Consider the following 115,343-nt stretch of genomic DNA (forward strand, 5'->3'; position numbering starts at 1 on the left):
GGGCCGTCCTGGTCGATCACCTCGGCCAGGGTCGGACCGTTCACATATTCGACGACCAGGTACGGCGGGTCGTGGTCCGGGTCGGCGTCCAGCACCTCGGCGGTGCAGAACGGCGGCACCTGCCGAGCGCCGTCGATCTCGCGGCGGAACCGCTGGATGAACTCTGTGTCCCAGCCGAGATGACTGCGCACCACCTTGACGGCCACGCGGCGCTCGTGCGGGTCGGTGGCCAGGTAGACGGTGCCCATGCCGCCTTCGCCGAGACGACCGACGAGCCGGTACGAGCCGATGCTCTCCGGATCGTGCGGCAGCAGGGCCGCGACCTCGTGCCCCGGACGACTCGTCACCGTAACCCCACCACACCCGTCGATACGCCGACCAACAAGGTACAGGCCGGCGCCGACGGCCACGGCTACTGCCCGGGCGCCCGGGCCGGGCTGTTGTGGTAGGCCGCGATCAGCCACCGGCCGTCCCGCTTCTCGAAGACCCAGGTCGCGTAGACCTTGCCGGTGTCCGGGACCTCGGTCTGGCCGGCGAACAGGATGCCGGACTCGCTCACGACGATCGCCGCGCCGGGGCCGAGGAACCGGATGCTGAGTTGCTGGTTGGCGGTCGAGCTGCCCTTGAGCGGTCCCGCGAAGGACCGGGCCATGTTGTCGCGGATCACGTCCCGGCCGGCGCGCAGCGAGCCGGGCATGATCGCGGTCGCGTCCGCGGTGTAGTCGGCGACCATGCCGTCGGCGTCGCCGGCCGCCCACGCCTTGTACGAGCTGTCCAGGACGGCCTGGATGGCGGTCTCGTCGTCCGTACGGTCTGACATCGGCCTCTCCCTTGTGCGCGGCCCGGCCGGGTTGTTCCGGCGAGCTCGCGACTACATACCGGGGAGGGGGCCGGAACTCATCGCGTCAGATGGGAAGGAAGGTGGAAGGAGGCGAACACGTCGGCGTCCCGGAACACCGTGTTCCGGCTGATGCCCTTTGTCGTGACGGTGAAGACCTGCAGCGTGTGCAACTCGAACGCGCCGTCCGGCCCGCGGTTGTAGGCGGCGAACCCCGGTTGTGCGTTGGCGCCGAGCGGCCGGAAACGCCAGTCGTGGCCGTTCTTGGCGAAGACCCAGTCCATGAAGACGCCGTAGTTCTCGCGCCCGGTGAACCAGTTGACCATCGGGGGCATCTCCATGCGGACGTCGTCGGTGAGCAGTCGTTTGAGACCCTCGACGTCGGCGTTCTCGAATGCCCGCATGTATTTGTCGACCCAGGCGCGTTGCTCGGCCTCGGACGGTTCGTCGACCTGGTCCGGCCGAACCTCCGTCTCCCGGAGCCGCGCCCGGGCCCGTTGCAGGGAACTGTTGACCGAGGCGGTCGTGGTGCTCAGAATGCCGGCCGCCTCGGCCGCGGAGAAGTCGAGCACCTCACGCAGGATCAACACCGCGCGCTGCCGGGCGGAGAGGTGCTGAAGGGCGGCCACGAAGGCGAGCCGGAGACTTGCGCGGTCGACGGTGACCGTCTGCGGATCGACCGGGCCGAGCAGGGCGTCGGGAAGCGGTTGGAGCCAGGTGACCTCGCCGCCGTGGACGAACGGCCGGCGCGGGTCGCTCTCGGCGACCAGGCCGGAGGGCAATGGCCGGCGGCTGCGGCTCTCGAGCGCGGTGAGGCAGGCGTTGGTGGCGATGCGGTACAGCCATGTTCGCAGGGAACTGCGGCTCTCGTCGTAGGTGTCCCTCGCCCGCCAGGCTCGCAGGCAGGTCTCTTGGACCAGGTCTTCCGCGTCGTGGACCGAGCCGAGCATCCGGTAGCAGTGCGCCAGCAGTTCCGGCCGGTACGGATCGATCCGCCGTTCGAAGTCCGCCACCGTCACACCCTAAATGAGAACAACACCGATGTAGTTAGGTGATCTTTCCGTGTTCCGGTTGTCAGGACCCGGGAGATCGTGATCACTGGGGAGGTGATCACGGCGCCGATGCTTGCCGCGGCCGGGGCGATTCCGGCCGGTCCGGGCTGGGCGTTCGAGTTCAAGTACGACGGCGTGCGCGCGCTCACGACCGTACGGGGAAACGGGGTTGAGGCTTTTTCCCGCAACCTCAACGCGATCACCGGCAGTTATCCCGAGCTGAGGGAATTGCCCCGTTTGCTGAACCGGCGCGACGCCGTTCTCGACGGGGAGATCGTGGCCCTGGAAGCGGAGCGCCCGTCGTTCGCGCTGCTGCAGCAGCGCATGCACGTGTCGGCGCCGAGTGCGACCCTGGTCAAAGCGGTTCCGGTGCTCTATTACGTGTTCGATCTGCTCGCGCTCGACGGCGAGGATCTGACTTCCCGCCCGTACGCGACCAGGCGTGCGATGTTATCCGAGCTGGGTCTCGTGGGGGAGCATGTGCGGGTGCCGGCCCAGTTCCCGCACGCCGACGGGCACACCGTGCTGCGTGCGGCCGAGCTCGCCGGTCTCGAGGGCGTGGTGGCCAAGCGGCTCGACTCGCCGTACCGCCCGGGCAAACGCTCGGCCGACTGGACCAAGATCCCGCTCGTCAAGACGCAGGAGGTGCTGGTCATCGGCTGGAAGCCGGGGTCGGGACGCCGCGCCGGCACGATCGGCTCGCTGCTGGTGGCCGTGCACGACCACGACGACCGGCTGGTGTTCGCGGGGCACGTGGGCAGCGGCTTCTCCGACGCGGCGTTGAGCCATCTGCAGGGTGAGATCCAGAAGATCACCCGGGCCGCCCCGCCGGTCGAGGGGGTGCCGCGTGAGCAGGCCCGGCACGCGTACTGGGTCGAGCCGTGCCTGATCGGGGAGGTCGCGTTCCGCAACTGGACCCCGGACGGGCGGCTGCGGCACCCGTCGTGGCGGGGGCTGCGCAACGACCGTACGGCGTCCTCGGTCCGGCGCGGCCCCGCCCCGATACCCTTGCCGTCGCAGGGCACGGTCGTCGGTGCGATGCAGACCCGGGACGGACAGTGGCGGGTCGAGGCCGTCCGGCGCGGCAAACAGGACTTCTATCGCCTGATCCACGGCGACAACATCATCGACGGCCTGGCCATCGCCACCGTGGAACGGCTGCTGGACGAGGCCGGCGTGCACCTGGCCGACCTCGTCGACGGCGCTGCCTAGGATTGCAGAAGCAGCCGCAGTCGTTGCAGCGCCTTGGCCAGCAGCCGCGACACGTGCATCTGCGAGATGCCGAGCTGCTGCGCGATCTCGTTCTGGGTGCGGTTGCCGTAGAACCGCATCGACAGGATCTTCTGCTCCCGCTCGCTGAGGCTGGCGATCGCCGGGCCCAGCGCGATCCGCAGCTCGGTCAGTTCGAAACCGTGGTCGTCGGCGCCGAGGGTGTCGCCCAGTTCCTGGTGGCCCTCGTCGTGGACCGGGCTGGACAGGCTGGTCGTGCTGTAGGCGCGGGCGCCTTCCAGGCCCTCGAGGACGTCTTCCTCGCTGATGCCGAGCCGGGCGGCGATGTCGGCCACGGTGGGGGAGCGGCCGAGTGTCTGGGTCAGCGTGTGGTTGGCCGCGGTGATGGCCATCCGCAGTTCCTGCAGGCGGCGCGGCACCCGGATCGCCCACGCCCGGTCACGGAAGTGGCGCTTGAGCTCGCCCAGGATCGTCGGGATGGCGAACGCGGTGAAATCGTCGGCCCGCTCCGGATCGAAGCGGTCGACCGCCTTGATCAGCCCGACCATCGCCACCTGTTCGAGGTCGTCGGCCGGTTCGCCGCGGCCGAGGTAGCGGCGCGACAAATGGCGGGCGAGGGGCAGCCACGCTTCGATAGCCTGGCCGCGCCGGAGGGCCCGGGCGGGATCATCCGGCGCCGTGGTGGAAAAGACCGTGATCAGGTCGTGCATCAAGGAACTCCTTGACGTCAAGAGGTCCCCGCCTCCACCTGCCAACGTAGCCGTTCGTCCGGGCGGCCGCTAGCCGAAAGTATGAGTGTGCGCATCGTTAGTGTGAACGCGTGGGGCGGCGCCCTGTTCGACGACCTGGCCGCGTGGCTGCCCACGGCCGGTGCCGACGTGCTGTGCCTGCAGGAAGTCACCCGTACGCCTGGTCTGCGCGGCTGGACCCGTTTCGCCGACACCGAACGGGACCTGCAGCAGCGGGCCGACCTCTATGACGACGTGCGCACCGCGCTGCCCCGTCATCAGCCGATCTTTCTGGCCAGTGATTCCGGCCCCGTTCACGACGATTCCGGCGCGCGTCATCGCCAGGATTTCGGCGTCGCCACATTTGTCGCCGAGCATCAGTCCGTCGTCGGCCTCGATTCCGCGTTCATCCACGGTTCCTTCGCCGACCACGACGAGTGGACGCCGTCGCCTCGACCCCGGAACGCGCTTGCCGTGCGTACGGGAAAAGTCTGCGTTGTTCAGGCTCACGGTCTGCGCGATGCGAAAGGCAAAACCGATTCCCCCGTACGCCGTGAGCAGGCGCTCAAATTAGCCGGACTGGTCCGCCGTATTCGCCGGCCCGGTGACCTCGTCATCGTGTGCGGTGACCTGAACCTGTTGCCGGACAGCGAGACGTTCACCATTCTGGCCGAGGAGGGGCTGACCGATCTGGTGGGTGCGGCCGATACCCGGACGTCGCGCTATCCCAAGCCCGTACGGCATGCCAATTATCTGCTGGTCTCCGATGTGGCCGCCGTCAAGCATTTCGAGATCCTGGCCGCGCCCGAGGTGTCCGACCATCGCCCGCTGGTTCTCGACATCTATGCGAGATAGAACGCACTCAGAACGGGACCGAGAACGGCCGGGTCGGCGACATGGCCCTCGGCCGGGAGGGTTTCGCGCCGGGCGTCGGGCAGGGCGGCGGCGGTCGCTTCGGCCGCAGCATCGAAGAACTCCGCGACCGCGATGCCGGTGGTCAGCAGCGCCGGCTGCGACACCTTGGCCAGCCGGCCCGCGGGCGGCGGGCCGTCGTCGAGGCACGCCGCGTCGTAGCGCAGCGTCGGGGCGAGCGCCCGCAGCGCCGGCCACACCTCTGAGGCCTCGGCGTCCTCAGCGGAGGATCCGGCCAGCCGGATGAACAGCCGGAGCGCCTGATCCCAGTCGCCGGCGTCGAGCGCGACGTCGAGCTCGCGGCGGTACGCCTGCCAGGCGGCGATCACCGCGTCGCCCACCTGGTAGGGCACCTCGTGGACGGCGATCCGGTCGACCGGAAGCCCGGCCGCGGCCGCCTCGAACGCGAGCGCACCACCGGACGACGCCCCGAACAGGTGGGCCCGCCCGCCGACGGCGTCGATCACCGCGGCGAGATCCTCGATCTCCCGCTCGACGGCGTAGGGCTGGTTGTCGCCGCTGTCGCCACGGCCGCGCCGCCGGTAGTTCACCACGCCGAAGCGGCCGGCCAGGTGCTCGCCGAGCGGGATGTTCTCGGTGCCGTCGTCCAGGCCGCCCCCGACGAGCACCAGCGTCGGCCCGTCATCGCTGAGCCGGTCGTAGCCGATCGACGTGCCGTCGGCCGATGTCACATGTGGCATCGATACGCTCTCTTGGTCTCTGACCGGCTTGATCTACTCGCTGACCGACCACGGCCGCGAACTCGAGCCGGTGCTGCTGGCGCTGGGACGCTGGGGCAGCCCGCTGTCGCCGCGCCCCGACTCGGCCGAGGAGCTCAGTCCCGACGCGCTGATCGTGGCCCTGCGAAACACCTTTGACGGCACCGCTTCTCTGCGCGGCACTGTCCAACTGCGGCTGCCGGGCGACGCGTTCCTGCTCGAGGTCGGCCCGGAGGGGTTGGCGGCGACGCGGGGTGAGTCGGCGGCCGATGCCACGCTGACCTGCGCCGTGCGGACGGTCCAAGACCTCGTGTTCGATCGGCGGGCGCTGGACGACGCCGTCCGCAGCGGGGTCGCGAGTGTTGCGGGCGATCTGCGACTGCTGCGCCGGTTGCTGGCCGCATTCAACGACCACCGCGACCTCAGTAGCGTCTAAGCAGGACGTCAGATCGGCGGCCAGTTGCGTAGGGCTGCATCAGCCACCAACTGCAGGACGTCGCGCTCGGTGCCGGCTGCGGCCTGCACCGCGATCCCGTTACCGATCGTCATCACGTACTTCGTCAGCAACGCCGGATCGGTCACCGCGGGCAGGTCGCCCTCGTCGATCGCCCGCTGGAACCGCGCGGTCAGGCCGGCGACGGTCTCGTCGCGCCAGGACGCCAGCAACTCGCGGATCACCTGCCCGTCCTCGCCGCCCAGCAGCGAGGCCCGCAGGCTCAGGCACCCGGCCGGATAGTCGGGCAGCGTCGCGCTGAGCACCGCCCCGCGCAAAAACGTCCCCGCCACCTGCTGCGCAGCCGGCTCGGCCAGGGCGGCCACCCCGTACGAGGCCGGTCCTTCGCTGTACCGCGCCAGCGCCTTGCGGAACAGCTCTTCCTTGTTGCCGAACGCCGCGTACATGCTCGTGCGGTTGATCCCCATGGCCCCGGTCAGATCGGCCAGGCTCGCGCCCTCGTAGCCGTGCGCCCAGAAGACCCGCATCGCCTTCTCGAGCGCCTCGTCGGCGTCGAAGCCCCGGGGCCGGCCTTGGGTTGTCATGTGAGCGAGCTTACCAGTTCTGTACCGATCGATTCTGAAGTGCTACCTTACTTCTGTACCAACTGATCGGTACAGAAATAGGAAGGGTAGAGCCATGAGCGAACTGAGCGGCCAGACGGCCCTGATCACGGGTTCCACCAGCGGCATCGGCCGGGCCACGGCACTGGCCCTGGCCGCGCGCGGGGCGACCGTCGTGGTCACCGGCCGGCACGCCGAGCGCGGGGCCGAGGTGGTCGAGAAGATCCAGGCCGACGGCGGCACCGCCCGCTTCGTCGCCGCCGATCTGCTCGACCCCGGCGACGTGGCCCGGCTGGCCCGCGACGCCGGCGCGGTGGACATCCTGGTGAACAACGCCGGCCTGGGCAGCTTCGGCCCGAGCGCCGACATCACCAGCGACCAGTACGACGCGATGCTGCACGGCAACCTGCGCGCGGTCTACCTGCTGACCGCCGCCCTGGCCCCGAAGATGGCCGAACGTGGCCACGGTGTCGTGATCAACGTGAGCAGCGGCGCCGGCACGATCGGCGACGTCAACAACGCGGTCTACGGCGCCACCAAGGCGGCTGTGAACTCGCTGACACGGGCGTGGTCGGCGGAGTACGGGCCGTCCGGCGTACGGGTAAATTCGGTGGCGCCGGGACCGGTGCTGACCAGTCTCCCGTACGAATGGATCAAAGGCTATGTCCCCCTGATTCCGTTGCGCCGCGTCGCCCAGCCGGAAGACGTGAGCGAGGTGATCGCGTTCCTGGCCGGTCCCGGCGCCGCCTACGTCAGCGGGGCCGTGATTCCCGTCGACGGTGGACTGACCGCGGCCGAACCGCCGAAACTGGTCGGGTGAACATCGGCGTAGTGGGCGCGGGCATCCTCGGTCTGGCCATCGCCCGGCGCCTGCAACAGGCCCGGCCCACTGCGCGTGTCACCGTGCTCGAGAAGGAAACGGCCGTCGCCCAGCACCAGACCGGCCACAACAGCGGCGTCGTGCACGCGGGCATCTACTATCCGCCCGGCTCGCTCAAGGCCGAGCTGTGCCGCCGCGGATCCGAGCTGCTGCGCGTCTTCTGCACCGAGCGCGGCCTGCCCTACGACGAGTGCGGCAAGCTGGTCGTCGCGACGACCGCCGACCAGCTGCCCGCGCTCCACGAGATCGAGCGAAGGGCAAAGGCCAACCGCGTTCCCTCCGTACGGTGGTTGGACGGTCCCGAGATCACGTCGGTGGAGCCGTACGCGCGTGGGGTCGCCGCCCTGCACTCGCCGGTCACCGCGATCACCGACTTCGCCGCGGTCAGCCGATCGCTGGCCGCCGAGTTGGAAGACGTCCGGTTCTCCACCGCGGTAAGGGAGGTCCGGCCCGTACCCGGCGGGGTCGAGCTGATCGCCGACCGGGCCCTCAAGTTCGACCATGTCATTCTCTGCGCCGGCCTGCAGTCCGACCGTCTCGCCGCAACCGCGGGCGACCGCCCCGACCCGGCGATCCTGCCGTTCCGCGGCGAATACCTGAAGCTGATCCCCGAGCGGACCACCCTCGTACGGGGACTGATCTATCCCGTGCCCGATCCCCGGTATCCGTTCCTGGGCGTCCATTTCACCCGGCGGGTCGACGGCAGCGTCGACGTCGGCCCGAACGCGGTGCTGGCCACGGCCCGCGAGGGCTACCGCCGGCGCGACATCTCGGCGGCCGACGTGCGCGGCATCCTCGGCTATCCCGGCTTCTGGTCGATCGCCCGTTACCACTGGCGGATGGGCCTCGTCGAGGTCGCCGGTTCGGCCAGCATGCGCGTCTTCGTCAACCGGGCCCGCGCGTACGTGCCCAGCCTGCGCGTCGAAGACGTCGTGCGCGGCGGCGCCGGCGTGCGAGCCCAGGCCGTCGACCGCAACGGCACCCTGGTCGACGACTTCCGCATCCACCGCCTGGGCCGCGTCACCGCGCTCCGCAACGCACCGTCCCCCGCCGCCACCTCATCCCTGGCCATCGCCGAACACGTCGTCGACCAGATCGATTTCGCCGGCTGAGGTCGGACGATCTGCGGCTACGCCGCCCCACCGCGGGTCCGTCACAGGGCGATCGGGCGGTAGGCCAGCACGGCGTCGACGATGGCGTCCGCGGACGCGTCGGCGAGCTCGGGCGGCGGGTGGAAGATCAGGCCGCTCGCGCCCGGCATCACGGTGTTCAGGTCGAACGCCGTGATGGACCAGTCGTCGCTCGGGTCGGCGAGGATGCGACGTACGACCTCGACCAGCTCGTCCCGGGTCACGTCGGGCAGCCGCACGGGTGGCGGCGCACACGCCCACGCGACCAGTTCGTCACGATCGGGCGATCCGCAGTCGAAGCGGAAGTCGTCGGCCTCGAAGCTGTGCCCGGTTGTCGCGTTGAGGGACTCGAGGGCGGCCGTGGCGTCCGCACCGCGGTCGACGAGCTGTTCGATCCGCAGCATCGCCGCGCTGATCGCGGCCTGTTCCCCGGGCGTCACCGGCCGGCGCCGCAGCTCGTCGCGTAACTCCACGCCGGGCAGGCTACCGCGCCGCCGGGGTCTCGGCCGTGGCGACGATGGTGGCGCGGCCCAGGATGTGGCCGGTCATGGTGAAGCCCAGCAGCGCGGGCGTGCTGTCGGCGGGCACCCCGATGTCCGCGACGTCCAGGGCGTGCACGGTGATGAAGTACCGGTGCGGGCCGTGGCCGGCGGGCGGGGCGGCGCCGATGTACTGCGGCAGGCGGGCGTCGTTGGGCAGGGTGATCGCTCCGGCCGGCAGCGCGGAGCCGGCGCCCGCGGGCAGCTCGGTGACGGTGGCCGGGATGTTGACGACGGCCCAGTGCCAGAAGCCCGACATCGTCGGCGCGTCCGGGTCATAGACGGTCACCGCGTAGCTCCGGGTGCCCTCGGGCGCGCCGGACCAGGCCAGGTCGGGGGAGAGGTCCAGGCCTCCGGGGATCCCGAAGGCGCCGGACATCTGGGCCGGCGGCAGCGGCTCGCCCTCGGTGGCGGCGGTGCTCTTCAGCTCGAAGCTCGGCACCTGCGGAAGGCGGGCGAACGGGTTGTTCTCAGTGTTCATGGGTGAAGCCTGCGCCCTGGTGGGGACGGTGGGGAGATCGCCCGGATGCTGGTGTCCGCAGTACCACCCACAACGGTCGACGTCCGGCCCGGCGGCGGAGCACACTGGGCGACGATGTCAGCCAACCGGCCCGAGTTGTCGGCCTTCCTGCGGGCGATGCGGTCGCGCGTGCAGCCGCACGACGTCGACCTGCCCGCGGCCGGCCGGCGCCGCACGCCGGGCCTGCGGCGGCAGGAGGTCGCGCAGCTCGCCGCGGTCAGCATCGACTGGTACATCCGGCTGGAGCAGGGCCGGGTCGGCGTACCGGGAACGGCGGTGCTCGACGCGGTCGCCGGAGCGCTGTGCCTGTCCGAGGCCGAGCGTCACCATCTGCACCTGATCGCCCGGGGCGAGGCGCCACCCGCGCGTCACGTGCCGGCACCGGCGAGCGACTCGCTGCGCAGGGTGCTCGCCGGCCTGCCCGCAACCCCGGCCTGGATCCTCGACTTCCGGTTCGACGTCCTCGCCCACAACGAGGCCGCGACCGCCCTGTTCGGCCCGGGCTTCACCGTCGGGACGAACACCGCGGAACCGCTCTTCCTCGACCCCGGCACCCGTGCGTTCCAGCTGGACTGGGACCGGATCGCCCGCGAACACGTCGGCAACCTGCGGGCCAACCTGACCCGGCACCCGGACGACCCCCGGCTGCGCGCCCTGATCGATCACCTGCGCCGGGCCAGCCCCGACTTCGCCGCCTGGTGGGACGACCACACCGTGCAGGAACGCATCAACGGCACCAAACGCGTCATGCACCCCACGGCCGGGATCATGACCTTGCGGTACGACGTACTGGCCGTGCAGGACGGATCCGACCAGCGCCTCCAGGTCATCACCGCGGCCGACGCGCCCTCCGAAGAGGCGCTGCGGTCGTTGATCTACCCACCGAGCCGGCTGCGGGTGGCCAACTGACCCGAAGCGGCCCTACGCCGAGAGCGCCTGAGGGTTTTGTTCCGGCGCTCCCGGGTCAAAGCTGAGGAATGCCCTCCGCCCATTCGCACGCCCGCGGCGCGGCCGCGCGCGCCGCCGACAATCCCTGGCTCGAACGGCTGACCCGCGGAGGTTTCCTCGGGTACGGCGTACTCCACCTTCTGTTCGCCTACGTGATCGTGCAGATCGCCTTCGGTGGTCCGGCCGCTGACGGCGACCAGTCCGGCGCGATGCACAAGGTTGCCGAGAAGCCGTTCGGTACGGTGCTGATCGTGGTCATGGTGATCGGTCTGGTCGCGATGGCGGTCTGGCAGGTCCTCGAAATCCTCACCGTGCACCGCCACCTCGAACGGGCCGCGTCCGCCGTCCGCGCTGCGTTCTACCTCTATCTGGCCTGGAACGGCGTGAAGGTGCTGCGCGGGAAGAGCACGTCGAGCGCGGACACCCAGCAGAACGCGGCCGAAGGCCTTCTCGGCTCCGGCCCGGGCCGGCTCACCGTCGTCGGTGCCGGGCTGGCGGTCTCCGCGATCGGCATCGGCCTGGCGGTCGTCGGCCTCACCCGCAGGTTCGAGAAACACCTGAAGGTCGGACAGATGTCCGCCACGATGCGCCGGCTCATCGGCCGGCTGGGCATGCTGGGCTACATCGCGAAAGGCATCGCCTACGGCATCGCCGGGGTGCTGTTCGTGGTGGCTGCGGTGCAGTACGACCCGGACAAGGCGCGGGGCCTGGACGCCGCGTTGCGGGCGCTCTCCGAGCGCAGTTACGGCACGTGGCTGCTGCTGTCAGCCGCGCTCGGCTTCGCCGCCTACGGGGTGTTCGCCGTGGCGGAGGCCCGCTATCGCAAGATCTGACCGTGACGTCGGCTTACTCCACCCACCACCAGCCGTCGCCGACCTCCCGTTGCGCATAACCGAAGTCACCCGAGGCGGTGGTGATGGGCGTCGGCTCGGCGGGCGGCGGCTCAGCCAAGTACGCCAGGCCCGTTCCCGACTCGGCTCGCCAGTTCTGCCACAACTGCACGAACAGGACGGTCGAACTGGCGTACGCGAATCCGGACGGGCACAGCGAGCGCAGATCGGCCGGCACCGACACGTCGCCGTCCACGCGGCCCGCCCGGTAGTCCTGGACCAGGTCGGCCAGCGCGGCCCGATGCAGCCGGTACCGATAGTCGACCGGGTAGATCTGCGAGTCGTGCTGCGAGACGACGATCGCCGCACCGGCGAGCAGGCACACGCTCACCACGGCGGCTCCCCACGAGCGGCGCACGCCGGCGATCAGAACCGCGGCAACTGAGACGAGCACGGCGAACAGCACCGCCGCCCACGAGATCGCCCAGCCGACGAGCGACCCCACGATCAGCGGTGTCTCGGCGAGCCACCAGGCCGGAATCAGCAACAGCCAGCCGGCGCAACCGAGCACGACCGGAAGCAGACCGCGCCCGCCCGCAAGCTTCCCTCGAAAGTCCATGGCGAGATCGTGCATTCGTCGCCGTGATTCGCGGAAGGCCGGTCACGAAACCTCCACACGATCTCCCCGCGGGCCCGGTCAACTCGATGACGGGGCCGGGGACACGCTGTACGGCACGTACCTGACCGTGACCTTGCGCGCGGCCTGCAGCGTCGGCCCGGCGGTGCCCAGCCGCAGCGCGCCACTCCGTAGTCGGCGACCGCGCCGAAGCGGTTGCTCACCGGGGCCTTGTCCGAGGCCAGCAGGATCGCCGTCGTGGTCTCACCGACCGCAAGGTCGCGGATCACGACGCTGTTGTCGAGGGTGCGCAGCCCCAACGCGTTCCGGACGAACCCGTGACGCCACGGCGGCACCGCCACCACCGTCACGAGACCTGCGACCAGCAGAGCCATGCCACTCGCGGCCACCCACCGTCCCCGGGGGTAGCGGGGCCGCCCGAGCCTGCGCATCCGCCAGACCCGATAGGTGGCCCAGCCCGCCGCCAGAAGGCCGGCCGAGCCCAGGGCGATCACGGCGGCCGCGCGGGTCTGCGTCAGGGCGACGGCCAGTGCCACCACGCCGCCCACGATCCCGAGTACCACGCCGAGCCGGTCGAGCCGGACGTTCCCCATCGTCCCAGTAGACCGCCGACGCCACCCGGAATCGATCGCCCGAAGCGGCGACGTCCAGCGCGCCCGCCCGGAGTTCCGGGCGGGCGCGGTTCAACGAGCGAGCGTCAGGCGATCTTGCGCTTGTAGACCAGCATGGCGAACCCGTACGCGACCACCAGCACCCCGGCGCACCAGGCCAGCGCCACCCAGATGTCGTTGCCGACCGGCTGCTGCTCGAGCAGCGCCCGGATCGTGTTGACGATCGAGGTGACCGGCTGGTTCTCGGCGAACGCCCGCACCGGTCCCGGCATCGTCTCGGTCGGGACGAAGGCCGAGCTGACGAACGGCAGGAACACCAGCGGGTAGGAGAAGGCCGCTGCGCCGTCCGGGGTGGAGGCGTTGAGTCCCGCGATCACTGCCACCCAGGTCAGGGCGAGGGTGAACACGGCCAGGATGCCGATCACGGCGAGCCAGGCGAGGGGGCCGGCCGACGAGCGGAACCCGATGCCGAGTCCGACCAGGACGATGACCGCGGCCGAGATGGCGTTGGACACCAGCGAGGTCAGCACGTGCCCCCACAGCACCGAGGATCGGGTGATGGGCATGGAGTGGAAGCGTTCGAAGATGCCGCTCTGCATGTCGCTGAAGAGCCGGAACCCGGTGTACGAGACCCCGCTGGCGATCGCGATGAGCAGGACGCCGGGCATGAGGTAGTTGGTGTAGTTGTCGGTGCCGGCCTGGATCGCCCCGCCGAACACGTAGCGGAACAGCAGCAGCATGGCGATCGGCGTGATGGTGACGGTGATGATGGTGTCGACGCTGCGGGTCACGTGTTTGATCGAGCGCCCGAGCATCACAGTGGTGTCGGTCATCGCTGTGCCCCGTTTCCGATGATGGCGAGGAAGATCTCTTCGAGGGTGGGTTGCCGTTCGACGTACTCGACCTGGGCCGGCGGCAGCATCGCGCGCAGCTCGGCCAGGGTGCCGGAGACGATGATGGTGCCCTGGTGCAGGATGGCGATCCGGTCGGCCAGTTTCTCCGCCTCTTCCAGGTACTGCGTGGTCAGCAGCACGGTGGTGCCACCGCCGGCGAGTTCCTGGATCTCCTTCCACACTTCGAGGCGGGCTTCGGGGTCGAGGCCGGTGGTGGGTTCGTCGAGGAAGATGACCGGCGGATTCCCGATCAGGCTCATCGCGATGTCGAGGCGCCGGCGCATACCGCCCGAGTACGTCCCGACGCGCCGGCCACCGGCGTCGGTGAGCCCGAACCGGGTCAGGAGGTCGTCGGCGACCTGTCCGGGGTGTCCGACCCGGCGCAGTTTGCCGACCAGGATCAGGTTCTCGCGGCCGGTGAGGACTTCGTCGACCGCGGCGAACTGGCCGGTCAGGCTGATCGACCCGCGCACTTTCGCCGGTTCGGCCTGCACCTCGAAACCGTTCACGGTGGCTGTTCCGCCGTCCGGCTTGAGCAGCGTGCTCAGTATTCGCACGACGGTCGTCTTACCGGCGCCGTTCGAGCCCAGCAGCGCGAAAATGCTGCCCCGCCCGACGCTGAAGTCAACACCTTTCAAGACCTCCAGTTTCCCGTACGACTTCAGCAGTCCCTTGACTTCGATCGCGTTTTCCATGGCAGTTACTCCATTGTCTAAAGTGGACATTTGTGGTGCGGTGCCCCCGGCGCCGCGGTCGATCAGAGGGTCAGGAGTGGTGGATGACGATGTCCCCGTACGAGGTACGTCCGCGCACCTCGACGGTCCGCTCGGTCTCGTCGGGGCCCACCGCGTCGTCCATCTGATTGCGTACGTGCCCGAACGCCGTGTTGACCTCGAGCCAGGCGGCCGTGCCGCGCGCGACACCGACGTCGAGGTTGCCCATCGCCGTCCCCAGCGTGACCGAGCCGCGCACCACCTCACCGAGGCGGATGTTGCCGTTGGCCGTCTTGGCGTCCACGCCGGCCGCCGCGTGCTCGATGGAGATGTCGCCGTTGGCCGCGCGCACCCGCACGTCCCCGGTCACCGCGTCGATGATCGTGTCGCCGTTGGAGTTCTTGATCTGGGCGTGCCCGTCGATCTGGCCGATCTGGATCCGTCCCGACCCGGTCGACACGTCGGCGTTGCCGTTGATCCCGTCGGCGGTCACGTGGCCCGCCGCCGTGCCCAGCCGTAGCGGCCCGCACAGCTCGAGCGCGATGTCACCGGCCGACGTCTTGAGCCGGCCCTCACCGATACGCCCGGTGCAGCGCATCCCGCCGGCCTGCAGGGTTGCGCTCACCCGGGAACCGGCCGGCAGCTCGACGACCACCTCGACCGACCGGGTCTTCCGCGAGAAGTCGAAGTAGCGCTTCGGCCCGGTGATCCGCAGCTCGCCGTTGCTGAAGTCGACCTTCGTCTGGGCGACGGCCTCCACATCGGAGTCGTCGAACTCGTTGCTGGGCTTGACTTCCACGACCGTGTCGGCGCGCTCGCTCGCGGCGAACCGCACGTCGGCGACGGCGAGGTCGAGGGTGACGGCGATGGGCTCGGGGGAATCGAAAACAGGCATGGTGGTACCCACTTTTCTGGTCGGAGGGTCGTCCCCGCAGGTCGGGGACGTTTCGCGTGCGGTGTGGAGCCGGTGGCCCAGCCGCGGAAACGCTGGGCGGTCGGCTAGCGGACCCAGCCGCTGAAGCGCTGGGTGGAGCGTGGGGGCATGCTGGGCGGTTCGTTGCGCTTGCCGGTGCCGGGCTGCTGCACCCCGGCCGCGGCGGCCCGCACGAGCCACGCGTTGACCGAGCGGCCCTCCTTGGCCGCGGCCTCTTCGATCAGGGTCTTGAGCTGCTCGGGCATGCGCACGTTGATGCGGGCGGCCGGCCCGTCCTCGGCGTACGGAAGCTCGGTGTCGGAAACGGTCATGTTGTGGTCGGAGGCCGCCGCGGCGGGTGCCTCGACCGGCGCCGACGCCACCACGAACTCCGGATCGCGGCCGCGCAGCCGCAGCTCGACCGAGCCGGGAGCCAGATCCCGGGTGATCTCGTCGGCGGCCGCCGTGAGCGCCTCCAGCAGGGTCATCCGGATCGCCGACTCGAGCGGTCCGGTCAGGCGCTCGACCAGCGCACGCGATTCCTCACCACCGGCCTCGGCCAGCGTGGCGAACTCACGCCCGAGGTTGCTCACATACGACGTCAGGTCCATGGCACTACTATGGCACCACTGATGGCACCACGCAAGCCTCAATGGCATCACTTTGGCACCGACAGTGTGCCATCCGGCAAAGTGCCAGGTCAGCGGGATGGAAGCCCGGTAAACAAGAGTTCGCCACGACCGTCCGTGCCCTCGCGGAGGCGCCAACCGGGCGGCCAGACATCTCTGCGGTCGTCCTGCGACAGCGGCCGGACCTCCGCGAGCATGGTCGCCAAAGCGGCGTCGGAGCGGAAGTACGTCTCGCTGAACCGGACCCCGCCGGCAAAAGCCGACCCGCGAAAGGTGACCCACTCCGCGAAGTTGGCCCTGGTGAACTCGGCGTTGCCGTCGAAGCGCACCTCGGTGAAGTGCGCGTCATCTTGGAACGTAGTCGTGTGCCAGTCAGCGTCGGCAGCGAAGGAGGCGCCGGAGAAATCCACGGCGCCGTGGAAAAGCGCGCCGCTGAACGCGGCCTCGCCGTGGACGGCGACTCGTTCGAAGGTCGTCTTGGCGGTGAAGATCGCCCGAATGAAATGGACCTTGGCGTCGAACGTGGCCGAGGCGAACGTGACGGCATCGGTGAACACGGTGTCGCTGAACAGCGCGGGACTCGAGAAGGTGGCACCGGTGAAGATCGCCTTATGGACCTCGGCGTCGGAGAGCCGCCACTCGGCCAGCGTTGCCCCGGTGAGATCGAGATCGATGCCGGGCCAGAACAGCGAACCGGCCGCACTGGGTCTGAGGTGACCGGTCAGGATGGATTGGGCGGTCAATCGCACCTGCAGCTCCTGCTGCCCCTGCGCGTCGGCGGAACTCGGGTCCGGCGACGGGGGAGTGAACGGCGTGCGCAGATAGGCGCAGATAACGTTGACGATCGTCTGCCGCTGGTCGACGTTGCTCTGTGCGATCCGCTCCAGCGCATACATCCCGCCCATCCGGACCGCCGGCGATTCCGCCCCGAGCTGCTCGACCGCCTTGGTGTAGAGGTCGGTGATCCGCCGCTCGGCCGCATCGAGCTCGGTGTGCTGTTGACGGCGAAATCCCAGCAACAGCGCCGCGGCGGCCCCGCCGGCCGCGAACAGCCCGAGCCCGTACTTGATGGCCTCGATCTGCAGCCCCGGCCGGTCGGCTACCGGCGCGTGCGCGGCGACCCGCACCATGACCACGAACGCGACGACACCGGCCGCCGCCACCGTGACCGCCACGACCGCGACCCCGCCATAGCTGAGCAGCCACGGGCCCGGCGCACGACTCCGGCGCCCTCGAGCGACCACCACCAGGACCACGCCGAGCATCGCCGCCAGCGCGGTCACGAGATGCGGGCGGACCTCCCGCCACGGCCAGGACCACGGACGCGCCTCGACCAGACCCGCAATGGCGAGCAGCGTGACGCCCGCCCCGACCAACCAGCGCCGCATGACGGCCATCGTTCTCCGTCGGCCGGGCCGGCGCCGTCACCTCGGCGACAGCAGGACAGCCGAGATCGCGGCCGGCCTGGATCGCTGCGTCTGGTGCGGTCGTCACGGCGTACGGGGAAAGCTCTTTATCGAGAGATGGTGGTGGCGAGCAGCGCGGTGTAGCGGGCCAGCGTCTGGATCGGGTCGAGGATCGGGATGGGGACCGCCTTGCGGATCGGGTCGAGTTCGGTCGACCAGAAGGTGCACGCCACGAAGATCGCCTCGGCCTCGCCGTCACGCCACAGACGCTCGGCGATGGCGGGACCCGCGTTCCGGATCGAGGCTGTCATGTTGGCCAGTACCTTCTCGCCGGTGACCCGGGCCTGTTCCGGACCGCCCGCGGTCACTTCCTCGTCGGGCCGCTCGACCGGCACCGGCGCGCACGGCCCGAGCAGATCGAACACCCCGTACTCGCGGGCCAGCCGCCGGATCCAGTTGGCATCCTGGGGCAGGTTCTCGCCCGGCCCCGACGCGACGCCCGGATACATCACCGAGAACCGCCCGAACGACGGTGCCACGCGAGCCGCGGCTTCGAAGGGTCCGGTCACCGGCGTACGGGAAAGGGCCTTGGCCTCTCGCACCGCCGGATCGGACGCGCAGGCGATCCCGATCGCGTCGAAGCCGTCCTCGGCGCCCTCGCGAACCGCCCGCAGCAGCGGCGAGAACAACACGTCCTCGGCCGGCAGGTAGGCGCTGACCGGCAGTGCGGCCAGATGCCGGACGACCACCTCAGTACCCGCGCCGACCGCATCCTGCGCGATCCGCCGATCACGCTCGACATGCATGTCGGTGCCGAGCGGGTCGATGAGCAGAATCCGTGGCATGGGTCCGCCTCTCAAGATCGAACGTTGCGCCACCCTAGGCAGGGGAGACGGCCGCCGTCCATGTGATCCCAGAGGTCCTCGGCCCAGTATCCAGTGTGGAAAAGACTGACATCTACGACTTTCCTGTCTTGCCCGCCTGGTGAGTAACCGCGGCTTACGCTTGCGCCGACATCACCACGAAATGGGGGATAACCATGAAAAAGGTAAGTCTGCTTGTGGCGGGTGCGGTGATCGCGCTCGGTCTGCCGGTGACCGCCGTGACGACCGGTCTCGCCGCCGTGGGCACGGTGCAGATCGTGGACCAGCACACCCACATGCTGGCGGCCCCGGCCCCGGCGCCCGGTGAGGTCGACGAGAACGAGACAGCTGTCGAACCGACAGAAGTCTCCGGGGCTTTCTGATCCGCGGTGCAGCGACGCAATCTGTTGATGGCGAGTGCCGCCGGCCTCCTGGCCCCCGGCGCTCGTCCGGCGTCGGCGGCGTCCGCCACGGGCGGCCCGGTGGCGGTGCGGACCGGGATGGACCGGCTGGCCGCGGCCGGCTGGGAGACCCTTCGCGGTGAGCGTGTCGGGGTGGTGGCCAATGCGACCGCCGTCGATCGTGAATGCCGCCACCTGGTCGACCGGATGCACGCCGCCGGTGTGACGATCGGCGGGATCTTCGGCCCGGAGCACGGCTTCCGCGGGTCGGCCCGGGTCGGTGGCAGCGAAGGGTTCACCACGGACGCGCGCACCGGGCTTCCCGTGTACGACGGGTATCTGGCCACGGCCGACCGCTGGGCCGCGATGTTCACCGAGGCCGGCATCCGCACGGTGGTCTTCGACATCCAGGACATCGGCGCACGTTTCTACACGTACATCTGGACGATGCTCGACTCGATGACCGCCGCGGGCCGGCTCGGGTTGCGTTACCTCGTGCTGGATCGGCCCAACCCGATCGGCGGCCGGGCCTACGGTCCGATGCTCACCCCCGCGTTGGTGTCCGGGATCGGGCGGCACGAGATCGTCCAGCAGCACGGCATGACCGTGGGGGAACTCGCCCGTCTCTTCAACAGCGACCAGAAGGCGCGGCTCGAGGTCGTCGAATGCGAAGGCTGGCACGGCGACCTGTTCGCCGCCGACACCGATGTGCCGTGGGTGATGCCCAGCCCGAACATGCCCACCGCGGACACCGCACTGGTCTATCCGGGGACCGGCATGGTCGAGGGCGTCGCGTCGTTGTCCGAGGGCCGCGGCACCAGCCGGCCGTTCGAGCTGATCGGCGGCCCTGGTTACGACTACCACTGGGGTGACCGGGTGGCCGGGTACGGCCTGCCGGGCGTCGTGTTCCGGGAGGCGTACTTCGTTCCCAGCGTCAACAAGTTCGCCGACCAGCTCTGCGCGGGCGTCGAGGTGCAGGTTACCGACCGCCGGACGTACGACCCCATCCGTACGGCCGTGGCCATGCTCGTCGAAGCGCGCAAGTACCCGGCGTTCGCCTGGCGGAACGACGGCGGCGACCGGCCGTTCTTCATCGACAAACTCAGCGGCTCGGCCCGGCTGCGCACCATGATCGATGCCGGTGCGCCGGTCGCCGAAGTGACCGGAGCCTGGCAGGACGAGCTGGCGGCGTTCCAGGCACGGCGGAACACGTTCCTGATCTACCCGCGAACCTGACTCTTTCCGAATCGACCACTCTCGAAGGAAACGCATCATGCAGAAGACTGTCTGGGGAATCGCCATCGGCATGGGAATCGCCGTCGGATCCACTCTGGGCGCCGCACCGGTGCTCGCCGCTCCCGCGCAATGCTGCTCGGGCTGGTCGGACGACCTCGCCTCCGGGCTGAACGACGGCTGGGAGAACATGAACGGTGGCTCCGCGAACGACTCGTCGTCGTTGATCGTCGGCGGCCTGAAGGTCGTGGGTGGCCTCATCAACGCATCCCAGAAATCCAAGCCGGCCCGCGGCAGCGGCTCGCACGGGGTGAACGACCCCGACCTCGCGCCGGCCACGGTGGGCACGGTCGGCCTCGACACCGAAGGCAACGCCCCGATCAAGACGGTCGGCGGCGACACCGGCCTCAGCACCGACGGCCAAGGCACTGCCCCGACAAGTGCCGCCGGCACAGTCAACATCGAGACCCCCACCGCACCCGACTGTGACGGCTTCTGGCTGGTCACCCCCGAAGGCTGCTGACCGTTCACCTTGTCGAGGGAGAAAGTCATGAAGAGATCCGCTTGTGCGGTCGTCGCCGTGATCGCCGCCTTGTCAGTCTCAGCGCCGGCGGCCGCGGCGCCCGCTGACGACCCACCGTCCGACACGAGCACCTCTACCGGCACCGGCACCGACACCGGCTCGGACGAGGTCCCGAGCATCACCGACCTGGACGCAATACTCTTCCCGCCGTACCGGGAGGACGGGCTCCGCGCCTGACAACGCGGACCGGCCCGGCCGGCACGCCTGGTTCGGGCCTGAGTGAGCGGCTCAACGCCTGGAGACCCGGCCGGTCGCGCGGGCGGAATCCGTCGCAGGCGATCATCCGAAGAGGTGCAGTACCCCGAGCACACCGACGGAGCTGAGCGCCGCCTCCCGGCCACCGGTGAGCGGCACCTCACGTACGGCTGCCCGCCACGGCCGCGGTCGCACCGGCGGCCGCGCCGAAGCCGCCTGTCGCGATGCCGGCCATGATGAGCGGAATGCCGACGATGGCACCGATGATCGTCACGGCACCGCCGCTGTTCGCCTCGGCCACAGATGAATTTGCGGATTGGCGGGCCGCTGCCTTAAACCAGACTTGGCCAGCGCCCCTTCGCGCCCCGTACCGGGATCGAACCGGCGACTCCCGCTCGACAGGGGCCTGGAAGCTGGTCTTCTCGTCGCTGGAGATCACGTACTCGTCCGGCCCGAGACCATTGCCGTCGAAGAGGCGAGCGTAGAGGTCGAGCACGCGGGCGGCTTTCACGGCGAACTGCGGGTCCCGAACGAAGATCCAGGACTGGCGTTGCCACGTTTTGATCGTCTCTTGGGCCAGGATCCGGCGGATGGTCGACGCCGAGATCGCCGCGACGATGGTGCGGTCGACGGCTTGCGCGGCCAGGTCCGGTCACGTCCACTTCGACAAGGGTGTGCCTGTCTCGGCCGGCAACTGACAGGCCGGGCTTTGACCTCGGCGACCGGGACCGGCGTGAACCGGGTCGGTCGTCCTGGGCAGGGCCGGTCGGCGAGCCCGGCCAGGCCTTCGTCGGCGAACTAGCCTCGCCAGCGTCCGCACAGTGTCGACCCGCTGCGTTGGTATGCCCGCGGTCCGCGTCGCAGATGATCCGGGCGCGGTTGACCTGTTGATAGCCGGCGGTGTGGGAGTAGGCGACCGTCGAGTTGACCAGCGGTGAGCAGTTGCCGGTGATGCGAGTGCGTTACAGCGGCTCCGCCCATCGCTGGAGCCTGGCCACCTAGCGGGCCTGGTTCAGCGGCACCACTGAAGAAGTCCTCGACTTCGTCTGTGACGTCCTCATCAGCCCCGTCACCGACAGGCCGCATCAAAGCCCCGAACCGTCATTCAGCGAAAAGCCTGGTCGGGCGCGAATGTGCCAAGGTGTGCGGGCGGTCGGAACGCGGTGAACCCGGCGGTGAGCGGCGCCGTGGTGGGGGTGATTGTTCGCAACGATTGACACCCCCCGGAGTCTCCGCATGGAAATCTTCTCGCACCCGCGATGTGCCGCCGGTTGTCTCGTGATCCATTCCGCGACGAATTATGGGCGGAGGGATTCCGTTGACGACCACGATCAGGCCGAGTGACGAAGTCACGCTCGACGACGTTCGGCATTTGCGATACGCGCAGATCACCGGCGAACCGGCGCCCAGGCCGGTGCCCGGTCCGTTGAATGTCGGCCGGTTGCTGCGCCGGTGTTCGGGTGTCAACGAGGGGCTGCTCGCCTGGGTCCCGACCGAGCGGCCGCGCTTCACCCACCTCGGCGGCTTCGTGCTGTTCACGGCGCTGATGGCGGTCGGGTCGTCGACCGTGGCGCTGATGATCGCCTTTGACCAGCCGTGGACGCATGTGCTTCCGGCGGCGGTCTTCTGGGGCATCCTCATCTTCAATCTCGACCGGTGGATCACCGCCACTCCGTTGCCCGATCGGGGATTCCGCCGGATCGCCGTCTTCCTGCCCCGGCTGTTGATGGCGGTCGTGTTCGCCGTCGTCATTGCCGAGCCGGTGCTGCTGGTCGTGTTCAAGACCGCCGTTTCCGAGCAGCTCGGGAAGATCCGGGATGCCGAGGTGGACGCTTACAAGAGCCGGCTCGTGGCGTGCAATGTGGTGTCGGCGACCGTGCCTCGCCGCGACGACTGCCGGGACGTGATTCTCTCCCCGTCGAATACCGTTCAGGTGGCGCAGGAGCGTAAAGCGGAGGCAGAAAAGGCCGCTCGGGCGTCCAAATTGCTGCTCGATGAGGCGACCAGAACGATGCTCCCGGCACGCGCCAATATGATCGGCGAGTGCCGGGGACTGAACGGGAGCCCGCACGGCGCGGGCAAGGTCTGCGCGGAGATGAAAGGGATTTATCAGCCGGCCCAGCAAAGAGTGGATCAGGCCGCCGAGGACTACCAAGCAAAACGCACGCAATTGGCGGCAGCGGCGGACAGTCTCGAGAACGCCGGCAAGCAGGCGTCCAGCCTGCGAGCGGCCGAGATCGATCGGAAGACCGAGGAGTTCAAGGCCCACATCGACGCCAAGGGCGGCCTCCTGGAACGGATCGACGCGCTCAACCGGGTCGCCGACGAGCACCTCTCTCTCCTGGTGGCTGTCTGGGCGGTGCGCCTGCTGCTGATCGCCGTCGACAGCATCCCGGCCATCGGCAAGCTGAGCTCGGGCAAGACGACCTACGACGAGCTGGCCCGCGCCGAGGCCGCTCTCGGCCAGGCCCAGCACACGGCGATCACCCACGTCGGCCGCTACCGGGCCCTGCACTGGGTGGACCAGTCGGCCGAGCCGGCGAGGTTCGAGACCGCGGCGTTGCGCCACGAGCAGTACGAGAACGCCGGAGCCCGCATCGACGCGGCCGGCCGCCGCCGCGAACTGCCCCCGGCCCGGATCGTGGAGAGCGTTCGGCCGCCGCGCGTGGAGGCTCGCATGGGGCAGGGCCCGCTCGACCCGGACGGCGGAGCGACGCCTTCTTCCCGTACGGGGAAAGGGTTGTCCTCGATCAGCGTCGTCGCGCTCGGCGGACCCGGTTCCGGAAAAACGACGTTCCTGGCCCAGATGTACGCCGTGCTCCGGCGAGGCCGGCCGTTCATGCTGACCGTGTCCGACAATGCCCAGCGCTCGCAACTGGAGTCGTGGGCCCGGACGATCAGCGCGCCCGGAAGCGACTGGCCCGACTCGACCCAGACCACGCACCTGCAGAGGTACGCGTTCGTCGGCCACGTCGAGCACGACGGACGGACCCGGCCGGTGCTGGGCATCGACTACTGGGACTACTCCGGCGAGGCCTTGCTCGACGACATCGCACTGCCCGGCATCGACAGTCTGCGTCGCGAACTGTCCGAGAAGATCATGGCGGCCGACGCGCTGCTCGTGATCGTCGACGGCGAGAACCTGTACCGGGCCTGGGGCGGCGAACACGGCGAGATGCGGAGGCTGCTGCGACCCCTGAGCAAGATCGAGGCGTACGCGGAACGCACTGACTGCCCGATTCAGATCGTCGTCACCAAGTGGGACGAGCTCGCCAACCGGCCGCACCCGCAGGGCGGGCGATGGAACCGGGCCAAGGTCATCGCGGCCCTGCACTCGCTCGAGCCGGTGCGGGCCATGGCGCGCGGACGTCAGTTCCGGGGCGGGATGGCCTACGGCGAGGAGGGTGTGCGGATCATTCCGGTGTCCGCGGTCGGTGGGGCCGGCTCGACCACCCGCGGCAGCGATCGGGTGACCCGCACGCACAGTGCCCTCCCGGTGAACGTCGACGTGCCCCTGGCCGGACTGCTGCCCGACCGGCTCGACCAGCTTTTCGCCCACCAGAGCGACGCCGAGATCGAACGGGAGCTGCGCCGGGCCACGAAATCGCGCTGGTCCACTGCTTTCAAGGTCTTGGGGTTCCTGCTGGGCCTGCTGCCACTGGGCGGCACCTGGGGTCCCATGCTGGCCAAGATCGGCGAGACCGCCTTCACGACCTGGCTGCCCGCCCTCATCGCCGACAAGTCGCGGCTGCCGTCGGCCGACCAGGGGAAGTACCAGCAGATGCTCGACGACGCGCCGGACCACACGTCCGCGGCCGAGCAGGCCCGGGACGCGGCCATGGAGGCGTTCAGCAGCCGGCTGATCCAGTTCGACGGCGAATACCCACCGACCGACGGAGGTCGTCATGCATCCTGAGCTGACCGGCTGGCCACTGCTCGTCGCTGCGGCCGGCAAGCACGGCCACCGCCAGGTGATGCTCCCGGAAGACCTGGAACCGGACCTGGTCGGGCCCGTTCTCGGCGCTCTGACCACAGCGACCCGGGTGACCCTGGGCAACGGTCTCACGGTCGTCGGCCGTCACGCCGAGGCCACGTCGGACGGTCGTGCCCAGGCCTGGCCCGGCGGTTCCCGGCAACCGCTCGGCCTCACCGGCCACGGCGGCATGATCAGCGCCGTGGCGGTCAGCCGGGACGGTCTCGTCGGCGCCACGAGCGGGTGGGATTCCACCTTGAGAACCTGGGATCTGCGTACGGGCGAAGAAGTCACCGCCCTCGACGAGGAGCGCCGTTTCAGTGGCTGCTGCCTCGACCCCACCGGGGAAAGACTGGCGGCGACCCGATTCGACGGCACGGTCAGCGTCTACCAGGCGCGGACCGGCGCGGTGGTCGCCCATCATGACCTGGGAGTGCCCCTGCCCGGGCCGGTCGTCTTCGACGGCGAGTCCGTGCTCGCCGGCGGCCAGGACGGCACCATCCGGCGAGCCGGGAACTCGTTCGAGGGGCACGACGGCCCGGTGACGGCGTTGCGCTCGCACGGCCGGCTTCTGGCCTCGGCCGGACGCGACGGGGCGGTCATCGTCCGGAACACCGATTCGATGCGGCAGGAGCTCCGCCTCGACGCGCACCCCACCGGGGTGACCGACTGCGTCTTCCTCGACGACACCCACCTGCTGACCGCGGGCTGGGACGGCATCGTCCGGCAGTGGGACCTCGCCGAACAGACGGCGACCGTCATCTGGCAGGACGCCACGGCCGTACGGGCGCTGGCCGTTGTCGGTTCTGACGTCATCGTCGGCGCGCAGAACGGCGTCATCACGGCGATCGACCCGACCGGCGGCGCCGACCCGGTCATCGTGAGCGCGGGGGAGGGGCACGTCGACACCATGGCGGCATCGGCCGGAAGCCTTCTCGTCGGAAGTCGCAACGACGTCCCCGGCGGTCAGCCCCTGCGCGACGGCTTCGGCCGGCCGGCCGCACTCACCGAGGGCCTGCTCATGCCGGGCGACGTCTTCGCCGGCGCCGTGACACCGTCGGTATGGCACCGGGTCCACGCCGAGTCGATCGCCGCCCTGGGCATCGCCGCGGACGGGCTCGTGGTTCCTTCTCCCCGCCTGGTTCTGACTTGAGCGGCCAGCCGTGGAGAGCAGCCCCGCGGAGGTGGTCGCTCGCCTGGACACCTTGGCCGGCTGACCCGCTGCCGTTCAGTCGCCGTCAAGTCGGCTCCGGAACACTGCGACGATGCACGCCCGCGCGTCAGCCGATCGCCGTCAGCAGCTCCTGCGCCCGGACGGCGAACAGATGCGCGCCCCGCTCGGCCGACAACGCCCGCGCGTGCTCGGCGGCGGCCCGGACGACGGCGACCGGTTCGCCCCGAGCGAGCATCAGCCGTGCCCTCAGCACGAGCAGCAGGCCCTCGGGATAGCGCTGCCCGTGCGAGTCGAGCAGCCGGCCGGCCTGGTCGAGGGTGGCGGCGGCCGCTTCCAGTTGCCCGTCGGCGAGCTGCATCTCGCCGAGCAGGCCGAGATAGAACGAGATCCCGGTCTGGGGCGGGTCGAGCATCGTCGCGATGATCTCCCGGGCCTGCCCGATGCCGGTCCGGCCGTCCCCCGTCACCGACCGGGCCCAGCACGCGGCGAGACCGGTGTACCGGTCGACGTGTTCGAACCGGTGCCCGCCCTGTCGGGTCGTTCCCCAGTCGACGGCCCGCAGCGCATAGCCGGGATCGCCCGCCGCGGCCGCGACCATCGACGCGAACGACGTCCAGAGCGCCACGGCGTACGGCTCCTCGCCTGTGGTGCCCTTCAGTGTCTCGATCAGTGCCCGAGCCTCGTCGTAGCGGCCGTGCACGGTGTTCACGAGCGCGAGCGTGGTCGGCCACAGGAGCCGGCGGTCGTACGAGAGCGGGTCGTCCGCACGCCGGGCCAGGTCGACGAGCATGGTCTCGTCGCACCGGTTCAGGTATTCGGCGGCCCCCGTGACGTCACCGGTGTTCCACAGCTGCATCCCCCACGCCTGCAGGCCGTAGGTGCGCACGATCGGATCGTCGGACACCTCACCGAGCTCGAGCAGCCGGCGGGCCAGACCGGCGCTGCGATCAAGCTCGAGGAAATGCGAGCTGCCCACCAGCTGCGAGAAGAGCAGGTCGGCCACGTCCCGCTCCCGGCCCAGGTCACGGGCCAGGGTCTCGGCCCGTTTCAGTAGCTCGAAGGCGGATCCGGCGAACCCGGTCCGCATCCCGGCGATCGCGGTCAGCTGCGACAGCGCGGCGAACTCCCGCTCGGCCAGGCCCGCGGCCCGGGCCACCTGCAGGGCGGCCCGGAACTGGTCCTCGGCGGCCTCGAAGGCCGACTTGGCCGCGGCCAGCCGGCCGGCGCGGACGAGTGCGTCCACGGCGCGGGCCGGATCGGCCAGCGGGCCGGCCGACCACAGGTGATGGGCCAGCCGCTCGTCGCCGCCGGCCGGCTCGATCGCGTCCGCGATATCCAGGTGAAGCCGGCTCGAGCGCCGGTGCGTGATGGTTCCGGCGACCGACTCACGGACGAGATCGTGGGCGAACCGCACCGAGCGGGGGTTGCCGGGCGTGAGTTCGACCAGGCCCAGAGTCAGCAGGGGTTCGAGACGATCGAGGCAGGTGGCGGCGTCGACACCAGCGGCGCGGGCCAGCAGTCCGAGGTCGATGTCATGGGCGATGAGGGCGGCGAGCTGGGCCAGCCCGGTCGAGGTGACGTCGAGACCGGACATCCGATCCCGGACGACGTCGCGGACCGTGGACGGCACGCCGGCCCGGGCCACGGCGGTCTCGCTCAGCACGGTTCCATCGGCCAGCAGCCGGGCCAGCTCGCGGACGAAGAACGGATTGCCGGCCGTACGGGCGTGGATGCCGCGGGCCGCACCGGCCTCCGGACGCTGCCCGGTCTCCCGGCGTACGAGCTCGGCCACCTGGTCCGGATCGAGCGGGCCGAGCCGGACGCGACGGTGCCGGGGCATCCGGCTCGCCACGGCCAGCATCCGGCTCAGCTCGGGGCCGGGCTCCGGTGCCCGGTCCCGGAACGCGCCGGCGACCGCGGTCCGGTCCGGCAGCCGGGCCACCAGATGCGTGAACATCTCGAGCGAGGCGATGTCGGCCCCCTGCAGGTCGTCGATCAGCAGCAGCAGCGGGCGCTGCCCGGCCACCGTCGCGACCAGATCGACGACAAGCTCGAACAGACGGAACCGGCCGCCGCTGTCGGCCGGCCCGAGCGTGTCAGCGGCACCCGGCTCGATCAGGCGACCGAGCTCGTCGGCCCGCCACTTCTCGCGCTCCGGCCCGGGCAGATGCTCTAGCAGCGCGTTGACCACCTGCACCCACACCCACATCGACGGCGCGCCGTGGCCACTCAGGCACCGGCCCCAGACGACGTGGGTGCCGCGCCGCTCCGCGCCGGCCGCGACCTGTTCGAGCAGATGGGTCTTGCCGATCCCCGGCTCGCCCTGAACCAGGACCAGCCCGGTCTCTCCGTCGAGCGCGGACCGCGCCGCATCCCGCAGCACCGCGATTTCCTGATCGCAACCGATCACCGCCGCCTCCCCGACGACGCGGGTGGGTTCGTGGGTGGCTTCCTTGGCGCGCAGAACGCTCTGATGTGCGGCCTGCAACGCCGGCCCGGGATCGACGCCCAGCTCGTCGGCCAGCCGCGCCCGGACGCGCTGATACACCGTCAGCGCTTCGGCCTGCCGTCCGGCCGCCCCGAGCGCGGTGATCAGCGCGGCCTGCACCCGCTCGTCCAGCGGCGCCATCCAGGTGGCCAGCTGCAACGGCGGCAGCATCTGGTCCGGCCGGCCCAGCGACAGCGCCAGGCCGGCGGCCCGCACACAGGCGGTGGTGAACTCCTCGTTGACCGCGGTGAAGATCGAGTCCGCGGCCGGCCCGGCGGTCAGCCCGTAACCGGCCGGCCCGTGCCAGAGCGTCACCGCCGCCAGATATCGGTCGAGCGCCGCGGCCGGCCGATCCTGCGCCAGCTCGCTCCGGGCCGCCCGGACCTCCTCACGAAAGGCGACGACGTCGAGCACCGGCGGCGGCGCGCGGAAGATGTACCCGGCGCCGCGGCGCTGCACGAAGGAACCGGGCTCCCGCGGCGACAGCTCCGGCTCCAGCAGACGACGGAGCGCACCCACATACTTCTGCAAGATGTTGACCGCCGAGACCGGGGGATCGTCACCCCAGATCAGGCTGATGAGCTCGGTGGTACTCAGCGGCGAGCCCGCGCTGACCAGGAGCAGCGCCAGCAGATAGGCCTGCTGGCGGGGACCGGGGTCCTGCTCGATCTCGTCACGCCAGACCCGCAACGGGCCGAGGACCTGCAGGCGAAGCCGACCGCCCGGCGACGGTCGGTCCCGGTCAGCTTCATCGGTTTGCGGCAACGACATGTTCCCGCCTGCTCCACCGTCCAGAGTGGTCGGCACGCCCCATGCGCCGACCTCGTCGGCGGTAGCTTAGAGCAGAAACCGCCTTCCGAGCCTCCGTGTCCCGGACGGTTCTTCCCGCTCGACGGCTCGGCCGGCCCGGGAAGAAGAGCGGAGAGCGGGAGATTCGAACTCCCGGCAAAGGATGTCCCCCTGCTGCGGATTAGCGGTCCGCCGCCTTAAACCAGACTCGGCCAGCTCTCCTTCGCGCCCCGTACCGGGATCGAACCGGCGACTTCCCGCTCGACAGGCGGGCGCTCTCCCACTGAGCTAACAGGGCCTTGCTGCGGGCGGAGGATTCGAACCTCCAACCTCCTGATTCAGAGTCAGGCGTGCTGCCAAGTTGCACCAGCCCGCATTGCCTTTCCGTACCGCGAGCGGGATTCGAACCCGCACAAAGCCGGTCTTGAACCGGCCGCCTCTTCCGTTGGGCCACCGCGGCGCCGTGCCTCCCGCCGGGATCGAACCGGCGACCTCACCCGTTTCAGGGGTGCGCTCGACCTGCCGAGCTCGAGAGGCGTGCTGCGCGTCCTCGGAGAGATTCGAACTCCCGACTCTCGGATCCGTAATCCGAAGCTCTATCCGCTGAGCTACGAGGACAAAAGAAAAAACCGCCGTTTCCCGTACGGGGGAAAGGCGGCGACAAAGCTCAACCAGTGCTGCTACTGGCTTCGCCGCCGAGTCCGGCTGCTGCGCTCGTCGAACGAGCGCAGCGAAAATCGCTGTCGATCGGACGAGGTTTGCCGTGACATCGGTGCGCTCCTGACGTGGTCGTCTTCGGTGATTCCTAAGGTAGGCGCCTCGCCGCGGCCGGGCAACGCATTTTCATCCTTGGCCGGCGGCGGAAGAAATCTCCAGGACGGCCGGAGGGGCCGTCGGCCCAGAGGTCGACCCGCTCGGCCGGGCCCCACCTGGTGCTGAGCGCCTCGGCAAGACGGGCGCGTTCCTGGTCGATGGCGTCCCGGGCTGGCTCGACCACGTCCTCGCTGCGGTCATCCCAGAAGTCCTGTGTGAAAGACAGGCGAGCGACATGGTGATCGACGTCGCCGAACGCTTCCCGGCGTCCGTAGGCGAGCTCGGGAAACGGCTGCCGGAGCAGAGCCTCAACGGCGGTCTCGTACGTCGAACGCATCGGGTCGCTCTTTCCGAAGGGCCTGGTCCGGCGGTCGAGCATAGCGGCTCTGTGATCGTGTTCACGAGATAACTAGCCGGTCGGCAAGCTAGTTTGAAAGGCATGCGTGCACTTCGTTTTCACACCTACGGCGAACCGGCCGACGTGCTTCAGCTGGACGAGATGGTGGCGCCGGAGCCGGGGCCGGGCCAGATCCGGATCAGTGTTGAAGCCTGTGGGCTTACCCCGGCCGACTGGGCCATCTGTGGCGGCATCCACCACGGCGACCTCCCGCGCGGGATCGGGCTGGAGGTCGCCGGCACGGTCGACGCGGTCGGGCCGGGCGTCACCGATGTGCGGGTGGGTGACGCCGTGTTCGGGCCGGCGCCCTACCTGGGACCGTCGGCGGGTGCGGCGGACCAGGCCGTGATGGACATCTGGTTTCCGCGTCCGGCGGGGCTGAGCGCGGTCGAGGCGGCGGCGCTGCCCATGGCGGTGGAGACCGCTTTTCGGGGGCTCGTGGCGCTGGGTGACGTGTCCGGGCGGACGGTGCTGGTGAGCGGGGCCGGCACCACGATCGGGCTCGCCGCGGCCCAGATCGCGGTGCGGCTGGGTGCCCGCGTCATCGCGAGTGCTGGCGACACGTTCGCCGGCTTGCTGCGTGAGGCGGGGGCGGCTGTGGTTGCGTACGGGAAAGGTCTTGGTCAAAGGGTGACGGCTATGGCGGGTGGCCCGGTCGATCTGGTTTTCGACAGTGCGCCGGCCGGGACCATGCCGGAGCTGCTGACCACCGTCACCGACCCGGCTCATATCGTCACCGTGACCGATTTCGCCGCGCTGCGCGATCTGAGGGTGCGTAGCGCGGGCATGAACCAGCGTTACGACGTGCTCGGCGAATATGCGGGGGTGGTCACCGTTCCGGTCGCGGGCACCTACCGGCTCGAGGATTGGCGTGCGCCGCTGGCGATCAGCCGGTCGGGGCGGGCGCGGGGCAAGCACCTGCTGATCCCGCATGGCTGACCAGCGGCGCACCGACACCCGGGAGCGGGTGCTGTCCGTCGCCCTCGAACTGTTCGCCCGGCAGGGATATCAGGCGACGTCGTTGCGGGAGATCTCCGAGCGGCTCGGTGTCACCAAGGCCGCGGTCTACTTCCACTTCCGGACCAAGCCGGAGATTCTCACCGCGCTGCTGCGCGACTACGCGGACAGCATCGCCGCCCTGGCCGCCGACGCCGAGGCCGGGCACGACCAGGAGGATGTGCTGCGCCGGTACGCCGCTCTGCAGCAGAAGTGGGGGCTCGGCCTGGTCCTGCTCCTGCAGCAGAACTACCGGGAGATCCGCGACCTGCCGATCCGGGACGAGGTCCGCTCGGTGACCGATTCGCTGGTGCGGGCGCTCGCGCCGGCCGGGGACCATCTGCGGGCACGTCTGGCGCTGACAACTTTCCAGGTCGCAGCCACAAACGAGGAGGCCGACGACGACGCCGCCCTCGCTCTCGCGCTGGAGGTCCTGCGGGGCGTCCGGCCGGGATGATCGTCGGCCGAGGTTCGAAACACCTGGTGGCGGGGCATGTCTCGAGGCGTGCTGCTGCCTACGCCCGACTCCGCCCGCGACTGGGTCCGAGCCCACCTGAGTGATCTCTGCGGCGACGATCCGGTCGCGTCCCCGGCCTTTCGCGGCGGGCAGCAGGCGGCCGACAACGTGCTCGCGAAGCTCGACCTCACCGGCTACGCGAGCCGCCGCAACGACGTGCTCCCGCGTTCCCGGCGGGGTGCGACCATGATTTCCCCGTACGTACGGCATGGGCTGATCGATCTCCCGACCGCCTGGGAGTTCGCCGCCTCGGCGCCGCCCCGCGACCGGAACAAGTTCCGCGACGAGCTGGCCTGGCAGGAGTACGCCCGCCACCTGTACGCGCGGGTCGGCCGCCGTAACGCGAGTGCGCTGCGAGCCGCCCCGGCGCGTGCGGGCCGCCGTTGGGACGAGCCGTGGCCGACGGACATGAACTGTGTGTCGACGTGCGTCGAGGAGCTCGAGTCCGACGGCTGGCTGGTCAATCAGACCCGGATGTGGTTGTCGTCGCAGTGGACCGTACGGGCCGGGGCCGAGTGGACCGCGGGCGAGGACAGGTTCTTCACGCACCTGCTCGACGGGTCCCGGGCCGCGAACCGGCTCGGCTGGCAGTGGACGATCGGCGCGGGTACCGGCAAGCCGTACGGCTTCTCGCGCTGGCAGGTGCGCAAGCGGGCGCCGCAGCTGTGCCAGGACTGCGCCCTGAACACGGCCTGCCCGATCGAGCACTGGCCGCCGGACGCGCCCCCGTCCGAGCGACCCGAGCCCGAGCCGTTGCTGCGACACGATCCCGACCCGGAGTCGACCGGCGGCCCCCGCGCGCCGGAGCACCGGGCCGACCCGTCGGCGGTGTGGCTCACTGCCGAGTCGCTCGGCGACGCCGACCCGGCGCTGACCGCCCACCCGGATCTACCGGCGATCTTCGTGTTCGACGAGCCGCTGCTCGCACGGTTGCGGTTGTCGGGCAAGCGGTTGGTGTTCCTGGCCGAGACCCTGGCCGACCTGGCGTCCCGGCGGCCGGTCGAGATCCGGCGGGGGAGGGTGGCCGACGAACTGGCCGGCCGGGCGGTGGCCGTGACGTGGGCGCCGGTGCCCGGCTTCCGATCGCGGGCGAAAGCCGTCGAGCCGGCCGTCGTGCATCCGTGGCGGTGGTTGTACCGGCCGCATGCCGGCTCGATCATCTCCTATTCGGCCTGGCGGAAGGGACTCCGTGGACGCGAAGACGTGCGCTAGCTGTGGCCGGCGGATCGAGTGGCGCAAGGCCTGGGCCGACGACTGGGAGCAGGTGCGCTGGTGCAGCCAGGCGTGCCGCCGCCGCGGATTCCGCGAGGCGGACCGCCGGCTGGAGGAGAGAATCCTCGCGGCGGCCGAGCGGACCCGCCGCCTCCCGCTGGCCACGGTCGACGGTGACCGTGAGGACGTCCGACGCGCCGCACGCCGGCTGGCCGCCGCCGGTCAGGTGCGCTGGACTCAGAAAGGCCACCCCGTCGACCCCAGTACCGCCCGCGGCGACGTCGAGATCGCCACAATCTAGTCATGGTCCTCGGTCTCTTCGGCGCCTTCGGCTCGGCGCTCTGCTACGGCATCGCCTCGACGATGCAGGCGCTCGCCGTCCGGCGGACCGCCCCGGCCGAGGGCCTGGACCTGGGGCTGGTCGTGCGGCTGGCGCGTTCCTGGCGCTACCTGCTCGGGCTCGCGTTCGACGGCCTGGCCTTCTTGCTGTCCCTGGCCGCCCTGCGTAGCCTTCCGCTGTTCGTGGTGCAGTCGATCGTGGCGAGTTTCCTGGCCGTGACCGCCGTCCTGGGCGCTCTCGTGCTGAAGCTGCCGTTGCGCCGCAGCGACAAGATCGGGGTGGCCGTCGTCGTGGCCGGTCTGGTCCTGGTCGGCCTGGCCGCGGCCGAGGAGACACCGAAACCCGTCTCGATGACCGTCAGCTGGACGATCCTGGGGTCGTCGATCGCGCTGCTCGCCGTCGCCGTCGCGGTGGGACGGCGCCCGGGTTCGGCTGCTCTGGGCGCCGTGGCCGGTCTGGGTTTCGGCATCGTCGCGGTCGCGACCCGGACCCTGCCGGCTCCGCTGACGATCAGCGGCCTGCTCGCCGACCCGGCCGCCTACGGGCTGGTCATCAGCGGCGGCACCGCCCTGCTGTCGTACTCGATCGCCCTGCAACGAGGTTCGGTCACCCTCGCGACCGCGCCGCTGGTCGTGCTGGAAACCGTCGTCCCGGCCGCGGTCGGCCTGCTGCTGCTCGGCGACAAGACCCGGCCGGGCTGGGGCGTGGCCGCGGCCGCCGGGTTCGTCATCGCCGTTCTGGGCGCGCTGAGCCTGGCCCGCCACGGCGAGATCCAGGCCGAGCCCGGCTAGGTGTCCGTCTTCGGCTTCGGACCGGTGGACCGCAGGCTGCCGAGCCGCGACAACGCGTCGAACCAGAACCGCGCCCCCGGCAGCAGCGTCAGCGTCATCAGCGCCCAGCCGACCAGAACCACGAGGACGGACAGGAACCCGGACCAGCCGCTGGAGTGCGGGGACACCAGACCGCGCTGCTCCCACCAGCCGCATTTCTCGGGCGCGGCGCACTCGGGCACCGGCGCCCACCCGATCGGCAGGCCGGCCCCGCGAACCTGGTCGATCTGCCCGCGTACCTCCCGCAGACAGGTCGCCGGGTCCTTGTCCCCGCATTGCGCCGCCCGCGTGGCCTCGGTGACGACCGAGGCACGCAACGCCTGGTCGGTGTAGAGCGACCGGGTGATCTGGACGGCGTCGAGGTTGAACAGCAGAACCAGCAGGACGCCGAGCGCGAGGGAGATCCACCGTACGTGCCGCTTGTACCAGCCGGACACCCGGGCCATGTGGTCGTCGTACCACTCCTCGATGTTCCGGCGGAATCGGGCGACGTCCTGGTCCGCCGCGTTCGCGAGTGCGAGCAACGAGGCGCGCAGGTGATTTGCGGGCAGCCCTTCGAGGACGGTACGGATCTCGTCCATCTTGGTCTTGCCCGTGGCATCGGGAATGACGGTGTCGAACAAGGCGCGGGCGAACGATCGGCCCGACAGGTAGGCCGGCAGCCGGCGTCGTGCGCGCCCGCTCAGTTTCGCATTCCCTGCGTTCGCCGGTATCCGCGCCTTGTCGGCCGACGAGCAGATCAGGGGGTGCTTCATCAGTTCGGGCGTCATCGGCGCAGGCGGGTCGCCCTCGACCGGTGCCGGCGGCTTCGAGGTGCGGGCGAACAGATCGCCGAAGGAGAGCTTGAAATGCCCCGAACCGTCGACCAGCGTGCGGATACCGCGCAGCAGATACTCACCCCGGAGACCCATGAAACGCGTGATCATCTCGGTCAGCAGCGACACGATGATCGCGAACGTCCCGAAGATGAAGACCAGCCCGATGACCGTTTCCAGAACGAGATTGTCCATGGTCCCGTGACGCTACTCGGGCCCTCACAGCGGCACATGAGCCGATCATCCGATATGGCGGGTCAGCGCCAGCGCAGCGGCCCTGGCCGGATGCTCCACCACAGTCGACGCCACCAGTTGCGTCGGCCGCGCAGCGCATCGGCGTACGCAATAACCTGTTCTCCGGCCTTGACCGCCTGACCCTCATCAGCCGACCCGGGCGCGAAGCCCACGACGTTGATCCCGTCGACCAGGTCGTCGAGCGGCGGCAGATCCGGGACCGCCTTCCGCACGAGGGCCGCCTCGGTGGCCGCCAGATGCGTCGGAACCGGTTGCCCGGCCAGGCGTTGCGCATCCCGGAACTCCGACCACGCCCCCGCGATCCGATCGTCCGGACTGCCCGCCGTCAGCCGGCGCCGCCGCAGCGAGCGCCGCATCAGCACGAGCGCACCCACCGCCGCCACCAGCAGAAGTAGCACCGAACCCGAGGCGCCCGAAGCGATAACGAGAGGCGACGGCCCACCCCGGGTCGCCGCGAGCACTACCGGTGCCGACGACGTCGGCGATTCAGCCGGGGTCGGTGACGAAGAGGGGGGAGTAGGCGGCTTGGTCGGCTTGGGTGTGAAGTCCTCCTCGACCGGCCGCGGATTCTTGCTCTTGGGCATCGGGTCGAACGCCACCCACCCCAGCCCGTCGAACAGCACCTCCGGCCAGGCCAGCGCACTGGCCGCCGTGACAATGCCGCCCGCGGCCGGCGCGTCGAACCCGACCACGACTCGCGACGGCAACCCGGTCAGCCGGGCCAGCAGCGCGAACGACGCCGCGAACTGCTCCGACGTCCCCACCTGCCCGCCCTGCTCGCGTGGCCCGAACAGGAAGAAGCTCAGGTTCGGATACGCATGCCCGCTCGGCGCGTCGGCCACCTTCCTGTAGTGCTCGCCCAGGAACTCCTCGATCGTCGTGGCCCGGTCGAACGCCGCCCCGTTGCCGTCCGCGAGCTGATCGGCCAGCCGCTGAATCCCGTCCGGAACCCCGGTTCCCACCGCCAGATACCGCGCCACCGCATCCCCCGACGGCGCATCGGCCGTGGGCAGCAGGTTCAGATCCGGCGTCTGCAGCTCGGAGGTCACCGAATACTTGAGCCCCGCCGTCAGCCCCTCGGGCCGGATCATCGTGCCGGTCGTGGCGTCGAACGCGACCCGCGCCCCCTCCACTCCGGTTGGCGTCGGCACCACCGGCAGCAGCCGCCCGGTCAGCCCATCGATGATCACGTTCTGTCTGACCTCGGTCAGTTGCGCATCGGGCAGCCGCGGTTGCGCCGGCAACACCCGCCCCGCATTGCGATAGGTCGCCCCAACTTTCCAGGTCACGCCGTCATAGTCGGGCAGCACAGCCAGCCGCAACCGCAGCCGTTTACCCGGCGAGGCCGACGCCCGCGACACCTTGAGCAACGGCTCCTTCGGCGTCAGCGCCCACCCCGAGATGCGGTTGAGCGGGCTCTCGTCCAGCGAATCCACCTGCGGCGGCTCCACATATTGCCGTGGATCGACCGGCGTGGTCCCGACCCGGCCGCCGACCCAGGGCGCGACGGCCGCGATGATTCCGAGAACAAGGACAAGACCGATTCCCCGTACGGCCGGAGCCCGCCCTCGCTCCACCGCCGGTTCCGCCGAACGCGTGCTGACGGCGAGCGCCACCACCCCAGCCCCGGCAAAGATCAGCGTCGGAATTCCCGTAGTGTCGGCGTTGGGCCCGACCACGTAGAGCGCCCCGACGTAGAGCGCGGCCGCCGGCGCCAGACCCAGCAGCACCCGCCCCGCTCGCACCGCGATCTCGGCCCCCGCCAGCCCCGCCAGCCAGGCCGCGATCACCGGCACGACGACGGTGTCCGGTGTGGGCTCCACCGGGATCATCGCCGTCAGCAGCCGCGGAATCCCGTTGCGCACGCTGTCCCGCACGATGCTCACCAGCGGATCCGTGATGCCGGCCTGGTTGGCCGCGATCCGCAGCGCCAGCACCGCATACCCCGCCATGAGCAGGGCCGACAGCGGCGCCACGACCCAGTTCGGCAGCCGCCGGCAGGCCAGACTGAGCCCGACGGAACCCACCGCCGCCCCCGCCATGAGCTCGAACAGCAGCCCCCCGGCGAAGATCCGCCCGAGCACGGCCCCCGACACCGCGATCATCCCGGCCAGCGCCACCGCCACGACCGACGCGCGCACCCACCTGCTCATGCGCCTACCACCCGCGCACCCCGTCCCAGGCGGCCGCGAACTCGGCCCCGTCGTCGGCCTCGATGACGATCAGCCCGTCACCACCCGACACCGGCGCACCGTCCCGATCCCCGAGCAGCCCCGCCATCACCACCGGATACGGCCCGCGCAACGCACTGACCGCACCGAGATCCTCCCGACCACCCGGCCCGGTCAGGAACACGAGGGTGTCGCCCAGCCGCTGAGCCCGTACGCGACGAAGGGTTGCCGCCAGATCCCCCGGCTGCAGCCCCGCCCGGGTCAGCACGTCGAGATAGGGCCCGGTCGCCACCTCGGTCACCAGGTGCAGACTGACCGGAATGTCCTCCTGCACGGCCGCCGCCACAATCGACGCCGCCGCCTCACACGCCGCCTCGAACGACTCGGCCATCCCGTCCCGCACCCGCGGATGCGCCGAGGCCCGATCATCGAGCAGCACCACAATCGTCGGCTCCGAGGTGTCCAGCTGCTCCCGCACCATCAGCTCGCCCACTTTGGCGCTCGACCGCCAATGCACCCGGCGCAGCTCGTCCCCGACCACATACTCCCGCAGCGAATCGAACGTGATCGTCCCGTGCGGCACCTTGTCGATGCGCCCGTCCAGGCTACGGGCCATCCCCGCCGGCACCGCCCGCAGCAGATGAATCCGCGGATGGACCCACACTTCACAGATTTCCCCGTACGCCCGTGACAGCGAGACAAGCCCCAACGGGTCCCCGCGAGTAACGCGCAACGGCCCAACCGGCACCACGCCCCGCCGGCTGGTAGGCACCGGATAGTGGGCGGTCGTGTCCTTCCCCGGCCGCAAACGCAACAAGGGCACCGGCACCACGGTGTTCCCGCACTGATCCAGGGCCACCAGATCGGCCCCCCGCACCCGGCTGGTGTTGGACACAGTGAGTGTCATGCGGGCCGCTTCCCCTCGAGCCACCCGATCCGGCTCCGCCACCCGGGCCACCCCGAGCCGGGGCCGCCAGAACGCAAACACCGCGCCACACCCGAGCGCCACCGCGGCCGCCGCTCCCAGCAGCGCCAGATCCGGATAGCCGAACCGGAAACCCACCACGAGCAGCCCGACCGCAGCCACCACAACCCCGTACCCGCGAGCCGTCACGCCACTGCTACGCCGCCACCCGTTCAGTGCCCGAGCGGCCCGCCCCCGAACCGCACCGAGCCCCAACGCCGTCCCGCCGCCGCGCTTGGCCTTACGTTGATCACCGGCCGGGCTCCCGCCGGCATCCGCCCGGCCCGCGGCTCTTGCATCGGCGCGCTCCGACGTGCCTCGCCCGCGCATGTCATCGCCCAGAGCCCCGCCGGCGCCACGCCCGCCCTTGCGCCCCGCGTCCCCCATCCCGGTCGGCGCGCGTCCGGCGTCTCCGATCCCGGATGGCGTGCGTCCGGTGTCCTCCACCGCGCCATCGGTTTGCGTGGTGCCGCCGCCGTTCGTGCTGCGGGTTTGCGTTGTGCCCACGTCGGGTCGCGCTGTACCTCCGCCGTTCGCGTCGCCGGATTGCGGTGCACCGCCGTGGGTGTCGCCGCCACGACCGTTGGTGGATGGTCCGAGCCCCGCGCCTTCGAGCCCGGTCGCTTCGCCTCCAGCGCGCCCGGCCGCGCTCATGCCACCACCCCAGCACCGCGAGGACCAGCCAACTCGCAGCCTGCGTCCTCGTCCCCTTCGCAGCCTCCGGGCGCGCCGCTCCCACCGGTCCGGATGCCCCCGAAGCTCTCAGCAGGCGGATCGGAGGCGCCGTCACCCCGTGTTCCGGGCTTCGCCAGATTGTCGGCGGCTACCTGCGCTCGACCCCTTCCACCGGAGGACGATTGACCCGATCCGCGCGCTGTACCACCACAGAACGCTCGCGCCGTTGGACCGCCCGCCGCTCTCGGTGCGTCATGGCCGCACGCTGGTCCCGCATTGCCACCGGTTGTTCGCGCCGTGTCGTCATGGAACGGCCACGCCGTATCGCGGTCGCCGGCTCTCGCGCGGTCGTCGCCTGATGTTCGTCCGGCACCGCCGCCGGATGCCCGCGTCGTGTCGTCATTGGTCTTCCGTGCTGTGCCGCCGCCAGCACCCCTGACCGTGGACTCGCAGGACGATCGCGCGCCGTCCCGTCCGAAGGTCCGTCCCATGCCGCCGGATACCCGCGTCGCGCCGTCTCCGGATGCTTCCCCGCGCGGGGGAGGGCCGCCGCCGGTCGGCGGAGCGCTGCCGACCGGCAGCGGCGGCTCTCCGGCGGTTCCGGGGCTGGTCACGCCCCGGCCGCGACGCGGTTGGACTCGGGCAGCGGCACCGCCACCGACCGCACCGCGTCGTCGAGCACCTCGGCCGCCGTCACCCCGCGCAGCTGCGCGTCGGCCGACAACAGCACGCGATGCGCGAACACCGGCTCGACCAGCGTCTTGAGGTCTTCCGGCAGCACGTACCCGCGCCCGTGGATCAGCGCCCACGCGCACGCCGCCCGGGTCAGCGCGATCACCCCGCGCGGCGACACCCCGACCCGCACCTGGGGATGGTTGCGGGTCGCGGCGCCCAGACGGACCGCGTACGTGTAAAGCGGGTCAGCAATGTGCACCCGCGTAGCCATGCGGACCATCTCGCCGACGGTGGCCGTGTCGGTGATCGGCTCGAGCGCGTCGGGGGAGCGCAGCGCCGCCCCGCGCAGGACTTCGACCTCGACGTCTTCGCTCGGGTAGCCGACCGACAGCTTGACCAGGAACCGGTCGAGCTGGGCCTCGGGCAGCCGGTAGGTGCCGTCCATCTCGACCGGGTTCTGGGTGGCGACCACCAGGAACGGCTGCGGCACCGGGTGCGGCACCCCGTCGACGGTGACGCGGCGTTCCTCCATCACCTCGAGCAGCGCCGACTGGGTCTTGGGGGAGGCCCGGTTGATCTCGTCGGCGATGACGATGTTGGCGAACACCGGCCCGGGGTGGAACTCGAACCCGCGGCTGGCCTGGTTGAAGATCGTCACACCGGACACGTCGGACGGCAGCAGGTCGGGCGTGAACTGGATGCGCCGCCACTGCCCCTGCACCGACGCGGCCAGGGCCCGGGCCAGGGTGGTCTTGCCGACGCCGGGCACGTCTTCGAGCAGCACGTGGCCTTGGGCGAACAGCGCGGTCAGCGCCAGCCGCACCACGTCGGGCTTGCCCAGCACGACAGAGCCGATGCGGTCGGCGAGCGCAGCCGCCACCTCGGCGAATCCGTGAATGTGCTGCGGCGGCAGTGGTTCCGTCACTTGTGTTTCCTAACAGGGCTCAGCAGGTCGGCAGGTCGTTCAGGTCATCCCCGCCTTCGAGGTTGAGCCACGCCCAGGGGATGTAGTTCTTGCCGCTGTAGTTGACCTGGATCCACCAGGTGCTGCGCTTCTCGTTGTTGTAGATGTAGGCGTAGACCTCTTCGCCGGCCTTCTTGCAGTACGCCTGCAGCCGCGTGCCGGGTTTGGCCCAGCCGACCTGCTGTGCGTTGTTCTGCCGGGTGCCGCTGAAGATCTCGTTGCCGTTGCGGCCGTCGACGTCTTTGTCGCAGTAGGTCGCGGTGTCCCCGTTCTCGCCGTTCTTGCAGGTCGCGACGCCGAACAGCGCGTCCGTGGTCGCCGTCGTGGTGCCGGTGACCGTGCCCGCGGCGTTCTTGGCGGTCACCGTGAACGTGTATTTGGTGCTCGGCTTCAGGTTGGCCACCTTGAGGCTGGTGCAGCTGCCCGACGCCGACCCGCCGCCACCCGACGACGCGATCGAGCAACTGGCCGTGCCGCCGCCCGCGTCCACGCTGAACGACACCGTGGCCGTGTTGAACGTCGGGTTCACCCCGGTCATCGTCACCCGCGGCACCGCCACCGTCTTGGCCGTGGCCGTGCCCGGTTCACTCTCACCGGCCTCGTTGACCGCGCGCACCTCGACCGCGACCGTGGCCCCCGAGTCGAACCCGCTCAGCGTCGCCGCCGTACCGTCGGAGACGTCGAGCGACTTCCCGCCCGCGCTCACCACGTATTTCGTGATCGGGCGCCCGTTGTCGGCCGACGGCTGCCACGCCACCTGGATCGAGCCGGCCTGGTCGCCCGCGGTCGCCGCGTCGGTGCCCTCGGGCTTACCCGGCTTGGTGAACGGCACCACGCTGCCGCTGACCGGCGACGCCTTGGACCCGGCGCCGCGCTCGTTGACCGACACGACCGTGAACGCGTACTGCTTGCCGTACTCGAGCTGCCCGTCCTTGATGGTCAGCGACGCCTCGGCCGAGTCGCCGACCGGGGCGCTGCCGCCCTCCGAGATCGCCGTCACCGTGTATCGCCGGATCTCCAGGCCCTGCCCGTTGGCCGGGGGCCAGCTGACCACCACGGTGCCGTCCGGTTTGGCCTCGGCGGTCACAGCCGTGGGGGCGTCCGGCACTTCGGACGTCGGCTTCACGGCGTTACTCGTACGGGACGGACCCTGGCCCTTCTTGTTCACCGCACTCACCGCGAACTGGTAGGTCTCGCCGTTGACCAGCCCGGTCACCGTCAGCGCGCGCTGGTCGGCGCCGACCTGGAACGTCTTGCCCGCCCCGGCCACCACGTAACGCCCGATGCTGGCACCGTTGTCGTTCGCGGCCTGCCAGGTGACCCGCGCCTCGGCGTTACCGGCGGCGGCCCGCACGTTGCGCGGCGCGCTCGGCTTGCTGATCACCGGCTTCTTCGGCTTCGGCGGCGGCGGGGGAGCGGGCGGCGCCGGCGGGCGATCCCCGCCGAGCACGTCGTCGGCGTACTTGTTCACCGCGCGCACCGTGTGCGAGTCGTCGACGACCTGGGCTATCGACGAGCCCGGCGCGTTGATGAACAGGTAGCCCTCGCGCACCTCAAGCTCGAGCTTGCCCCCCGGGTTGGGGAAGCTGATGTCCTGCTGCGGCTTGCCCGCCGCGTCGAACACGTGCACCCGGCCGCTGTCGTCGGCCACGTAGAAGTAGCCCTTCCACGACACGGCCGGCTGCAGGCCCTCGCCGTCGCCCGGGACCACGAAGTCGCCGCGCAGCTTCTTGTCCTCGGCCACGTAGACGTGCCGCGAATCCGGCACGGTCACCGGCACCTGCTTGCCGTCGGTATGTGGCGCGAGGGTGCCCGGCCCGTTGAGCGGCAGCGCGACCCGGTCGACGCCGGCCACCCCGTCGCGCACGGTGGACAGCGCGTTGGTGGTGCGGTTGAGCACGGCGACGCCGTCGTCCAGCGTGGAAAGCGTCAGGTCGTGCGACGGCGGGGCCACCGACTCCGTCCGTACGCGCTCCGGGGTTGACGCTCTTGCCTGATCAGCCCCGGCCGACGGGATCGTCGCGGGCGTGATCGCGGTGACCGTGCCCTCACCCGGCGCGGCGATCCACAGCTTGCCCTGCCCGTCGAACATGCCCCCCGTGATGCCCGGCGGGAACCGCACCGGGTTGCCCACCGGACCCAGCGTGCGTGGGTCGAGCTGCTGCACCTGGCCCTGCACGGCGTCGATCACGAAGACCGCGTCCTCGTGCAGCGCCACCCGCACGCCAATGCCCGAGGTGGACGTCGCATTCCAGTATTCCTGCAGCGTGGACAGATCCATCGACCCGATCGCACCGGTGTTCACGTCCCGCAAGATCACGAACCGGTCGTTCTGCACCACCTGCACCTGGTGGCCACGCGCCTTGGGCACGTCGACCCGGGTGTCCACCTTGGCGGTCACCCCGTTGATGCGGGCCACCTCGCCCTTGGCCTGCGACCACACCCACGAGGCGGCGTCGAAACTGGCCACCGCCTGATCGGCCGACCCCAGCCCGAACACAGTGAGCCCCAGCCCACCGGCAAGACTCAGCACGGTGCCCATCGTGACCAGATAGCCGCGGCGCCAACGGCGCCTCGGACGGTCCAATGTAGCCTCATCTGCGCTGGTCACTGCCGCTTCCTCCCCGTAGGCCGGCCGTCGTGGTCCAAGACGGAGGCCATCATAGGGGGATGCCGATGGGCGCAGCTACCCGTTGTGGATAACCTCCGTCGCGCTCCGTGATCAAGCTGCCGGAGAGCGACGGAAATCTATCGCGGAGTAGCCGAAGCGCGACTAGTGCACGCCTGCGAAGAAGTCGAGAACTTGTTACCGCTGTAGACCGCGACAACCGCGAAACAGTAGTTCAGATCCTCGTTCAGCCCACTCATCTCGAACGATGTTTTCCCAGGCCCGAGCGTCCCCGCGGGCTTCAGCTCGAGCCCCGGCCGCCCCATGATGACCATGAAGGACACTTTCGCGTCGGTCGGATCCGTCCAACTGATCTTGACAGCCGACCCGTTGTCCACAAGCTGCACGTCGGTCGGCGCCGGCCCCGCCAGAGTTGGCACATCCTGACTGTCGCCCGGGTCACTCGTCCGATTGGCGAGAACAAAGACCAACGCCGCCACTGCGATCACCGCCGCCATCACCGCAGCGATAGCCGCAAAGATCCCCAGCCCGCGACGACCTTGCGGTTGGTGCGGCGCCGGCTCACTTCTTTCCCCGTACGGACCCGAGCCGCCACCGTCCCCGAACAGGCCCCCCAGCCCACCTCGGGCGTCGTAGGCGCCCGGCCCGCCGGCCTGCCCACTGATCGGCGCCTCGGGGTAGAACGGTGCCGACCGCTGCTGGGGGATCGGCGGACCGCTCTGATAATGCGGAGCCGGGCGCTGGCCGATCATCGGCTGCACGATCGTCGGCTCGTCCACCGGGCTCGACCGCGGCGCCGGCACCGGATTGGGTGCCGGCGGCTTGGGCGGCCCCGTCCACACATGCTGGTTGGCCGGCGAGGGCGGCTGCACCGTCCCCGGCCGCTGTTGGGCCTGTGGTTGAAACGTCGGCGCGGCTGGCTGCTGGTACTGCGGGGCCGGCTGCTCGTGGGGATGCGGCCTCGGCGGTTGCTGCGGAGCAGGCGGCACGGCGTCGAACACGGTCGTCGGCGTGTCATTGTCGGTGCGCTGGGTTCGTTCGCCCGGTGCCGTCGGCTGCTGCGGCGCGCTCTCCACCCGTACGGGGGAAGGGGTTTGATCCGGCCCGAGATAGGCCCGAGCCCGCGCCACCGCCGGATGACCGTCGCCGAGCGCCGCCGGCCCCAGCTCAGCCACGCGCGCGAAAGCCTTACGCGCCTCGTGCCGGTTGCCCAGCTCCTCGGCCACGACACCGATGTCATGCGAGATCTGGACCATCAACGGATCGGAGTCCCCGAGCCGCCACTGCCCCGCCGCGTAGGCCTCCTCGAGCACCCGCCGAGCCGCCATCGGATCATCAACCTGCTGGAGAATCGCCCCAAGCTCGTACGCAGTGCGCAGAACATCCGGATCATCCTCGGCCAGATTAACTTTCCCCAGCTCAACGGCTTGCTCAAGCAGCGCCCGCGCCCCCGCAAGATCACCGGAGGACGCCAGAGCATGAGCTCGCTGCCGAGCGGGAGTAAGAGGAGAGGCCTGCGACACGCCCGCCATGCTGCCCCGAACCGAACCCCCCGCGCCATACCGTTCCCACCGGGCTTGCGTGTTTGCCCGGTTTGTCGCACCCCCACCCTCCCTGCAACCGCCCGTTAGGGCCGTGTACAGTTCTCTCCTGTGCGGCCCGCTGGGACGCCGATTCCGGGTGTAAAGCCTGGCACCGGCTCTAGTAGGCTGGGCAGGCAAGTCCGGGTGGCGGAATGGCAGACGCGCTAGCTTGAGGTGCTAGTGCCCTTTATCGGGCGTGGGGGTTCAAGTCCCCCTCCGGACACATCACAGGTACACGATCGATGTCAGTCGATCGAATTTCGGCCAGGACCGTTCGGGTTCCTGGCCGATACTGCATCTGGAGCCCTATCCGCGCGTAGACCTCGGCGCGGTCGTGCTGGTCCGCCTGCCTCAGCAGGCCGAGCAGCCCGCCCAGGGCCTCGACGATCGCGGCGATCCGCTCCTCGCTCATCCGTTCAGGTGGCGCCTCAGTGAAGCCGAGCCGGGCCTGCGCTGCCTTCCTGATCGCGGTCGTCTCGCTGATCCAGCCGGCCACGAGCGTCGGGTCCCCGCCGGCATCGAGGGTGGCCCTGTATCGGGCGATCTTGGCGTCGCAGTCGTTGATCGTCTCGCGCAGCTTGGGCGCCTCGTCGTGCTGTTGATGCTGGGCGAGCGCTGCGCGGTGGCTTGCGTCGGCGATGCGGTGAAGCGTCTCGGTCAGGTTGTCGCCGCCCAGCTCTTCGCTGAGGAACCGGTCAACCGGGTCCGTGATCGACTCTTGGCGAAGGTAGAGGACGGGCGGGTGCGCGATGCCGTGCTGGCTGACGTAGTCGCGTGAAGCCTTGCACCGGTAGTAGATGCGCCCATGGTTGACGCTGCCTTCCATCACGCGATCGCACAGGCCGCACCGCAGTAGGCCGCGGAAGAGATAGGCGTGGCGGCTCCGTCGTGGGGCCTTGCCGCCCTCGCCGATGGCGCCACGCGTCTTCACGGTTCGCTGGGCGCGTTCGTAGAGATCCGTGCTGATCAGCGGTGTGTGGGACTCGCTTCGAGACCACGCCCACTGACTCGGGTCGTTCCAGCGGTGGCGGTTCTCATGGCCGAGCGCGACGTCATCGACATCGATCAAAACCTCATCGGTACGAGCCCGGTTCCAGACCTGGCGGCCGGTGTAGCGCGGGTTCTGCAAGATCGCGCGGATGGCGGTTGTCTCCCACACCTGCGTATGCCGGTGCGGATTACGCGCGCGGTCGTAGGCCGACGGGCAGGCGATGCCGTCCTGCGTAAGGCCGCGCGCGATCGAGGTCATGCCTCGGCCCGAGACATACTCGTTGAAGATTCTCCCCACTACCGGCGCTGTGACCGGGTCGGGTTCGAGGCGGTGAAGTCGCCGTCCCTCAGCCGCCTTGCCGGGGTTCGGGTGCGGGCCGGCGTCGGCCAATCGGTAGCCGTACGGCGGGCGCCCGCCGAGGAAGCGCCCTTCCAGCTCGGTTTGCGCCTTCATGGCGGATCGAACGCGGACCTTGATGCGGTTGCGCTCGCCCTTGCTCATCCCGCCGTAGAGCGCCATCACGAGGTCGTGGGCGTCTGAGCCGGGGTCGATCGCTCCGCCGATCTCGGGCACCCACAGGCCGACGCCGTAGTGCACGAAGACCGGGAACGTCATGCCGAACTGGCTGCCGTAGAAGGCGCGCTGCGGCTCGCCGATGACCACGGCGTCGAAGTCTCGACCGGGACTCTTGATGGTGTCGAGCAGGCGCAGTGCCTCCGGGCGTCGCTTCCACGGCAGCGAGCGGGACTGCCCGATGTCAAAGAACTCGGCGACGATCTCTCCGCCGGCCGGTTCGATTAGGCTGCGAGCGCGGGAGAGCTGCCAGGCTTTCGACGCCTGCGGGTCTTGCTGGTCCTCGGTCGACACGCGTCCATAGAAGGCGAACCTCATGTCTGCCGAGTCTTCCGGGCTCGGTCGATGATGCGCCACAGCACATCTGCGGCAGCCTCCGAGAGTGGGACTTCTTGGGACGTCTTGAGCTGCCCATTCTCGATTTCCAGCGTCTCGCACGTTCGTATACTGCGATTTCTCCCCTCTGCGGTCGTGTCATCCATGGTGATCTCCAGGCCTCCTTTCTCCTTCCATGACGGGTCCGTGCGGTCGTCCGTCCGTCGTCCGTCCGCGCGCTGATATGCGCAGACGCGCGCGAGCGGACGGACGTCCACGCGGACGATCAGTTCACGCCTTCCACCGCCCCCGCGCGACTTGCCGGGCGCGGCCGGCGGCGGCATGCGCTTGAAGTCGGTCATAGATCCACGTGCGGCGCATGCCGGTCGCCTTGATGAGTTCCGGGATGGCCAGTCCGCCGTCGGGCGCCTCATCTAGTGCGCTCAGGAGGGCTGATTCCGGGTCGGCTGTCGGAGCCTTCGGCGGTTCGAGGGCACGAGAGGGACGGTCGATCGCTGCCTGTGACAGCGGATCGAGTTCCGGTCGTCGGTCGGCGTAACGGGCTGCCGTGTCGCGCACGTGGTCGTCGGTGACGAGGTAGGCGCGGGCGCGTCGTGGTTGGTTGTGCCCGTCGGCCAGGACGTAGAACTTGCCTGGGGCGTCGAGGGTATGGGCGTGCCAGCCGGCGGTGAGCATGCCCTTGTCCAGGATGAGGTCGACGTCGCGGCGTTCGCGGACTCGGAGGCAGACGCGGACGCTCATCTGCGAGCGCAACGCCCCACCGCCCATCGCCTTCTGCGTCGGGCGTTGTGTAGCGGCAAGCAAGTCGACGGCGAGCGCTCGGCCGCGCCGCGCTACCGATTCGGCGTGGCCGACGGCATCCGGCGCCGTGTCGACCAACTCCGCGTACTCGTCGATGACGATTACCAGTGCCGGTGCGTCTGGCGTGGTTTCCCAGACGCGGGAGTTGCCGCGGCTGGACGCGTCGGCGCGGGCTTCCAGTACGGCCACGGCGTCGGCAAGCAGCCGAGCGGCCTCGTCGGGTGTGGTCGCCAGCCGAGCGAGGCACGGCGCCCATGGCTGGAGCTCCATGCCGCCCTTGAGGTCGATGCCCCAGAGCACGACGTCGGTGCACGCGACGAGATTGCCGAGGACGACGTTCAGGACACCGCTCTTACCTGAGTCGGTGGTGCCACCGATCAGTGCATGCCGTCGCAGGAGCGGCACGCGGACGCTTGTCGCGTCCTCGAAGACGCCCAGTTCGATCGGGTCGGCGAGCGTCCTTGCTGTAGGGCCGGGCCACGGGATGGCGCCGGCGTGCGGGTCGACGGCGATGACGCGCATCGTGCAGCGGCCGGCATGGGCCGGGTCTTGCTCGACACGCACGGCGCCGGGCCGGGTGCCCAAGGCCGACTCGATGGCCGGCACGCGGGCGACGACGTCGGCGACGCTTTGTCCGGGCCGCAGCTTCATCCTGGCTCTCCAGCCCCAGGTGTCCACGACTGCCGACATGACGCGGGAGCCGTTGAGCCCGATCGTGTCCGCGAGGTCGGGCCAGGCGTGGATGACGCGGTCTACGCGGACGCGGGCACGGCGCCGCCGATGCGCCCACCACGGAACACCGAGCGCGATGATTGCCAGCACGAGGACTGTGGGCAGTGGGGAGTGGCCTGAACCGAGCGCTGTGGCTGCGGTAAGCCAGCCGCCACCGACGGCGATAGACGTCGCCGCGTACGCACGCTCCGTCCAGCGTTCGATTCCCCAGGGAATCCTGCGGAGCCCGGTCGCAATCGTTGCCCCGGCCGTAATCAGCGCCACCAACGGCCAAGAGGTGCGATGGGAGTGGTGCAGCAGCAACCCGGTAGCCATGAGCGCGAGACCGGCACAGATCGGGGCGGCTTCTGACCGGAACCGGAAAAGGGCTCGGCCGATCGCGGTCATGGCGAGGCGAAGGAGCGATTCGTGGGGCACGAAGAGCAGTGGTTGGGGATTGCGTCGGCTCCACCGGCGGTGCCGGCGTCCGTAGGCTCTCATGCGTCCGGCTGCCCATCATCCGGCATAGGCCATGGGCGGTGCTCGGTGATGGCATCGCGAAGGTAGGACAGCGGTTCAGCTTCGCCGTCGTAGTCGGCGGCGATGGTGGCTTGGGCGGCAGCGAGCAGGTCGGCGAAGTCCCATCGGGTGCGGCTCAGCAGATCGGCGAGGCGTTCAATTTCGGCGAGCAGCGCCGGAACGTCGGCGATGGCGGTCCAAACGGCGGCTGGCGTGGGCCGGCTTCGTGCGGCGTGTAGGTGGGTGAGTACGGCCTCCGGGTCGATGGTCGGGCGCGGGATGCGCGGCTGGTTCGTCATGGGCGGGCTGATGCCTCCTTCCGGTCGTTGTTGACTGGGGCTGTGGCCTCGTCGGCGAGGCGTCGCCGAAGCTCGGTCGCCTTCGGCCCAGCGATGTGCAGGGCCGAGCGCAGTCCGTCGCGGCTGATTGGGCGTCCATGGTGTTCGGCTCTGTGTCGCGCGTCGGCTCTCCGAGCCGCTTGCAGCAACTCGGTCTCGGTCCGTCGCTTCGGTCGCTCGGTCCGGACTTGAGTACGGGACTGCGGATCGTCGGCCGGTGCAGTTGTTTCGTCGTCGGAGGGCTCGGCGACTGATGTGAGCGCATGCAGGTGGGCAGTGAGTCCGAGTACGGCGGCCGGGACGGCCCCGACGAGGACGACGACCGGCCAGGAAACGGTGACGATGCCGGCCGCGATGAGGTGATAGCCGGCGTTGCCTAGGATGCTCGTCGCGATGGCGCCGATCGCGTTCGCACGAGCGAAGCCGCGTGCGCGCTGGGACCCGAGCGTTCCGGCCAGCCACACCCGCGCGGAGGTCATGGCGTACGCGTCGATGGTGACGGGCAGAAGCCACGCCAGACGGTCGGGCCAGCCCGCAACCTCCGCCAGCCCTCGGAGGCCGGCAAAGCTGGCCACCGCCGCGGAGATCGCAGCGACAGCCATCCCGACGATGACCCACCAATCGCGTTGACGGGTCGTCGATTCGCTTGCCACGTCAGAGGTCCAGGCCTGCGACAAACCGTGCCAACGCCCGGAGTCCGTCGCTGATCTCGGGCCCGATAGACGACGAGGCCAGAAAATAGCCGAAGGCAGCGCAAACGGCGGCCTGCCAAAGCGGCAGCCGGGCGTACCGCCAGAGCAGGAACACGAACACGCCGAGCAGAAGGACGGCCGAGACGGCAATCGTCATGCGTCACCGCCGTCCTCGGTACGGTTGCGGTGCCGACGCGATGGGATCGCCTTGTCGACGCCTCCGTGACCTCCACGCGCCAGATGCCGCCGGGTCCAGCGCGATCGGGCAACGCACTTGCGGCACATCGTCGGGTATCCCACCCCAAGCCGAGCGCCGCACAGACAGGTCGGGGTCTCACTGGTGAAGTGCTGGGTTTCCATCACTGGCTCCTCTCGATCGGCGATGCGCGGTTCGCATCGACGCCATCGAGAGTGCGGCCGGCGGCCGGGACGTCAGCAGTTGCTAACTGGACGGGTTGTTGACGTCTTTCGTAGGGTGACCATGCTGGCTGGGACGTCCCGACGGGAAGACGATGCCGAACGAGCGACTACGCACCGCGATCCTTGAACGCGGCATCACTCCTGCTGGGCTCGCGGAAGCGCTCGAGGTCGACCCCAAGAGCGTGGAGCGGTGGATCAACGGCCGTACGCCGTACCGCCGCCACCGCTACGCGGTCGCCGCCCACCTCGGCGTTGACGAGGTCTACCTGTGGCCAGACGCGCTCAACCCTGATCAACTCGCCAGCGCCAGCGAGAGCGAGATCGTCAATATCTACCCGCACCGCTGGACTGTCCCGTCCGACCTTTGGCGTCGAGTGTTCGACCACGCCGAGGAGGACATTGGCGTTCTGGTCTATAGCGGCTTGTTCCTCTCAGAGGACACCGGCATCCAACGGATCTTCCGTCAGAAGGCCGAGGCCGGCGCGCGGGTTCGCATCCTTCTGGGCGACCCGGACAGCGAAGCCGTGGCGCAGCGTGGCGCCGACGAGGGCGTTGATGACGCTCAGGCGGGAAAAATCAAGAATGCCGTGGTGATGTACCGGCCGCTACGCTCGGTCGACGGCGTCGAGTTCCGCTTGCACCGGACGGTGCTCTACAACTCGATCTACCGCGCCGACGATCAAGTCCTGGTCAACACCCACATCTACGGCGTCACCGCTTCGCAGGCACCGGTGCTGCATCTGCGTCGAGTCGCCGGCGGCGGCATGGTCACCACCTACCTGGACAGCTTCGAGCGCGTCTGGAACGACGCGACCCCGCTCGCCTAGGTTGAGGTGCATGGCCGGACGTACGGACTTCTACGACGACCCTGATGCGCCAGCAGCGACGTCCCTCGTCCCGTCGGCGAATGTCGTCGTCACAGATGACGATGGGCGTCTCCTACTGGTCCGCCGTTCGGATAACGGAAACTGGGCGCTGCCTGGTGGCGCGATGGACCTGGGCGAGTCGTTGCCAGACGCTGCCGTACGGGAGACAACCGAGGAGACCGGGATCGACGTCGAAATCACCGGCTTGGTCGGCATCTTCACTGACCCACGACACGTGATCCTCTACGCGAGCAACGGTGAGGTACGGCAGGAGTTCTCCGTCGTCTTCGCCGCCCGACCGATCGGCGGCACTCTTACGACAAGCCCAGAGACCACCGAAGTCAGGTGGGTCGCCGCGTCGGAGCTCGACACGCTGACTATGGACCGCTCGATGCGCAAGAGGCTGGAGCACTTCATGACGTCAGCGGACGTGCACCTTGGATAGCGACTGGCTCGGCGCCTTCGCAGACTCATTCTCCGCTGTAGGCACAGTCGGCGCGTTCCTCGTCGGATTCATGCTGTTGCGCCGCGAGCACCGGCGGGAGGCCGAACGATCCGAAGACGCACGCCGAGTGCAGGCCGAGCGAATCAGCGCCTGGGTCGAGATGATCCGAAAGCCAGATGGCGAACCCGAGTTAGCTTTCCACATCCACAACGCCAGCGGTATGCCGATCTACGAGGTCGAGCTCCCGATGCCCGCATACGGTGACGAGGAACAGCGCTTAGAGTTCATCGGCCTTGTACCGCCAGGCCGAACAATCCAACGTCCAGCACCGGCCGACTGGCTCCGGACCTACGTAGAACCGGAACCGGTACAGATCGAGTTCCTGGACAGTTCAGGCCGCCGTTGGAGCCGCGACGAGCAGGGAGCCCTCTCCCGAACCGAATGATCCTCAGGCGCGATGGAGCGCGGCAGACACGATGCGCACGGAGTTGGTGATCAATGGGCTCGCTTCCCGGATCGATTCGGCAACGAGGTCGCCGTCGCCGTAGCGGGCGAGGATTTCGGCCAACCGAAGTTCCACGGCGGTAGGTTCGCCATCCGGCGTCGTAGTCATGTCTGCATAAGTGATCGCATCCGCGGCCAGGCCGCCGACAGGTGGGAACTCCTGCTCAAGCTGGTCGGACAACCCGCGGTTCCTAGCCTCGATGAAGGCGCACGAGTGATGGGCGACCAGCCGGCACACCAGGTCATCAGCTTGGGCAACATCGCGCAGATAGCGAGCACCGTCGAGCTGATGCATCCCAGTCATCACCAGGTCCGGCGCATACCCGACATCGTGCAGCCAAGCAGCAGCGATCAGGGCCGACGCGTCATCACCAACCAAATGCGCGACCGTCTCGGCCTTCCGTCCAACTCCCTGACTGTGGAACCAACGGCGGGGGATCGACTCAGCCAACAGCGAGCGCGCGAGGTCGGGGGCACGCTCAACCTGATCCACATAGCGAGCCTATGTGAACGTACCGTCGAGCGCACGTGACGTCCTGTTGTTGCTCCTTCGCTAGATCGAACTACTGAGCGGCACGCCCCGCTAATAGAACAGCGAGCCGACCGGCCACAGTCGGATGGACATCGCCGATCCGGACGACGGCGTCACCGCTGCGGCCCATGGCGTCGTGCAGCGCCGGGAAGTCTTGGCCTACATCGAACCCGGCGTCTTCGAGCGCAAGCGCAAGCCGGTCAGTAGCACGCCGCGCTACCTCTTCACTCGCTTGGTCATCTTGACTCACTAAGGCTGCCCAGCCCTATCCCTCGACGCACGATGTCTGCTTGAGAGTCTTCGTGCCAGATCACGCCGCGTGAACTACGGCGCTAGGACGTCTTGGGACTTCTTGGATACGATGGGTCATCGCCAGCGATGGGAGTCGTTGCGTGACCAGTCCACTCACCCGCGCGATGCGAAGCGCGGGCATCAACGAGATCGACGTTGCCGCGCGACTTGGCGTCGACCCGAAGACCGTGCGGCGCTGGATGACTGGGCGTAAGCCCTATCCGCGTCACCGCGATGCTCTCAGCAGCTTGACGGGGTGGTCGTCGTACGACCTGTGGCCAGATCTCCCACAGGCCGCGGTCCATGACAGCCACGCCGACGAGGTCGTGACCGTCTATCCCCATCGATCAGCTGTGCCGGTGGATACCTGGACACGCCTCTTCGGCAGCGCCCGCGAGGAGATCAGTGTTCTCGCCTACAGCGCCCTCTTCCTCGCCGACGACGTGGCCGCATCCGCTCAACTACGCTACAAGGCGGAGGCCGGTGTACGGGTGCGCATCGCCCTCGGAAAGCCAGGGGGCACCCACGTGCTCGATCGCGGCGCGGAAGAGCGCATCGGGGACGGTATGGGTGCTCGCATCCGTACGGCTTTGGTCGGATTTCGTCCAGTCGTCGATGCTGGCGCTGAGCTTCGGCTGCACGACACGGTGCTCTACAACTCGATCTACCGCGCCGACAACGATCTCCTGATCAACGCTCACGTCTTCGGTCGGCCGGCCTCACATGCACCTGTATTGCACCTGCGGCGACATGTCCCCGAGGGTATGGCGGCTACCTACCTCGACTCTTTCGAGCGGGTCTGGGCCTCGTGTTCCGACGCGTCCGTTGAGGCGTAGGGGCTGGGCAGCCCGGCCGCACGCTCATCTGGGGGCACGCACGACCGGGGCCTCTGGCAGCCGGTGTCCCAATGCCTGCGATCTAGATACCGGCTACCCATGAGCCTCCTCATGTCGGGATGAGCTGTAGACCACGTCTCAGGGGACGTCCAGTCACAACTAGTCGTCCAGAGACGTGCAGACGATTGGATAGCCAGTCGCCTGAAACCCGAGGCTGCTGCCTCGTCTTCTAATGTTTGACGTCGCCGTTAACCCCCGCCTAAGGTTAGCTACTTGCTATCCGATGGCAGGATGTGGTTACGTCGCCCCTCTACTTCATACTGGATCATGCATGAATCGTCGTGACCGAGCACTGATCGCTAGAGGTCTCGACCTAGCCTGGATCCAGTTGGGAAACTCATCCAGCGACCTGGATCTACCGGACCCGATAGCGTTTGCAGACATCGAATCCAACTGGTCGCGATACCGGGCGCAACTAGTTAGCGAGATCGTGACGAACAACTACAAGCCCGCCCATGTAGAGGTAATAGATCTACCGAAGGATCGTTTAATGGTGCGGCCCTTATCTAGGCTTCGCCTGGGGGCGAGGCTAGCATATGAAGCCGCCGTACTTGGGGCAGCTCCAGTCATCGATGGGACAGTTCCTCGCGACGTATATAGCTATCGCTGGTGGAAGCGGAAAGATAGAATTTTGGCTCCCGTCGGTTCGTGGCTGAGGATGCAGCGGGCGGCACGCTCACATCATAAGCGAAATTCTGACCTAATGCTGGCGCGCACTGATATATCATCGTTTTACGAGTCGGTAGACGTTGAAACTCTTTTGTCCGAACTGGCTTCTCTGCCGCTGGATGCTTGGACAATAGAAGTAATCAGTGAGTCCTTGCGTTCCTTCAACAATTTGGGAAGCGTCTGGGGATTGCCGCAAGGCTACGACGTCTCCGGCATTCTGGCCAACATGTATTTGCTGCCGATTGATGCTTTGATAACGTCTAGGCAGATCAGGTATTTTAGGTATTCGGATGACATTTATGCTTTCGGAGACGATTGGCTCGCACTCCGCCAAATACTCTTAGAAGTCAATAGTGCACTTAGAAGCCGTCGGTTGATACTGTCCAGTTCGAAAACGAGAATTATCGATAGTCATTCAGTACCTCAGGAGCTTGAAGATCTCGAAAAAGATGCCATCAGCTACGGGATTCGCATTCGGGACGCGACTGCGCCAACTGACTTACGTGCCTACTTCGATCGAGTGGTCGCGGATGGACTACCAGATACTCGCGATCTCAAGTATTGTCTCAATCAGTTCGGTCGAATTCGAGACGATTATGCAGTCAAATGGCTCTTGGTGAATATGACCCAGCTGCCGCATGTTGCACGGGAAAGCTTGTTCTACCTGGCGAAATTCCAAAGTAAGATGCCGGAAATTGGGGAAGAAGTCGTTGATCTTCTTACCAACAGCATGCTTTCTCTTTATCCATACGCTGAGCAGCACCTGCTCATATATCTGCTAAGGCAAAACGTCTATACAAAAAAATCCCGGCAAGCTGCATGGAATATGCTCGCCGACAAGAACAAGGAAACGTTCGTTCGTGAGTTCGCGGCTCGTTACATTGGCCACGCGGGAGTGCAATCGGACGGTCCACGACTGCGGCAAAGGTTTCAAGATGAAGACAATACTCGGATCAGGAGGGCATTGCTTGTCGCTTGTTACGAAGCGCGTGGTTGCCCACCGAGTCTTCTGAGATCCGTACAGATTGCAGACCAGAACCTAGATCATACAGCTGCGTACCTGCTTAAGGCGCCCGACAGAATACCGCTGCCGCAAGTGAAGTGGGAGCCATAAAGAATGCCAAACGAAGATAAGCGCCCCGTGATCAGTGAGCTCGAACGGCTGTACACAGACAGTAGCTATTCGGCCCAAGCCTACTTTGAGGCGGCTAAGGCGGCGGAGTTTTGGGGACGGGGGATTGTTTTTATACCTGCCGTTTTGGCGGCTATCGCGTCGCTTTTGGTAGCAATTGGTGAGCCCAAAGGTTGGGGTGCGGTGGGTGCCATATCGGCCGCGGTTACTGCCACGGCATCGTTCCTGGGATCAGAGAGGCGAGCAAACTCTCTTCGTGATACTGCCCGGCGCTTTACCGCGTTGAGGCACGCCGCGAAGATGGAGCGCGCTTTGGCGACGCATGCCACCGTGCAAGAGTTGACCGATCGGGTCCGACTGCTCCGGGATCAGTACGCAGCTGTAGTTGCCTCCAATGAGGTAGTTTCAAACCGGCATTTCGAGAAGGGGCGCAGCCGAATCGCCTCAGGCGTGCTTGGGGAATTTGATGATGGCAACTTGCCTTCAGCGAAGGGGCGTGGGAGGCCGCAACGAAATTCGCCATAGGACGTTGCGTTCGTACCGCTCATGTCGAGCTCGGACCGAAACCGAAGGATCGTGCTCACGCGTAGCTTTCAGCAACCACGTGCTGGCCGGCACGGTATGAACGTGGCACAGTACTCGTGTGCGATCGTACGCTTCACTCTCCGATCACGACTTCGAGCTACTCGTCGCGGATCTCCTTCGTGCCGAGTACGGACTAACGTTCGAGGCGTTCGCCCGAGGTGCGGACCAAGGAGTTGATCTGCGACACCTCAACGATGGCCGGCCTCCCGACATCGTGCAGTGCAAACATATGCAAGGAAGTAGCTACTCACAATTACTATCCGCGGTGCGTGCCGAGGCTAATACCCTTGAGCGGTTTCAAACTGTCGCCTCCTCATACCGACTTGTAACTAGTCAGCCACTAACAGCGAAGCGGAAGAGTCAACTCGCCACGGAGCTATCCGCGTGGATTTCTCGGGACGATCATGTATACGGGCTGGACGACTTAGAGCTGCTACTAAATCGGCACTCTCAGGTAGAGCGAGCACATGTAAAGCTGTGGCTTTCCAATGCTTCTCAGCTTGATGGCGCAATCCACGCCTCGACCTGGGCTAGGAGTCGGCTCCTTTTCGAAGAGATCAAATCTACGCTTCCTCGTTATGTTGAGACGGGAGTCTTTTGGGACGCTAGAAAGCGGCTTAGAGCTGATCGAGTACTTGTCGTGACTGGTCAGCCGGGTATCGGCAAAACCACTTTGGCAAGGATGTTGCTAGCTGACGCGGTCCACGATGGTTACGAGCCAATCGAGATTTCTGCTGATATTGATGAAGCTCACGGAACGCTGCACCCTTCCAAGCCGCAGGTTTTCTACTACGACGATTTTCTCGGCAGCACCTTTCTGCAAGACCGATTAGCCAAGAATGAGGATAAGCGACTAACCGCTTTTATGCGGCAGTGCTTGCAATCGAATAAGACGCTCTTCATCTTAACGACGCGAGAGCACATTCTCACACAGGCTACTCAATGGTACGAAGAGCTACATCGGTCAGCACTTCCGCTTAAAAGGCTGATCCTGGAACTTTCGGACTATACGAGGCTCGATCGTGCGAGGATTTTCTACAACCATGCTTGGCGATCCGGGCAGCTTTCGATTGATTCACGTAGGCTACTTGCTCGCGACCGCAACTATAACAATATTATTGATCATCCAAATTACAATCCGCGATTGATTGAGTATGTCACAGGGCTTGCCTCAAGGAAACTCTCTCCCGACGACAACGCTGATTACGTCAAATTTGCAGTCGAAGTTCTCGATAACCCAGATCTAATCTGGCAGCGAGCGTTTGAGCAACAACTGGATGATAGTTGTAAAGACATTCTGGTGGCGCTAGCGTCGATGCCAACCTCGACGACTTTAGAAGATTTACAGCAGGCTTTTGTGCTCCTCGGGTCGGCGCATCGGCATTCTCAGCGGCGGGGTGCGTTTCGCGATTCGATTGAAGTCCTCGACGACACATTTACTCGGAGCTGGGAGGGCGGCGGTAAGATATTCGTTGATATGGCCAATCCCTCAATTCGAGATTTTGTCGCGGCATGGCTCTCTCAGCACCCGGAGGAAATTCCGTCGACGGTTTCCGGCTGTTTCTTCTTCGAGCAGCTTGATTGGTTTACAAGTAGCGTGTTGGACGGTCCTTATTCGAATGCTCTGGTGAGTTCTATCGCGGAAGTCGTTGAGCGTTCGTATGCGGCGAGGAACCCCGCTTGGCGAAATGTTTACTTTGATGATGAGCCGACTCCTCGTTTCACGCGTGACTCACGCACAAAAGAAGATCGCCTGATATACCTGCTGCGACTCATGTCGGAGGATCCCTCGCTCCGGCGCAGGCTTCAGGATTGGTTCGACCAGAGAATTTTGGAGCTGCAATCCGAATGGTTGGACTTTAGGCGTTTCGAAAGTGATCCCTCGAAGCCTGTCTCGCTAATTCAAGCTCTGAAAGAAGCAGGCCGGCTTGATCTGAGAACGGCAGAGACGGCTCGTCGATGCTTACAAAAGCATCAACCCTACACTTATAAGTGGTCGCAGCTTGCACGGCTGAGAGCCCTGGTTCCCGATGCATTCCCGGCGCACGTAGCTAAGAAGCTTACGGCGCAGATGCGCGAATGGGCGGCTGAAGTGCTTGCTAGCGACTTCGAGGAGATTGGGTCCAGTGACGAGATTGGGGAGATCGGCGTCGTTGCAACAAGCTTTGGGGTTTTCGTAGATCCCGACGTCTTGGAGTCAGCGCGTTCAACGATATATGAGAGAAACCAGGCTGAAGCTGAGGACGCATTCGATGAGGAGGTAGAACGGGAATCGGACGAGTTGAGCGCTGTGAAAGAGGATGCGGCGATCGAGCAGTTGTTCTCGCGGCTCGCGACTGAGGTTGGTGACGGGGGTTCGTAATCGCAATGCCAGGATTCGAAACCTTCTGCAAAGTTTGACACCGATGGCTGGCAGTCACTCACTTCACAGACAACACGATTGCAGCGACGATATGGGTTGCGAGGATAAAGACCTGGCGTCGTCACCGGTGGGGTCACTAGTCATTGCTTGGTTCTACGCGCCTATGAGTCGGAGCGTCCGGGCCGCCACTGCCGTGTGCTGAGTCGCTGTGTTGGGCTCCGGACACCGTTCACGGTGAAAATTCGCCTTCATGGTGAGTTTTCACCGTTTTCGTTTTCCGGGTCCGCTGTTGCAGGCGCTGCGCTGGACGGCGGGGCAACGGCTCGACATGGCGGTCCTGGGCGATGCCCTGGTGATCACGGGGTCGCCGACCGGTCGGCATCCGGTGGGTGTGCGTGGCGAGATCGCTGTTCCGGAGGCGGTGCGGGCCCTGCTCCCCGGCTCAACACCGATCCGCGGGTGATCCTGGTGGCAGCTCCGCAGCACGACGTCCTGATCGTCCACCCGCACCAGGTCGTGGCGCGGCTGCTGGTCGAGCACTACCGCCGTCGAACGCGGGCGCGTAACGCGAACTGCAGCGTCGGATCGAAGCTGGAGAGCTATGACTCTGCCTCTTGGCTTCAAGGCCGCCGCTGAACGCCGGGCTGTTGCCCTGCGCGCCGACCTGGGTCTCGAGCCTCACGACCCGCTCGACATGCGCCGCGTCGCTGCGCATCTGCCGCTGAAGGTGGTCGGCGCCGAGACATCCGCGGCGGCCCGCAACATGGGTCCCGCCAGAAGGAACAGCTCAGGACCGTAGCCGGCGGCCAAGTTCAGCGCGTCAGCCTGCGGGTTTTCGGCCCGCGCACCGCCCCCCCCGCCGGAGTGCTCGAACATTGCTTTTTGCCATGCCTGCTCAGGGGGCCGAGGCCCCCTGAATTCCCACTGTGCGGTGGTCTCTCTTGCCGGGCCAGTGTGTGCGCCGTTGAGGGCGTCGAGCTGAATACCGTTTATGCGCTGCGTCGGCGTCGCGGCAAGCCTCAGTCAGATCTCGGCGGCCTGCTGATCGCGTTGGCCGCATTGATCCAGCGGGCGATGAGCTCCGGGTCCCGCCGACGTGCAAAATCACCCGTCTCCGGTTCACCTTCGCGTCGGCGTCGGCAATCGTCCGGCGCGGGCTCTCGATCTGTCGTGGAATGTCGGAGGCGCCGAGGGCTGCCTGGTATTTGGCGTCGGCCGCCGCCGTCGTCGAGCCAGTGGTCGCGTTGGCGTGCGATGGGGCTTGCCGCCGAGCTTGCGGGCTGGTTTGGCATGGATTCTCATCAGGTGAAGTGACGGACATCACTTTTTGGACGCGTCGCCGTGAGTTCGATTCATCTTCGGTGGGCTGAGCTGGCATTGCTGATGCTCGATGGCTACTGACGGTGGCTGATTCACTCCTCTTGGTCGTTTTGGGTAGTTCTCCATGCTCTTTACATAGGCGATCTTGACTTCGTAGGTTCTGCCTCTCACGACTATGCGATGTGGAATCACGGGGAGATCTTCATGGCTGCTGTGCGTTGGCGTCAGCGTGCCCGAATCGCGACGATGACTGCCGCGGCGCTCGCTGCCGGTTCGCTAGCCGCCTTGCCCGGCGGATCACCTGCCTCCGCCGCGCCGGCTCCGGCCTGCACGTTGCAGCAGCCGGACGAGCTGAGCGCGCGGCGTATGGTCGCGATCTGCCGGCGGCCGGTCGAGGTCCTTTCCGAGCGCACCGAGTACGCCCAGATGTTCCTCAACACCGACGGTACGGCGACGCTGGAGCAGGCCGTCGAGCCGGTTCGGGTGCGCGCGGCCGGGGCCTGGGCGCCGGTGGACACCACGTTGGTCAAGACCGCCGAGGGCGTGTCGCCGCGGGCGACCGTCCTGCCGATGACCTTCTCCAAAGGCGGGGACGCACTGGTCGGGCGCTTGCGGGACGGCGACCGCGAGTTGGCGGTGAACTGGCCGTCCAAGCTTCCGGCACCCACCTTGAAGGGATCGTCGGCCGTCTATCCTGATGTGCTACCCGGCGTTGACCTTCAGGTGACCGCGCAGGCCACCGGTTTCTCCGAGGTGCTGGTCGTGCGGACTCGTGCGGCGGCCACCAGCGCGAAGCTGGCGACCCTCAAGTTCGGCCTTGCGGCCAAGGGTGTCCGGGTGGCCGCCGGACCGGGCGGCGGCCTGGTGGCCCGGGACGCCGCGGGAGCTCCGGTCTTCGTTGCCCCAGCCCCACTGATGTGGGACTCGTCGTCAACCCAACAATCCCCGCCTCAGTCCGCCCCCTCGGCCAAGCGTTCGAGCGTTTCGGGTCCTCCAGCCGGTGAGAAGAAGCCGGACGGGAACTCGGCCGGTGACGAGCGCGACAGCCGCGTTGTGATGCCGTTGAAGGTGAACGACGGCGCCCTGACCATCACACCGGATCGGGCGATGCTCAACGATCCGCGGACGAAGTTCCCCGTCTTCATCGACCCCTCAGTCACCGGCGGGCTGGTCAGCAACGAGTGGACGTCGGTGTGGAGCAAACACCCCACGAGCTCCTTCTGGAAGAACGCGACGGCGCTGAGGGACGGCTCGACGTACGGGGCGGCCGGTGCCGGCCGGACCGAGGACTGTGAGGGCTGCGCCGACCACATCATCCGCTCGCTTTTCCGGATGAACACCAGTCCGGTCAAGGGCACCAAGATCGTCGCCTCCACGTTTCGCATCGAGCAGCGGCACTCGTGGACCTGCAATCCGCGCAGTGATGCCAAGATCTGGCTGACCGGCGGGTTCTCGGCCGCGACGACCTGGAACAACCAGCCCACGTGGAATGGCAGCTACACCAAGCAGACCCACGCCAACCGCAAGCTCGGCTCGGTGCACGGCTGCGACGGTCCGGGGCACATCGAGTTCGACGTGCAGCGCATGGTCGCGCTTGGCGCGTCGAGGGGCTGGACCAGTGTGAGCCTGGGCCTGAGGGCCTACGACGAGACCACTCTCAAGCAGTGGAAGCGGTTCAACCCCTCCACCGCTCGTCTTTCCATCACGTTCAACCGTCCGCCCAAGGCGCTCGACGCCCGCACGTCGGACGGCCACAAATGCGCGGTCGGCACCAGCCGGCCCTATGTGCTGTGGACGACGCCCGTGGTGCTGGCCGGCAAGCAGTCCGACCCGGACGGCGGTGAGCTGACCACGGACTTCTACTGGTGGGAGAAGACGAACGGCGCACGCAGCGAGTTGAACAAGGTCACGCAGTCGAACGGCAACAACGCGATCGTCAGCAGGCAGATCCCCGCGGGCAGGCTCGTCGACGGCGGCACCTATGTCTGGCAGGCCAAGACCAGCGACGGCAGCCTTTCGACCTGGTCCGGCACCTGCGAGTTCACAGTTGACGCGACGCCACCCCCCGCACCGGGAGTCATCACGTCAGGCGACTACTCACAGACCGAGCCGAGGGGCGGCGTGGGCCTCGCGGGCACGTTCACGGTCGCGCCGCCGTCCACCCGGCCGCACGAAGTCGTCGCGTACGCATGGACGCTGGACTCAGGCCGGCAGGCGTCCACGCCGACCGTGCCGAAGAACGCGAACAACAGCGCGACGATCAAGGCAGTGCCGCTGCACGACGGCATCAACCGGTTGCACGTCTGGTCCAAGGATCACGCCGGCCGCTTCTCCACCAACCCATCGACCTTCACCTTCACCGTGCGGGCGGGCACGGGGCCGGCCGCCGAGTGGACGTTCGACGAGACCGACGGCAGCGCGACCGACATCAGTGAGCACGGCAACACCGCCACCCTCGGCGGCAGCGCGAGCCGCGTCGACGGGCGCAGCAAGGCGGGTAAGGCGTTGGCGCTCAACGGGACCAGCGGGTTTGCCGCCACCGCCGCGGCTCCGACCTATCCCCACCCGGACACCGGCGCTGCCACCGCCGTGCGCACCGACAACAGTTTCACGGTGACCGCCCGGGTACGGCTCACCTCGACCAGCGGAGTCACCGGTCAGCGCACTGCGGTCGCGGCCTCCGGCAACCGCACGTCGGCGTACACCCTCGGCTATTCCGGTGCCGACAACCGATGGCGCTTTGCCATGGCGGGAGCGGACGCCGACAACCCGGCCGTCACCCAGGTGCTGTCGAACGCCGCGCCGGTGGCCGGCCGGTGGACACATCTGGCCGCTGTCTACGACGGCCCCACCAGGAAGTTGACGCTCTATGTCAATGGCGTCGCCCAGTCCGCGACCGCAGCGCTGACCGGCGGCTTCAACGCCGCCGGAGCGGTGACGATCGGCAAGCGGAAATGGAACGGCGCCGACGATGGCTTCCTCAACGGCGCGGTGGACGACGTGCGCGTCTACAGCTTCGCCGAGACCGCCGCCAAACTGGCCCCGCTGTCCCTGCCGTTGCCGCCCGTCCTCAGCTTCACCGACGGTGTCGGCTCCGTGAAGAAGGGCGGGACCATCCGGGTCACCATCAGCGCGGGCGGCGACACCAACGTCACCAAGTACCGATACAGCCTGGGGGGCACCGCGCTCGACTCGTCCCAGACCCCGACCGCTGTCGGCGGCGACGTCACGGTGCCCGTGCCGGTGGGCTCCATCGCCGGAGAGCGGCCGCTGCACGCCGTCGCCGTGAGCGGTGACCGCGACAGTCCGCTGGCTCAAATCGAGATCGACGTGCTGCTGGGAGCGCTGCTGTCGGGCACCGTGCTCGACCTGGCCACGTCGGAGCTGGCGGTCGGGGCGACGGTTCGGTTGCAGCCCGGCAACATCGTGGCCACGACCGACGACGACGGGGCCTTCTCGTTCCCCGACCTCGTCCAGGGCGACTACACCGTCACCGCGTCGTTCGGCGGCCGGTGCGGGCAGGCCGGGAAACAGGCATTCGAGGTGAGCAGCGAAGGTTTGACCCTGGAGGTCTACCTCAGGCGGGCCTCGTCCAACCTCGGCCACCTCTGCACCGAGCGCACCGCGGCCTTCCCGACCGGCGTGAACGTACTGCCGCTGGTCGGTGACGATGCCGTCACCGTGGTGGCCCTGCCCTTCCTGTTCCCCCATTTCGGTGGCGCCTATCGCAGCATGTGGGTCGACACCAACGGTCTGGTGTCGTTCGAGGATCCGCTGGGCGCCCATCCGCACGTCGCGGGTGAGCCCCTGGTCTCGGCGGCCGAGCCGAACGCCGTCGTGGCTCCGTTCTGGGACGACCTCGTCATCGACTCGGCGGCGAGCATACGGACCGCGGTCACCGGCAGTGGCTCGGCTCAGCAGTTCGTCGTCGAATGGCGCAACGCGCACCGCAAGGGAAACACCGCGCAGCGGCTCAGTTTCGCAGTGACCCTGGGCGCCGACGGCACGGTGACGACCAACTACGACGGGCTGGACAACGCGACCGAGCAGGGCAGCAACGCCCTGGTCGGCCTGGAGTCACCGGAGGGTGACGACGGCTTCGCGTACTCCTCCGACGAATCGGCGCTGGTCAACGGCAAAGCGATCGTGTTCACCCCGCCGAACGTCGACGGTGGCTTCGAGACGCACAACCTGACCGGCAAGCTGACCAACGCCGCCGGGCAGTCCGTGGCCGGAGCCATGGTGCAACTGGACCCCAGCGGGCTGACCACGACCACGGCGGCCGACGGAGCGTACTCGTTCTTCGGACTGGTCGAGGACAGCTACACCGTGACGACCCGCAAGCCCGGGCGCTGCGACGAGCAGGCGCAGACGCAGGTCGACCTGACCGCCGACACGGTGACCAACTTGCGGCTGGCCCCGGACCACGGAGTCATGGGCTATGCCTGTGCCGTCGGGGCCGGCGGCTTCGTGGCGGCCGGCACCGTGTTGCCGCTGACCGGTGACGACGTGGAAACCGACGTGACCCTGCCGTTCCCGGTGCAGTTCTACGGGCGTACGGCGACCACCGCGACCGTCTCGACGAACGGCTGGGCCGCCGTCGGCGGCGGTTACCTCGAGGCGCTCTGGGGCGACCTGGTCGTCGACGGCTCGGCCACCGTTCGTACGCAGACGACCGGCTCCGCGCCCAACCGCGCGTTCGTCATCGAGTGGCGCGACGTGCTGTTCATCGGCACCAGCGAGCGCACCACGTTCGAGCTGGTGCTGCACGAGAACGGCCGGATCGCCTACCACTACGCGGTTGCCGGGACCGACCTGCAGAAGGGCGGCAATGCCACAGTCGGCCTGGAGGCGATGTCCAGCCGGGTGCACGATTACTACTCGAACTGGGAGCCGCTCCTGACCGCGAACAGCTCGATCACCTGGACGCCGACCGGTACCGGTGCCGTCAGTGGTGTGCTGACCGAAGCGGTGACGACCGATCCGATCGCCAACGTCACAGTGACCCTGAACCCCGGCAACCGCACGGTGCGGACCTCGGCCGACGGCAGCTACCAATTCGCCGACCTGCCACCTGGCGCCTACCAGCTCATCGCCTCGCGGGGTGACGACAAGTGCCTCGGGCAGTACGCCACGGCGACGGTCTACAAAACCCAGGGGGACGTCTCGACGGACCTGTCGCTCAACGACGACGCCGACACGTACTACCACTGCACCACCGCAGCCCAGCCGTTCATCACTGCCGACACTGTGCAACCGTTCACGGGCGACGACGAGATGTGGAAGGTGACTGCGCCTTTCCCGGTCAGCCTCTACGGCGAGACGACCACCTCGCCGTGGATCAGCACCAATGGCTTCGTGTCGCTGGCGCCCGAGGGCAGCACCGACTCGGCCGCCACCCCGGTTCCGTCGGGAGCGGTTGACGGCACGCCGAACAGCGCCGTCTACCCGTTCTGGGGTGACTGGGTCATCGACGACCAGGCTGCCATCGCCACGAAGGTCACCGGCACCGCGCCGAACCGGCAGTGGATCGTCGAGTGGCGCGACGCCGCCTGGTACGGCAACGACACCGTCCGGGTGTCCTTCGAGGCCATCTTCGCCGAGAACGGCGGCATCACCTTCGCCTACGACGGCATCGATCCGCAGAACCCGATCGAGCGAGGCGCGAACGCCACCGTCGGCATCGAGAACACAGACGGCACGGTCGCCTTCCAGTACCTCTACGGCGCCGATCTGCTGGACTCGGGCCTCGGGATCCGGTTCACGCCCGACGTGCCGTCCGAGAACTCGATCACCGGTACGGTCACCTGCGGCGACAACCCGGTCGAGAACGCCACGGTCACCGCGGGCGGCGTCACCGCGACCACCTACGGCGACGGCTACTACAGCCTCGACGGCGTGCCGGCCAAGACCTGGACGGTGGTGGCGACCGTCCCCGGTGGCGACTGCACGGGCTCGACGGTCCGCTCCGTGCTGGTCGGTCGCAATCCCGTCGTCGCCGACTTCACCCTGCAGACCACGCCGATCGACACCGGCTACACCGTTGGCGAGGCCGAGATCCCGTACGCGGCGTTGAGCGGGACGAGCCTCCTCAACGGGCATGGCGCCTGGACCACCGTCGACCTGCCGTTCCCGATCTCGGCGTACGGCGCGTCGGCGACCACGCTGCGGATCGGCACCGAGGGCAGCCTCGAACTGGCCGGTGCCGCCTACCTCTACCCGTTCCGCGGTGACTGGGTGGCCGACGACCAGTCCGCCGTTCTGACCGCCGTGCGCGGCGCCGCTCCCGACCGGCAGTTCGTCGTCGAGTGGCGCAACGTCCGACACCAAGGCGATCAGTCCACCCGCTTCACCTTCCAAGCGATCCTCGACGAGTCCGGCGGCCTCAGCTTCGTCCACCCCACCAATGACGGCAGCTATCTGAAGAGCGGCGGAATGTCCTTGATCGGCATCCAGTCCGCCGATGGCGCTTCCGCACTGCTGTACGCCGACCGCAGAGCCGTTCTGCGTCCCGGTCACGGCATTCGCTTCGTCCCCTCCGTCCCCTGACCTTTCCTCACCCCCACGGGAGCGTCCGGTGAAGTCACCCCTGCCTGCCCAACTGCGGCGAAGAACAGCCGTCGTCGCGGTCGGAGCTCTGCTCGCGAGCCTGTTGCACGGTCCGGCGGCGAGCGCCGCGAAGCCTGAGCCGTACAAGCCGTCGGCGGCCAAACCGGTACCGGTAGTCCCGGTCGAGGCGGTCAAGCCGCAGCCGATCCCGGCGCTCAAGCAGCCCGCGCCGGCCTCGGCCCGACCCGCGCCGGTGTGGCCGGCCGCCGGGCTCCGGGCCGGCGCGTCCGGAACGCGCGTCGAGGTGCTCGACCGGGCGGCCACGGCCAAGGCCGGGGTACGCGGCGTTCTGATGCGCGTGGGCCGCACTGAAGCGAGGACGACGGCCGGTCCGGCCACGGTCACGGTCGACTACGGCCCCTTCGCCAATGCCTACGGCGCCGACTGGTCGAGTCGCCTGCGGCTGGTCACCCTGCCGAACTGTGCGCTGACCACACCGGCCAAGCCCGAGTGCGCACCGGAACCGATTCCGTCGAAGAACGACACGCAGGCCCGGACCGTCTCGGGCGCGGTGACCGTCGGCAGCGCTCAAACCCTCGTCGCTCTGACCGCGGGTCCGTCCGGTCCGGCGGGCGACTATTCGGCCACCTCATTGAGCCCGTCGTCGACCTGGGCCGCCGGGGGTAACACAGGCGCGTTCACCTGGTCGTACCCGATGCGGACCCCGCCCCCACTCGGTGGCAAGGGGCCGGACGTCGGGCTGTCCTACTCGTCGCAGTCGGTCGACGGGGCGCACGCCGCGTCGAACAACCAGCCGTCCTGGGCCGGTCAAGGCTTCGAGACAACGGCCGGCGGCTTCATCGAACGCCGCTACCGCTCCTGCCACGACGACATGGGCGACAACGCCAACAACAAGGAGAAGACCGGCGACCTGTGCTGGGAGACCGACAACGCGACCCTGTCGCTGAACGGCCACTCCGGCGAGCTGCTCTACCACCCGACCGAGAAGCGCTGGCACCTGCGAGGCGACGACGGGTCGCGGATCAGGCGCGAGGTCGGCGCGGTCAACGGCGACAACAACGGTGAGTACTGGGTCGTCACGACCAGCGACGGTGTCCAGTACTGGTTCGGCAGCCACCGCCTGCCCGGCTGGACCGCCGACGACCCAGTCACCAACTCGACGCTGACCGTTCCGGTGTTCGGCAACGACCCGACCGACGAGTGCCACGCCGACAAGTTCGACGACTCGGACTGCATGCAGGCGTGGCGGTGGAACCTCGACTACGTCGTGGACCCGGTCGGCAACTCGATGTCGTTCTGGTACGTCAAGGAGACCAACAAGTACGCCCGCAACAACAAGCCCGACGCGCCGGCGAGCTACGACCGGGCGGCCTACCTGAACCGCATCGACTACGGCACCCGGCGGATCGCCGGCGTCGACTCGGCGCTGAAGACGCTCGCGCCGCTGCGGGTCGACTTCACCCCCGGCGACCGGTGCCTCGCGGACTGCGGCACCCACGACGCCGGGCACTGGCCCGACGTGCCGTGGGACTCGTCGTGCACTGGTGACAAGTGCGAGGACGTGTACTCGCCGACGTTCTGGAGCACGAAGCGGCTGGCCTCGGTGACCACGCAGGTGCGCAGCGCCGACTCGTACCGCAACGTCGAGCGATGGACGCTGAAGCACACCTTCCCCGACCCGGGTGACACCACTCGCGCTGGTCTGTGGTTGTCCAAGCTGTCGCACACGGGCCTGGTCGGCGGCACCGCGACCGTGCCGGACATCGAGTTCGAGTCGGTGCAGATGCCCAACCGGGTGGACACGATCGACCACTCGCCGGCGATGAACTGGATGCGCATCGCGCGGATCCGCAACGAGACCGGCGGATCGATCAGCGTCGTCTACTCGAAGGAGGACTGCAAGGCGGACGAGCCTCGGCCGGCCGAGGCGACCAACACCCGCCGGTGCTACCCGGTGCGGTGGATCCCGGAGGGCTTGTCCGTACCGGTCACCGACTGGTTCCACAAGTACGTGGTGACCACCATCTACGAGAACGACAACACCGGCGGCGCCCCGCCGAAGGGCAGCCCCCGGGTCGTCTACTCGTACGACTACCTCGACGGCGCCGCGTGGCACTGGACGGACGACGACGGTCTGGTACGCAAGGGCTACAAGACCTGGTCGGATTATCGCGGGTACGGCCGGGTCGGCGTGACGGTCGGCGACGCGGGCGACCAGACCTACACCGAGGCCCGCTACTTCCGCGGCATGAACAACGACCGGTTGTCGAGCACGGACCCCACCCAACGGCGCTCCGTAGCCACGGACGGGATCGCGGACGAGAACTGGCTCGCCGGGATGGTGCGCGAGGAGAAGATCCTCAACGGGCCCGAGGGCGCCGTCGTCTCCCGGCAGCTGAATACTCCGTATGCCTCGGCGGCGACCGCGACTCGTACGGTCAACGGGGACACTGTTACCGCGCGGTTCACCGGAATCGGTACGGTTGCCTCGCACACCGCCCTCGACGGCGGGCGCGGCGAACGCGTCGCCAAGACCGTCACCTCCTTCGACGCGTTCGGCATGCCGATCTCCGTCGACGATACGGGTCTGGACGGCGTCGACGGCGACGAGCAGTGCACCCGAACGGAGTACATCCGCAACAACACCCTGTGGATCAACACGGCCATCAAGCGGATGCGGACGTTCGCGGTGAAGTGCGCGAGCACCAGCGGAACCCTCACCGAGAGCGACGTCATCTCCGAGAGTCGCACGATCTACGACAACTCGGAGTACGGGACGGCGCCGGCGAAGGGGCTGCCGACCCAGACGCTGCAGATGTCGGCCTGGAACAACGGCACGCCCGCCTTCATCGTGGCGAACAAGACGGCCTACGACGTCCACGGCCGAGTGAAGTCGACCACCGATGCCAACAAGTACGAGAGCACCACCACCTTCACGCCTGCTCAGGACGGCCCGGTCACCTCGATCGTGGCCAAGAACGCGCTCGAGCACGAGAAGACCACCACCCTCGAGCCGGCGTGGGGTCAACCGACTGAGATCGAGGACGCGAACGACAAGCGTACTGATCTCGCCTATGACGCGCTCGGCCGGATGACCGCCGTCTGGACGCCGGATCGAGTCAAGGGAACCGACGGCCCGACCGAGAAGTACACCTACGACATCAACAACGACTCGGCGACGTCGGTCTCGTCATCGGTGCTCAACCCGCAAGGGTCCTACGTCACCAACTACACCCTCTACGACGGCTTGCTACGCGCCCGGCAGACGCAGGCCAAGTCGCCGACGGGTGGACGAATCATCACCGAGGATTTCTACGACACGGCCGGCCGGAAGGTGCTGACCTTCGGCGGCTACCACAACTCCGCTGACCCGAGCGGAACGCTTGTCGCCTCGCTGGACCGGGCTTTCGTTCCGCGCCAGAACCGCACCCAGTACGACGGCGCGGGACGGGTCACGGCCGAGATCTTCCAGCCCAACGGCGTCGAGCGCTGGCGGACGTCCACCGTTCACGCCGGCGACCGCTCGGACGTCACCCCGCCGGAGGGGGGAACGGCGACCTCGACGGTCACCGACGTGCGGGGCCGGACCGTCGAACTGCGGCAGTACAAAGGTGCGGTTCCCACACCTCGGACCGCCGGCAGCTGGACATCGACCGCGTACAAATTCGACCGGCGTGGATATCTGGCCAGCGTCGCCGACACTCTGGGCAACGACTGGACCTACACGTACGACGTGCGTGGCCGTAGGACGGAGGTGGACGATCCCGACAAGGGCAAGTCCTCCTACACGTACGACGACGCGGGCAACGTGCTGACAGCCACGGACGCCCGCAAGAAGAAGATCGCTTACACCTACGACGGGCTCAATCGGAAACGGGCGGCTCACGACAACTCGATCAACGGTGATCTGCGCGCTCAATGGATCTACGACACGGTAGCCAAGGGCCAGCTCTCGCAGTCGACCCGGTTCGTCGGCTCGGCGCCGTACCAGTCGAGAATCCTGAGTTACAACGACCGCTACCAGCCGGTCGACACCCAGATCGTCATCCCGGAGAGCGAAACCGGCCTGACCGGGACGTACAACTACTCCACCACCTACAACGTCGACGGCTCGATCGAGTCGACGACCATCCCGGGCACGAACACCGATCTCGAGTCCGAGACGGTCAGCCTCGGGTACACCGCGCTCGGACAGCCCGCCACGATGGGAACCCTGTACGGCGCCACAAATTCGACGTACATCGAAAGCACCGACTACAACGCACTCGGCGAGCTCGATCAGTTGGACCGGTACACCGGCACGGGCGGTCACGTATTCACCAAATACGCCCGCGACCCGGCAACCGGGCGGCTCTCCGGCATCCGCACCGACCGGGACTCGGTGGCTCCCTACATTCTCTCCGACACCAGCTACGAGTATTACGCCGCCGGCACTCTCCGGAAGGCGGTCGACGCGGCCCCGGACCCGGTCGACGACACTCAGTGCTTCACGTACGACAGCCTGGCCCGGCTCACCGAGGCCTGGACTCCGGCCGGCGGTGACTGCGACGCCACCCGCTCGGTCGGCATGCTCGGCGGCCCGGCCGCCTATTGGAACTCCTGGCAGTACGACGACATCGGCAACCGTAAGAAGCAGACCACACACTCCGCAGCCGGCGACGCTGTCACCGACTACGCCTACACCCCGTCGGGCAGCACCGCGGTGCGGCCGCACGCGGTCAACAACGTCTCCGGTGCGACCACAGGCAGCTACACGTACGACGAGACGGGCAACACGCTCACGCGCCCAGCTCCGTCGTCCGGCACTCAGACGATGACCTGGGACGCCGAGGGGCACCTGGAGACGTCGACGGACGCCGGTGGCCGGAACAGCTACGTCTACGACGCCGACGGTAACCGGCTGATCCGCCGCGATCCCACCGGCAAGACGCTCTACCTGGCGGGCCAGGAGATCCGTTACACCGCGGCGACGACCCAGACGACCGGTACGCGCTACTACAGCTTCGCGGGTCAAACGATCGCCTCGCGGACCAAGGCCAAGCTGACCTGGACGGCATCCGACCATCAGGGAACGGCACAAATCGCGGTCGACGCCGCTACGCAACAGGCCAGCATGCGCCGGCAGACACCGTTCGGCGGTCCACGCGGCGTTGCGCCTTCCACCTGGCCCGACGACAAGGGCTTCGTCGGGGGGACGACCGACAACACGGGGCTGACTCATCTCGGCGCCCGCGAATACGACGCTTTGCTGGGTCGATTCATCTCCGTCGACCCCATTCAGGATCTGAACGATCCGCAGCAGTGGAACGGCTACGCCTATTCCAACAACAACCCGGCGACGCTCAGCGATCCCACCGGCACCATTCCCATTCCGACCGAGAACGACGATCGCTTCGGCCGGGAGCAGAAAGATCCCTACGGCGAGCCCGAGGGTAAGGACAAGAACAACGAGGACCTGTCGGAGTACAGCGTCCGGCACCGCAAGTCTCAGGAGCAATTCCGTGACTATATGAAGGTGATGCACCCGGACTGGAAGATCTGGATCGAGTTCCTGATCCCGCACGCCTCCAAGAAGAAAGGAAGTAACGGGCCCGGCTTCGCCGACATCATGGCCTACGACCCACTGATGCAGAAGTGGTACATCTGGGAGGTCAAGACCATCGGCGGGTCAGGCACCAACATCACCGGCGCCGAGGCGAATGCCCCCGGTGAACTCGATGACTACATCGCGCATTTCAAGGCGGCCTACCCAGGCGAAAGGATCGAACGCGGTGAGCGTCTGCCGGCCCGGATCGCTCAGGTTGACCCGATCGATCCCTCCCGGACCCTCTGGACGAATTCATCGGTCAACGAGGGACGCGATCAGGAGGAGTACGCCGGTGTCGTGATCTACTACAACACCAAGCGAAAGGAGGAGGACGAAAAGTCCTACCAGCCTTACCGCACTTTGGCCGGGATCGACGATACCGGCGCAAAGCAGCCGCCCGTGCCGACACATCAGAAGCAGAGCGGATTCGACAAATGGTTTGAGGAATGGCGATCCCAGGATCCGTTCCCGTTCGTCGGCGGGCCCGTTCTGGTGCCGGTCGGGCCCCCGGTGCGAGTTCCGGTCGTACCGGTGGTTCCGTAGGCGCCGTCGACTCGGCCCGGCTGGACGTTCGACGAGGGCGTCCAGCCGGGTAATCCGGCGACCTGCCATGATCGGTGACGGACGTACCAAGAACGAGGGGGCAGGCAGTTGCTGGATTTCGCGACCAGCCAGGCGTCGATGGACTTCGCGCTCGACGTGCAGCTCAACGTGGACTCGTCGGCGGGCGATGCCGGGCAGGTCGTGTACGACTGGCTCGAGCAGGGTTTCGCTGCTCTGGCCGGCGATGTCCAGGCGAGCATCGCCGATTTGCCCGCCGACACTGCAGCAGCCGGTAAGGCCGCGGGTACGGGTGACAGTTTCGGGCAGATCACTGTCTCGCGCCGGCGGGGTGACGGTCCGCGGCTGGTTCGCACGGAACGGACCGCTTCGCGGGAAGGGTGGCAGTGGCTGCGAGCAGAGGTTGCCGAGCTGCCCGTCGGTCTCAAACTCGTCACGGGCCGCCTGGACGAAACCGGCATCATGGTCGGCAGCAGTTTCAACGGCTACGTCGCGGCCTACCCGGAATCGCCTGGCTGGCTTCAGCTTCGGGCGACAGTCAACCGGTCGAAGTTTGTCGCCGTGCAGCGGAGTTGGGTGGACTTCGTGTTCTCGTTCGCCGATCGGGTCAATCCTGGATACGGTCAGGTGACGTACTCCTACGACCAGGGAAGTAGCGTCGTGGAGGAGACGACCCAACCGCGTACTCCGGAGAGATGGCGCAGGGATCCGGCGGTCACCATCGGGCGGTGCCGGGAGACGTTGCGCGGGTACGGGTGGCTGACCGTCCTGGCGCAAGAGCTCGCGGATCGTGTCGGTGGGGCGAATGCGCTGCGTGGCACGGGCGCCTTCGCGCAGGTTCGGCAGCTGCAGCGGGGCGGTGTCGGCTTGCTCGTCACCGATGACCTGGAGGACTACACCGAGCGGACGGCGGAGCCGGCGTTCCGGGTGCTGGCCCCGTTGCTGCCGCCGGGCGAGCCGTTCACGGTGGGCCGGTCGCCGATGAGGCCACCGGTCATCGTTGTCCCGGTCGATCCCGCCTCCATGTCCGGGGCGGGCTGATCGTTGGGGACGTCGGGATGGCAGTACGTCACTGGCTATGACTGGAGCCTGAAGGCTGTGCTGGGTGACCTGCGGCGTCAGGTTTTCGACTCGGGGCAGTACTACTGGCCGCCGGATCTGGTCCGGCCCACGAGTCTCGAGGAGTTCGACAGCGGCGGTGGCCCGCGTGGGACGCATTCTGTTCTCGACGTGACCGTGGTGCTTCATCCGGAGGACGAGGACGGCTGGGGCACTTTGCGGCCGTTGACCGGGGCGCAGCGGGTCGAGCTGTTCGGCATCTTGGACCCGACGCGTGCCGACTTCGAACGGTCCGAGGATGCTCGCTGGGACGCGGGACCGCCGATGACGTGGTGCGGGTGGGCGGTGGCCCTGGTCGACGGGTCGGACGTGATCGGCACCGGCATCTGGGGATTCTCCGGCGACTGAGACCCGTGGCCGCGTACCGGGTCGCCGGAGGCGCGGCTATCGCTGCCTCTCCGATCGTCTGGTGCACCAGGGACGTTGTGTGCCGCCCGTGGTCAGGGGCGCAGGTTGTCGAGTGTCTCCTGCAGGACGCCGCGCAGCTGGTCGGCCTCACCGGTCAGGCCGACCTGGTCTCGCACCGGCCCGGCCAGGGTGACGTTCGTGGAAATGTAGGCGTTGGCCGACCAGGCTGCCGCCAGGACCGTGGGCTTCGTCCGGTCGGCGATGGCGATCCCGCCGTCGCCGACGCCCGGCAATTCGATCGCGATGTGGCCGGCGGAGCCGGCCGCCTGTTTGGCGGTGTTTGTCTTCTCCGTCCAGTCGCGCCTTGTCGGGTGGGCGCGGTCGATCTCGATCGTGATGAAAAGCTCCGGCACCGGGCCGGTGTCCCCGTAAGCGCAGCTGACTGTGTAGGACGTCGCGTCGTCGAAGCCGTTGGCGTTGCCGAAGGGGCCGTCGGTGATCTGCTTGCGGCCGGTCAGGGCTGGGCAGCCGCCGGCGACCGAGTTCCAGGCCGCGGCCGGCGAGGGCGGGGGCGACGAGTCTCCCGCCGCGCCGGGTGTCGCTGTCGTGGCCTGACCGCAGCCCCCGACCAGCAGAATCGCGGCCCAGGCGAACGACTTTCCGCGCATTTACACCCTTCCATTAACGGGATTGAGGCATTGAAGCACGAGTCGGCTCCGCACGAGGCACCGGCAGTCATCCACACTGGACGCTCGCCAGGGTCGAGGCCCATCTCAGCCGCCTCTGACACCGGGCCGCGATCGGCCCAGTGCGGGGTGGTTGTTGTGCACACTCGACCGCTAAAACCATTGTCACACAGATTGTTTCGCGCCGACTGATCCTGCTGGCTGCTGACGACGGCAGCGCATGCGCGCCCTGGGCCGGGCGCTGTCGCGTAAGACCGGCCCGGACGGCGTACCGGACAACGTGCCTCGAAGCGGTGGGAACGGGCAGCCGCCCGGCTCGGCCGGGCGCACGCCGTCAAGCGCGTCGCCTCAGCTGTCGGTGAGAGGTCGGTGGTGGGCTCCGACGTTCACACCTACCTCGCGTTGAGCTGAACGCGTCGACCCGGCGGTGGGAGATCGACCGGCGCCACCAGGCAGTGAACGGACAATGTACGGCCGCCGCCTAGCTTGCTGTCGACATCGACAGCAATCAGGAGGCGCAGTGCGGAGAAGAAACCTGACCGGCCGGGTCGTGATGACGGCCGGGCTGCTTATTGCCGGGACGGCCCTCGTCCCGGCTCCGGCGAACGCCGCCGCGGCGGTCGGCGTGATGAGCGCAGTCGGCGCCGTTTCGGTGGCGGACCGGCTGGGCGATACGCGCACGGGTGGCGCGTACATCGACAGCGCCGGCCGGGCCGTCGTCACCGTGACCGACGCCGCGGCGGCCGAGTCCGTGCGCGCGGCGGGCGGCACTGCGCAGTTGGTGAAGTACAGCACGGCCCAGCTGAAGTCCGTCACCACCGCGCTCGGCGCCGAGGCCCGGATCCCGGGCACCTCGTGGGGCGTCGACCCGAGTACCAACAAGGTGTCGGTGGAGATCGACAGCACGGTCACCGGCACCCGCCTGGCCCAGATGGAGAGCGTCACGAAGCGCTACGGCGACGCCGTCCAGGTCGACCGGATCGGCGGGAAGATCGACAAGGCCGAGTTGTTCACCTCGGGCGGGCAGGGCATCCAGGGTCCCGGCACCAAGTGCTCGCTGGGCTTCAACGTCCGTACGCCTCCGGGTAAGCGGTACTTCCTGACCGCGGGACACTGCTCGCCCAGCTCGTGGGACAAGGCGGCCGACGGTACGTTCCTGGGACAGGTCGTCTACCGGGTCTGGCCGCGCAAGGACTTCGCGCTCGTCGAATACCAGAACAGCAACGTGACGGCGTACGGGACGGTCTGGGTGAACGGCACGCAGAAGCAGATCGACTCCTCTCGCAACGCCATCGACGGCGAGTCGGTGTCCCGGGTCGGCACCATCAGCACTGACCTGGTCGGCCAGGTGCTGCTGACCAGTACGACGGTCAACTACAGCAGCGGCGGGTACGTGGAGGGTGTCATCAAGACCTCCAACTGTGCCCGGCACGGCGACAGCGGCGGTGCGCTCTTCCACGGCACGGTCGCGCTCGGCATCACGTCCGGCGGCAACTACCTCGACGCGGGATGCAGCGACGCGGTCAGTGACCGGCGGTCGTACTACCAGCCCGTACAGGAAGTCCTGAACGCTCTGGGCCAGTCGGTCTACTGAGTCCGCGCGCCCTGGCCGCCGCGCACCCGGCGGCCAGGGCGACCGGCTACGCGACGTGCAGTTGCTCGTGGATGGCGGACGCGCGATCACGGTCGGCGCGGGCCGCGGCCGCACGGTCCGCATCGTCGTGGACCTCGGCGCGGCGGGTGAGGGTTCCGGCCAGACCGTGCCGGTCCCCGGACCGCTCGAACTTGCCGACGGCACGGCCGTAGAAGTGGGTCGCCTCGTCGAGGTCGCCGAGCCGGTGATGCGCGAGGCCGAGACTGTCCAGCGAGGCTGCCTGTTCCTGCGGCGTTCCGATGCGCTGCTGCAGGCCGAGGGCTTCGCGGCAGGCAGCGATGGCCTCCCGGTAGCGCCGGGCCTGCACGTGCAGCCATCCGGTGAGGCTGAGCGTGTTGGCCTGCCAGACCGCGTCGCCGGCCGTCCGGAACTCGTCCAGCGCCTTCGCCAGGTGGGCTTCGGCGCCTTGGGTGTCGGCCAGTTCGAGGGTGACCTCGACGAGGGCGTAATAGGCGTGACCGCGGTCGGCCGGGCCGGTGTCGAAGGTGAGCGTGCGGCTCAGCAGGCCGGCCGCGGCGTGCGGGTCGCCGAGCCGCAAGCGGGCCCGTGCCTGCAATCGCAGGCTCCGGGCCTGGGCCCGGTCGTCGCGGAGCCGGCGGGCTGCGTCGGCGGCCTCCCCGGCCAGAGTCTGAAGTTCGATCCAGTGGCCGCGGCGGTCGAGGTGGGTGGCCAGCGCCCAGGTGAGTTGCCAGGCGTGCGCGTCGAAACCGGAGGCGGCGGCGTGCCGTACGGCGGCAGTCAGCACCTCCTGTTCGGCGGTGAACCAGGCGGCGCCGTGCGAGGCGTCCGGAGTGTCGTCGATGGTGATGCCGGGTTGCGCCGGGGCGAGAACGGTCGCGCTGCGGCTGGGGAAGGTCAGGTTCGCGGCCCGGTGCGCGGTGTGCAGGTAGTGGTCGAGGAGCCGGTGCGTGGCGGGTCCGGCCGGACCGGGCGCCCCGAGCTCGGCCGCGAACGCGCGGAGCAGGTCGTGACCGGCGTAGCGGCCCGGCCGGTGCTCGTCGGCCAGGCCGGCCGCGGTCAGTTCGGCCAGCAGCGGCCGCACCCGGGCCGGGTCGTCGCCGCTGAGGCTGGCGGCCGCGGAGACGGACACCTCGACGCCCGGGTGCAGCCCGAGGAACCGGAACAGCCGGGCCGCCTGCGCGCTGACCGCCCGGTAGGACCACGACAGCACGGCGCGGACGTCGGTGGCCGGGTCGTCGGTGGCGAAGGCGTTCAGTGTGCCCGCCGCCGCCCGTAGTTCCGCGGCCAGTGTGGCCAGCGACGTGGCCGGTGCGATCGCGGCCCGGGCGCAGACCAGGGCGAGAGCGAGCGGCAGACCGGCGCAATACTCGACGATCTGCTCGACGGGCGCGGGCTCGGCGGCCAGGCGCGATGATCCGAGGCGCTTGGCCAGGACGGCATGGGCCTGCGCCCGGTCGAGGGCGCCCAGGGCCAGGGGATGGGCGCCTTCGGCGGCGATCAAACCGGTCAACGGGTTGCGGCTGGTCACCACCACCTGGCACGAGCCCGTCCCGGGCAGCAGGGGCCGGACGTGGGCGGCGTCGCGGGCGTTGTCGAGCACGACCAGGACGCGGGATCCGGCCAGACGGGAGCGGTACAGCGCCCGGCACGCCTCCGGATCGGCGGGGATATCACGGATCGGTACGCCGAGGGCGCCGACGAAACGGCGTACGGCGTCGTCGGCTGAGACGGCACCGGCCGGGTCGAATCCGCGCAGGTTCACGTAGAGCTGGCCGTCGGGGAACCGGTCGCGGGCCTGATGCGCCCAGCGCACGGCGAGCGCGGTCTTCCCGACACCGGCCGTGCCCGAGATGGCCAGGACCGTCAGCATGTCCGGGTGAGCGCTCCCGGCGTGGCTGAGACTCTGCAGCGCGGCCAGCTCGGCGTCGCGACCGGCGAATCCGGGTGCACTGAGCGGCAACTGAGCCGGTGCCGCCGAACCGAGCCGGGACGCGGACGGCCGGGCCGGGCGCAACGAGTCGTCGTGGTGCAGCACCGCCCGGTGCACCTCGTTCAGCTCCGGGCCGGGGCGTACGCCGAGGTCGTTCATGAGCGCGGCCGCGGTGTGCCGGAAGACGGTGAGCGCATCGCTCTGCCGGCCGGTGCGATACAACGCGATCATCAGCTGACCGGCGAAACGCTCCCGGTACGGGTGCCGGCCGACCAGCGCGGCCAGCTCACCGACGAGCCGGTCGCCGGCCCCCAGATCGAGGTCGGCCTGCACCCGCTGCTCGACCGCCAGCAGCCACGCCTCCTCCAGCCGGGCCGCCTCGGGCGCGATCGGATCGACATGGCTGACGTCCGCGTACGCCGGACCGCGACGCAACGCCGTCGCCCGGCCGAGCGCGTCCCGGGCCCCGGCCAGGTCACCGCTGCGCCGGGAGATCTCGGCGTCGGCGCACAACACGTCGAATTCCCAGGCGTCCACTCGAACCGACTGCGGGTCGATGCGGTAACCGGTGCGGCCGTCGCCGGCGATGACGTCCCGGCCGAGCGCGCGCCGCAGACCGTGCACGTACGTCCGGAGGTTGCCGGCGGCCGAGGCCGGGGGCGTCACCGCCCACAGCGAGTCGATCAGTTCGTCGCTCAGGACCCGCATGCCACGCCTGCAGAGCAGAACACCGAGCACCGTGCGCTGCTTCAGCGGTCCCAGCACCACCGGCCGGTCTCCGGCCTGGGCCCCGAGCGGACCGAAGGCGCGGATCCGCATGTCGGGGACGGCCCCGTTCGCGACGATCATGCCCGTCAATCTAAGGGGGGCGGGCACCCCGTCACGGTTTTTCGAGCCTCGATCTTGTTTGGAGCGACGTGGACAGTGAGCGCTGCCCGGTACTGCGCGTCAGCGAGCCGCGAAGGAACCTGTGATGGCCCGCCGCCGGCTGTCAGCGCATGTCGGCGGCCAGGCTCAGGCGCAGATGGGCGTCGACCCAGCACTCGACCGCCTCGTCGCCCGGGTCTGGGCCGAGGCGGCCGGCGAAGGTCTTCAGCGCCGACCCGCCGTGCCGCAACCCGAGCGCGGTGAGTCTGCCCGCCGCCTCGCGCAGCCGCCCGGGCATCGTCGACGGGACGTGCAGCAGACCGCGGTGGGCGACCTCGGCGAGCAGGCCGAGACTCTCGTCCAGCGCCGCGGTCAGCGGGTCACCGTCGGCCGGCGCTGTCGTGCCCGGGTCAGCGGCATGTTCGGCCGGCAGCAGGTCGGGCACGACCACGGCATCGCCGACGGCGAAGCCGATCGGGTCGATGCGCACCCCACCGCCGCCGCGCCGGACACTGCCGGCGACGTAGCGGACCTCGCTGCTGGACAGTGCCGCGGCCATGCTGTCCAACCGGCCCGGGGCGCAGGCGGCGTGCACCGCGGAGACGACAGCGGTGTTCCCGGCCGCGTCCGCGATCACCGCGTCGAGCCGCTGATCGCCGGGCGCGTAGCTGATTGTCTGCACCTCGGCGACCGGGATCACCCGAACCAGCTCGGCCTCGATCCGGGCACGGACCGGGCGCGGGGCGAGGGTGTCGAGTTCGGCCGCCAGCCCGGCCAGATCGGTGGCGACCAGCGCGCCGGGCAGATCCTTCCAGGAACCGCGGGCGTGCATGGCCTCGGTGCGGCTCAACCGGCGGGCGCCCAGGCGGACGGTCCGGCTGGCGCTGCGGACGGCCGACTCGGTGACCACCGCCCCGGCCGCGAGCGCACTCACCGACACCCCGCCGACGCGGCGTCCGGCCAGCACCGGGCCGGGGTCGTCGGTCTCGTACGCGCGCCGCAGCACCAGCACGCTCGCACTGTCCGCATGGGCCAGGTAGATGTCCACGACCCGTTCGGCGCCGACCGCGGACACGCGGCAGCCGAGCCCGTCCAGTCGGGCCCTGCGTAGCGGGGTCTCGGACGCCTCGTCGGTGCCCAGCACCCGCGATCGGAGGCTGGCCCCGCCGCCGATCACCGCGCGGTGCCGGGCGTGCAACTCGGCCAGATGATCGGCGAGCGCCTCCGGACGGTAGCGCGCCGACCGTTCCCGGTATGCCTCCAGTTGGGCGACCAGATCCTCCACGGCGAGCAGCGGCCACCGGAGCTGCCCGGCCTCGAGGCTGCGCCGCACGGTCGCGATGTCCGCGGCGAGGCCGTTGCCGACGTGCACCGCCCCCTCGCGCAGCACCAGCGCGGTCAGCTCCAGGGCGGCGTCCAACCCGGAACCGGACACCGTCGCGACCGCGGTGCCCCCGACCTGAACCTGTACGTCGGCCTGTTCCGGCGCGACCCGGTCGGCGGCCCGGAAGGCCCACACCGCCAGCACGATCACATCGTCGCGCACCCCGGCCACGGCGTCACTGCGGGCAAAACCGAGATTTCCCGGTACGAGGAAACGTACGGTCGCCGTGGGCAACTCGACACTGGCGACGGGGTCACCGGCGCGGGACCGGTGCACGCGGGCGACGTATCCGGCGCGCTCGGTCCGCCGCGCGGCCACCATCATGCGGGCGCCGACCCGCCCCTCGAGCTCGTCGTCGCTGAAGTCTCCCGGCGACCAGGCCGCCGCGCCGGATGAGTCAGCATGATCGGCGGCGTCGGTGGGATCCGCTGTGGGCGCAGGTTCGGCCGAGGGCACAGCGGCGATCCGCTGATAGGCGAGGACCAGGCCGACCACGTGGCGGCACGTCACGGTCGCGCCGCAGGTGCAGTGGGCGTCGCCCAGGCCGCCCGGTGCCAGGGTGGTCACCACACCGTCGTCGAAGACCGCCTCGACCGAGCCGTCCGGCGACTCGGCCACGGACGGCGGAGCCTTCTCGATCTCGCGGGCGGCGCGTTTGACCAGGCCGCGGTTGGTCAACTCGGCCAGCGTCTCCGGGGTCAGGGCCCGCAGGTCGGCCCTCATCGGGTCACGTGTTCGGCGACGAACGCGGCCAGCTCACCGGGGGTCATCGCCCCGACGGAGGCGCCCACGTCGACGAGTCGCTGGGCGGTGTCCCGGTCGTACGACGGGTTGGCCTGCTCGTCCAGGGCGGCCAGCCCGAGCACGATGGTTCCCTGTTCGCACAGCTCGCGCGTCGTCCGGATCAGCGAACCGACCGATCCGCCCTCGTAGAAGTCGGTGATCAGCGCGACGATCGTGCGCCGCGGCCGCTCGACCAGGCCGGCCGCGTACCGCATCGCCCGGCCGATGTCGGTGCCCCCGCCGAGCTGCACTTTCATGAGCAGCTCGACGGGATCGTCGACCTCGCTGGTCAGGTCGACCACGTCCGTGTCGAAAGCCACCAGGTGCGTCCGTACGCCGGGAAGGCCCCACAGACACGCAGCCGTGACCGCCGAATGGATCACCGAGTCGACCATCGAGCCGGACTGGTCGACGAGCAGGATCACCTGCCACTGATCCACATGTTTGCGGGTGCGCGAATAGAAGTGCGGCGTCTCGATGTAGAGGCGCCGTTCGTCCGGCCGGTAGTGGCCCAGGTTGGCCCGCAGCGTACGGGTGACGTCGAAGTCGCGGGCCAGCTTCCACCGGCTCGGCCGGCGGTTGCGGCTGCCGGTGAACGCGACCCGCACCTCGGTGGCCATTTTCGCCATCAGGTCGCGGACCACCGCCTTGACGATGCGGCGGGCCAGGCGCAGCACGTCCGGATTCATCAGATGCTTCGTCTGCAGGACGGCCTTGAGCAGCGCCGGGTTCGGCTCGACCCGTTCCAGGACGGCCGGATCGGTGACGATGTCGTGGATCTCGTAGCGTTCGACCGCGTCGCGTTGCAGCCGCTCCACGGTCTCCCGCGGGAACAGCCGGGTGATCTCGTCGAGCCAGTCCACCGTGGTCAGCAGCGACGGCCCGTCGCCACCGCTGCGCCCGGGCCGGCGCACGTCGCGGCGCTCCAGTTCACCGTCGCGGCCGTAGAGCCAGTCCAGCGCCGCGTCCCGCCCGGCGGCGCCCGAGCTGAGCGGCCCCAGTTCCGAGGCCGGGGCACCCAGTACCAGACGCCAACGTTCCAGTTCGGGGTCGGTCATGTGTCGGCTTCCTCCCGGCCGGTGAGGCCCTCACGCCGCAACGCGGCCTCGACCCGTGCGTCCAACAGCAGCCCCGCCGCGACCACCGCCGGGTCGGGGGCTCCGCGCAGCAGCCCGCGCCCGCTGCCACCCAGCCCGCGCCGGGCCAGCAGACGGCCCGCGATGGTCTCCCGCTCGCGCGGCGGGAAGAACTCGAAGGCCTGCCGCAACCCGGGCAACGCGACCAGGAATTCCTGCGGATCCATGCCGCTGAGCAGTTCGTCAAGCAGGGCGAGGACGGGTTCGGTGTGCAGTACTTCCTCGCGGGCGAGTGCGAACAGCCCGGCGAGCCAGTCGCCCGCCGACCCGGGCACGAAGGCGCTGCGCACGGCCCGCATCGGATCGACTGCGGCTTCGCCCTCCACCTCCGTAAGCCCGGGGGCCAGCGACCAGCGGAAGCCGAACGCCGCCCCGCGCAGATCCGGCGGAGCGCCGGTGTCCGCCGCCACGCGGGTGACGATCTCCAGGGCCGGCGCACGGTCCAGCGACAGGGCGCGATCCGCGTAGCGCAGGGCGTCACGGCAGGCCGCCAGCGCGGCGATGCGGCCCAGGTCGGCCGGGGCCGGGCCGCCGCGTACGCCTTCGGCCAGCCAGAGGATGCGGCGGACCGCGGCGTTGATCACGACGCCGAGGGTGGCGCTGCGGGCGGTGCCGAAAATGCGGTCGTGACGCCACATGGTGAGGACCACGGCGAGCATGCGGCCCAGCGCGCCCAGGTCCGCGGCGGCGGCGACAGTGGCCTCGATGTCGGTCATGGCCTGGTCGGAGACGTCGTCGGTGCCGGACAGGGCAGCGTCGAAGAGGACCGCGGCCAAGGCGTCGACGTCGCGGCCGGCGGTGGCGGCGCGTTCGGCCAGCACTCCTGCGCAGGCGTCAGCCAGGGTGGCGCCGTACGCGCCGGCTTCGATGAGGGCGGTGAGCCGGCCGGCGTCGGGGCGCAGGGCCCACTGTTCCCGCAGGACCGGTTCGACGCCGGTCGCGGGACCCGCGTCGCGTCGGAAGCCGGGCACGCCCAGCAGCCGGAGTCGGTGCAGGGTGCGGCTGCGTTCGCGGTCGGGCGGGTCCAGCAGGTCGAGGTCCAGGTCGGCGTTCCCGGCCAGACCGGAGCGTTCCAGCTCGGCCCCGGCGTCGTGGACCAGCGGCGGGGCGGGGGTGCCGGGATGCAGCCGGCCGACCCGCGCGCCGCTGAGTGCGGCCACCATCTCCACCACGACCGGGTGGCTGCCCGGCCGCAGCATGCCGCGCGACGCCCACGGCAGCGGCACCTCGAGAGCCTCGGTGACCAGGGCCGACGCGAGCCCGTCGAGGACGTCGGCGCGGGTCGGCGCATCGTGTCCGCGGATCGTAGCCAGGCCGTCGGCGGTGGCCCGGGCGGCGATCAGGTCGGCGGTGGAGACGGGCTGCCGGCGTTCGCGGAGGCGCTGGGCGACCTGTTCGATGAGGTGCCGGGCCGCCTGGTCCGGGCCGGAGTCGTAGAGCTCCTGGTAGTAGCCGGGTGAGGGCATCCCGGACTGGTAGCCGTCGAAGGCGTCGAGCCGGCGGAACGAGTACGGCACCAGGAAGCTGCCACCGACCGCGTCCTCGGGCAGGGCCGGCACCGTGGGCCAGGCCGCCGGCCCGTCCAGCGCCGCGGCCAGGGCGGGCCGGTGGAAACCGCCGGTGACCACCACGACCGGGCGGTCACCGGCGTCGGCCGCGGCCGCCCGGACCCAGCTCGCCATGTACGCCTCGCGGGCGGTGTCCTGCTCACCGGCCGCCGACGTGCCGCGGACCAGGTCGAAGTAGGCGGCGAGCCGTTCGAACAGGTCGTCGTCGGCGCCGATCTCGAACAGGTGGTCCCACAGCACGTCCACGTTGTCGACGTCGAACTCCCGGCACAGCCGCTCCATCACCTCGGCGTAGCGCAGCTCGGCGTCGGCGTAGCGGTTGCTGCGCCCGGCGAACGCCGGATGCCAGGCCGGCAGGTCGATGAAGCGCAGCTCGGCGCCGGCGGTCCGGCCGTGGGTCAGGGCGACCCACTCCGGTGAGTACGCGCAGAACGGCGCCCACGAGCCGTGCCGGCGTTCGCCGTCGCGGTACGAACTGAACACCGCCACCGGCAGCTCGTGACCCAGCAACAGCTCGTCGATGCGATGGTTGAGGTCGGCCGGACCCTCGATCAGCACGTACGCCGGTTGCAGCGCGTCGATCGTCCGGGCGGTGAGCCGGGCGCACGCCGGACTGTGGTGCCGGACCCCGATGAAGGTGACAGGCATCGGCTCAGCCGGGCAGCAGGTGCCGGGCCGCGTGCAGCGCCCGCCACTGCCGTCCGCTGCGCCAGGTGACCTGCTGTTCCAGATAGCGCCGCAGTTTCGCCAGATCCTCCTGGTTGTCCTTGGCCGCGGTGCCGGCCAGGCAGGTGACCAGATCCTCGGCGGTGCCCGGCTCGCCGCGCAGGAACCAGCCGCGCAGCCCGACCGCGTGCGCCACCGACACGGCCTCGGCCGTGCTCATCACCGCGGACAGCCGGTCCATCGAGTCACCACGGGCGGTTTCCCCGGTACGCAACTCACGGAACGTGGTGACCAGCACCTCGAGCACGTCCCGGCGCGGCGCCGCGGTCACCCCGGAGCGGCGCAACAACGCCGATGCCTCGGCCTCGACCAGGGACAACTCGGTGTCGAAGTCGGCGATCGGGAACACCGTCTCGAAGTTGAACCGCCGTTTCAGCGCCGAGCTCATGTCGTTGACGCCGCGGTCACGGGTGTTCGCGGTCGCGATGATGTTGAAACCGTCCCGGGCGAACACCATGGCGTCCCGCCCGGTCAGCTCGGGGATCGCCAGCACCCGGTCGGACAGCGGCGACAGCAACGTGTCCTGCACCTCGAGCGGACAGCGGGTGATCTCCTCGAAGCGGACCGTACGACCCTCAGCCATGCCGCGCAGCAGCGGTGCCGGGACCAGCGACCGGGTCGACGGCCCGTCGGCGACCAGTAGCGCGTAGTTCCACGAATAGCGGATCTGGTCCTCGGTGGTGGCCGCACCGCCTTGAATGGTCAGCGTGGACTCGCCGCTGACCGCCGCCGCCAGCAGTTCCGACAGCAGCGACTTGGCCGTGCCGGGCTCCCCGACCAGCATCAGCCCGCGGCTGGTGGCCAGACTGATCAGCGCCCGGTCGATCAGTGACGGGTCGCCGACGAACTTGCGGCTCACCTTGGCCTTGGCGTCGCCGACGATGAACGCGCGGGCCGCCTGGACGCTGAGCGCCCAGCCGGGCGGCCGTGCGGCGGTGTCCCGTTCGCGCAGCCGGGCCAGCTCGTCGGCGTAGCGGACCTCGGCCGGCGGCCGCTGCATCGGCGTCGGCGCGCTCACGCGGTCACCTCGGTCAGGTCGCGGATCAGCTCGGAGGCGGCCACCGCGTCGAGTCGCCCGAGCGGCAGGCTGCCCTCCCGGCGCCAGTAGTTGCCGGTCCCGTCGTACAGCCAGATCCTCTGCAGTTTCTGCTCCGGGAAGATGTCCATCGCGCCGACGGCGATGCCCGGGTCGAGGTCGACCCGCAGCTCGGTGCCGGCGGCCAGGGCGAACGCGATGTGGCCCTGCACCCCGCCGTCCTGCGGCAGCTCGCGCAGCCAGCCCTTGCGTTCCAGGCCGATCACCTTGCCGGTGGGCACCTCGGCGCCCTGGAAGCGGGTCAGCTCCAGACCCGCTGCCTCCGGCTCGGTCAGCGCGAACGTCTCCCGGCTCAGCTGCGGGAACGGCTGCAGAATCTCGTAGTCGGCGAACACCTCGGCCCAGTCCGGCAACGTGTCGCCCAGGTGCAACGGGTGCGCCACCCCGACCGTTGCGTCGGCGGCCAGCTCGACCGGCTCGTCCTGGGCGTCGGCGTACGTGCGGTCCTCGGCCACCCGCACCGAGCCGGTCAGCGCGCCATCGGTGTAGACGCCCCAGACCAGGCGCCGCACCACGTGCCAGACGAGCGGGTGGTCCACGAACAGCCGCTGGAACTCGTCGCCGGTCCACCGGCGGCCGGTCACCATGGCCCGTTCCAGGCGGCGGATCTGGTCGGTCGCGACCGTCCGCACGTCCTTCTTCAGGGCCGAGAACTGCTTGAACGCCGCCGGGGCGAGTTCGGCGTCGTCACGGACACCCGGCTTGGGCAGTGCCTTGAGGTGTTTGCCGGAGGCGTCGGCCACGTACGGGCGCAGCTGCTCGTCGAAACCGACGGTGAACTGCCGCGGCCCGTAATCCAGGATCATGCTGCCGTCGGCGGCCAGGGCGAAGTCGGGGACCAGACGGTCGGCCAGCTGCTCGGCGGTCAGGCCGAGCGCCTCGGCGACCTCGTCCATCTTCTGGTTGGCGGCCGCCTTGAGACCCTTGAACTTGGCTCGCTGCGCAATGCCGTGCAGGTGCATCAGCGCCACGTCAGTGCCGATGTCGGCCAGGATCTGCACGCCGGTGACCGCCCGCTGATGACCGCCCTCGCCCGGCCAGGCCAGGATCATCGGGGTCAGCCGGCGGACCGTCTCGTCGTCGCCGATCAGGCCGAGCGCGTCCAGCGCCCAGTTCTCCTTGGAGTTGCCGCCGGTGGCCTGCCAGCGTTGGAACATCCCCCAGCCGAACTCGGCCAGGCTCTCCGGGTCGCAGGCCTGTTTGACCAGCGCGACCCCGGCGTACGGCTCACCGGGCTTGCCGAGCGCGAAGACGGTGACCAGGTTGGTGATCGCGTCGGCGGGCAGCGCCCCGGAGCCGTCGCGCAGCCGCACCGGCGGCAACAGGCCGGGCGTGGCCCAGGCCGGCACGGACGGCATCCTCGCCGGCAGCACAGCCAGCGGATCGGTGGAAAGCAACGTCTCGATCGCCTCGGCGGCACCGGCGCCGTACGCGGCACCGGCGGCCCGCACCGCGTCGCTGTGCCCGTTCGCGGCCAAGGCGAGCAGCGCCTGCTCGGCCTGACGCCGCGCGACCCCGGCCACGCCCAGCGCGTTCGGAACCAGTGCCCGCGCGGCGTACGCCGGGTGCCGCAGCAGCCAGGCCAGCGCAGACTTGCGTACGCTCTTGAGCCGGGCCAGCCAGTCCGCCGCCAGCACCGCGATCTCCGGGGCGGCGAGCGGCTGGATCACCTCGGCCATTTCCGTCGCGCTGCGGCGGGCCAGCGTGAGCACAGCGGGCAGCACGCGCAGCCCGAACCGGGCGACCGCGACCCGCATCCACCGGTTCACATCCCACAGGTCACGCGGGTCATAGGCGTTCAGGACGGGCAGGGCGATCGCCTCCGGCCCCTCGGCGAACAACAGCGTCGCCTCATGCCACTGCGCGCGATTGTCCCGGACCCGCTCGGCGATCTGCGGCCAGTTGCGGTCGCTGTTGCCGTATGTGTTGACGCTGGTCTCCCGCCAGGCCTTCTCCTCGCCGTCGCGCCAGATCAGCGCGGGCGGATCCTGGGCGGTCAGACCTCCGATCACCGCCGGCTTGGCGGCCCGTTTGCGGTTCGTCCAGGGCGGGTTCGTCAACAGCGGCGGTACGGCCCCGGCGGGCGCCTCGACGACCGAGTCGGCACTGTCCACGACGGACTGCACCCGGGCCGCGGCACCCGGATCGAGCTGCGGCAGCAGGTGTGCCGTGAGGTCCCGGTGGGCCAGCACGTGCGCGCGCAGCAGATCCGGTACGACCTTGCGAGCGGGTGAGGCGGCCAGCAGGCGCAGCGCCCGCGCCGGGAAGCGGGCGGCCGCCTCGAGCAGGGCGGGCTGCACGTATTTGCCGTCGACCCGCTCGATCAGCCCGGCCATCGCCTCGTCGGTCGGCAGACCGGCGACCATCATCAGAAGCCGGCGGCGCGCGTCGGCGTCCGAGAAGTCGCGGTCCAGCCAGGCGAACAACTGTGTCGAGGCATCGACGCCGGCGCCGTCCAGAAGGGTGGTCAGCATCGTCATCGAACCGACCACCAGATGCTCCTGCGCCAGCGGGCCGACCTGGGCGATCTGGGCCGCGGTGGTGGCCGAGAGAAGCGTGACCGCGCACAGGTAGGAATCTTGGGCGGCGGCCGCGGCGGCAAAGTCCTCGTCGACCCAGGCGGTCTCGGTCGGCGCGATCAGCGAGGTCGCGGCCCGCTGGTAGCGGCCGTCGGCCCGCTTACGGGCCAGCAGCGCCACCGCGGCGGCGTAGTCCTCGTCCGGTGCGCCGGCCAGCATCGACCGCACCCGCAGCCCGATCACCAGGGCGGCGTCGACCCGCCAGGCCGCCCGGCTGTCGGTGCCGGACATGTGCACCACCGGGGCCGGCTGGGCGCCGTACGACTTCTGGTCGCGCAGTTTCAGCGCGAACAGTTCGGAGGCCGCGTCCACGGCGAAGAGCAACCCGTAGTGGGCCAGCCACTCATCAGCGAAGGCGCTCAGCTTCTCCACCTCGCCCCAGTTGCCCACCGCGGTGGCCAGCGCGACCGCCGCGGCGCCACCCGGGGTGACGCCCGGTTCACCCTTGAGCCAGGCCAAGCCACCGGTGGCCAGGTTCGGTTCGGTGTCCTGGTTGCCGAGCATCAGCCAGACAAAGTCGGCCTGCTTGCCCGAGTAGCGCGGCACCGTGGAGAGCAGCTTCTCGACGATGGCCCGCGACTTCGGGTCCGGCGTCACCGGTGTTGCGTCCCGGTCCCGGCGAGCCGCCCGATATCGTTTCCAGGTCGCCGGGAGCACGAACGAGTCCTCGTCCTCGACCAGGACTGCACGCGCGGCCGGCACCGGCGCGGCGTCCGAACCGGCGGCCGGGGCCGGGGCGGTAGACGCGGGCGGAGGAGAAGAATCCGGGCCCGCGGCCACGACGCCGACTGTCGTCTCCTTGTAGCCCTTGCGCACTTTCTCGGCTATCAGCTTCGCTTCGTGGTCCGTGGCGCCGGCCGACGTACCGAAAGATTTGACCTTGGTCTGTCCGTTCGTCCCGACGCGCCCGTATCTGACCGTCACGTCCAGTCCGTCCCGGGTGATCGCCCAGAACTTCGCCGACGTTCCCTCGACGAACTCAAAGCTCCGCATGACAGAGCACCGTAGCGGGCCGGTACGACAAGAATGAGCAGTTCACCGGAGTGCCGGGCCCAAGGCGCTGGGCGGCCTTCTCGACGAACGACTTGCCATGATCGGTGACGGACGTACCAAGAACGAGGGGGCAGGCAGTTGCCGGATTTCGCGACCAGCCAGGCGTCGATGGACTTCGCGCTCGACGTGCAGCTCAACGTGGACTCCTCGGCGGGCGACGCCGGGCAGGTCGCGTACGACTGGCTCGAGCAGGGGTTCGCCGCCCTAGCCGGAGACATCCGGGCGAGCATCGCCGACCTGCCCGCCGACCCCGCAGCAGCCGGTAAGGCTACGGGTGCGGGCGACGGCTTCGCGCAGATCACTGTCTCGCGCCGGCCAAGTGACGATGTGCAACGAGTTCCAACCGAACGGGTCGCGTCACGAGAAGGTTGGCAGTGGCTACAGGCTGAGGTTGCCGACCTGCCGGCCGACCTCAACCTCATCACGGGACGCCTGGACGAGACCGGCATGATGATCGACTCCAGTTTCGCCGGTTTCGTTGCGACCTATCGGGAATCACCCGGGTGGCTTCAGCTTCGGGCCACAGTCAACCGGTCGAAGTTCCTCGCCGTACAGCGGAGCTGGGTGGACTTCGTGTTCTCGTTCGCCGATCGGGTCAACCCTGGATACGGTCAGGTGACCTACGCCTACGAACGGGGAAAGAGCGTCGTGGAGGAGACAACTCAACCGCGCACCCCGGAGAAGTGGCGCAGGAAGCCGGCGGTCACGATCGGGCGGTGCCGGGAGACGTTGCGCGGGTACGGGTGGCTGACCGTCCTGGCGCAAGAGCTCGCGGATCGTGTCGGTGGGGCGAATGCGCTGCGTGGCACGGGCGCCTTTGCGCAGGTTCGGCAGCTGCAGCGGGGCGGCGTCGGCCTGCTCGTCACCGACGACCTGGAGGACTACACCGAGCGGACGGCGGAGCCGGCGTTCCGGGTGCTGGCCCCGTTGCTGCCGCCGGGCGAGCCGTTCACGGTGGGCCGGTCGCCGATGAGGCCGCCCGTCATTGTTGTCCCGGTCGATCCCGCCTCCGTGTCGTTCTCGACGTGACCGCGGTGCTGGATCCGGAAGACGAGGACGGCTGGGGCACTCTGCGCCCGCTGACCGGGGCGCAACGGATCGAGCTGTTCGGCACCGCGCTGAGCCGAGGTGGCGCCGCCGCCATGGACTTCGATTCCATGCCCGCTGCCCGTCCCGCTGGCCGTCGATGGGGACATGCCTGCGCGTCGTGGTTGCATGTGGCTCTGTATCGCGACCGGCGGTGACGTCATCCGGCCACCCGGAGCCGCTCAGCTGACTTGCGGGTGAGCCCTTCCGGAGTCTGGCGTCCTACGCGCTGCACCTCGTCGATGACGTATCCCAGGATGCGTGGGGCCGGGGCGCCCTGAACGGTATCGACCGTCTTGGACCGGCCGTGGCGGTAGCTGACGGTGATGCGGTAGGTGTAGCGGTCGCAGCAGTTGTTCCGCAGCTGGTAGGAGCGGCGCAGTGAGCGGAACTCGGCGCTTCCGGCCGCGCGCAGCGGAGTCCGGCCGCCGACCGTCGACCGGTCCACCACGAACGTGTCGCTGCGTCCGGCGAAGCCGCCGGTCCGCTCCAGCACGATCGCCGTGGCCGCCGTCGACGCCGGTGCGGCCGCTACCGGCACCGCCGGTGCGACCGAGGCCACGGCACAAGCCGCCGCCAAGGCGAGAGTCGTGCGCGCCATCGTCTGTCTCCTCGAAGTCCGACTGTGCCGTGGGGTCGTCACCAACCTCAACTGCCGTACGGGATCTTGGGATACGTGTCGCAGTGCCACTCCGCAGTGGGTGTCCGCCTTTCGATCCGTACGCACGGTGCGCGGAGCGCTGGAGCCAAGTGCGGGACCGACGTACGAGCTACGCCTGCCCCGGCAAGGCCAGCGATCCCCGCTGCTGAACGCAGCCGGGCGGGCGGCGGAATCGGGGTATATGCCTCGATGCAGCAGACCGCGCACCTCATCGGCGTCAGGGCGTGGACGGCCGTAGCTCCAACCGGATGTCGGCGCTGTCGCGCAGCACCAGGACGCGGCCGGTATCGCGGGCCCAGCCGTCGTTGATGAGCAGGTATTTGTCGCCGGAACGCTGCAGCAGCCGCAGGCCGTCGTAGCGGTAGCGGTAGGCGGCGTCCGGGCCGCCGAGCCTGGTCGTGGTGACGCCCGGCGCGGTGATCGCGAGGTCCTTGGCGCTGTAGACGTCGATGAACGCGAGCTGGGACGGCTCGGCCACGATGCTGCCGGCGAAGCCCTCGCCCATGACGCGGGCGAGTCGTTCGGTGTCGGCGATGACCCCGATGGACAGCAGCGCGATCAGCACGATCCGGATCGGAAGACTCCAGCGGTCGGCGGGCCGGACCGTCGCGCGCAGATGATCGCCGTACAGGGCCATCGCCACCGCACTGGTCAGCACCGGCGGCAGCAGCAGGGTCGCCGCCTCGCGGGTGAAGTTCAGCAGGTAGACCGACAGCACCAGCCAGAACAGCCAGGAGCGCAGAAAACCAAAGGACAATTTCCCCCGTACGGTGTCATCGAGCGGGACGATCCACCGGCGATGCGCGACGAGCACGACGAACATCAGCACGAGCAGTGCGACCAGTGGCAGCGACAGGACGTTCACGCTGCGGAGCACGTAGTCGGCCGTGGTGAACTCGAGGATCTTCGAGTCGTAACCCAGGGCCGCCGCCTCGTACTTGGTGCGGACCCAGCCGAAGTAGAACAGCAGCACGGTGCCGGCCGCGAGCGGGGAGACGACGCTGAGGATGGTGCGCAGCCGCTCGGTGGTGCCGGTTTCGTCGTGGTCGTTGCCGGCCGGTCGTGCGGGCCGCCGGCGGATCGGCTCGGCTCGAGGTCGCGGCCTAGGGGGCATGTGACGGCGATCCGGCGGGCTGCTCGTACTCGAACTCCGGTGCGTTGGTCGGGCCCCACGGCCAGCCCTCGACCCAGATGATCGCGCCGGGGTAGTCGCCCCTCGGCGGCACTGTCAGCACTGCGGTCGTGCCGCCTGTGGTGCGTACGGAAAGAATCTCCTCCCCGAAGTGGATCACCGCCGGGTCGGGCAGGTGCTCACCGCGGAGCGTCACCTCGTATCCACCGGCGGCCGGGCCCCGGGCCGGCGTGACCGACCGCAGGCGAGGGCAGGCGAGACTGGTCGCACCGCTGGGGCCGGCGCGACGCAGAACCGTGTCCGGGTGGCGCCGGTGCACCTGAATCAGCGACTCGGTCAGTTCGTACACCGAACGGTTCACGCAGTCGAACCCGGCGTAGGGCACGGCCAGGGCTCGCAGCGCCCGGTCCGCGTCGTCCCACAGCGCCGACCGGCCGTCGAAGGCGGCCAGGCACGCTTGCGACGCGGCGCGGAAGACATCGGCGGTGTGCGGCGCCGACCCGCCGGACGGCGCGTCGACCGAGCGCCGGAGGTCGGCGCACTCGCCCCGGCTCAGCAGGGTGACCCAGGTTTCCATGTCGCTGTCGCCGCCGCCCTCGAGACCGAAGCCCCGAATCCAGTCGATGACGGTGACCGCGCCCTTCTTCGGTACGGTCGTGGCCGGTGCGGCCTGATGCGAAGATCCCGGCGTGATCGCCACAGGACCCGTCCCGGGCGGACGGGTCGCTCGGCCGGTCGACGTCGAAGCGGGCGTCGTCGGTGCGGGGGAGCCTTCAGGAGGCGCGGCATCGGCGGCCGGGCGCGTCTCGGGGTCCGGGCCCCGCAGATATCCGACCAGCACCAGAATCAGCACGGCGAGGAAGGCGACCGCATAGGGTGCCGCCCGCCTCGCGTTTGTCTGCCACGTGCCGCTGCCCACCCGCATCACGCTCCGAGGGGAACGGTAGAGCGGCGTCCCTCCGCGAAACAGCGTGCAGTCCTTGAATCGACAGCCCGCGGGGCGTCCTGGCCCACGCCGCCCGCATCACCCGTTCAAGCCTCGTGAATGGCGAGACGCGGCCAGACCCATGCGATGACGCGCCTGCGATCGATCTCGCCCGCGACGCCGTGGCTCAACCGTTTGAGGAATGACCGGCGGTCGGGTAAGGCCCGTGCGGGGTTCGCTATCGGCGTGCGGGGTTCGCCTTTCTGGTCGCGTGCGGTCTGATCTCGCTGACCGCGGGCCTCCCGTCGCTGGGCGCCTCGATCGTGATGGTCGTGGCGATCGTGATTCACGCGGTGGGGGAGTTGTGGCACGCGGCTGCCGGTTTCGAGGTGTCGTTCGCGCTCGCCCCGGAGCATGCCACCGGTCAGTATCTCGGGGTCTTCGGGCTGGGGGCTGGTCTGGTCGAGGCGGCTGGTCCGGGTCTGCTGATCTGGCTGTGTATCGAGTGGGGTCGTCCCGGCTGGTACGTCGCCGGCGCGATGTTCGCGGTTACGGGAGCCGTGGCGCCTGCTGCCGTTCGATGGGCTCAGCGTCGACCGCTGGTGGTTGAACGGTGAACTTCCGAAGCTGTCGATGTCGGTCCGGTTAAGCGTCGATCTCTACAGTTGCCAACTCTTGGCAGAAGCCAGCAGTCGTCAATATGCTGCCGCTGACCGGGCGTGCGCAGCCCGGCTGCCTCAGGAGGGCGTCCATGGAGACAGTGGCGATGCATATCGCCAACGGGATCGTCAATGGTCCCGTTTCGGCGGTATTCCTGGTGATATCGGCGGCGGCGCTCGCGGTCTGCATCTGGCGGGCCCGGGCCGACCTCGACGACCGGCTGGCGCCGATGGCGGGCCTGGTCGCGGCGTTCATCTTCGCCGTGCAGATGCTGAACTTCCAGGTGCTGCCGGGCGTCTCCGGCCACCTGCTCGGCGGCACCCTCGCGGTCATCCTGGTCGGGCCGTGGGTCGGCGCCCTCTGTGTCGCGACGGTGCTGATCGTGCAGTGCCTGCTGTTCGCGGACGGTGGCCTGACCGCGCTCGGCCTCAACATCTTCAACATGGCGATCCTCGGCACGGCCGTCGCCTATCTGCTGGTCGCGGCGCTGCTGCGGGTGCTGCCCAAGAACCCGGCCGGGCTGTCGACGACCGCGTTCATCGCCTCGGTCGTCGGCGTGGTCGTCGCGTCGCAGGGCTTCGTCTTCCAATACGCGCTCGGCGGCACCACCGACCTGGCCCTGGGCGGCATCGCGGGCACCATGGCCGGCGTCCACGTGCTGATCGGCATCGGCGAAGGACTGATCGCGGCGACCACCGTCGCCACCGTCGCCCGGGTGCGGCCCGATCTCGTGTACGCCCTGCGCCGCTACCGCAAGACCGCCACCCCGGCCCCGATCGGAGCGACCGCATGAGTAAGCGACTGGGATGGTTCCTCGCGGCCGGGCTGCTCGTCGCCGCCCTGCTCGCGGGCGTGGTCAGCAGCTTCGCGTCCGGCAGCCCGGACGGCCTCGACTACGCCGCGCGTCAGGGCTGCACGTTCGACGCCGACGACGAGATCACCGGCGGCACCTGCATGCTCCAGCAGGAGGGCGACCACCAGACGGCCGGCAGCCCCCTCGCCGACTACGGCATCCGCGGCATCGACAACGAGTACCTGTCGACCGGCCTGTCGGGCGTCCTCGGGGTGCTGATCACGTTCGGGATCGGCGGCGGGATTTTCTGGCTGGTTCGCCGACGCGGCACTGTTGCATCTGATTAGCAATTACTAGATGATGGCGTCAGGAACGGGTGTTGCGTGGCCGTGACCCGTCGTTCCGACTTATGAGGGCGTCCCGGGGCGATGATCCACAAGCCGGGGCGCCCTCAGCTCGTCGTGCAGGTCTCGCACAGGCCGGTCAGGGTGATGCTGGTGGTGGCGAACGTGAAGCCGGTGGCGGCTGTGGCCTTCGACAGTGCCGGGGCGATGACTTTGGCCGGGATCTCGGTCTCGCGGCCGCAGCGGGCGCAGACGGCGTGATGGTGGGGCTCATCGGCCATGCCGTAGCGGGCCTCGCCCTGGCGGCCGAGCACGTGCACGACGTGTTCCTCGGCGAGCGCGAGGAGGATGCGGTGCACGGTCGAGCGGTCGATCTGCGGGAATCGGGCCGCGATGGTCTCGTGCACCTGCTGCACGGACAGGTGCTCGTCGGCGCCGACCAGCGCCTCGACCACGGCGCCTTTCGCGATCGTCCAGCGTTTCCCGTTGGCCCGTACGAGGTCGCGGACCGCATCCACCCTGTCGGCCTGCCGTGTTACCGCCACGATCCACCTCTCGCTCGCTGTCGCCGGGGCATCAACCGTAGCGTCCGGACCAGGAGGGATGACTGTTGGTCGCCATCGACCGGCTGACGGCGGGCGAACTCCGCGACCGGCTGCCCCAACTCCACCCCGTCTACCGGCAGTGCTTCGCGGCGCCGCCGTGGAGCGAGTCGCCGGCCGAGCTCGACGACTATCCGGCCCGGCTGGCGCGACACACCGGCTACCCGGGGGCGTACGGCTTCGTGGCGACCGACGACGGCGAACTCGTCGGCGCGGTGTACGGCTGGCCCGCCCCACCCGACCTGCCCGATGGCAGCGACTTCGACCGCGCGGTCCGCAACGCGATCACCCCGGACGTCGCTCCGCTGCTCGTGGCCCCGGCCGCGGTCGTGGCCGAACTGATGGTCGCCCCTGCCCACCGCCGCCACGGCATCGCGCGCGCCTTGCTCACGCGTTTCGTCGACGCCCACCCGCGCGCCTGGCTGGCCACCCACCCCGAGGCCCCGGCGGTCGCGCTCTATGAGTCGCTCGGCTGGATCCGCCGCGCCGCCTACATCGTCGGCGACCTGCCACTGGTCCTCTACACCAGCGAGACGACCTCACCGCGCGAGGCGGCGCTGCCCCGGGAGTCGTCCTGCCGGGCGGACCGCCCGCTGTCCCAGACCCCCGTCGACCGGCGCCCGCCGAGCCGGAGAATCTGACCCCCCATCCCGATACTGCTGCCGCTGCAGCTCAGCATTGCTCGCGACCGCCTTGGCCGTCGCGCCGCCAGGTGACCAGCTCGTCGAGCGGCTTGCGGCGGCGGGCGACCTTTGCCGTGGGCACGCCGGGATCGTCGGCCGGGTAGCCGAGCGTCATCACCCCGGCGACCGCGACATCGCCGGGCAGGCCGGCGACGGCGGCCAGGGCCGCGCGGGTGGCCGGGTCGGTGCGGTAGTCGCGGACCATGCGGCGCCCGCGTAGTGCGTCGCGGAACTCCATCAGAGGTGGCCGGTGATGAGGTACTGCATCTGGACCTCGTGGTTCGGGGCCACACCGTACTTCTCGTCGAGCTCGTGGATGGTTGTCAGGGGTGTGACGGTGACGTCGCGCAGGCCGGCGCCGGACAGGACGGCGGCGGTCTGGTTGATGTCGGCGGCCTGGGCCAGGGGCAGGGCCGCCCACACCGACGGGTCGTAGAAGTCCTGGGGGCCGTGCGGGAACCACGTGCTGTCGACGACCGCGATCGTGCCGCCGGGGCGTAGCAGGCGCATCCAGTTCTGCACCGCGAGGGCGGGGTCGCGCAGCGTCCACATGACGTACCGTCCGGTCACAGCGTCGAACGAGGCCGGCGGGAAATCAGGCGCCACCGCGTCGCCCAACCGGAAGTCGGGGCCGGGGTAGGCGGCGCGGGCCTGATCGAGCATGCCGAGGGACAGGTCGATGCCGGTGACGCGGTGGCCCAGGCCGGCCAGGATCGAGGCGACCTGGCCGCTACCGGTGCCGACGTCGAGCACGTCGCCCACGGGGAGCGGGAGCGCGCCCGCCCAGACCTTCGACCACGCCGCAATGTCGTCGACGAGGCGCTGTGGCTGCAACTGGTAGGCGGCGTAGCTCGGCGCGCGGCCGGTCCAGTAGTCGTTGATGCGGTCCTGGGTGGTCATACCGACTCCTCGAAGGGCTGGAACAAAAGGTGCAGGTGGCCGTCGAGATCGAGGCGCTTGATGCCGATGCCGTAAACCGGTTCGAGGACTGCCGGGTCGAGCACCTCGTCGACGGTTCCGGCCGCGGCGACCCCGCCCGAGCCGAGCAACACGAGGTCGTCGCAGTAGCGGGCGGCCAGGTTGAGGTCGTGCAGCACGACGACCGAGCACGTTTCCAGGCCGCGTACCAGGCGCAGGACCTCGTGCTGATATCGGATGTCGAGGTGGTTGGTCGGCTCGTCGAGCAGCAGGTGCGTGGCCTGCTGGGCGAGCGCGCGGGCGATCAGCACCCGCTGCCGTTCCCCGCCCGACAACCCGGCAAAGGCGCGCGGGCCGAGGTGGGTCGCGCCGACCCGGGCCAGGCAGCGGGCGGCGATCTCGTGATCGGCCTGTCCGGTGCGCTGGAACGTCGACAGGTGCGGGCCTCGGCCCAGCAGCACCATCTCGGCCACCGTGAGCGGCGCGTCGAAGCCGCCGGTCTCCTGCACGACGACGGCCATCCGCAACGCGGCCTCGCGTGCACTCAAGGAGCTGAGTGGCGCGTCGTCCACGCTCACCGTTCCGGACGGGCTGCGCAGCGCGCCGTAGAGGAGCCGCAACAGCGTGGTCTTCCCGCTGCCGTTCGGCCCGATCAGCCCCAGCACGCGGCCCGGCCGCGCGGTCACCGAGACCCGGTCGATCACCGGGTTCGCGCCGTAGCGCCAGGAGACCTCGGCCGCGGTGATCAAGCCGGGAACCGTTCCACGATCTTCTCGAGGCCGTCGATGGACAGCGGCGACGGCGGTTCGGTGAAGTTGAACAGCTGCGTCATGACGTTCTTTCCCTGTACGGCCTTGAGCTGCGAAGCGCCGGGCAGACCGGTGAGCGCCTTCTCGACCGCCGCCGGGTCGCCGTCGCTGTAGAGCAGGATCAGCACGTCGGGGTTGCGGCCGAGCAGCTCTTCGAGCGTCACCTCGAAGACGCGTTCCGTGGAGGAGGCGAAGACGTTGGTGAACCCGGCCGCCTCGAGCTGGGGATGGGCCATGGAGGCGCTTCCGTACGCGTACGTGACGCCACCGCCGACGGTCGGGTACAGGACTGCCGCCGTACGGGAGGAACTCGGTTTTTGGATCTTGGACATCCGCTCCTTGAGGGCGGTGACCGCGGTGGCCGCTTCCGTCGATTTTCCGAAGACTTTCCCGTACGACTCCATCTGCGCGTAGATGTCGTCGAAGGTGGGCACCGCGGTGCTGCCCTCGCACAACGCCGGCTCCTCGAGCAGCGGGATGTCCACCGCCGAGAGGGTGTCGCGGGACAGGTTGTCGACCTGGCCGAGCACGAGGTCGGGCTGCTGGCTGATCACGACCTCCTTGCTGATCTGCAGGTGACCGCTCGTGTCGGTCTTGTCGGTCAGCAGCGGGATCTTGTCGAGTTCGGCCAGGGTGGCGTCGTCGTAGTAGGCCTTCGGGTATTGGCCGGCGCGGGCCGTGACCCGGTCCATGACGCCGAGGTCGTGCAGGTAGGGCACGGCGGCGCTTTTGAGCATGACGACGCGTTCGGGTGCCTTGTCGAACGTGACGTCGGCACCGCAGTTCTTGACCGTGTACGGGTATCCCGCACCGGCTTCTGTCGAGGTGGCTTCGTCGGAGGCGCCGCAGCCCGCGACGACGGCGAGCAGCACGAGGGCGGACGCGGTGCGGAGGGATTTCATCGGGTTCCTTTCAGGCGCCGGTGGCGTGCAGCCGGCGGATGAGGACCAGGAGGAACGGGGCGCCGAGCAGGGCGGTGATGATGCCGATCGGGATCTCCTGCGGGGCCAGCAGCACCCGGGCGATCACGTCGGCCCAGACGAGGAGGATCGCGCCGAGCAGGGCGGCGACGGGCACGACACGTACGTGGGAAGCGCCGACCAGACGACGGGCGAGGTGCGGCACGACCAGGCCGACGAAGCCGATGCTCCCGGACGCCGAGACGAGCACGCCGACGCACAACGAGACGATGACCAGAAGGCGTACGCGGAAGCGGTCGGGGTTGATCCCGAGGGTATGGGCGGTCTCGTCACCCACGGCGAGCGCGTCCAGGCGGCGGCCGACGACGGTGAGGTAGAGGATCGTGCCGCCGATGACGAGAGCAGCCACCGTCAGGAGGGCGTCCCAGCGGGCCAGGCCGAGCGAGCCGAGCAGCCAGAACATCACCGAGCGGGCGCCCTCGGCCGATCCCGACGCGAAGATGAGGAAGCTGGTCGTGGCGTACAGCGCGTAGCCGACGGCGACGCCGGAGAGCAGCAGCCGGATCGACGTGATGCGGCCGCCGCTGCGCGCGATGAGGAAGACGAGCAGGGACGCGGCCAGCGCGCCGAGGAAGGCGCTGGTCGACAGGGCGTACTGGCCGAAGCCGGCGCCCGCTCCGAACAGGATCGCGGCGGCGGCGCCGCTGGACGCGCCGGAGTTGATGCCGAGCAGGTAGGGGTCCGCGAGCACATTGCGGACCATCGCCTGCAACGCGACACCGCAGACCGCGAGGCCCGCGCCGACGAGCACGCCGAGCAGGACGCGGGGGAGGCGGACCTGCCAGACGATGGCTTCCTGCGGCGGCTCCCACGTCACGTCGCCGAGGCCGAACAGTTGGTGGGCGAGGATGCGGGCCACTGTGGCCGGTCCGATCGCGATGGCTCCGGTGCCGACCGCGATCACGCCGGTGGCGAGCAGCGCGGCGGTCAGGCCGAGCAGCCGGAACGTCGTACGACGTCGTTGCGCGCCGACTCCGAGGACGTCGTGTTCCCGGATCACCGACACGCCTCCGCTTAGTTGTTGCCAAGAAGTAGCAACAACCTAACAAGGTGATCAGCGGCCGTGGAAGACGTGCGGGTTGTGGCCCATCACTCAAGATCGCCGGAGGCGGCGGCCATGTGCAGGCTCAGTTCCTGCACGATCTCGTCCATGCTCTGGTCGGTCTGAGCTCGGAGAATGCTCAGGGCCAGGTGGGCCAGCAGTTCGAAGGCCCGGGTGCGGGCCTGCTCGTCCGGGAACGCGGCGAGCAGATCCTGCGCGCCGGCGAGGTCACCGCGGTGCTTGGCCGCGATGACCCCGGCGGCACGTTGCGCGCCGGCAAAAGCGTCGGCGGCGTCCATCGTCAGGGCGCGACGATGATCGGGTTGCCGGCGGCCCGGGCGGCGTCGAAGCGCTTGGTGACGTCCGTCCAGTTCACCAGGTTCCAGAGGCGGTCGACGTAGTCGGGGCGCACGTTCTTGTACTGCAGGTAGTACGCGTGCTCCCAGGCGTCGAACACGAGGATCGGGGTCGAGCCCTGACCGACATTGCCGTGGTGGTCGTAGATCTGCTCGACGATCAGGCGCTGCGACAGCGGCTCCCAGGCCAGAACACCCCAGCCCGATCCCTGTACGCCCTTGGTCGCGGTGGAGAGCTGGGCCGAGAACGCCTCGTACGAGCCGAAGTGCTCGATGATCGCGGCTTCCAGGTCACCCTCGGGGCGGTCGGCGCTGCTGCCCGGGCGCAGGTTGTTCCAGAAGATCGAGTGCAGCACGTGGCCCGAGAGGTTGAACGCGAGCGTCTTCTCCAGGCCGACCAGGGCCGAGTAGTCGCCCTTGTCGCGGGCCTCGGCGAGCTGGTCGAGGGTGTCGTTGCTGCCCTTGACGTACGCCGCGTGGTGCTTGCTGTGGTGCAGTTCGAGAATCTGACCGCTCATGGCCGGCTCGAGTGCGCCGTAGTCGTAGGGCATGTCAGGAAGCGTGTAGATGGCCATGCTCAACCTTCCACTTGCCGGTTTGAAGCTATTGCCATCATCTTGCAACACCAATCGAGCGGCATTTGAGTAAGGCTGCCCTATGTCACACCGCCGCGGCGGGCGGCAGGTGGGACCGGATCCAGGCGGCGACCTCGGTGGCCCCGCGGTCCTCGGCCAGCGACTGGAAGATCGTGGGCAGGTCGCCGCGGCGGGCCTTGGCGTCGTGGTCCATCACCGACAGGTCGGCGCCGACCATCGGGGCCAGGTCGGTCTTGTTGATGACCAGCAGGTCCGCCGGGGCCGCCCTTGCGCGGCACCTTGTCGCCGCCGGCCACGTCGACCACGAAGATCTGGAGGTCGATCAGGCCCTTGCTGAACGTGGCGGTCAGGTTGTCGCCGCCGCTCTCCAGCAGAACGAGGTCGAGCGGGCCGAGCGCGGTCTCGAGCTCCTCGATCGCGTCGAGGTTGGCCGAGATGTCGTCGCGGATCGCCGTGTGCGGGCAGCAGCCGGTTTCCACGGCCCGGACGCGGTCGGCGGGCAGCACGCCGTTGCGGAGCAGGAAGTCGGCGTCTTCGGTGGTGTAGATGTCGTTGGTGACCACGGCCAGGCGCAGTTCATCGGCCAGCGTGCGGCACAGGGCGGCGACCAGGGCGGTCTTGCCCGAGCCGACCGGGCCGCCGATGCCGACGCGCAGCGCGCGGTGGCCGCCGGTCAGCGGCGCGTGCGGGTCGACGCCCGGGTCGGGGTGGGTGTGCGGCACTTCGCCGGGGCCGTGGACGTGGGCTTCCAAGGTCATGGTTACTCCCGATCAGGCGTGGGTGAGAGCGTGGGTCAGGGTCACGGTCGGTTGCATGGCCAGGTCGAGCGGGCTCGGTGGCAGGCCGGCCCGGGCGACCAGGTCGCCGACGGCGGCGATCATGGCGCCGTTGTCGGTGCACAGGCGCGGCGACGGCACGCGCAGGGCGATGCCGGCCGCGGCGCAACGTTGCGCGGTCAGCGCGCGGACCCGGCTGTTCGCGGCCACGCCACCGACCAGCAGCAGGGTGCCGCAGCCGTGCGCGCGGCAGGCGGCGACCGCCTTGCGGGACAGGGTGTCGGCCACCGCCTCCTGGAACGACGCCGCGACGTCGGCCACCGGCAGCGGGCCGGGGTGCCGCTCGACCCAGCGGGCGACCGCTGTCTTGAGGCCGCTGAAGGAGAACGCGTACGGCTCGTCGCGCGCGCCGGTCAGTGGTCGCGGGAAGGCGATCGCGGCCGGGTCGCCGTCGCGGGCCACGCGGTCGATCGCCGGTCCGCCGGGGTAGGGCAGGCCGAGCAGCCGGGCCACCTTGTCGAACGCCTCGCCGGCCGCGTCGTCGTACGTGTCGCCGAGGTGGACGATCGGGTCGCGGGCGAGGTCGCGGAGCACGAGCAGCGACGTGTGCCCGCCCGAGACGATCAGGGCGACGCACCGATCGGGCAGCGGCCCGTGCTCGAGGACGTCGACCGCCGCGTGCCCGGCGAGGTGATGGACGCCGTACAGGGGAATGCCGAGCGCGAGCGAGAACGCCTTACCTGCCGCGAGGCCGACCTGCACGGCCGAGGCCAGCCCGGGACCGGCCGTCACCGCGACCGCCTCGACGTCGCTCAGCTGCACCCCGGCCCGATCGACGGCGTGGCGCACCATCGACGGCAGCGCCTCAAGATGGGCGCGGGCGGCGATCTCGGGGACGACGCCACCGAACCGGGCGTGCTCGTCCATGCTCGACGCCAGCGCATCACCGAGCAGCACCCCGTCGCGGACCAGGCCGACGCCGGTCTCGTCGCACGAGGTCTCGATCCCCATCACGAGCATTGCTGCATCCTATTGGTTGTTGCCAGCAATTAGCATCTACGCCATGGCGGACGATCGGCAGCAACGGGTGGCAGCGATCCGCGAGCGTCTGCGCAGCGACGGCCGCCGGTGGACGGTCGTCAAGTGCGCGCTGGTCGAGGCCCTGATCGACAGCTGCGGCCACCTGTCCGCGCGCGAACTGCACGAACGGCTGGCCGGCCGATACCCGCAGACCGATCACTCGACGGTCTACCGGACCCTGCACGCGCTGGCCGACGCCGGTGTCGTGCACACGCTGGGCCGTCCCGGCCGCGTCCGCTATGGACTGGCCGATCGGCCGCATCACCACGCGATCTGCGCCCAGTGCGATGCGGTTGCCGAGATTCCCGCCGGCGAGGTGCACGGCCTGCTCGACGCCACCGAAACCCGTACGGGCTTCTGCTTCTCCGGCCAGAGCCTGACCCTGGCCGGTCGCTGCGCCAACTGCGGCTAGACGCCGACCCCCGGATGGTCGGCGCTCTCGGCGAGCAGCTTCTTGCGTTGTTTGGCGGGCAGGCGGTCGACGTAGAGCAGCCCGTCGAGGTGGTCGGTCTCGTGCTGCAGACACCGGGCGAGCACGCCGGTGCCGTCGATGCGGATCGGGTTCCCGGTCATGTCGAAGCCGGTCACGTACGACGTGGCAGGTCGCGGCAGCGCGGCGTGCGGGCCGGGCACCGACAGGCAGCCCTCGGTGTCGTCGTCCAGCTCACGCGTCACGGGCAGGTGCAGCACCGGGTTGACGACGTGGCCGACCACGTTCGTGCCCGAGGCGTCCGGGCAGTCCACGACGAACACGCGGGCATCGACGCCGATCTGGTTGGCGGCCAGGCCCACGCCGTTGGCCGCGGCCATGCTGGCGAACATGTCGGCCACGAGCTGGGCCAGGTCGTCGTCGAAGGCCGTCACGTCGGCGCAGCGCCGGTGCAGCACCGGGTTGCCGTAGCGGGTGATCGGTCGTGGGGTACCGGAACGCGTCTGCACAGTCAGCAATACTATGTAACTGCAATCGACCGGCAATAAGGGGTGCGTTCATGCGGACGGCGGAGATTAAGCGGCGCTATCTGGCGCATTTCGAGGCCAACGGGCACACGGTCGTGCCGAGTGCCCCGTTGCCGGCCATCGACGACCCCAACCTGCTGTTCATCAACGCCGGCATGGTGCAGTTCGTGCCCTACTTCCTGGGCCAGCAGACCCCGGCGTTCAAGCGTGCGGTCAGCGTGCAGAAGTGCATCCGCACGCCGGACATCGACGAGGTCGGCAAGACCTCGCGGCATGGCACGTTCTTCCAGATGAACGGCAACTTCTCGTTCGGTGACTACTTCAAAGAGGGCGCGATCAAGCTCGCCTGGGAGTTGTCGACGGGTGCCTACGGTCTCGACCCCGAGCGGATCTGGGCGACGGTCTACCTCGACGACGACGAGGCGTTCGACCTGTGGCGCAAGATCGGGGTGCCGGCCGAGCGGATCGTGCGGCGGGGTAAGAAGGACAACTTCTGGTCGATGGGCATCCCCGGTCCGGCCGGTCCGTGTTCCGAGCTCTTCTACGACCGCGGCCCCGCGTACGGCAGGGACGGCGGCCCCGAGGTCGACGAAGACCGGTTCATGGAGTTCTGGAACCTGGTCTTCATGCAGTACGAGATCACCGACGTGAAGTCGAAGTCGGAGTTCACGGTCGTCGGTGACCTGCCGCAGCAGAACATCGACACCGGCATGGGTCTCGAGCGGGTCGCGTCGCTGCTGCAGGGCGTGGACAACCTGTACGAGATCGACGAGGTGCGGCCGATCCTGGCCCGCGCGGCCGAGATGACCGGCAAGAAGTACGGCGCGAAGTCGGGTCATGTCGCGGGTGAGTCGCACCCCGACGACGTTCGGCTGCGGGTGATCGCCGACCACGTGCGGACCGCGCTGATGCTGATCGGCGACGGCGTCACGCCCAGCAACGAGGGCCGCGGTTACGTGTTGCGACGCATCATGCGCCGCGCGATCCGGGCCATCCGGCTGCTCGGCTGGCAGGAGCCGGCGCTGCCCGAGCTGCTGCCGGTGGCGCGGGACTGCATGGCGCCGTCGTACCCCGAGCTGGCCGCCGACTTCGAGCGGATCAGCCAGGCCGCGTACGGGGAGGAAGAGACCTTCCTCGGTACGCTGCGCGCCGGCACCACGATCCTCGACACCGCCATCGCCGACACGAAGAAGGCCGGCCGCTCGGCGCTCGCCGGTGACAAGGCGTTCCAGCTCCACGACACGTACGGCTTCCCGATCGACCTGACCCTCGAGATCGCCGCCGAGCAGGGCCTCGACGTGGACGCGGACGGCTTCCGGGTGCTCATGGCCGAGCAGCGCGCCCGGGCCAAGGCCGACGCGAAGGCACGCAAGACCGGGCACGCCGACCTCTCGGCCTACCGGACGGTGCTCGACGCGAACGGGCCGACGGACTGGCTCGCGTACGAGACCCTGGAGACCGACTCGCGGGTCCTGGCCGTGTGGGGCACGGGCGAGATCGTCACCGTCGCCCTCGACCGCACGCCGTTCTATGCCGAGAGCGGTGGCCAGGACTCGGACGCCGGCCTGCTCACCGGCCCGAGCCTGCGCGCCGAGGTGATCGACGTGCAGCGCCCGGTCAAGGGCCTGGTCGCCCACACCGTACGGATCCTCGACGGCACCATCGCCGTCGGTGACACGGTGCACGCCGCCGTCGACCCGGAGTGGCGCGTGGGGGCAAGGCAGGCCCATTCCGGTACGCACGTCGTGCACGCCGCGCTGCGGCACGTGCTCGGCCCGTCGGCGTTGCAGTCCGGCTCCTACAACCGGCCCGGCTACCTGCGCCTCGACTTCGCGTGGCGCGGCGGCCTGTCCGACGTGACCCGCAGCGAGGTCGAGGAGGTCGCCAACCAGGCCATCCGCCGTGACCTGCCGGTCGGCGTGCGCTACGTGCCGCTCGAGCAGGCCCGCCACGAGGGCGCGCTCGCGCTGTTCGGCGAGACCTACGACGAGACCGTACGGGTCGTCGAGATCGGCGGCGACTGGTCGCGCGAGCTGTGCGGCGGCACCCACGTCGACCGCTCGGCCCAGATCGGCTCCCTGGCCGTGACCGGGGAGTCCTCGGTCGGCGCCGGCCAGCGTCGTATCGAGGCCGTCACCGGCATCGAGGCGTTCCGCTACCTGGCCCGCGAACGCGACCTCGTCGGACGGCTCGCCGCCCAGCTCAAGGCCCGGCCCGAGGAACTGCCCGACCGGGTGACCGCGCTGCTCGCCCGGATGAAGCAGACCGAGAAGGAAGCGGCCGACCTTCGGGCCCGGCTGCTCGATCTGGATGCCGAGGAATACGCGGCGGGCGCGGTCGACGTCGGCGGCATCGCCTACGTCGGCGTGACCATCACCGGCGACGGCAAGACGCTGGCCGAGAAGGTCCGCAACCGGCTCGGCAACCGCCCCGGCGTCATCGGAGTCCTCGCGGGCCCGGGCCTTGTCGTCGCGCTCACCCCGGCCGCCGTCGACCGCGGCCTCTCGGCCGCCCACCTGGTCAAGCTGCTGTTGTCCGGCCGCGGCGGCGGCAACGCCGGATTCGCCCAGGGCAAGGCCACCGGCGACCCGGCCGAACTGCTCGTCCAGCTGCGGGACCTCGTCGGCGCGGCGTGAGCCCCGAGTCGGCGGCGCTGCTGGCGGGCATGCAGCGGGCTGTCGGGATCATCGCGGCCCGGCATCGCGGTGACCTCGACGGCGCGCGGGCGCTGACCGGCGCGTTCGCCGACGACGCCGAACGCGCCCACGCCTTCCTGCTGCTCACCGAGCTGTCGCTGACCATCGTCAGCGACAGCGCCGGCAGCGATGTCGAGACCGTCGTCCGGGACCTCTCGCTGCGGCTGGCCGCCCTGGCCGCCACCGAGTAACGCTCAGTCGCTGGTGAGGCCGGCCGACCAGCGTTCCTCGATGCGGCCGAAACGCCAGACGGCCAGGGCGACGATCCAGGCCACCACGAACAGGGCGACGATGCCGTAGCCCGCGTAATCGAGCGGGATCGCGCCGATCGCGGCGAGCGGGCCGGTGGTGATGTGGGCCTGGTCGTCGAGCACACCGATGAGTTCGATCGTCCCGATGATCAGGGCCACCGCCACCGAGATCGACGTGATGGTGATGTTGTAGAACACCTTGCGTACGGGCTTGGCGAACGCCCACCCGTATGCGTAGTTCATGAAGACGCCGTCGAGCGTGTCCATCAGGCACATGCCGGCCGCGAACAGGATCGGCAGCACGAGGATGGAGTAGAACGGCAGGTTGAACGCGGCCGCGCCGCCCGCGAGCACGAGCAGGCCGACCTCGGTGGCGGTGTCGAAGCCGAGCCCGAACAGCACGCCGATCGGGTAGATGTGCCACGGCTTGCGCACCGATTTCGTGAGCCCGCCGAGGAACCGGTTCATGAAGCCGCGCTTGTTGAGCTGGTCCTCGAGGGCCTGCTCGTCGTAGTGGCCGCGGCGCAGGTTGCGGAAGACCTTGATGACGCCGACGAGCACGACGAGGTTGAGGATGCCGAGGACCCACAGGAAGACGCCGGACACCGAGGCGCCGATGACGCCGGTGACCGAATGCAGCGCGCTGCCGTCGTCCTCGACCTGACCCGCGAGGGCCTTGACGCCGACGGACAGCAGGAACGCGAGCGCGAACACGATCGTCGAGTGGCCGAGCGAGAACCAGAACCCGACCGACAGCGGTTTGCGGTCCGACTCCTGGATCAGTTTGCGGGTGGTGTTGTCGACCGCGGCGATGTGGTCGGCGTCGAACGCGTGCCGCAGCCCGAACGTGTAGGCCAGGATGCCGACGCCGACGGTGAAGACCGGATGCACGCCGCCGAGGTGGAAATGCTGCGGCACGACCAGCCCGAACAGTACGGCGAACCCGACGACGTGCAGCAGCACGATGAAGGCAGCCATGCCGCCCAGGGATCGCCAGTCGCGCCGGGTGAGGCTGCGCCGGAACTCGGTTGATGTCATGTCAGGACCTCCAAGCGGACGCTAATCCCCACTTCAAGGTTGTTGCAAGAGCTTGGCGACAGCGTGATTCATGCAACGACGCACCCGGCTCCGAGCTCCTGACCGCGAGTGACCCGCCGGGTGGCCGCCGACCACGTCCGGGTGGCCATGCGCCGACAGGGTCATCTCGGAGGCCGTCGGCGGCCGGCCGGGCTGAGTCATGCGCGTGGGTGTGCGATGGCGTCGGCGATGCGCGGCTCGACCGACCGGACCACCTCGAGGGCGGACCGGAAAGCGGCGGATTCGTGGTTCACGAGGAAACTCCAGGGTGAAGGGCCGGGCGGGCCTCGGCAAAGACCCGCCCGGCGTTCGGAGGGTTCAGCTGCCGCGGACCTCGGCGGCCGCGGCCACCAGGTGCTTCAGCGACGCCTCGACCTCGGCGTACCCGCGCGTCTTGAGACCACAGTCGGGGTTGACCCACAACCGGCGGGCCGGAACCGCGCTCACCGCCCGGCGTACGGCGTCGACCACCTCGTCCTGCGACGGCACCCGCGGCGAGTGGATGTCCCACACGCCCGGCCCGACACCGCGGGAGTAGCCGATGGCCGCGAGGTCGTCGAGCACCTCCATCTTCGAGCGGGATGCCTCGATGCTGGTCACGTCGGCGTCGAGCGCGTCGATGGCCGTGATGACCTCGCCGAACTCGGAGTAGCACAGGTGGGTGTGGACCTGGGTGTCGTCGGCGACGCCGCTGGTGGCGAGTCGGAACGACCCGACGGCCCAGTCCAGGTACGCCTTCTGGTCCGCCTTGCGTAGCGGCAATGTCTCACGCAGAGCCGGCTCGTCGACCTGAATGACCTTGATGCCGGCCGCTTCGAGGTCGACGGTCTCGTTGCGCAGGGCGAGCGCGACCTGATCGGCGGTGTCGGCGCGGGGCTGGTCGTTACGCACGAACGACCACGCCAGGATCGTGACCGGGCCGGTGAGCATGCCCTTGACCGGCTTGGCGGTCAGCGACTGGGCGTAGGCCGACATCTCGACCGTCATCGGCGCCTTGCGGGCCACGTCGCCGTAGATGATCGGCGGGCGAACACAGCGCGAGCCGTACGACTGGACCCAGCCGAGGTGCGTGGTGGCGAACCCGTCGAGCTGGTCGCCGAAGTACTGCACCATGTCGTTGCGCTCGGGCTCGCCGTGCACCAGCACGTCGAGGCCGAGCCGCTCCTGCAGCCGGATGACCTGCTCGACCTCGTTGCGCATGCGGGCCGCGTAACCGGCCTCGTCGAGCGTCCCGGTGCGCAGCTCGGCGCGGGCCTTGCGCAGCTCGGCGGTCTGCGGGAACGAACCGATCGTCGTCGTCGCCAGGTCGGGCAGGCCGAGCCGCTGCTGCTGGGCCGCGGCGCGCTCGTCGTACGAGCCGCGCTGCCGGTCGGCCGGGGTCAGGGCGGCGAGCCGGTCCCGCACCGACGTGTTGCGCCACGACGCGGGCGTCGGCGGCAGCGGGGCGGGCAGGCTCGCGGTGCCGTCGCGCAGGGCCTTGCCGAGCAGCACGACCTCGTCGACCTTCTGCCGGGCGAACGCGAGCCGGGCGTACAGGTCGGGGTCGAGGTTCTTCTCGACGGACAGGTCGACCGGCACGTGCAGCAGCGAGCACGACGTCGACACGGCGACGTGGTCGGCCAGCCCGGCCACGGTCGCCCCGGTGGTGGCGGCGGCGCGCAGGTCGGTACGCCAGATGTTGTGCCCGTCGACCAGCCCGGCCACGATCGTCTTGCCGCCCAGCGGTCCGGCCGCGGTGAGCCGGGCCAGGTTGCCCGGCCCGGCCACCAGGTCGAGGCCGAGCGCCTCGATCGGCGTGTCGAGCAGGGCCGGGAGGGCGTCGCCGAGCTCACCGAAGTAGGTGGCCACGAAGATCTTCGGCCGTCGCTCCAGGCCGGCCAGGCGGTGGTAGACCGCCCGCAGCGCGTCGATCTCCCCGGCAGTGCGGTCGGTGACGTAGGCCGGTTCGTCCAGCTGCACCCACTCGACACCGGCGTCGGCGAGAAGACCGAGGATTTCCCCGTACGCGTCGGTCAGCTCACCCAACCGGTCGAAGGGGCTCACGCCCTTGGCCAGCAGCAGGAACGTGGCCGGCCCGACGAGCACCGGCCGGGTCGTGATGCCGAGCGCGGCGGCCTCGGCGTACTCGCGCAGGGCCTTCTCCGGCCGGGCCCGGAAGATGGTCTCCTCGTCGATCTCGGGGACCAGGTAGTGGTAGTTGGTGTCGAACCACTTGGTCAGCTCGAGCGCGGGCTCCTCGTCGACGCCGCGGGCCATCGCGAAGTAGGTGTCCAGGTCGGACAGTCCGAGCCGTTCGAACCGGTCGGGGATGGCGCCGACCGCGACGGCGGTGTCGAGGACCTGGTCGTAGTAGGAGAACGTGTTGGACGGGATCGCGTCGAGGCGGGCGTCACGCAGGGTCTGCCACACCTCGGCCCGCAGCGTTTTTGCGGTGGTTTCCAGCTCTTCCGAGGAGACGCGGCCGGCCCAGTAGGCCTCGACGGCCTTCTTCAGCTCGCGGTTCGGGCCGATACGGGGGTAGCCCAGGACGGTGCTCTGACCGAAAGACAACAGGGGTCCTTCCCTCGAAGTGCCCGGCGGGCAGGGAAGGGGAAGGCACGCGCAAGCGCAGCCCTGGTCCTCCCGAGGGACCGCCGGCGGCGCACACCGGTCGGCGTGCGCAGCGCTGGCAGGTCTTCGGACTCGTGGGCGCCCAACTCGTGCCTACCGGCTGTCGCTTCCCAGACGCCTCAGTGGCGTCCAGTGCTTGATGACGGCTTTCGTTCCCACTCACCGCTGCGGGGCAGTCCCGGTCTCACACCGGGTTCCCTCTTACGACACCCCGCCTGGCGGACAGGGCGAACCAGCACCACCCGACATCGTACGGTGCGCGCCGCGACGATCGGTGAAGGCGTCCGCCGTACGGGATATGGGTTGGCCGGTTCGTGGTTCACTGGTCGTCTGTTGTCCGTTGCGCGGGGAGGGTGCCGCATGGGCCGGAAGATCGACAGACGCACTGTGGTGATCGAGGGCCGCGAGATGGTCGCCGTGCGACCCGCGGATTTCGAGCGACTGGACGCGTCTCGCCGTCAGGTCGGCGCACGGTCCGCCCGCTTCGCGCGGTGACGGTGACCTTGTGCCAGCCGCCGTCGCGCATCAACGCCGCGACCCGGTCGGTGAGCCGACGATCCGTTGTCGTCATGATCGAAGGTGTTGCGGCCGGCGCCAGGAGCCTGACGCCGGCCGCAACTTCTCAGAAGTCGTCGTCGAAGCTGACGCTTCCGGTCACGCCGACCTGGTAGGCCGAGACGCGTCGCTCGAAGAAGTTCGACAGCTCCTGCACGTCCTGCAGCTCCATGAACGCGAACGGGTTCTTCGAGCCGTAGATCGGCTCGATGCCGAGCGCGGACAGGCGGCGGTCGGCCACGTGCTGCAGGTACTCGCGCATGTCGGTCAGGGACATGCCGGAGACGCCCTGTTCGAGCAGGTCGGCGGCGAACTGCACCTCGCACTCGACGGCCTCGGAGAGCATGTCGCGCACCTGCTGCTGCATGTCGGCGTCGAACAGGTCCGGTTCTTCCTGCCGTACGGTGTCGACCACGTCGAACGCGAACGCCATGTGCATGCTCTCGTCGCGGAACACCCAGTTCGTGCCGGACGCCAATCCCTGCAGCACGCCGCGCGAGCGCAGGAAATAGACGTACGCGAAAGCGCCGTAGAAGAAAAGGCCCTCGATGCACGCGGCGAAACAGATGACGTTGAGCAGGAACGCCCGCCGGTCCTCGCGCGTCTTCAGCTCGCGCATCTCGTAGATCGAGTCGATCCACTTGAAGCAGAACTCGGCCTTCCGCGCGATCGACGGAATGTTCTCGACGGCCGAGAAAGCGGCCGTGCGTTCGTCGAGGTCGGGCACGTAGGTGTCGAGCAGGTTCAGATAGAACTGAACGTGCACGGCCTCCTCGAACAGTTGCCGAGACAGGTAGAGCCGGCCCTCGGGCGAGTTCACGTGCTGGTAGAGGTTGAGCACGAGGTTGTTCGCCACGATCGTGTCGCCGGTGGCGAAGAACGCGACGAGCCGCGACACGAGGTGCTGCTCGGCGGGGGAGAGGCGCTGCAGGTCGGCGAGGTCGGAGTGCAGGTCGACCTCTTCGACGGTCCAGGTGTTCTTGATGGCGTCCTTGAACCGGTCGAAGAAGTGCGGGTAGCGCATCGGCCGCAGGGTGAGGTCCATGCCGGGGTCGAGAAGCATCTGGTGCTTCTTCTCGGCGGGCGCGGTGCGGGGTTCGGGAATGGTGGTCACTGGCAGGCCTCGCAGCTTTCGGGGTTTTCCAGGGAGCAGGCGAGCGCTTCCTCGTCGCTGACGGCCTTCACCGTCGGAAGCGTCGTGACCGCGGCCGGAGCCACCGCCACCGTCGCCTGCTGAATGCGCGTCGCGGGGCGCGAGCGCAGGTAGTACGACGTCTTGAGACCGGCCTTCCACGCGTACAGATACATCGAGGAGACCTTGCCGATCGTCGGCGCGCTCATGAACAGGTTGAGCGACTGCGACTGGTCGATATAGGGCGCTCGCGCGGCAGCGAGGTCGATCAGCGCCTTCTGCGGGAGTTCCCAGGCCGTACGGAACACCTCGCGCACGTCGGCGGGCAGCTCATTGATCGCCTGCACCGACCCTTCGGCCCGCTTGATCTGCTCACGGATCGGGGCCGTCCACAATCCGCGAGCCTTCAGTTCCCGTACGAGATAGGAATTGATCTGCAGGAACTCGCCCGACATCGTCTCGCGCTTGAACAGGTTGGATACCTGCGGCTCGATGCACTCGTAACAGCCCGCGATCGACGCGATGGTGGCCGTCGGAGCGATCGCGATCATCAGCGAGTTACGCAGCCCGTGCTCGCCGATCGCGGCCTTGAGCGCCTTCCAGCGCTTGCTCTGCGACGGCTTCGCGCCCCACAGCTCGTGATGCAGATAGCCGTTCGCCGCGCGCGTCTCGGAGTACGCGGGGTGCGGTCCGAACCGTTCGGCCAGCTTCACCGAGCTCTCCAGCGCGGTCAGGAAGATCTCCTCCTGGACGCGGGTGGACAGCTCCTTGGCCGCCTCGGAGTCGAACGGCAGGCCCAGGGTGAAGAACGCGTCCTGCAGACCCATCAGCCCGAGCCCGACCGGACGCCACCGGGGGTTCGACCGGCCGGCCTGCTCCGACGGGTAGTAGTTGATGTCGATGACCCGGTCGAGGAAGACGACCGCCGTCCGAACCGTCTCGCGCAGCTTCTCCCAGTTCACGCCGCCGTCGGCGGTCGTGTGGGCGCCCAGGTTGATCGAGCCGAGGTTGCACACCGCGGTCTCGTCGTCCGAGTTCACCTCGAGGATCTCGGTGCACAGGTTGGACAGGTGGATCGTGTTGCCGGGCGCGCCGGTCTGGTTGGAGAGCCGGTTGGACGGGTCCTTGAACGTCATCCAGCCGTTGCCGGTCTGTGCGAGCGTGCGCATCATCCGCCCGTACAGGTCGCGGGCCTTGACGGTTTTGACCGCGTTCTTCTCGGCTTTTTTATATGCGTCGTCGAACGCCTCGCCGAACAGATCGGGCAGCTCAGGGGCGTCTGAGGGGTCGATCAGCGACCAGTCGCCGTCGGCCTCCACGCGGCGCATGAACTCGTCGGGGATCCAGTTGGCCAGATTCAGATTGTGCGTACGCCGGGAGTCCTCCCCGGTGTTGTCGCGCAGCTCGAGGAACTCCTCGACGTCCGGGTGCCACGGCTCGAGATAGACGCACGCCGCGCCCTTGCGCCGGCCGCCCTGGTTGACCGCCGCCACGCCCGCGTCCAGCGTCTTGAGGAACGGCACGATCCCGTTCGACTTGCCGTTCGTGCCCCGGATCAGCGCGCCACGCCCGCGCACCCGCGACCACGAGATGCCGATGCCGCCGGAGAACTTCGACAGCTTGGCCACCTGGTGGTAGCGCTCGTAAATGGAGTCGAGCTCGTCCTTGGGCGAGTCGACCAGGAAGCAGGACGACATCTGGGTGTGCCGGGTGCCCGAGTTGAACAGCGTCGGTGAGCTGGGCAGATAGGCCAGGCTCGACATGAGCTTGTAGAAGCCGATCGCCTCGGCCGGCGTCTCGGACAGGCCACACGCCACGCGGAGCAGCCAGTACTGCGGTGTCTCGACGACCAGGCGGCTCTGGGGGTGGCGCAGCAGGTAGCGGTCGGCCACCGTACGCAGGCCGAAGTACTCGAACCGCAGGTCACCGTCGAGGTCGATCGCGTCGTCGAGCTTGCGCGCGTTACGGCGCACGAACGCGGCCGTCTCGTCACCGATCAGACCCTGCTGGTGCGCATAGCGGATCGACTGGGAGAAGCTCGCCACCTCCTGCAGGCGAACTTCCTTGTCCACGTACGCGGCGAGCAGCCGGGCGGCCAGCTTCGAGTACTGCGGCTCCTCGCCGATCAGCTCGGCCGCCGTCTGAATGGACAGTTTGTCCAGCTCAGCCGTCGTCGCACCGTCGTACAGCCCGCTGATCGTCTTGGTCGCGACCCGCAGCGGGTCCACCTCGTCGAGGTCGGCGACCCACCGCTCGACCGCCTTGACGATCTTGTTGACGTCGACCGTCTCGAGGTCGCCGTTGCGCTTACGCACCTGCATGACGTGCCGCCGCTGTTCCGGCACGGATGTCTTGTCCTGTGTGACCGTCATCTCCCGCGTCCCCCCAAAACCTGTGAAGGCGCGCAGGAGGACGCCACCGGCCCGTGAAACCCGGCCGGCTGGTGGCGTCGGCCGTCCCACGCGGCCTTCGACCGCCGCACACCGGTCGGCGTGCGGCGCGCTGGCAGGTCTTCGGACTCGTGGGCGCATGACACGCTCCTACCGGCCGTCGCTTCCCAGGCTCTGCGGAGCCCAGTGCTTCGTTGACGGCTTTCGTTCCCACTTACCGCTGCGGGGCAGTCCCGGATTCACACCGGGTTCCCTGTTGCCTCGGACGCCACTTCACGCGGCGCCCGAACCAGCTGCGAGCAACACCATATATGGGTGAGCCTCAACGCAAGCAACACCAGATGGTGTGTCGGGCGTGTCGCGTCTCACTGTCACCCGGCTCTCGCCTTGAGTGACCGCAACGCTGCCTCGGAACGCCGACGCGTGCGCTGGCAATGCCGATCGGGGCCAGATGAGCTTCCCCCGCTTTGATGGAGCGACTTATTGCGGCTGTTTGAGGCGGTGCTGTACCCACGCGCCGCTGGCTGTGGCCATCTCGGCCAGATGGGGTGCGTCGGCACTGGTGTCGCGTAGCTTTCGTGACAGTTTGGCGAGCGCTGCAGCGAACGCGTCGACGGCTTCGGGGGAGGCTTCTGTCCAGGTCGGGAGTGCGGCGGCCCAGGATTCGGCCTGGGTGGGTGTGTGGCCGGCGCGGATGAGTCGGACCAGCATGCGGGCGGTATCGAGCCAGATTGCCCCGCGGCATGGCATCGACCAGTCGACGACCTGGGCGTGGCCGTCGGCGATGAGGAAGTTGTTGTGGGTCATGTCGGTGTGCAGCAGTGTGTCGCCGTCAATGAGGGCGGGGTCGAGTAGGCGTCCCCATCGGGCGGTGGCTGGTTGGATGTTGACCGGTGGGCATGGGGTGAGTGCCTTGGCCATG

Annotated in this window: 96 protein-coding genes, 7 tRNA genes, 1 pseudogene and 2 riboswitches (2 of these 106 running past the window's edge); of the genes and pseudogenes, 42 read left to right on the forward strand and 62 right to left on the reverse strand. The window is 69.1% G+C overall.

Annotation, left to right across the window (positions count from 1 at the left end):
* The 3 genes from KOI35_RS26340 to KOI35_RS26350 all read right to left on the reverse strand — a co-directional run.
* Positions 1-347, reverse strand: the start of a protein-coding gene (locus KOI35_RS26340) for a serine/threonine-protein kinase (protein WP_308121158.1). 1,021 nt of this gene lie to the left of the window's left edge; the window shows 347 of its 1,368 coding nt (coding positions 1-347); its start codon is at positions 345-347; its stop codon lies beyond the left edge, outside the window.
* Between the two features lie 65 nt (positions 348-412).
* Positions 413-820 carry an SgcJ/EcaC family oxidoreductase gene (locus KOI35_RS26345; RefSeq protein ID WP_215791276.1) on the reverse strand — a complete coding sequence of 136 codons (408 nt, stop codon included), beginning with the start codon at positions 818-820 and terminating at the stop codon, positions 413-415.
* 77 nt (positions 821-897) lie between these two features.
* The gene (locus KOI35_RS26350; RefSeq protein ID WP_308121159.1) at positions 898-1,851 is read right to left on the reverse strand and encodes a sigma-70 family RNA polymerase sigma factor; all 954 of its coding nucleotides are present in this window, start codon (positions 1,849-1,851) and stop codon (positions 898-900) included.
* A 78-nt stretch (positions 1,852-1,929) separates the two neighbouring features.
* Between KOI35_RS26350 and ligD the strand changes: the two genes are divergently transcribed.
* Positions 1,930-3,102 carry a non-homologous end-joining DNA ligase gene (gene ligD, locus KOI35_RS26355; RefSeq protein ID WP_308121160.1) on the forward strand — a complete coding sequence of 391 codons (1,173 nt, stop codon included), beginning with the start codon at positions 1,930-1,932 and terminating at the stop codon, positions 3,100-3,102.
* On the opposite strand, the gene KOI35_RS26360 is transcribed toward ligD, so the two are convergent.
* Entirely contained in the window at positions 3,099-3,830 is a 732-nt protein-coding gene (locus tag KOI35_RS26360; RefSeq protein ID WP_215791281.1) for a SigB/SigF/SigG family RNA polymerase sigma factor, read from the reverse strand. The two genes, ligD and KOI35_RS26360, sit on opposite strands and share 4 nt — an antisense overlap.
* A gap of 87 nt (positions 3,831-3,917) precedes the next feature.
* Between KOI35_RS26360 and KOI35_RS26365 the strand changes: the two genes are divergently transcribed.
* Complete coding sequence (locus KOI35_RS26365; protein ID WP_215791284.1) at positions 3,918-4,703, forward strand: endonuclease/exonuclease/phosphatase family protein; 786 nt, start codon at positions 3,918-3,920, stop codon at positions 4,701-4,703.
* On the opposite strand, the gene KOI35_RS26370 is transcribed toward KOI35_RS26365, so the two are convergent.
* The gene (locus KOI35_RS26370) at positions 4,691-5,461 is read right to left on the reverse strand and encodes an alpha/beta fold hydrolase (RefSeq protein ID WP_215791285.1); all 771 of its coding nucleotides are present in this window, start codon (positions 5,459-5,461) and stop codon (positions 4,691-4,693) included. The two genes, KOI35_RS26365 and KOI35_RS26370, sit on opposite strands and share 13 nt — an antisense overlap.
* A 28-nt stretch (positions 5,462-5,489) precedes the next feature.
* Here KOI35_RS26370 and KOI35_RS26375 point away from each other — a divergent pair, with 28 nt between their 5' ends.
* Positions 5,490-5,915, forward strand: coding sequence for a helix-turn-helix domain-containing protein (locus tag KOI35_RS26375; protein ID WP_215791286.1), 426 nt, complete (start codon positions 5,490-5,492; stop codon positions 5,913-5,915).
* 8 nt (positions 5,916-5,923) lie between these two features.
* On the opposite strand, the gene KOI35_RS26380 is transcribed toward KOI35_RS26375, so the two are convergent.
* Positions 5,924-6,517, reverse strand: a complete 594-nt coding sequence (locus KOI35_RS26380; RefSeq protein ID WP_215791287.1) for a TetR/AcrR family transcriptional regulator — start codon at positions 6,515-6,517, stop codon at positions 5,924-5,926.
* 94 nt (positions 6,518-6,611) lie between these two features.
* Here KOI35_RS26380 and KOI35_RS26385 point away from each other — a divergent pair, with 94 nt between their 5' ends.
* Both KOI35_RS26385 and lhgD read left to right on the forward strand, forming a co-directional pair.
* On the forward strand, positions 6,612-7,355 hold the full coding sequence (locus tag KOI35_RS26385) for an SDR family NAD(P)-dependent oxidoreductase (RefSeq protein ID WP_215791288.1): 744 nt from the start codon (positions 6,612-6,614) through the stop codon (positions 7,353-7,355).
* Complete coding sequence (gene lhgD / locus KOI35_RS26390; protein WP_215791289.1) at positions 7,352-8,527, forward strand: L-2-hydroxyglutarate dehydrogenase; 1,176 nt, start codon at positions 7,352-7,354, stop codon at positions 8,525-8,527. The genes KOI35_RS26385 and lhgD overlap by 4 nt, the downstream gene beginning before the upstream one ends.
* A 41-nt stretch (positions 8,528-8,568) precedes the next feature.
* Here the strand turns inward: lhgD and KOI35_RS26395 are convergent, their stop codons facing one another.
* Together KOI35_RS26395 and KOI35_RS26400 are read right to left on the reverse strand one after the other, a co-directional pair.
* Entirely contained in the window at positions 8,569-9,018 is a 450-nt protein-coding gene (locus tag KOI35_RS26395; protein WP_215791291.1) for a hypothetical protein, read from the reverse strand.
* 10 nt (positions 9,019-9,028) lie between these two features.
* Positions 9,029-9,565 carry a YbhB/YbcL family Raf kinase inhibitor-like protein gene (locus tag KOI35_RS26400; protein ID WP_215791292.1) on the reverse strand — a complete coding sequence of 179 codons (537 nt, stop codon included), beginning with the start codon at positions 9,563-9,565 and terminating at the stop codon, positions 9,029-9,031.
* Between the two features lie 114 nt (positions 9,566-9,679).
* Between KOI35_RS26400 and KOI35_RS26405 the strand changes: the two genes are divergently transcribed.
* Positions 9,680-10,513 (forward strand): helix-turn-helix transcriptional regulator, encoded by an 834-nt coding sequence (locus KOI35_RS26405; RefSeq protein ID WP_215791294.1) that lies wholly within the window; start codon positions 9,680-9,682, stop codon positions 10,511-10,513.
* A 68-nt stretch (positions 10,514-10,581) separates the two neighbouring features.
* A complete protein-coding gene (locus KOI35_RS26410; RefSeq protein WP_215791296.1) occupies positions 10,582-11,385 on the forward strand; it encodes a DUF1206 domain-containing protein in 804 nt (267 codons plus the stop codon).
* A 13-nt stretch (positions 11,386-11,398) separates the two neighbouring features.
* Here KOI35_RS26410 and KOI35_RS26415 read toward each other — a convergent pair whose 3' ends face one another.
* The 7 genes from KOI35_RS26415 to KOI35_RS26445 form a co-directional block, all read right to left on the reverse strand.
* Positions 11,399-12,001 carry a hypothetical protein gene (locus tag KOI35_RS26415; RefSeq protein ID WP_215791297.1) on the reverse strand — a complete coding sequence of 201 codons (603 nt, stop codon included), beginning with the start codon at positions 11,999-12,001 and terminating at the stop codon, positions 11,399-11,401.
* 715 nt (positions 12,002-12,716) lie between these two features.
* On the reverse strand, positions 12,717-13,463 hold the full coding sequence (locus KOI35_RS26420) for an ABC transporter permease (RefSeq protein ID WP_215791299.1): 747 nt from the start codon (positions 13,461-13,463) through the stop codon (positions 12,717-12,719).
* Complete coding sequence (locus tag KOI35_RS26425; protein WP_215791301.1) at positions 13,460-14,218, reverse strand: ABC transporter ATP-binding protein; 759 nt, start codon at positions 14,216-14,218, stop codon at positions 13,460-13,462. Before KOI35_RS26425 ends, KOI35_RS26420 begins: the two co-directional genes overlap by 4 nt.
* A 70-nt stretch (positions 14,219-14,288) precedes the next feature.
* Positions 14,289-15,131: a DUF4097 family beta strand repeat-containing protein gene (locus tag KOI35_RS26430; RefSeq protein ID WP_215791303.1), complete on the reverse strand. Its 843-nt coding sequence runs from the start codon at positions 15,129-15,131 to the stop codon at positions 14,289-14,291.
* A gap of 104 nt (positions 15,132-15,235) precedes the next feature.
* Entirely contained in the window at positions 15,236-15,760 is a 525-nt protein-coding gene (locus KOI35_RS26435; protein WP_215791305.1) for a type II toxin -antitoxin system TacA 1-like antitoxin, read from the reverse strand.
* A gap of 89 nt (positions 15,761-15,849) precedes the next feature.
* Complete coding sequence (locus tag KOI35_RS26440; protein ID WP_215791307.1) at positions 15,850-17,061, reverse strand: pentapeptide repeat-containing protein; 1,212 nt, start codon at positions 17,059-17,061, stop codon at positions 15,850-15,852.
* 230 nt (positions 17,062-17,291) lie between these two features.
* The gene (locus KOI35_RS26445; protein WP_215791309.1) at positions 17,292-18,029 is read right to left on the reverse strand and encodes an aspartate/glutamate racemase family protein; all 738 of its coding nucleotides are present in this window, start codon (positions 18,027-18,029) and stop codon (positions 17,292-17,294) included.
* Positions 18,030-18,223: 194 nt separating this feature from the next.
* On the opposite strand from KOI35_RS26445, the gene KOI35_RS26450 reads away from it, so the two are divergent.
* From KOI35_RS26450 to KOI35_RS26465, 4 genes are read left to right on the forward strand one after another with little or no spacing between them, the layout of a single operon-like run.
* The gene (locus KOI35_RS26450; RefSeq protein ID WP_215791310.1) at positions 18,224-18,430 is read left to right on the forward strand and encodes a hypothetical protein; all 207 of its coding nucleotides are present in this window, start codon (positions 18,224-18,226) and stop codon (positions 18,428-18,430) included.
* 27 nt (positions 18,431-18,457) lie between these two features.
* Positions 18,458-19,684, forward strand: coding sequence for an exo-beta-N-acetylmuramidase NamZ family protein (locus KOI35_RS26455; protein WP_215791312.1), 1,227 nt, complete (start codon positions 18,458-18,460; stop codon positions 19,682-19,684).
* 37 nt (positions 19,685-19,721) lie between these two features.
* Positions 19,722-20,204: a hypothetical protein gene (locus KOI35_RS26460; RefSeq protein ID WP_215791314.1), complete on the forward strand. Its 483-nt coding sequence runs from the start codon at positions 19,722-19,724 to the stop codon at positions 20,202-20,204.
* Between the two features lie 27 nt (positions 20,205-20,231).
* Entirely contained in the window at positions 20,232-20,441 is a 210-nt protein-coding gene (locus tag KOI35_RS26465) for a hypothetical protein (RefSeq protein ID WP_215791316.1), read from the forward strand.
* Between the two features lie 178 nt (positions 20,442-20,619).
* Here KOI35_RS26465 and KOI35_RS26470 read toward each other — a convergent pair whose 3' ends face one another.
* Positions 20,620-20,955: a hypothetical protein gene (locus KOI35_RS26470; RefSeq protein ID WP_215791318.1), complete on the reverse strand. Its 336-nt coding sequence runs from the start codon at positions 20,953-20,955 to the stop codon at positions 20,620-20,622.
* 876 nt (positions 20,956-21,831) lie between these two features.
* On the opposite strand from KOI35_RS26470, the gene KOI35_RS26475 reads away from it, so the two are divergent.
* Positions 21,832-24,375, forward strand: a complete 2,544-nt coding sequence (locus KOI35_RS26475; protein ID WP_215791319.1) for a DUF4407 domain-containing protein — start codon at positions 21,832-21,834, stop codon at positions 24,373-24,375.
* Positions 24,365-25,585 carry a WD40 repeat domain-containing protein gene (locus tag KOI35_RS26480; protein ID WP_215791322.1) on the forward strand — a complete coding sequence of 407 codons (1,221 nt, stop codon included), beginning with the start codon at positions 24,365-24,367 and terminating at the stop codon, positions 25,583-25,585. Before KOI35_RS26475 ends, KOI35_RS26480 begins: the two co-directional genes overlap by 11 nt.
* A gap of 127 nt (positions 25,586-25,712) precedes the next feature.
* Here KOI35_RS26480 and KOI35_RS26485 read toward each other — a convergent pair whose 3' ends face one another.
* The 8 genes from KOI35_RS26485 to KOI35_RS26520 all read right to left on the reverse strand — a co-directional run bounded on the left by KOI35_RS26485 (position 25,713) and on the right by KOI35_RS26520 (position 30,033).
* On the reverse strand, positions 25,713-28,784 hold the full coding sequence (locus KOI35_RS26485; protein WP_246613800.1) for a BTAD domain-containing putative transcriptional regulator: 3,072 nt from the start codon (positions 28,782-28,784) through the stop codon (positions 25,713-25,715).
* Between the two features lie 229 nt (positions 28,785-29,013).
* Positions 29,014-29,105 (reverse strand) — tRNA-Ser (locus KOI35_RS26490).
* 4 nt (positions 29,106-29,109) lie between these two features.
* Positions 29,110-29,181: transfer RNA gene (locus tag KOI35_RS26495), tRNA-Asp, on the reverse strand.
* Positions 29,182-29,185: 4 nt separating this feature from the next.
* Positions 29,186-29,259: transfer RNA gene (locus tag KOI35_RS26500), tRNA-Gln, on the reverse strand.
* An 11-nt stretch (positions 29,260-29,270) separates the two neighbouring features.
* Positions 29,271-29,343, reverse strand: a tRNA-Leu gene (locus tag KOI35_RS26505).
* A gap of 4 nt (positions 29,344-29,347) precedes the next feature.
* Positions 29,348-29,420, reverse strand: a tRNA-Phe gene (locus tag KOI35_RS26510).
* An 8-nt stretch (positions 29,421-29,428) separates the two neighbouring features.
* Positions 29,429-29,501: transfer RNA gene (locus tag KOI35_RS26515), tRNA-Arg, on the reverse strand.
* A gap of 187 nt (positions 29,502-29,688) precedes the next feature.
* Positions 29,689-30,033, reverse strand: coding sequence for a hypothetical protein (locus KOI35_RS26520; RefSeq protein ID WP_215791325.1), 345 nt, complete (start codon positions 30,031-30,033; stop codon positions 29,689-29,691).
* 102 nt (positions 30,034-30,135) lie between these two features.
* On the opposite strand from KOI35_RS26520, the gene KOI35_RS26525 reads away from it, so the two are divergent.
* From KOI35_RS26525 to KOI35_RS26545, 5 genes and pseudogenes are all read left to right on the forward strand, one after another.
* Positions 30,136-31,032: an NADP-dependent oxidoreductase gene (locus tag KOI35_RS26525; RefSeq protein ID WP_215791327.1), complete on the forward strand. Its 897-nt coding sequence runs from the start codon at positions 30,136-30,138 to the stop codon at positions 31,030-31,032.
* Positions 31,025-31,190: pseudogene (locus KOI35_RS49350) on the forward strand (TetR family transcriptional regulator); the annotation flags it as partial. The gene KOI35_RS26525 and the pseudogene KOI35_RS49350, both read left to right, overlap by 8 nt.
* A 392-nt stretch (positions 31,191-31,582) precedes the next feature.
* Entirely contained in the window at positions 31,583-32,818 is a 1,236-nt protein-coding gene (locus KOI35_RS26535) for an FAD-binding domain-containing protein (RefSeq protein WP_215791330.1), read from the forward strand.
* Positions 32,796-33,119, forward strand: coding sequence for a DUF2256 domain-containing protein (locus tag KOI35_RS26540; RefSeq protein ID WP_308121162.1), 324 nt, complete (start codon positions 32,796-32,798; stop codon positions 33,117-33,119). The genes KOI35_RS26535 and KOI35_RS26540 overlap by 23 nt, the downstream gene beginning before the upstream one ends.
* Before the next feature lie 2 nt (positions 33,120-33,121).
* Positions 33,122-33,949, forward strand: coding sequence for a hypothetical protein (locus tag KOI35_RS26545; protein ID WP_215791331.1), 828 nt, complete (start codon positions 33,122-33,124; stop codon positions 33,947-33,949).
* On the opposite strand, the gene KOI35_RS26550 is transcribed toward KOI35_RS26545, so the two are convergent.
* From KOI35_RS26550 to KOI35_RS26575, 6 genes are all read right to left on the reverse strand, one after another.
* Complete coding sequence (locus tag KOI35_RS26550) at positions 33,946-34,998, reverse strand: hypothetical protein (protein WP_215791332.1); 1,053 nt, start codon at positions 34,996-34,998, stop codon at positions 33,946-33,948. The genes KOI35_RS26545 and KOI35_RS26550 overlap by 4 nt on opposite strands.
* A gap of 62 nt (positions 34,999-35,060) precedes the next feature.
* Positions 35,061-37,211 (reverse strand): transglutaminase TgpA family protein, encoded by a 2,151-nt coding sequence (locus tag KOI35_RS26555; RefSeq protein ID WP_215791333.1) that lies wholly within the window; start codon positions 37,209-37,211, stop codon positions 35,061-35,063.
* 4 nt (positions 37,212-37,215) lie between these two features.
* On the reverse strand, positions 37,216-38,316 hold the full coding sequence (locus tag KOI35_RS26560; protein ID WP_308121163.1) for a DUF58 domain-containing protein: 1,101 nt from the start codon (positions 38,314-38,316) through the stop codon (positions 37,216-37,218).
* A gap of 1,162 nt (positions 38,317-39,478) precedes the next feature.
* Positions 39,479-40,468, reverse strand: coding sequence for an AAA family ATPase (locus KOI35_RS26565; RefSeq protein ID WP_215791334.1), 990 nt, complete (start codon positions 40,466-40,468; stop codon positions 39,479-39,481).
* 19 nt (positions 40,469-40,487) lie between these two features.
* A complete protein-coding gene (locus KOI35_RS26570; RefSeq protein ID WP_215791629.1) occupies positions 40,488-43,049 on the reverse strand; it encodes a fibronectin type III domain-containing protein in 2,562 nt (853 codons plus the stop codon).
* A gap of 206 nt (positions 43,050-43,255) precedes the next feature.
* The gene (locus KOI35_RS26575; RefSeq protein ID WP_215791335.1) at positions 43,256-44,659 is read right to left on the reverse strand and encodes a tetratricopeptide repeat protein; all 1,404 of its coding nucleotides are present in this window, start codon (positions 44,657-44,659) and stop codon (positions 43,256-43,258) included.
* Between the two features lie 198 nt (positions 44,660-44,857).
* Between KOI35_RS26575 and KOI35_RS26580 the strand changes: the two genes are divergently transcribed.
* Positions 44,858-44,942: transfer RNA gene (locus KOI35_RS26580), tRNA-Leu, on the forward strand.
* Here KOI35_RS26580 and KOI35_RS26585 read toward each other — a convergent pair.
* The 5 genes from KOI35_RS26585 to KOI35_RS26605 all read right to left on the reverse strand — a co-directional run bounded on the left by KOI35_RS26585 (position 44,907) and on the right by KOI35_RS26605 (position 49,837).
* Complete coding sequence (locus KOI35_RS26585) at positions 44,907-46,601, reverse strand: recombinase family protein (RefSeq protein WP_215791336.1); 1,695 nt, start codon at positions 46,599-46,601, stop codon at positions 44,907-44,909. The genes KOI35_RS26580 and KOI35_RS26585 overlap by 36 nt on opposite strands.
* A 288-nt stretch (positions 46,602-46,889) precedes the next feature.
* Positions 46,890-48,539, reverse strand: a complete 1,650-nt coding sequence (locus KOI35_RS26590) for an FtsK/SpoIIIE domain-containing protein (RefSeq protein WP_246613802.1) — start codon at positions 48,537-48,539, stop codon at positions 46,890-46,892.
* An 89-nt stretch (positions 48,540-48,628) separates the two neighbouring features.
* Entirely contained in the window at positions 48,629-48,949 is a 321-nt protein-coding gene (locus KOI35_RS26595; RefSeq protein ID WP_215791338.1) for a hypothetical protein, read from the reverse strand.
* Complete coding sequence (locus KOI35_RS26600; protein ID WP_215791339.1) at positions 48,946-49,641, reverse strand: DUF2637 domain-containing protein; 696 nt, start codon at positions 49,639-49,641, stop codon at positions 48,946-48,948. Before KOI35_RS26600 ends, KOI35_RS26595 begins: the two co-directional genes overlap by 4 nt.
* 1 nt (position 49,642) lies before the next feature.
* Positions 49,643-49,837 carry a hypothetical protein gene (locus KOI35_RS26605; protein WP_215791340.1) on the reverse strand — a complete coding sequence of 65 codons (195 nt, stop codon included), beginning with the start codon at positions 49,835-49,837 and terminating at the stop codon, positions 49,643-49,645.
* Between the two features lie 355 nt (positions 49,838-50,192).
* Here KOI35_RS26605 and KOI35_RS26610 point away from each other — a divergent pair, with 355 nt between their 5' ends.
* Genes KOI35_RS26610 through KOI35_RS26620 form a run of 3 tightly spaced genes read left to right on the forward strand, consistent with a single transcriptional unit; the run spans position 50,193 to position 51,856 of the window.
* The gene (locus KOI35_RS26610; protein ID WP_215791341.1) at positions 50,193-50,927 is read left to right on the forward strand and encodes a DUF5919 domain-containing protein; all 735 of its coding nucleotides are present in this window, start codon (positions 50,193-50,195) and stop codon (positions 50,925-50,927) included.
* Positions 50,928-50,937: 10 nt separating this feature from the next.
* Complete coding sequence (locus KOI35_RS26615; protein ID WP_215791342.1) at positions 50,938-51,411, forward strand: NUDIX domain-containing protein; 474 nt, start codon at positions 50,938-50,940, stop codon at positions 51,409-51,411.
* Entirely contained in the window at positions 51,404-51,856 is a 453-nt protein-coding gene (locus KOI35_RS26620) for a hypothetical protein (protein ID WP_215791343.1), read from the forward strand. The genes KOI35_RS26615 and KOI35_RS26620 overlap by 8 nt, the downstream gene beginning before the upstream one ends.
* A gap of 3 nt (positions 51,857-51,859) precedes the next feature.
* Here the strand turns inward: KOI35_RS26620 and KOI35_RS26625 are convergent, their stop codons facing one another.
* The gene (locus KOI35_RS26625; protein WP_215791344.1) at positions 51,860-52,408 is read right to left on the reverse strand and encodes an HD domain-containing protein; all 549 of its coding nucleotides are present in this window, start codon (positions 52,406-52,408) and stop codon (positions 51,860-51,862) included.
* Between the two features lie 124 nt (positions 52,409-52,532).
* On the opposite strand from KOI35_RS26625, the gene KOI35_RS26630 reads away from it, so the two are divergent.
* From KOI35_RS26630 to KOI35_RS26675, 10 genes are all read left to right on the forward strand, one after another.
* A complete protein-coding gene (locus KOI35_RS26630) occupies positions 52,533-52,700 on the forward strand; it encodes a hypothetical protein (protein WP_215791345.1) in 168 nt (55 codons plus the stop codon).
* A 139-nt stretch (positions 52,701-52,839) separates the two neighbouring features.
* Complete coding sequence (locus KOI35_RS26635) at positions 52,840-53,574, forward strand: XRE family transcriptional regulator (protein WP_308121164.1); 735 nt, start codon at positions 52,840-52,842, stop codon at positions 53,572-53,574.
* A 490-nt stretch (positions 53,575-54,064) separates the two neighbouring features.
* Positions 54,065-55,417: an RNA-directed DNA polymerase gene (locus KOI35_RS26640; RefSeq protein ID WP_215791346.1), complete on the forward strand. Its 1,353-nt coding sequence runs from the start codon at positions 54,065-54,067 to the stop codon at positions 55,415-55,417.
* A 661-nt stretch (positions 55,418-56,078) separates the two neighbouring features.
* A complete protein-coding gene (locus KOI35_RS26645; RefSeq protein WP_215791347.1) occupies positions 56,079-58,382 on the forward strand; it encodes an nSTAND3 domain-containing NTPase in 2,304 nt (767 codons plus the stop codon).
* A gap of 250 nt (positions 58,383-58,632) precedes the next feature.
* Positions 58,633-58,845, forward strand: coding sequence for a hypothetical protein (locus KOI35_RS26650; RefSeq protein WP_215791348.1), 213 nt, complete (start codon positions 58,633-58,635; stop codon positions 58,843-58,845).
* Positions 58,846-58,983: 138 nt separating this feature from the next.
* Positions 58,984-59,181 carry a hypothetical protein gene (locus tag KOI35_RS26655; RefSeq protein ID WP_215791349.1) on the forward strand — a complete coding sequence of 66 codons (198 nt, stop codon included), beginning with the start codon at positions 58,984-58,986 and terminating at the stop codon, positions 59,179-59,181.
* Positions 59,182-59,906: 725 nt separating this feature from the next.
* A complete protein-coding gene (locus tag KOI35_RS26660) occupies positions 59,907-66,251 on the forward strand; it encodes an NIDO-like domain-containing protein (protein ID WP_246613804.1) in 6,345 nt (2,114 codons plus the stop codon).
* Between the two features lie 28 nt (positions 66,252-66,279).
* Positions 66,280-72,402, forward strand: a complete 6,123-nt coding sequence (locus KOI35_RS26665) for an RHS repeat-associated core domain-containing protein (RefSeq protein WP_308121165.1) — start codon at positions 66,280-66,282, stop codon at positions 72,400-72,402.
* 108 nt (positions 72,403-72,510) lie between these two features.
* Positions 72,511-73,461, forward strand: coding sequence for a type VI immunity family protein (locus KOI35_RS26670; RefSeq protein WP_215791351.1), 951 nt, complete (start codon positions 72,511-72,513; stop codon positions 73,459-73,461).
* A 57-nt stretch (positions 73,462-73,518) separates the two neighbouring features.
* Positions 73,519-73,887 (forward strand): hypothetical protein, encoded by a 369-nt coding sequence (locus KOI35_RS26675; protein WP_215791352.1) that lies wholly within the window; start codon positions 73,519-73,521, stop codon positions 73,885-73,887.
* 92 nt (positions 73,888-73,979) lie between these two features.
* Here the strand turns inward: KOI35_RS26675 and KOI35_RS26680 are convergent, their stop codons facing one another.
* Positions 73,980-74,555 (reverse strand): hypothetical protein, encoded by a 576-nt coding sequence (locus KOI35_RS26680; RefSeq protein ID WP_215791353.1) that lies wholly within the window; start codon positions 74,553-74,555, stop codon positions 73,980-73,982.
* 538 nt (positions 74,556-75,093) lie between these two features.
* On the opposite strand from KOI35_RS26680, the gene KOI35_RS26685 reads away from it, so the two are divergent.
* Positions 75,094-76,167: a S1 family peptidase gene (locus tag KOI35_RS26685; RefSeq protein WP_215791354.1), complete on the forward strand. Its 1,074-nt coding sequence runs from the start codon at positions 75,094-75,096 to the stop codon at positions 76,165-76,167.
* A 46-nt stretch (positions 76,168-76,213) separates the two neighbouring features.
* On the opposite strand, the gene KOI35_RS26690 is transcribed toward KOI35_RS26685, so the two are convergent.
* From KOI35_RS26690 to KOI35_RS26715, 6 genes are all read right to left on the reverse strand, one after another.
* A complete protein-coding gene (locus tag KOI35_RS26690) occupies positions 76,214-78,967 on the reverse strand; it encodes an AfsR/SARP family transcriptional regulator (RefSeq protein WP_215791355.1) in 2,754 nt (917 codons plus the stop codon).
* Between the two features lie 142 nt (positions 78,968-79,109).
* The gene (locus KOI35_RS26695) at positions 79,110-81,092 is read right to left on the reverse strand and encodes a YehQ family protein (protein ID WP_215791356.1); all 1,983 of its coding nucleotides are present in this window, start codon (positions 81,090-81,092) and stop codon (positions 79,110-79,112) included.
* Positions 81,089-82,210 carry a VWA domain-containing protein gene (locus KOI35_RS26700; protein ID WP_215791357.1) on the reverse strand — a complete coding sequence of 374 codons (1,122 nt, stop codon included), beginning with the start codon at positions 82,208-82,210 and terminating at the stop codon, positions 81,089-81,091. Before KOI35_RS26700 ends, KOI35_RS26695 begins: the two co-directional genes overlap by 4 nt.
* Positions 82,207-84,504, reverse strand: coding sequence for a DUF5682 family protein (locus KOI35_RS26705; RefSeq protein WP_215791358.1), 2,298 nt, complete (start codon positions 84,502-84,504; stop codon positions 82,207-82,209). The genes KOI35_RS26700 and KOI35_RS26705 overlap by 4 nt, the downstream gene beginning before the upstream one ends.
* A gap of 4 nt (positions 84,505-84,508) precedes the next feature.
* A complete protein-coding gene (locus KOI35_RS26710; RefSeq protein ID WP_215791632.1) occupies positions 84,509-85,582 on the reverse strand; it encodes an ATP-binding protein in 1,074 nt (357 codons plus the stop codon).
* 14 nt (positions 85,583-85,596) lie between these two features.
* Entirely contained in the window at positions 85,597-89,250 is a 3,654-nt protein-coding gene (locus KOI35_RS26715; RefSeq protein WP_215791359.1) for a WGR and DUF4132 domain-containing protein, read from the reverse strand.
* A 138-nt stretch (positions 89,251-89,388) separates the two neighbouring features.
* Here KOI35_RS26715 and KOI35_RS26720 point away from each other — a divergent pair, with 138 nt between their 5' ends.
* Both KOI35_RS26720 and KOI35_RS26725 read left to right on the forward strand, forming a co-directional pair.
* The gene (locus tag KOI35_RS26720; RefSeq protein WP_215791360.1) at positions 89,389-90,339 is read left to right on the forward strand and encodes a type VI immunity family protein; all 951 of its coding nucleotides are present in this window, start codon (positions 89,389-89,391) and stop codon (positions 90,337-90,339) included.
* Positions 90,336-90,554, forward strand: coding sequence for a hypothetical protein (locus KOI35_RS26725; protein WP_215791361.1), 219 nt, complete (start codon positions 90,336-90,338; stop codon positions 90,552-90,554). Before KOI35_RS26720 ends, KOI35_RS26725 begins: the two co-directional genes overlap by 4 nt.
* Positions 90,555-90,556: 2 nt before the next feature.
* Here the strand turns inward: KOI35_RS26725 and KOI35_RS26730 are convergent, their stop codons facing one another.
* The 3 genes from KOI35_RS26730 to KOI35_RS26740 form a co-directional block, all read right to left on the reverse strand.
* The gene (locus KOI35_RS26730; RefSeq protein WP_215791362.1) at positions 90,557-90,997 is read right to left on the reverse strand and encodes a hypothetical protein; all 441 of its coding nucleotides are present in this window, start codon (positions 90,995-90,997) and stop codon (positions 90,557-90,559) included.
* A 277-nt stretch (positions 90,998-91,274) separates the two neighbouring features.
* Complete coding sequence (locus KOI35_RS26735) at positions 91,275-92,171, reverse strand: hypothetical protein (RefSeq protein WP_215791363.1); 897 nt, start codon at positions 92,169-92,171, stop codon at positions 91,275-91,277.
* Positions 92,161-93,108 carry an IPT/TIG domain-containing protein gene (locus KOI35_RS26740; protein ID WP_215791364.1) on the reverse strand — a complete coding sequence of 316 codons (948 nt, stop codon included), beginning with the start codon at positions 93,106-93,108 and terminating at the stop codon, positions 92,161-92,163. The genes KOI35_RS26735 and KOI35_RS26740 overlap by 11 nt, the downstream gene beginning before the upstream one ends.
* A 338-nt stretch (positions 93,109-93,446) precedes the next feature.
* On the opposite strand from KOI35_RS26740, the gene KOI35_RS26745 reads away from it, so the two are divergent.
* From KOI35_RS26745 to KOI35_RS26755, 3 genes are all read left to right on the forward strand, one after another.
* A complete protein-coding gene (locus tag KOI35_RS26745; RefSeq protein ID WP_215791365.1) occupies positions 93,447-93,731 on the forward strand; it encodes a hypothetical protein in 285 nt (94 codons plus the stop codon).
* A 134-nt stretch (positions 93,732-93,865) separates the two neighbouring features.
* Positions 93,866-94,567 (forward strand): energy-coupling factor ABC transporter permease, encoded by a 702-nt coding sequence (locus tag KOI35_RS26750; protein ID WP_215791366.1) that lies wholly within the window; start codon positions 93,866-93,868, stop codon positions 94,565-94,567.
* Positions 94,564-94,914 carry a PDGLE domain-containing protein gene (locus tag KOI35_RS26755; RefSeq protein ID WP_215791367.1) on the forward strand — a complete coding sequence of 117 codons (351 nt, stop codon included), beginning with the start codon at positions 94,564-94,566 and terminating at the stop codon, positions 94,912-94,914. Before KOI35_RS26750 ends, KOI35_RS26755 begins: the two co-directional genes overlap by 4 nt.
* Positions 94,915-95,018: 104 nt before the next feature.
* Here KOI35_RS26755 and KOI35_RS26760 read toward each other — a convergent pair whose 3' ends face one another.
* A complete protein-coding gene (locus KOI35_RS26760; protein WP_215791368.1) occupies positions 95,019-95,456 on the reverse strand; it encodes a Fur family transcriptional regulator in 438 nt (145 codons plus the stop codon).
* A gap of 65 nt (positions 95,457-95,521) precedes the next feature.
* On the opposite strand from KOI35_RS26760, the gene KOI35_RS26765 reads away from it, so the two are divergent.
* Positions 95,522-96,154, forward strand: coding sequence for a GNAT family N-acetyltransferase (locus tag KOI35_RS26765; RefSeq protein ID WP_215791369.1), 633 nt, complete (start codon positions 95,522-95,524; stop codon positions 96,152-96,154).
* Between the two features lie 31 nt (positions 96,155-96,185).
* Here KOI35_RS26765 and KOI35_RS26770 read toward each other — a convergent pair whose 3' ends face one another.
* From KOI35_RS26770 to tsaD, 9 genes are all read right to left on the reverse strand, one after another.
* Positions 96,186-96,434: a hypothetical protein gene (locus tag KOI35_RS26770; protein ID WP_215791370.1), complete on the reverse strand. Its 249-nt coding sequence runs from the start codon at positions 96,432-96,434 to the stop codon at positions 96,186-96,188.
* Entirely contained in the window at positions 96,434-97,096 is a 663-nt protein-coding gene (locus KOI35_RS26775; RefSeq protein WP_215791371.1) for a class I SAM-dependent methyltransferase, read from the reverse strand. The genes KOI35_RS26770 and KOI35_RS26775 overlap by 1 nt, the downstream gene beginning before the upstream one ends.
* Positions 97,093-97,863 (reverse strand): ABC transporter ATP-binding protein, encoded by a 771-nt coding sequence (locus tag KOI35_RS26780; RefSeq protein ID WP_215791372.1) that lies wholly within the window; start codon positions 97,861-97,863, stop codon positions 97,093-97,095. Before KOI35_RS26780 ends, KOI35_RS26775 begins: the two co-directional genes overlap by 4 nt.
* Positions 97,860-98,825, reverse strand: coding sequence for an ABC transporter substrate-binding protein (locus tag KOI35_RS26785; protein WP_215791373.1), 966 nt, complete (start codon positions 98,823-98,825; stop codon positions 97,860-97,862). Before KOI35_RS26785 ends, KOI35_RS26780 begins: the two co-directional genes overlap by 4 nt.
* A gap of 10 nt (positions 98,826-98,835) precedes the next feature.
* The gene (locus KOI35_RS26790) at positions 98,836-99,903 is read right to left on the reverse strand and encodes a FecCD family ABC transporter permease (RefSeq protein ID WP_308121166.1); all 1,068 of its coding nucleotides are present in this window, start codon (positions 99,901-99,903) and stop codon (positions 98,836-98,838) included.
* An 89-nt stretch (positions 99,904-99,992) separates the two neighbouring features.
* Positions 99,993-100,244 (reverse strand): superoxide dismutase, encoded by a 252-nt coding sequence (locus tag KOI35_RS26795; RefSeq protein ID WP_215791374.1) that lies wholly within the window; start codon positions 100,242-100,244, stop codon positions 99,993-99,995.
* Between the two features lie 2 nt (positions 100,245-100,246).
* Positions 100,247-100,876 (reverse strand): superoxide dismutase, encoded by a 630-nt coding sequence (locus KOI35_RS26800; RefSeq protein ID WP_215791375.1) that lies wholly within the window; start codon positions 100,874-100,876, stop codon positions 100,247-100,249.
* A gap of 80 nt (positions 100,877-100,956) precedes the next feature.
* A complete protein-coding gene (locus KOI35_RS26805; protein ID WP_281420237.1) occupies positions 100,957-101,655 on the reverse strand; it encodes a GTP-binding protein in 699 nt (232 codons plus the stop codon).
* 12 nt (positions 101,656-101,667) lie between these two features.
* Complete coding sequence (tsaD, locus tag KOI35_RS26810) at positions 101,668-102,693, reverse strand: tRNA (adenosine(37)-N6)-threonylcarbamoyltransferase complex transferase subunit TsaD (RefSeq protein ID WP_215791376.1); 1,026 nt, start codon at positions 102,691-102,693, stop codon at positions 101,668-101,670.
* Positions 102,694-102,736: 43 nt separating this feature from the next.
* On the opposite strand from tsaD, the gene KOI35_RS26815 reads away from it, so the two are divergent.
* Positions 102,737-103,165, forward strand: coding sequence for a Fur family transcriptional regulator (locus KOI35_RS26815; RefSeq protein ID WP_215791377.1), 429 nt, complete (start codon positions 102,737-102,739; stop codon positions 103,163-103,165).
* Here the strand turns inward: KOI35_RS26815 and def are convergent.
* The gene (gene def, locus KOI35_RS26820) at positions 103,162-103,692 is read right to left on the reverse strand and encodes a peptide deformylase (RefSeq protein WP_215791378.1); all 531 of its coding nucleotides are present in this window, start codon (positions 103,690-103,692) and stop codon (positions 103,162-103,164) included. The two genes, KOI35_RS26815 and def, sit on opposite strands and share 4 nt — an antisense overlap.
* Before the next feature lie 50 nt (positions 103,693-103,742).
* Between def and alaS the strand changes: the two genes are divergently transcribed.
* Together alaS and KOI35_RS26830 are read left to right on the forward strand one after the other, a co-directional pair.
* The gene (gene alaS, locus KOI35_RS26825; RefSeq protein ID WP_215791379.1) at positions 103,743-106,346 is read left to right on the forward strand and encodes an alanine--tRNA ligase; all 2,604 of its coding nucleotides are present in this window, start codon (positions 103,743-103,745) and stop codon (positions 106,344-106,346) included.
* Complete coding sequence (locus KOI35_RS26830) at positions 106,343-106,597, forward strand: superoxide dismutase (protein WP_215791380.1); 255 nt, start codon at positions 106,343-106,345, stop codon at positions 106,595-106,597. Before alaS ends, KOI35_RS26830 begins: the two co-directional genes overlap by 4 nt.
* Before the next feature lie 3 nt (positions 106,598-106,600).
* Here the strand turns inward: KOI35_RS26830 and nicT are convergent, their stop codons facing one another.
* The 5 genes from nicT to KOI35_RS26855 all read right to left on the reverse strand — a co-directional run.
* Positions 106,601-107,695, reverse strand: a complete 1,095-nt coding sequence (nicT, locus tag KOI35_RS26835; RefSeq protein WP_215791381.1) for a Nickel transporter NicT — start codon at positions 107,693-107,695, stop codon at positions 106,601-106,603.
* A gap of 357 nt (positions 107,696-108,052) precedes the next feature.
* A complete protein-coding gene (gene metE / locus KOI35_RS26840; RefSeq protein WP_215791382.1) occupies positions 108,053-110,284 on the reverse strand; it encodes a 5-methyltetrahydropteroyltriglutamate--homocysteine S-methyltransferase in 2,232 nt (743 codons plus the stop codon).
* A 100-nt stretch (positions 110,285-110,384) separates the two neighbouring features.
* Positions 110,385-110,596, reverse strand: a riboswitch (cobalamin riboswitch).
* A gap of 370 nt (positions 110,597-110,966) precedes the next feature.
* On the reverse strand, positions 110,967-112,013 hold the full coding sequence (locus KOI35_RS26845; protein WP_215791383.1) for a ribonucleotide-diphosphate reductase subunit beta: 1,047 nt from the start codon (positions 112,011-112,013) through the stop codon (positions 110,967-110,969).
* Entirely contained in the window at positions 112,010-114,403 is a 2,394-nt protein-coding gene (locus KOI35_RS26850; RefSeq protein ID WP_215791384.1) for a ribonucleoside-diphosphate reductase subunit alpha, read from the reverse strand. The genes KOI35_RS26845 and KOI35_RS26850 overlap by 4 nt, the downstream gene beginning before the upstream one ends.
* Positions 114,404-114,518: 115 nt before the next feature.
* A riboswitch (cobalamin riboswitch) is annotated at positions 114,519-114,730 on the reverse strand.
* 171 nt (positions 114,731-114,901) lie between these two features.
* On the reverse strand, positions 114,902-115,343 hold the 3' portion of the coding sequence (locus KOI35_RS26855; protein WP_215791385.1) for a phosphotransferase. It continues 368 nt past the right edge of the window; only the last 442 of its 810 coding nucleotides appear in the window; its start codon lies off the right edge, out of view; it ends in the stop codon at positions 114,902-114,904.

Source organism: Paractinoplanes bogorensis (genome assembly GCF_018829635.1).
Classification (GTDB): Bacteria; Actinomycetota; Actinomycetes; order Mycobacteriales; family Micromonosporaceae; genus Actinoplanes; species Actinoplanes bogorensis.

What these genes read in the sequence shown, in the direction of transcription:
- KOI35_RS26345 (WP_215791276.1), bottom strand. Translation starts at nt 820, where the DNA reads ATGTCAGACCGTACGGACGACGAGACCGCCATCCAGGCCGTCCTGGAC.
- KOI35_RS26360 (WP_215791281.1), bottom strand. Translation starts at nt 3,830, where the DNA reads ATGCACGACCTGATCACGGTCTTTTCCACCACGGCGCCGGATGATCCC.
- KOI35_RS26370 (WP_215791285.1), bottom strand. Translation starts at nt 5,461, where the DNA reads ATGCCACATGTGACATCGGCCGACGGCACGTCGATCGGCTACGACCGG.
- KOI35_RS26380 (WP_215791287.1), bottom strand. Translation starts at nt 6,517, where the DNA reads ATGACAACCCAAGGCCGGCCCCGGGGCTTCGACGCCGACGAGGCGCTC.
- KOI35_RS26385 (WP_215791288.1), top strand. Translation starts at nt 6,612, where the DNA reads ATGAGCGAACTGAGCGGCCAGACGGCCCTGATCACGGGTTCCACCAGC.
- KOI35_RS26400 (WP_215791292.1), bottom strand. Translation starts at nt 9,565, where the DNA reads ATGAACACTGAGAACAACCCGTTCGCCCGCCTTCCGCAGGTGCCGAGC.
- KOI35_RS26405 (WP_215791294.1), top strand. Translation starts at nt 9,680, where the DNA reads ATGTCAGCCAACCGGCCCGAGTTGTCGGCCTTCCTGCGGGCGATGCGG.
- KOI35_RS26410 (WP_215791296.1), top strand. Translation starts at nt 10,582, where the DNA reads ATGCCCTCCGCCCATTCGCACGCCCGCGGCGCGGCCGCGCGCGCCGCC.
- KOI35_RS26415 (WP_215791297.1), bottom strand. Translation starts at nt 12,001, where the DNA reads ATGGACTTTCGAGGGAAGCTTGCGGGCGGGCGCGGTCTGCTTCCGGTC.
- KOI35_RS26420 (WP_215791299.1), bottom strand. Translation starts at nt 13,463, where the DNA reads ATGACCGACACCACTGTGATGCTCGGGCGCTCGATCAAACACGTGACC.
- KOI35_RS26425 (WP_215791301.1), bottom strand. Translation starts at nt 14,218, where the DNA reads ATGGAAAACGCGATCGAAGTCAAGGGACTGCTGAAGTCGTACGGGAAA.
- KOI35_RS26430 (WP_215791303.1), bottom strand. Translation starts at nt 15,131, where the DNA reads ATGCCTGTTTTCGATTCCCCCGAGCCCATCGCCGTCACCCTCGACCTC.
- KOI35_RS26435 (WP_215791305.1), bottom strand. Translation starts at nt 15,760, where the DNA reads ATGGACCTGACGTCGTATGTGAGCAACCTCGGGCGTGAGTTCGCCACG.
- KOI35_RS26445 (WP_215791309.1), bottom strand. Translation starts at nt 18,029, where the DNA reads ATGCCACGGATTCTGCTCATCGACCCGCTCGGCACCGACATGCATGTC.
- KOI35_RS26450 (WP_215791310.1), top strand. Translation starts at nt 18,224, where the DNA reads ATGAAAAAGGTAAGTCTGCTTGTGGCGGGTGCGGTGATCGCGCTCGGT.
- KOI35_RS26455 (WP_215791312.1), top strand. Translation starts at nt 18,458, where the DNA reads ATGGCGAGTGCCGCCGGCCTCCTGGCCCCCGGCGCTCGTCCGGCGTCG.
- KOI35_RS26460 (WP_215791314.1), top strand. Translation starts at nt 19,722, where the DNA reads ATGCAGAAGACTGTCTGGGGAATCGCCATCGGCATGGGAATCGCCGTC.
- KOI35_RS26465 (WP_215791316.1), top strand. Translation starts at nt 20,232, where the DNA reads ATGAAGAGATCCGCTTGTGCGGTCGTCGCCGTGATCGCCGCCTTGTCA.
- KOI35_RS26480 (WP_215791322.1), top strand. Translation starts at nt 24,365, where the DNA reads ATGCATCCTGAGCTGACCGGCTGGCCACTGCTCGTCGCTGCGGCCGGC.
- KOI35_RS26520 (WP_215791325.1), bottom strand. Translation starts at nt 30,033, where the DNA reads ATGCGTTCGACGTACGAGACCGCCGTTGAGGCTCTGCTCCGGCAGCCG.
- KOI35_RS26525 (WP_215791327.1), top strand. Translation starts at nt 30,136, where the DNA reads ATGCGTGCACTTCGTTTTCACACCTACGGCGAACCGGCCGACGTGCTT.
- KOI35_RS26535 (WP_215791330.1), top strand. Translation starts at nt 31,583, where the DNA reads ATGTCTCGAGGCGTGCTGCTGCCTACGCCCGACTCCGCCCGCGACTGG.
- KOI35_RS26545 (WP_215791331.1), top strand. Translation starts at nt 33,122, where the DNA reads ATGGTCCTCGGTCTCTTCGGCGCCTTCGGCTCGGCGCTCTGCTACGGC.
- KOI35_RS26550 (WP_215791332.1), bottom strand. Translation starts at nt 34,998, where the DNA reads ATGGACAATCTCGTTCTGGAAACGGTCATCGGGCTGGTCTTCATCTTC.
- KOI35_RS26555 (WP_215791333.1), bottom strand. Translation starts at nt 37,211, where the DNA reads ATGAGCAGGTGGGTGCGCGCGTCGGTCGTGGCGGTGGCGCTGGCCGGG.
- KOI35_RS26570 (WP_215791629.1), bottom strand. Translation starts at nt 43,049, where the DNA reads ATGGGCACCGTGCTGAGTCTTGCCGGTGGGCTGGGGCTCACTGTGTTC.
- KOI35_RS26585 (WP_215791336.1), bottom strand. Translation starts at nt 46,601, where the DNA reads ATGAGGTTCGCCTTCTATGGACGCGTGTCGACCGAGGACCAGCAAGAC.
- KOI35_RS26590 (WP_246613802.1), bottom strand. Translation starts at nt 48,539, where the DNA reads ATGACCGCGATCGGCCGAGCCCTTTTCCGGTTCCGGTCAGAAGCCGCC.
- KOI35_RS26595 (WP_215791338.1), bottom strand. Translation starts at nt 48,949, where the DNA reads ATGACGAACCAGCCGCGCATCCCGCGCCCGACCATCGACCCGGAGGCC.
- KOI35_RS26605 (WP_215791340.1), bottom strand. Translation starts at nt 49,837, where the DNA reads ATGACGATTGCCGTCTCGGCCGTCCTTCTGCTCGGCGTGTTCGTGTTC.
- KOI35_RS26610 (WP_215791341.1), top strand. Translation starts at nt 50,193, where the DNA reads ATGCCGAACGAGCGACTACGCACCGCGATCCTTGAACGCGGCATCACT.
- KOI35_RS26615 (WP_215791342.1), top strand. Translation starts at nt 50,938, where the DNA reads ATGGCCGGACGTACGGACTTCTACGACGACCCTGATGCGCCAGCAGCG.
- KOI35_RS26630 (WP_215791345.1), top strand. Translation starts at nt 52,533, where the DNA reads ATGGACATCGCCGATCCGGACGACGGCGTCACCGCTGCGGCCCATGGC.
- KOI35_RS26650 (WP_215791348.1), top strand. Translation starts at nt 58,633, where the DNA reads ATGGTGAGTTTTCACCGTTTTCGTTTTCCGGGTCCGCTGTTGCAGGCG.
- KOI35_RS26655 (WP_215791349.1), top strand. Translation starts at nt 58,984, where the DNA reads ATGACTCTGCCTCTTGGCTTCAAGGCCGCCGCTGAACGCCGGGCTGTT.
- KOI35_RS26660 (WP_246613804.1), top strand. Translation starts at nt 59,907, where the DNA reads ATGGCTGCTGTGCGTTGGCGTCAGCGTGCCCGAATCGCGACGATGACT.
- KOI35_RS26680 (WP_215791353.1), bottom strand. Translation starts at nt 74,555, where the DNA reads ATGCGCGGAAAGTCGTTCGCCTGGGCCGCGATTCTGCTGGTCGGGGGC.
- KOI35_RS26690 (WP_215791355.1), bottom strand. Translation starts at nt 78,967, where the DNA reads ATGATCGTCGCGAACGGGGCCGTCCCCGACATGCGGATCCGCGCCTTC.
- KOI35_RS26695 (WP_215791356.1), bottom strand. Translation starts at nt 81,092, where the DNA reads ATGAGGGCCGACCTGCGGGCCCTGACCCCGGAGACGCTGGCCGAGTTG.
- KOI35_RS26700 (WP_215791357.1), bottom strand. Translation starts at nt 82,210, where the DNA reads ATGACCGACCCCGAACTGGAACGTTGGCGTCTGGTACTGGGTGCCCCG.
- KOI35_RS26705 (WP_215791358.1), bottom strand. Translation starts at nt 84,504, where the DNA reads ATGCCTGTCACCTTCATCGGGGTCCGGCACCACAGTCCGGCGTGCGCC.
- KOI35_RS26710 (WP_215791632.1), bottom strand. Translation starts at nt 85,582, where the DNA reads ATGCAGCGGCCGCCGGCCGAGGTCCGCTACGCCGACGAGCTGGCCCGG.
- KOI35_RS26715 (WP_215791359.1), bottom strand. Translation starts at nt 89,250, where the DNA reads ATGCGGAGCTTTGAGTTCGTCGAGGGAACGTCGGCGAAGTTCTGGGCG.
- KOI35_RS26730 (WP_215791362.1), bottom strand. Translation starts at nt 90,997, where the DNA reads ATGGCGCGCACGACTCTCGCCTTGGCGGCGGCTTGTGCCGTGGCCTCG.
- KOI35_RS26735 (WP_215791363.1), bottom strand. Translation starts at nt 92,171, where the DNA reads ATGCCCCCTAGGCCGCGACCTCGAGCCGAGCCGATCCGCCGGCGGCCC.
- KOI35_RS26750 (WP_215791366.1), top strand. Translation starts at nt 93,866, where the DNA reads ATGGAGACAGTGGCGATGCATATCGCCAACGGGATCGTCAATGGTCCC.
- KOI35_RS26755 (WP_215791367.1), top strand. Translation starts at nt 94,564, where the DNA reads ATGAGTAAGCGACTGGGATGGTTCCTCGCGGCCGGGCTGCTCGTCGCC.
- KOI35_RS26770 (WP_215791370.1), bottom strand. Translation starts at nt 96,434, where the DNA reads ATGGAGTTCCGCGACGCACTACGCGGGCGCCGCATGGTCCGCGACTAC.
- KOI35_RS26775 (WP_215791371.1), bottom strand. Translation starts at nt 97,096, where the DNA reads ATGACCACCCAGGACCGCATCAACGACTACTGGACCGGCCGCGCGCCG.
- KOI35_RS26785 (WP_215791373.1), bottom strand. Translation starts at nt 98,825, where the DNA reads ATGAAATCCCTCCGCACCGCGTCCGCCCTCGTGCTGCTCGCCGTCGTC.
- KOI35_RS26795 (WP_215791374.1), bottom strand. Translation starts at nt 100,244, where the DNA reads ATGGACGCCGCCGACGCTTTTGCCGGCGCGCAACGTGCCGCCGGGGTC.
- KOI35_RS26800 (WP_215791375.1), bottom strand. Translation starts at nt 100,876, where the DNA reads ATGGCCATCTACACGCTTCCTGACATGCCCTACGACTACGGCGCACTC.
- KOI35_RS26805 (WP_281420237.1), bottom strand. Translation starts at nt 101,655, where the DNA reads ATGACCTTGGAAGCCCACGTCCACGGCCCCGGCGAAGTGCCGCACACC.
- tsaD (WP_215791376.1), bottom strand. Translation starts at nt 102,693, where the DNA reads ATGCTCGTGATGGGGATCGAGACCTCGTGCGACGAGACCGGCGTCGGC.
- KOI35_RS26815 (WP_215791377.1), top strand. Translation starts at nt 102,737, where the DNA reads ATGGCGGACGATCGGCAGCAACGGGTGGCAGCGATCCGCGAGCGTCTG.
- alaS (WP_215791379.1), top strand. Translation starts at nt 103,743, where the DNA reads ATGCGGACGGCGGAGATTAAGCGGCGCTATCTGGCGCATTTCGAGGCC.
- nicT (WP_215791381.1), bottom strand. Translation starts at nt 107,695, where the DNA reads ATGACATCAACCGAGTTCCGGCGCAGCCTCACCCGGCGCGACTGGCGA.
- KOI35_RS26850 (WP_215791384.1), bottom strand. Translation starts at nt 114,403, where the DNA reads ATGACGGTCACACAGGACAAGACATCCGTGCCGGAACAGCGGCGGCAC.